This window comes from Streptomyces sp. NPDC047453 (assembly GCF_040643155.1).
Lineage (GTDB): Bacteria > Actinomycetota > Actinomycetes > Streptomycetales > Streptomycetaceae > Streptomyces.
In genome coordinates this window covers 1-113438 of the sequence record NZ_JBEYTS010000018.1, presented here as the reverse complement: position 1 = coordinate 113438, position 113438 = coordinate 1, and the positions used below count along the sequence as shown (strand labels likewise).

Annotated in this window: 100 protein-coding genes, 5 tRNA genes and 4 pseudogenes; 61 read left to right on the top strand and 48 right to left on the bottom strand. The window is 71.6% G+C overall.

The features are described 5' to 3' along the window. Positions 1-85: 85 nt before the first annotated feature. The 3 genes from ABZ818_RS18580 to ABZ818_RS18570 all read right to left on the bottom strand — a co-directional run bounded on the left by ABZ818_RS18580 (position 86) and on the right by ABZ818_RS18570 (position 2931). Positions 86-1009: a serine hydrolase gene (locus ABZ818_RS18580; RefSeq protein WP_361415529.1), complete on the bottom strand. Its 924-nt coding sequence runs from the start codon at positions 1007-1009 to the stop codon at positions 86-88. A gap of 103 nt (positions 1010-1112) precedes the next feature. Continuing rightward, positions 1113-2120 carry a helix-turn-helix domain-containing protein gene (locus ABZ818_RS18575; protein WP_361415527.1) on the bottom strand — a complete coding sequence of 336 codons (1008 nt, stop codon included), beginning with the start codon at positions 2118-2120 and terminating at the stop codon, positions 1113-1115. Beyond that, positions 2107-2931 carry a helix-turn-helix domain-containing protein gene (locus ABZ818_RS18570; RefSeq protein ID WP_361415525.1) on the bottom strand — a complete coding sequence of 275 codons (825 nt, stop codon included), beginning with the start codon at positions 2929-2931 and terminating at the stop codon, positions 2107-2109. Before ABZ818_RS18570 ends, ABZ818_RS18575 begins: the two co-directional genes overlap by 14 nt. Before the next feature lie 334 nt (positions 2932-3265). Between ABZ818_RS18570 and ABZ818_RS18565 the strand changes: the two genes are divergently transcribed. Further along, complete coding sequence (locus ABZ818_RS18565; protein WP_361415523.1) at positions 3266-3667, top strand: peptidoglycan-binding protein; 402 nt, start codon at positions 3266-3268, stop codon at positions 3665-3667. 28 nt (positions 3668-3695) lie between these two features. Here the strand turns inward: ABZ818_RS18565 and ABZ818_RS18560 are convergent, their stop codons facing one another. From ABZ818_RS18560 to ABZ818_RS18550, 3 genes are read right to left on the bottom strand one after another with little or no spacing between them, the layout of a single operon-like run. After that, a complete protein-coding gene (locus ABZ818_RS18560) occupies positions 3696-5381 on the bottom strand; it encodes a thiamine pyrophosphate-binding protein (protein ID WP_361415521.1) in 1686 nt (561 codons plus the stop codon). 5 nt (positions 5382-5386) lie between these two features. Beyond that, positions 5387-6358 carry an agmatinase gene (gene speB, locus ABZ818_RS18555; protein ID WP_361415519.1) on the bottom strand — a complete coding sequence of 324 codons (972 nt, stop codon included), beginning with the start codon at positions 6356-6358 and terminating at the stop codon, positions 5387-5389. Positions 6359-6414: 56 nt separating this feature from the next. Next, positions 6415-7875, bottom strand: coding sequence for a sodium:solute symporter (locus ABZ818_RS18550; protein WP_361415517.1), 1461 nt, complete (start codon positions 7873-7875; stop codon positions 6415-6417). Between the two features lie 192 nt (positions 7876-8067). Between ABZ818_RS18550 and ABZ818_RS18545 the strand changes: the two genes are divergently transcribed. Both ABZ818_RS18545 and ABZ818_RS18540 read left to right on the top strand, forming a co-directional pair. After that, complete coding sequence (locus ABZ818_RS18545) at positions 8068-9672, top strand: PucR family transcriptional regulator ligand-binding domain-containing protein (RefSeq protein WP_361415515.1); 1605 nt, start codon at positions 8068-8070, stop codon at positions 9670-9672. Positions 9673-9734: 62 nt separating this feature from the next. Further along, entirely contained in the window at positions 9735-10523 is a 789-nt protein-coding gene (locus ABZ818_RS18540; RefSeq protein WP_361415513.1) for a phosphatase, read from the top strand. A 207-nt stretch (positions 10524-10730) separates the two neighbouring features. On the opposite strand, the gene ABZ818_RS18535 is transcribed toward ABZ818_RS18540, so the two are convergent. From ABZ818_RS18535 to ABZ818_RS18525, 3 genes are all read right to left on the bottom strand, one after another. Beyond that, positions 10731-11645: an acyl-CoA thioesterase II gene (locus ABZ818_RS18535; RefSeq protein WP_361415511.1), complete on the bottom strand. Its 915-nt coding sequence runs from the start codon at positions 11643-11645 to the stop codon at positions 10731-10733. 13 nt (positions 11646-11658) lie between these two features. Then, positions 11659-12816: an acyl-CoA dehydrogenase family protein gene (locus ABZ818_RS18530; RefSeq protein WP_361415509.1), complete on the bottom strand. Its 1158-nt coding sequence runs from the start codon at positions 12814-12816 to the stop codon at positions 11659-11661. A gap of 321 nt (positions 12817-13137) precedes the next feature. Beyond that, positions 13138-13746 carry a TetR/AcrR family transcriptional regulator gene (locus ABZ818_RS18525; protein ID WP_361415507.1) on the bottom strand — a complete coding sequence of 203 codons (609 nt, stop codon included), beginning with the start codon at positions 13744-13746 and terminating at the stop codon, positions 13138-13140. 107 nt (positions 13747-13853) lie between these two features. Between ABZ818_RS18525 and ABZ818_RS18520 the strand changes: the two genes are divergently transcribed. The 10 genes from ABZ818_RS18520 to ABZ818_RS18475 all read left to right on the top strand — a co-directional run bounded on the left by ABZ818_RS18520 (position 13854) and on the right by ABZ818_RS18475 (position 25372). Next, a complete protein-coding gene (locus tag ABZ818_RS18520) occupies positions 13854-15470 on the top strand; it encodes a carboxyl transferase domain-containing protein (RefSeq protein WP_361415505.1) in 1617 nt (538 codons plus the stop codon). 17 nt (positions 15471-15487) lie between these two features. Next, the gene (locus tag ABZ818_RS18515; RefSeq protein WP_361415577.1) at positions 15488-17506 is read left to right on the top strand and encodes a biotin carboxylase N-terminal domain-containing protein; all 2019 of its coding nucleotides are present in this window, start codon (positions 15488-15490) and stop codon (positions 17504-17506) included. Further along, positions 17503-18471 (top strand): hydroxymethylglutaryl-CoA lyase, encoded by a 969-nt coding sequence (locus tag ABZ818_RS18510; RefSeq protein WP_361415503.1) that lies wholly within the window; start codon positions 17503-17505, stop codon positions 18469-18471. The genes ABZ818_RS18515 and ABZ818_RS18510 overlap by 4 nt, the downstream gene beginning before the upstream one ends. Positions 18472-18477: 6 nt before the next feature. Beyond that, complete coding sequence (locus tag ABZ818_RS18505) at positions 18478-19638, top strand: acyl-CoA dehydrogenase family protein (RefSeq protein WP_361415501.1); 1161 nt, start codon at positions 18478-18480, stop codon at positions 19636-19638. A gap of 205 nt (positions 19639-19843) precedes the next feature. Continuing rightward, a complete protein-coding gene (locus ABZ818_RS18500) occupies positions 19844-20182 on the top strand; it encodes a hypothetical protein (RefSeq protein ID WP_361415499.1) in 339 nt (112 codons plus the stop codon). A gap of 16 nt (positions 20183-20198) precedes the next feature. Continuing rightward, entirely contained in the window at positions 20199-20351 is a 153-nt protein-coding gene (locus ABZ818_RS18495; protein WP_361415497.1) for a hypothetical protein, read from the top strand. 171 nt (positions 20352-20522) lie between these two features. After that, positions 20523-21572, top strand: a complete 1050-nt coding sequence (locus tag ABZ818_RS18490) for an ABC transporter substrate-binding protein (RefSeq protein WP_361415495.1) — start codon at positions 20523-20525, stop codon at positions 21570-21572. Positions 21573-21642: 70 nt separating this feature from the next. Next, on the top strand, positions 21643-22506 hold the full coding sequence (locus ABZ818_RS18485; RefSeq protein ID WP_361415493.1) for a siderophore-interacting protein: 864 nt from the start codon (positions 21643-21645) through the stop codon (positions 22504-22506). Between the two features lie 129 nt (positions 22507-22635). After that, positions 22636-24078, top strand: a complete 1443-nt coding sequence (locus ABZ818_RS18480; RefSeq protein ID WP_361415491.1) for an aspartate aminotransferase family protein — start codon at positions 22636-22638, stop codon at positions 24076-24078. 52 nt (positions 24079-24130) lie between these two features. Further along, positions 24131-25372 carry a SidA/IucD/PvdA family monooxygenase gene (locus tag ABZ818_RS18475; protein WP_361415575.1) on the top strand — a complete coding sequence of 414 codons (1242 nt, stop codon included), beginning with the start codon at positions 24131-24133 and terminating at the stop codon, positions 25370-25372. Here the strand turns inward: ABZ818_RS18475 and ABZ818_RS18470 are convergent. Beyond that, complete coding sequence (locus ABZ818_RS18470; protein WP_361415489.1) at positions 25299-26600, bottom strand: RNA-guided endonuclease TnpB family protein; 1302 nt, start codon at positions 26598-26600, stop codon at positions 25299-25301. The two genes, ABZ818_RS18475 and ABZ818_RS18470, sit on opposite strands and share 74 nt — an antisense overlap. A 122-nt stretch (positions 26601-26722) precedes the next feature. Between ABZ818_RS18470 and ABZ818_RS18465 the strand changes: the two genes are divergently transcribed. Together ABZ818_RS18465 and ABZ818_RS18460 are read left to right on the top strand one after the other, a co-directional pair. Further along, complete coding sequence (locus ABZ818_RS18465) at positions 26723-27274, top strand: GNAT family N-acetyltransferase (protein ID WP_361415487.1); 552 nt, start codon at positions 26723-26725, stop codon at positions 27272-27274. Then, positions 27271-29040 carry an IucA/IucC family siderophore biosynthesis protein gene (locus ABZ818_RS18460; RefSeq protein WP_361415485.1) on the top strand — a complete coding sequence of 590 codons (1770 nt, stop codon included), beginning with the start codon at positions 27271-27273 and terminating at the stop codon, positions 29038-29040. The genes ABZ818_RS18465 and ABZ818_RS18460 overlap by 4 nt, the downstream gene beginning before the upstream one ends. A 64-nt stretch (positions 29041-29104) precedes the next feature. On the opposite strand, the gene ABZ818_RS18455 is transcribed toward ABZ818_RS18460, so the two are convergent. Beyond that, positions 29105-30694 (bottom strand): beta-N-acetylhexosaminidase, encoded by a 1590-nt coding sequence (locus tag ABZ818_RS18455; protein ID WP_361415483.1) that lies wholly within the window; start codon positions 30692-30694, stop codon positions 29105-29107. A 125-nt stretch (positions 30695-30819) separates the two neighbouring features. Between ABZ818_RS18455 and ABZ818_RS18450 the strand changes: the two genes are divergently transcribed. The 3 genes from ABZ818_RS18450 (at position 30820) to glmS (ending at position 33929) form a co-directional block, all read left to right on the top strand. Further along, positions 30820-31728: a DUF4429 domain-containing protein gene (locus tag ABZ818_RS18450; RefSeq protein WP_361415481.1), complete on the top strand. Its 909-nt coding sequence runs from the start codon at positions 30820-30822 to the stop codon at positions 31726-31728. A gap of 112 nt (positions 31729-31840) precedes the next feature. After that, positions 31841-32098 (top strand): hypothetical protein, encoded by a 258-nt coding sequence (locus tag ABZ818_RS18445; RefSeq protein WP_361415479.1) that lies wholly within the window; start codon positions 31841-31843, stop codon positions 32096-32098. 13 nt (positions 32099-32111) lie between these two features. Further along, positions 32112-33929 carry a glutamine--fructose-6-phosphate transaminase (isomerizing) gene (gene glmS / locus ABZ818_RS18440; protein ID WP_361415477.1) on the top strand — a complete coding sequence of 606 codons (1818 nt, stop codon included), beginning with the start codon at positions 32112-32114 and terminating at the stop codon, positions 33927-33929. Positions 33930-34146: 217 nt separating this feature from the next. Here the strand turns inward: glmS and ABZ818_RS18435 are convergent, their stop codons facing one another. Both ABZ818_RS18435 and ABZ818_RS18430 read right to left on the bottom strand, forming a co-directional pair. Beyond that, complete coding sequence (locus ABZ818_RS18435) at positions 34147-34713, bottom strand: GPR1/FUN34/YaaH family transporter (RefSeq protein ID WP_361415476.1); 567 nt, start codon at positions 34711-34713, stop codon at positions 34147-34149. A 149-nt stretch (positions 34714-34862) separates the two neighbouring features. Then, positions 34863-35390: a universal stress protein gene (locus ABZ818_RS18430; RefSeq protein WP_361415475.1), complete on the bottom strand. Its 528-nt coding sequence runs from the start codon at positions 35388-35390 to the stop codon at positions 34863-34865. A 477-nt stretch (positions 35391-35867) separates the two neighbouring features. Here ABZ818_RS18430 and ABZ818_RS18425 point away from each other — a divergent pair. From ABZ818_RS18425 to ABZ818_RS18410, 4 genes and pseudogenes are all read left to right on the top strand, one after another. Further along, positions 35868-36151: pseudogene (locus tag ABZ818_RS18425) on the top strand (hypothetical protein). Between the two features lie 378 nt (positions 36152-36529). Further along, entirely contained in the window at positions 36530-37747 is a 1218-nt protein-coding gene (locus ABZ818_RS18420) for a helix-turn-helix domain-containing protein (RefSeq protein ID WP_361415473.1), read from the top strand. Between the two features lie 138 nt (positions 37748-37885). Continuing rightward, on the top strand, positions 37886-38494 hold the full coding sequence (orn, locus tag ABZ818_RS18415) for an oligoribonuclease (protein WP_361415471.1): 609 nt from the start codon (positions 37886-37888) through the stop codon (positions 38492-38494). A gap of 111 nt (positions 38495-38605) precedes the next feature. Further along, positions 38606-38678: transfer RNA gene (locus ABZ818_RS18410), tRNA-His, on the top strand. A 205-nt stretch (positions 38679-38883) separates the two neighbouring features. Here the strand turns inward: ABZ818_RS18410 and ABZ818_RS18405 are convergent. Next, positions 38884-39438 (bottom strand): annotated as a pseudogene (locus tag ABZ818_RS18405) (phosphodiesterase); the annotation flags it as partial. On the opposite strand from ABZ818_RS18405, the pseudogene ABZ818_RS18400 reads away from it, so the two are divergent. Both ABZ818_RS18400 and ABZ818_RS18395 read left to right on the top strand, forming a co-directional pair. Further along, a pseudogene (locus tag ABZ818_RS18400) lies at positions 39427-39552 on the top strand (CGNR zinc finger domain-containing protein); the annotation flags it as partial. The pseudogenes ABZ818_RS18405 and ABZ818_RS18400 sit on opposite strands and share 12 nt — an antisense overlap. A gap of 42 nt (positions 39553-39594) precedes the next feature. Next, entirely contained in the window at positions 39595-40059 is a 465-nt protein-coding gene (locus tag ABZ818_RS18395) for an ankyrin repeat domain-containing protein (RefSeq protein ID WP_361415469.1), read from the top strand. Here the strand turns inward: ABZ818_RS18395 and ABZ818_RS18390 are convergent. Next, positions 40028-41083, bottom strand: a complete 1056-nt coding sequence (locus tag ABZ818_RS18390) for a LacI family DNA-binding transcriptional regulator (protein ID WP_361415467.1) — start codon at positions 41081-41083, stop codon at positions 40028-40030. The genes ABZ818_RS18395 and ABZ818_RS18390 overlap by 32 nt on opposite strands. Before the next feature lie 367 nt (positions 41084-41450). On the opposite strand from ABZ818_RS18390, the gene ABZ818_RS18385 reads away from it, so the two are divergent. The 4 genes from ABZ818_RS18385 to ABZ818_RS18370 all read left to right on the top strand — a co-directional run bounded on the left by ABZ818_RS18385 (position 41451) and on the right by ABZ818_RS18370 (position 46358). After that, positions 41451-42818, top strand: coding sequence for an extracellular solute-binding protein (locus ABZ818_RS18385; RefSeq protein WP_361415465.1), 1368 nt, complete (start codon positions 41451-41453; stop codon positions 42816-42818). Positions 42819-42823: 5 nt separating this feature from the next. Then, on the top strand, positions 42824-43831 hold the full coding sequence (locus tag ABZ818_RS18380) for a sugar ABC transporter permease (protein WP_361415573.1): 1008 nt from the start codon (positions 42824-42826) through the stop codon (positions 43829-43831). A gap of 26 nt (positions 43832-43857) precedes the next feature. Then, positions 43858-44748 (top strand): carbohydrate ABC transporter permease, encoded by an 891-nt coding sequence (locus ABZ818_RS18375; RefSeq protein ID WP_361415571.1) that lies wholly within the window; start codon positions 43858-43860, stop codon positions 44746-44748. A 173-nt stretch (positions 44749-44921) separates the two neighbouring features. Then, positions 44922-46358: a GH1 family beta-glucosidase gene (locus tag ABZ818_RS18370; RefSeq protein ID WP_361415463.1), complete on the top strand. Its 1437-nt coding sequence runs from the start codon at positions 44922-44924 to the stop codon at positions 46356-46358. 82 nt (positions 46359-46440) lie between these two features. Here the strand turns inward: ABZ818_RS18370 and ABZ818_RS18365 are convergent, their stop codons facing one another. Then, the gene (locus tag ABZ818_RS18365; RefSeq protein WP_361415461.1) at positions 46441-47844 is read right to left on the bottom strand and encodes a HAMP domain-containing sensor histidine kinase; all 1404 of its coding nucleotides are present in this window, start codon (positions 47842-47844) and stop codon (positions 46441-46443) included. Further along, entirely contained in the window at positions 47841-48545 is a 705-nt protein-coding gene (locus ABZ818_RS18360; RefSeq protein WP_361415459.1) for a response regulator transcription factor, read from the bottom strand. Before ABZ818_RS18360 ends, ABZ818_RS18365 begins: the two co-directional genes overlap by 4 nt. Before the next feature lie 139 nt (positions 48546-48684). On the opposite strand from ABZ818_RS18360, the gene ABZ818_RS18355 reads away from it, so the two are divergent. Then, the gene (locus tag ABZ818_RS18355; protein ID WP_361415457.1) at positions 48685-49215 is read left to right on the top strand and encodes a hypothetical protein; all 531 of its coding nucleotides are present in this window, start codon (positions 48685-48687) and stop codon (positions 49213-49215) included. A gap of 64 nt (positions 49216-49279) precedes the next feature. On the opposite strand, the gene ABZ818_RS18350 is transcribed toward ABZ818_RS18355, so the two are convergent. Both ABZ818_RS18350 and ABZ818_RS18345 read right to left on the bottom strand, forming a co-directional pair. Continuing rightward, positions 49280-50146, bottom strand: coding sequence for a fused MFS/spermidine synthase (locus ABZ818_RS18350; RefSeq protein WP_361415455.1), 867 nt, complete (start codon positions 50144-50146; stop codon positions 49280-49282). A gap of 85 nt (positions 50147-50231) precedes the next feature. Beyond that, positions 50232-50612 carry a hypothetical protein gene (locus ABZ818_RS18345; protein WP_361415453.1) on the bottom strand — a complete coding sequence of 127 codons (381 nt, stop codon included), beginning with the start codon at positions 50610-50612 and terminating at the stop codon, positions 50232-50234. Between the two features lie 339 nt (positions 50613-50951). On the opposite strand from ABZ818_RS18345, the gene ABZ818_RS18340 reads away from it, so the two are divergent. Next, positions 50952-52394 (top strand): hypothetical protein, encoded by a 1443-nt coding sequence (locus ABZ818_RS18340; RefSeq protein ID WP_361415451.1) that lies wholly within the window; start codon positions 50952-50954, stop codon positions 52392-52394. A gap of 676 nt (positions 52395-53070) precedes the next feature. Here ABZ818_RS18340 and ABZ818_RS18335 read toward each other — a convergent pair. Then, on the bottom strand, positions 53071-53664 hold the full coding sequence (locus ABZ818_RS18335) for a histidine phosphatase family protein (protein ID WP_361415449.1): 594 nt from the start codon (positions 53662-53664) through the stop codon (positions 53071-53073). Positions 53665-53864: 200 nt separating this feature from the next. On the opposite strand from ABZ818_RS18335, the gene ABZ818_RS18330 reads away from it, so the two are divergent. The 7 genes from ABZ818_RS18330 to ABZ818_RS18300 all read left to right on the top strand — a co-directional run bounded on the left by ABZ818_RS18330 (position 53865) and on the right by ABZ818_RS18300 (position 60418). Continuing rightward, the gene (locus ABZ818_RS18330) at positions 53865-54863 is read left to right on the top strand and encodes a phosphatase PAP2 family protein (protein ID WP_361415447.1); all 999 of its coding nucleotides are present in this window, start codon (positions 53865-53867) and stop codon (positions 54861-54863) included. Beyond that, positions 54805-55947, top strand: coding sequence for a hypothetical protein (locus tag ABZ818_RS18325; protein ID WP_361415569.1), 1143 nt, complete (start codon positions 54805-54807; stop codon positions 55945-55947). Before ABZ818_RS18330 ends, ABZ818_RS18325 begins: the two co-directional genes overlap by 59 nt. Further along, on the top strand, positions 55938-57542 hold the full coding sequence (locus tag ABZ818_RS18320; RefSeq protein ID WP_361415445.1) for a hypothetical protein: 1605 nt from the start codon (positions 55938-55940) through the stop codon (positions 57540-57542). Before ABZ818_RS18325 ends, ABZ818_RS18320 begins: the two co-directional genes overlap by 10 nt. After that, the gene (locus ABZ818_RS18315) at positions 57539-58915 is read left to right on the top strand and encodes an AAA domain-containing protein (RefSeq protein WP_361415443.1); all 1377 of its coding nucleotides are present in this window, start codon (positions 57539-57541) and stop codon (positions 58913-58915) included. Before ABZ818_RS18320 ends, ABZ818_RS18315 begins: the two co-directional genes overlap by 4 nt. Positions 58916-59210: 295 nt before the next feature. Continuing rightward, entirely contained in the window at positions 59211-59585 is a 375-nt protein-coding gene (locus ABZ818_RS18310) for a hypothetical protein (RefSeq protein ID WP_361415441.1), read from the top strand. Between the two features lie 130 nt (positions 59586-59715). Beyond that, positions 59716-60354 carry a bifunctional DNA primase/polymerase gene (locus tag ABZ818_RS18305; protein ID WP_361415439.1) on the top strand — a complete coding sequence of 213 codons (639 nt, stop codon included), beginning with the start codon at positions 59716-59718 and terminating at the stop codon, positions 60352-60354. Beyond that, positions 60345-60418, top strand: a tRNA-Lys gene (locus tag ABZ818_RS18300). The genes ABZ818_RS18305 and ABZ818_RS18300 overlap by 10 nt, the downstream gene beginning before the upstream one ends. A 71-nt stretch (positions 60419-60489) precedes the next feature. On the opposite strand, the gene ABZ818_RS18295 is transcribed toward ABZ818_RS18300, so the two are convergent. Further along, a complete protein-coding gene (locus ABZ818_RS18295) occupies positions 60490-61809 on the bottom strand; it encodes a M6 family metalloprotease domain-containing protein (RefSeq protein WP_361415437.1) in 1320 nt (439 codons plus the stop codon). 400 nt (positions 61810-62209) lie between these two features. On the opposite strand from ABZ818_RS18295, the gene ABZ818_RS18290 reads away from it, so the two are divergent. Further along, positions 62210-64402 carry an EAL domain-containing protein gene (locus ABZ818_RS18290; RefSeq protein ID WP_361415435.1) on the top strand — a complete coding sequence of 731 codons (2193 nt, stop codon included), beginning with the start codon at positions 62210-62212 and terminating at the stop codon, positions 64400-64402. A 36-nt stretch (positions 64403-64438) separates the two neighbouring features. On the opposite strand, the gene ABZ818_RS18285 is transcribed toward ABZ818_RS18290, so the two are convergent. The 4 genes from ABZ818_RS18285 to ABZ818_RS18270 form a co-directional block, all read right to left on the bottom strand. Beyond that, positions 64439-65548: an LLM class flavin-dependent oxidoreductase gene (locus tag ABZ818_RS18285; RefSeq protein ID WP_361415433.1), complete on the bottom strand. Its 1110-nt coding sequence runs from the start codon at positions 65546-65548 to the stop codon at positions 64439-64441. Between the two features lie 182 nt (positions 65549-65730). Next, positions 65731-66885 (bottom strand): glutathione-independent formaldehyde dehydrogenase, encoded by a 1155-nt coding sequence (locus ABZ818_RS18280; RefSeq protein ID WP_361415567.1) that lies wholly within the window; start codon positions 66883-66885, stop codon positions 65731-65733. Positions 66886-67067: 182 nt separating this feature from the next. Then, on the bottom strand, positions 67068-67799 hold the full coding sequence (locus tag ABZ818_RS18275) for an aspartate/glutamate racemase family protein (RefSeq protein ID WP_361415431.1): 732 nt from the start codon (positions 67797-67799) through the stop codon (positions 67068-67070). Further along, positions 67796-68614 carry a decarboxylase gene (locus ABZ818_RS18270; protein WP_361415565.1) on the bottom strand — a complete coding sequence of 273 codons (819 nt, stop codon included), beginning with the start codon at positions 68612-68614 and terminating at the stop codon, positions 67796-67798. The genes ABZ818_RS18275 and ABZ818_RS18270 overlap by 4 nt, the downstream gene beginning before the upstream one ends. A 209-nt stretch (positions 68615-68823) precedes the next feature. On the opposite strand from ABZ818_RS18270, the gene ABZ818_RS18265 reads away from it, so the two are divergent. Further along, a complete protein-coding gene (locus ABZ818_RS18265) occupies positions 68824-69771 on the top strand; it encodes a D-2-hydroxyacid dehydrogenase (RefSeq protein WP_361415429.1) in 948 nt (315 codons plus the stop codon). An 18-nt stretch (positions 69772-69789) separates the two neighbouring features. Further along, complete coding sequence (locus ABZ818_RS18260) at positions 69790-71193, top strand: amidase (protein WP_361415427.1); 1404 nt, start codon at positions 69790-69792, stop codon at positions 71191-71193. On the opposite strand, the gene ABZ818_RS18255 is transcribed toward ABZ818_RS18260, so the two are convergent. Then, on the bottom strand, positions 71174-71668 hold the full coding sequence (locus tag ABZ818_RS18255; protein WP_361415425.1) for a DUF3830 family protein: 495 nt from the start codon (positions 71666-71668) through the stop codon (positions 71174-71176). The two genes, ABZ818_RS18260 and ABZ818_RS18255, sit on opposite strands and share 20 nt — an antisense overlap. Before the next feature lie 216 nt (positions 71669-71884). Here ABZ818_RS18255 and ehuB point away from each other — a divergent pair, with 216 nt between their 5' ends. The 5 genes from ehuB to ABZ818_RS18230 all read left to right on the top strand — a co-directional run bounded on the left by ehuB (position 71885) and on the right by ABZ818_RS18230 (position 75213). Next, positions 71885-72784 (top strand): ectoine/hydroxyectoine ABC transporter substrate-binding protein EhuB, encoded by a 900-nt coding sequence (ehuB, locus tag ABZ818_RS18250; protein WP_361415423.1) that lies wholly within the window; start codon positions 71885-71887, stop codon positions 72782-72784. 15 nt (positions 72785-72799) lie between these two features. Next, a complete protein-coding gene (gene ehuC / locus ABZ818_RS18245; protein ID WP_361415421.1) occupies positions 72800-73543 on the top strand; it encodes an ectoine/hydroxyectoine ABC transporter permease subunit EhuC in 744 nt (247 codons plus the stop codon). Next, positions 73540-74184 carry an ectoine/hydroxyectoine ABC transporter permease subunit EhuD gene (gene ehuD, locus ABZ818_RS18240; protein WP_361415419.1) on the top strand — a complete coding sequence of 215 codons (645 nt, stop codon included), beginning with the start codon at positions 73540-73542 and terminating at the stop codon, positions 74182-74184. The genes ehuC and ehuD overlap by 4 nt, the downstream gene beginning before the upstream one ends. A gap of 4 nt (positions 74185-74188) precedes the next feature. Further along, a complete protein-coding gene (ehuA, locus tag ABZ818_RS18235; RefSeq protein ID WP_361415563.1) occupies positions 74189-75007 on the top strand; it encodes an ectoine/hydroxyectoine ABC transporter ATP-binding protein EhuA in 819 nt (272 codons plus the stop codon). Between the two features lie 132 nt (positions 75008-75139). Then, a tRNA-Lys gene (locus tag ABZ818_RS18230) sits at positions 75140-75213 on the top strand. Between the two features lie 43 nt (positions 75214-75256). Here ABZ818_RS18230 and ABZ818_RS18225 read toward each other — a convergent pair. From ABZ818_RS18225 to ABZ818_RS18210, 4 genes are all read right to left on the bottom strand, one after another. Further along, on the bottom strand, positions 75257-75727 hold the full coding sequence (locus ABZ818_RS18225) for a DUF3592 domain-containing protein (protein ID WP_361415417.1): 471 nt from the start codon (positions 75725-75727) through the stop codon (positions 75257-75259). Positions 75728-75842: 115 nt separating this feature from the next. Further along, a complete protein-coding gene (locus tag ABZ818_RS18220; protein ID WP_361415415.1) occupies positions 75843-76448 on the bottom strand; it encodes a lytic polysaccharide monooxygenase in 606 nt (201 codons plus the stop codon). Between the two features lie 132 nt (positions 76449-76580). Beyond that, entirely contained in the window at positions 76581-77726 is a 1146-nt protein-coding gene (locus ABZ818_RS18215) for an SPFH domain-containing protein (RefSeq protein ID WP_361415413.1), read from the bottom strand. A 73-nt stretch (positions 77727-77799) separates the two neighbouring features. Beyond that, on the bottom strand, positions 77800-79089 hold the full coding sequence (locus ABZ818_RS18210) for a peptidoglycan-binding protein (RefSeq protein ID WP_361415411.1): 1290 nt from the start codon (positions 79087-79089) through the stop codon (positions 77800-77802). Positions 79090-79275: 186 nt separating this feature from the next. Here ABZ818_RS18210 and ABZ818_RS18205 point away from each other — a divergent pair. The 3 genes from ABZ818_RS18205 (at position 79276) to ABZ818_RS18195 (ending at position 83822) form a co-directional block, all read left to right on the top strand. Beyond that, a tRNA-Lys gene (locus ABZ818_RS18205) sits at positions 79276-79352 on the top strand. 514 nt (positions 79353-79866) lie between these two features. Next, the gene (locus tag ABZ818_RS18200) at positions 79867-81891 is read left to right on the top strand and encodes a glycosyltransferase family 2 protein (protein WP_361415409.1); all 2025 of its coding nucleotides are present in this window, start codon (positions 79867-79869) and stop codon (positions 81889-81891) included. Beyond that, positions 81888-83822, top strand: a complete 1935-nt coding sequence (locus ABZ818_RS18195; protein ID WP_361415407.1) for a kelch motif-containing protein — start codon at positions 81888-81890, stop codon at positions 83820-83822. The genes ABZ818_RS18200 and ABZ818_RS18195 overlap by 4 nt, the downstream gene beginning before the upstream one ends. A 96-nt stretch (positions 83823-83918) precedes the next feature. On the opposite strand, the gene ABZ818_RS18190 is transcribed toward ABZ818_RS18195, so the two are convergent. The 11 genes from ABZ818_RS18190 to ABZ818_RS18140 form a co-directional block, all read right to left on the bottom strand. After that, positions 83919-84947: a glycoside hydrolase family 6 protein gene (locus ABZ818_RS18190; RefSeq protein WP_361415405.1), complete on the bottom strand. Its 1029-nt coding sequence runs from the start codon at positions 84945-84947 to the stop codon at positions 83919-83921. Positions 84948-85139: 192 nt separating this feature from the next. Beyond that, positions 85140-85811: a sortase gene (locus ABZ818_RS18185; protein ID WP_361415403.1), complete on the bottom strand. Its 672-nt coding sequence runs from the start codon at positions 85809-85811 to the stop codon at positions 85140-85142. A 539-nt stretch (positions 85812-86350) separates the two neighbouring features. Next, entirely contained in the window at positions 86351-87130 is a 780-nt protein-coding gene (locus ABZ818_RS18180; protein ID WP_361415401.1) for an HAD-IIA family hydrolase, read from the bottom strand. A gap of 93 nt (positions 87131-87223) precedes the next feature. Further along, positions 87224-88276, bottom strand: a complete 1053-nt coding sequence (locus tag ABZ818_RS18175; RefSeq protein WP_361415399.1) for a 2-aminoethylphosphonate ABC transporter substrate-binding protein — start codon at positions 88274-88276, stop codon at positions 87224-87226. A 133-nt stretch (positions 88277-88409) separates the two neighbouring features. Further along, a complete protein-coding gene (locus tag ABZ818_RS18170; protein WP_361415397.1) occupies positions 88410-89207 on the bottom strand; it encodes an ABC transporter permease subunit in 798 nt (265 codons plus the stop codon). Beyond that, complete coding sequence (locus ABZ818_RS18165) at positions 89194-90120, bottom strand: 2-aminoethylphosphonate ABC transporter permease subunit (protein ID WP_361415395.1); 927 nt, start codon at positions 90118-90120, stop codon at positions 89194-89196. Before ABZ818_RS18165 ends, ABZ818_RS18170 begins: the two co-directional genes overlap by 14 nt. After that, positions 90110-91162, bottom strand: a complete 1053-nt coding sequence (locus tag ABZ818_RS18160) for an ABC transporter ATP-binding protein (RefSeq protein ID WP_361415393.1) — start codon at positions 91160-91162, stop codon at positions 90110-90112. Before ABZ818_RS18160 ends, ABZ818_RS18165 begins: the two co-directional genes overlap by 11 nt. Further along, positions 91162-91863 (bottom strand): phosphonatase-like hydrolase, encoded by a 702-nt coding sequence (locus ABZ818_RS18155; RefSeq protein ID WP_361415391.1) that lies wholly within the window; start codon positions 91861-91863, stop codon positions 91162-91164. The genes ABZ818_RS18160 and ABZ818_RS18155 overlap by 1 nt, the downstream gene beginning before the upstream one ends. Before the next feature lie 7 nt (positions 91864-91870). Continuing rightward, complete coding sequence (locus ABZ818_RS18150) at positions 91871-92995, bottom strand: TIGR03364 family FAD-dependent oxidoreductase (protein WP_361415389.1); 1125 nt, start codon at positions 92993-92995, stop codon at positions 91871-91873. Between the two features lie 152 nt (positions 92996-93147). Next, positions 93148-93903, bottom strand: a complete 756-nt coding sequence (locus ABZ818_RS18145) for a GntR family transcriptional regulator (protein ID WP_361415387.1) — start codon at positions 93901-93903, stop codon at positions 93148-93150. A gap of 510 nt (positions 93904-94413) precedes the next feature. Continuing rightward, positions 94414-95931, bottom strand: coding sequence for an ROK family transcriptional regulator (locus ABZ818_RS18140; protein WP_361415385.1), 1518 nt, complete (start codon positions 95929-95931; stop codon positions 94414-94416). 56 nt (positions 95932-95987) lie between these two features. Here ABZ818_RS18140 and ABZ818_RS18135 point away from each other — a divergent pair, with 56 nt between their 5' ends. The 3 genes from ABZ818_RS18135 to ABZ818_RS18125 all read left to right on the top strand — a co-directional run bounded on the left by ABZ818_RS18135 (position 95988) and on the right by ABZ818_RS18125 (position 98642). Further along, a complete protein-coding gene (locus tag ABZ818_RS18135) occupies positions 95988-97058 on the top strand; it encodes a Gfo/Idh/MocA family oxidoreductase (RefSeq protein WP_361415383.1) in 1071 nt (356 codons plus the stop codon). Next, the gene (locus tag ABZ818_RS18130) at positions 97055-97546 is read left to right on the top strand and encodes a heme-degrading domain-containing protein (RefSeq protein ID WP_361415381.1); all 492 of its coding nucleotides are present in this window, start codon (positions 97055-97057) and stop codon (positions 97544-97546) included. The genes ABZ818_RS18135 and ABZ818_RS18130 overlap by 4 nt, the downstream gene beginning before the upstream one ends. A gap of 193 nt (positions 97547-97739) precedes the next feature. Further along, a complete protein-coding gene (locus tag ABZ818_RS18125; RefSeq protein WP_361415379.1) occupies positions 97740-98642 on the top strand; it encodes an LLM class F420-dependent oxidoreductase in 903 nt (300 codons plus the stop codon). 123 nt (positions 98643-98765) lie between these two features. Here ABZ818_RS18125 and ABZ818_RS18120 read toward each other — a convergent pair whose 3' ends face one another. From ABZ818_RS18120 to ABZ818_RS18105, 4 genes are all read right to left on the bottom strand, one after another. Next, positions 98766-99638 (bottom strand): fumarylacetoacetate hydrolase family protein, encoded by an 873-nt coding sequence (locus ABZ818_RS18120; RefSeq protein ID WP_361415377.1) that lies wholly within the window; start codon positions 99636-99638, stop codon positions 98766-98768. 168 nt (positions 99639-99806) lie between these two features. Next, positions 99807-100502, bottom strand: a complete 696-nt coding sequence (locus ABZ818_RS18115; protein ID WP_361415375.1) for a YidC/Oxa1 family membrane protein insertase — start codon at positions 100500-100502, stop codon at positions 99807-99809. 105 nt (positions 100503-100607) lie between these two features. Continuing rightward, positions 100608-100946 (bottom strand): DUF6412 domain-containing protein, encoded by a 339-nt coding sequence (locus ABZ818_RS18110; RefSeq protein WP_361415373.1) that lies wholly within the window; start codon positions 100944-100946, stop codon positions 100608-100610. A gap of 126 nt (positions 100947-101072) precedes the next feature. Continuing rightward, positions 101073-101600, bottom strand: coding sequence for a helix-turn-helix domain-containing protein (locus ABZ818_RS18105; RefSeq protein WP_361415371.1), 528 nt, complete (start codon positions 101598-101600; stop codon positions 101073-101075). A gap of 136 nt (positions 101601-101736) precedes the next feature. On the opposite strand from ABZ818_RS18105, the gene ABZ818_RS18100 reads away from it, so the two are divergent. After that, positions 101737-103149 (top strand): MFS transporter, encoded by a 1413-nt coding sequence (locus ABZ818_RS18100; protein WP_361415369.1) that lies wholly within the window; start codon positions 101737-101739, stop codon positions 103147-103149. Between the two features lie 157 nt (positions 103150-103306). Beyond that, positions 103307-104365 carry an SEC-C domain-containing protein gene (locus tag ABZ818_RS18095; RefSeq protein WP_361415367.1) on the top strand — a complete coding sequence of 353 codons (1059 nt, stop codon included), beginning with the start codon at positions 103307-103309 and terminating at the stop codon, positions 104363-104365. A gap of 21 nt (positions 104366-104386) precedes the next feature. Here the strand turns inward: ABZ818_RS18095 and ABZ818_RS18090 are convergent, their stop codons facing one another. Beyond that, positions 104387-105328 carry a LysR family transcriptional regulator gene (locus tag ABZ818_RS18090; protein ID WP_361415365.1) on the bottom strand — a complete coding sequence of 314 codons (942 nt, stop codon included), beginning with the start codon at positions 105326-105328 and terminating at the stop codon, positions 104387-104389. A 95-nt stretch (positions 105329-105423) separates the two neighbouring features. Here ABZ818_RS18090 and ABZ818_RS18085 point away from each other — a divergent pair, with 95 nt between their 5' ends. From ABZ818_RS18085 to ABZ818_RS18070, 4 genes are all read left to right on the top strand, one after another. Beyond that, entirely contained in the window at positions 105424-106638 is a 1215-nt protein-coding gene (locus tag ABZ818_RS18085; protein ID WP_361415363.1) for a nuclear transport factor 2 family protein, read from the top strand. 57 nt (positions 106639-106695) lie between these two features. Then, positions 106696-107460: an aminoglycoside adenylyltransferase family protein gene (locus ABZ818_RS18080; protein WP_361415361.1), complete on the top strand. Its 765-nt coding sequence runs from the start codon at positions 106696-106698 to the stop codon at positions 107458-107460. 112 nt (positions 107461-107572) lie between these two features. Beyond that, positions 107573-109210, top strand: a complete 1638-nt coding sequence (locus ABZ818_RS18075; RefSeq protein ID WP_361415359.1) for a serine/threonine-protein kinase — start codon at positions 107573-107575, stop codon at positions 109208-109210. A gap of 160 nt (positions 109211-109370) precedes the next feature. Continuing rightward, complete coding sequence (locus ABZ818_RS18070; RefSeq protein ID WP_361415357.1) at positions 109371-109610, top strand: hypothetical protein; 240 nt, start codon at positions 109371-109373, stop codon at positions 109608-109610. Between the two features lie 82 nt (positions 109611-109692). On the opposite strand, the gene ABZ818_RS18065 is transcribed toward ABZ818_RS18070, so the two are convergent. Then, positions 109693-110346: an ATP-binding protein gene (locus ABZ818_RS18065; protein WP_361415355.1), complete on the bottom strand. Its 654-nt coding sequence runs from the start codon at positions 110344-110346 to the stop codon at positions 109693-109695. A 215-nt stretch (positions 110347-110561) separates the two neighbouring features. Here ABZ818_RS18065 and ABZ818_RS18060 point away from each other — a divergent pair, with 215 nt between their 5' ends. From ABZ818_RS18060 to ABZ818_RS18045, 4 genes and pseudogenes are all read left to right on the top strand, one after another. Continuing rightward, positions 110562-111407, top strand: coding sequence for a helix-turn-helix transcriptional regulator (locus ABZ818_RS18060; protein WP_361415353.1), 846 nt, complete (start codon positions 110562-110564; stop codon positions 111405-111407). Further along, the gene (locus tag ABZ818_RS18055; protein ID WP_361415351.1) at positions 111407-111595 is read left to right on the top strand and encodes a DUF397 domain-containing protein; all 189 of its coding nucleotides are present in this window, start codon (positions 111407-111409) and stop codon (positions 111593-111595) included. The genes ABZ818_RS18060 and ABZ818_RS18055 overlap by 1 nt, the downstream gene beginning before the upstream one ends. Positions 111596-111623: 28 nt before the next feature. Continuing rightward, positions 111624-111719: pseudogene (locus tag ABZ818_RS18050) on the top strand (haloacid dehalogenase); the annotation flags it as partial. A 156-nt stretch (positions 111720-111875) separates the two neighbouring features. Beyond that, a tRNA-Cys gene (locus tag ABZ818_RS18045) sits at positions 111876-111947 on the top strand. A 141-nt stretch (positions 111948-112088) separates the two neighbouring features. Here the strand turns inward: ABZ818_RS18045 and ABZ818_RS18040 are convergent. Then, a complete protein-coding gene (locus ABZ818_RS18040) occupies positions 112089-112946 on the bottom strand; it encodes a DUF6551 family protein (RefSeq protein ID WP_361415350.1) in 858 nt (285 codons plus the stop codon). Between the last annotated feature and the right edge of the window lie 492 nt (positions 112947-113438).

Genomic DNA, 113438 nt, shown 5'->3' with positions numbered 1-113438 from the left:
CTCAAGAGCTGATCTTCCGGAAGACACCAACGCGCACGGCGGCGGATTTCATCCCTCCGTGGCAGCGCGCCCGGCGGCGTGGGGATCACCCGCCGGAGGGGACCGCCACGAACGCCTCCTTCGGTGTGGTGGTGGGCACGTAGCGCACGGTGTTCGTCGTCGTGGGGACGAGGTCCTTGTGGATGGCCTTGGCGATGTTCTGGATGGTGGTGACGCCGTAGTTCATGGTGCTGTTGTCCTGGGTGAGCACCGTGATCATGTAGTCGCGGCCGGCGCCGTCGAAGGTGCCGACGCTGTGCACCCGCCAGCCGTGCGTGGAGCGCGACAGCCAGCCGTTCTTGACGTGCACGGCGACGGAGGACGGCGCCCCGGCGGGCGTGCCCCAGCGCTGGGAGGAGACGACCTGGCCCATGAGCTTGAGGATGTAGGCGCGGGAGTTGTCGCTCAGCACGGAGTTCTTCGCCGTGATCAGTGCGAGCAGCTTCTGCTCGTCGCGCACGGTGATCTGGGTCAGTCCCCAGTAGCCGTTCGCGCCGGGCTTGGTCTGCGTCATGCCGGCCGCGGTCAGGAAGCCCTTCACCTTCGTCACGCCCAGCTGCTTCCACAGGCTGGAGGTGGCGTTGTTGTCCGACTTGGTGATCATGGCCGTGGCGAGCGTGGACTCGCGGGTGGTGAGGTAGCGGTTGTGCTTCTTGGCGTCCCACAGCAGGGTGGCGAGGACGGTGACCTTGACCACGCTCGCCGAGTCGTAGGCGGTCGACTGGCGCAGCGTGCAGGTCGTGTTGGTGCCGCGATCGCGCAGACCGACGGCGATGGTGCCCTTGCGGCTCGCCATGGCCGCGGTGATGTCCTTCTGCAACTTGGCCGCCAGGCCTGCCTTGTCGGACGTGCAGCTGACCGTGGGTGCGGCGGCCGCGGCGGGCGGCGCGGCGGCCACGCAGGGAATCAGCATCCCGGCGCCCACGCCCGCCGCGAGCACTCTGGCGCGTCGGGTTGTCGAGTGAGTCATGTCCAGTTGACGTACGGGCTGCGGCGAATGGTTGTGCGAGTTGTCTGAGATTTGACCCACCGTTATCCACCAAAGAAAGGGTGCAGACCGGCCATCGCCGTCCCTACCCGGACGAACCGGCTCCGTGCAGGCCGAAGCAGCGTCGTTCCTGCTGCCGCACCAGGCAGGCGCTGGCGGTGTCCGGGCCGGAGCGGCCGAGGGCGATCATGGGAGTGGAAAGGGAACCCTTCGCGTCGTACTCGTCCTTGACCTCCGCCGTCAGCGGAGCATGGCCCGGTATGCGGATCTCGACCCGATCGCCGACCTTCCCCAGGTCGATACGGGCCCACACGGCGTGGCAGGCGGCACCGTGCCGGATCTTGACCACGGTTCGTCCGGGGAAAGCCTGCCGTCGCAGCGTCGTCGGCGGGGGTATGACGTCGCATCCGTAACTCTCGGGGTTCTTGCCCGTGCAGCCGCCGCCCTCGCAGCCCGGCGACGCCGGGACCGTCGGGGCGGACGTGGCCGGAGAGCCGACCGACTGCCGGTGACCGGCTCCGAAGGCACCGGCGGCCACGAGCGCCGCCGCGACGGCGACGGCGGCCAGACCGCAGAGCCCTCCGACGGCCAACTCCCGGCGCACGCACGGGCGTAGGAGCCGACGCGCCGAGTGACCGGACGCCTCGGACGCGGCACGACGGGACGCCCGCGGGGCTGCGGCGCCGTCCTCGGCGGGCCCGGCCGTGTCGTCTCCCGAAGGCTGGGCGGTGCCGCTCTTCATGGGCCCGGCCTCGGCGGGGTCCGGAGGTGACGCCGGGCAGGGCACGGGGCGTCCGGCTCGGGCGGTCGGCGGTGCGGGCTCCGGCGGACGCCCGGAACGCTCGCTCCACACGGCCTCGGCCAGCTCCCACAGGGCGAGCGGTCTGCCGGGATCCTCGCCCGCCAGGGCGCACAGCGCCTCGACGGCCTGCCGGGGCGGGACCGTCTTGCCGTTGAGGTAACGCTCCCAGGAGGACTTGCTGTACCGCGTCTTGTCCGCCAGTCCGGCCAGGCTCAGGCCGGTCCGGGCGCGCAGGCCGCGCAGCGTCCCGGCCAGCCGGTCGCATTCCAGGTGCCGGTCACCGGGTGTCATGCCGCAGCACTCCCCAGGTGTCCTCGCCGACCACCCCGTCCACGACGATGTGCGCGTCCCGCTGCAGCCGCTGCACCGCACGCTCGGTGCCGCTGCCGAAGGCCCCGTCGGCGAGCCCCGGCGAGAAGCCGTGGTGCCGCAGCAGGCACTGCGCCTCGACGACGGGCCACTGTGCGGATCCCATGCCGAGCAGCTCCGTACGGGTGTTGCTGTAACCCGCGTACAGCAGACCGTCCTTGCCCCTCCGGACCGAGCACGCGTAGTCCTTGCCCGCCTGGAACACGAACGGGTCCCCGACCCGTTCCTTGGCGGAACTCCCCGCCGCGGCCGCCGGCCGGTCCGGCGCCCTGCCGTGGTCCCAGGGGGCGGCCATCAGCAGCGCGGTCAGGGCCAGCAGGGCCGTGACGGACGCCGCCGCCAGGAAGGCCACCCACGATCGCCGGCCGCTCCCCGGCTCGTCGTCCCGCGTGCCCTTCCCGGCGTAGGCCGGCTCCTCCGGCTCCTCGGATGTCTCCGCCTCCTTGCCGCGCGTGTCCCGTGCGGCGCCGTCCAGCGCCGCCGCGGCCACCTCGTGCAGGGCCAGCAGCCGGCCGGGGTCGGCGGCACAGGCGCGGGCGAAGGCGGCCACGGCAGGCTGGGGAGGCAGCGCCCGGCCGTTGAGGTACCGGTCCCAGGAGGAGCGGCTGTACCCGGTTCTGGCGGCCAGTGCCTGCAGGCTGAGACCGCTGTGGTCCTTGACCCGGCGAAGCTGCAGGACCAGTTGGCGCATCCTGGGGTCGAGCGAGGTCGGCAGTTGCTTCCAAGGAGACATGTCCCCCACATCTCTTCCGTATGCCAGCAACTCTTTACCGAAGATGCGGCGGGTTCTCGCCGCGGTTCCCCGACACCGTCCCCCGAAAGGGTGCTTTCAACCACCGCCTGGGGTAACCCGCGTCCCGCCACTGCCTCGTCGAACGGCACGTCCCCGCAGGTCAGGAGAGGGGACGTCCCATGTGGGCAGCATTCCGGCGGCGGTTGTGGCCCGCCCCCGCGGCCGGCGGGCAGTGTCGGTGGTGCCCGGCGGGGCGGCGTGTTCGTCCGACGCGGTGCCCGCCCGGCCTCGACAACCGGCCCAAGCAAGGAAACCAAGGAAACGGGGAACACTCATGACCATCGGCGCAACGCACAAGTCCCTCGGGATCGGTGTCGCCACGCTCGCCCTCCTGGGCGGCGTGGCCACCGCCGGCACGGCCCACGCGACCGAGAGCGTCACCGCCCACTCCACCGCGGCCGCGGCGAAGAAGTGCACGTACACGAAGAGCCTCGGCTACTACTGCGGCTACTACAAGGGCAGCGGCACCGTCCGCAAGGGCAGCAAGGGCAACGCGGTCCGGGAGGTCCAGGCGCTGATCAACCAGACGACCTCGTACAAGCCCAAGCTCAAGGTCGACGGCGACTTCGGCAAGAACACCAAGGCCGCCGTGATCTGGTTCCAGAAGAAGTACCACGTCAAGCCGTACGACGGCATCGTCGGCAAGAAGACGTGGAAGGAGCTGCGCCTGAAGTAGCCCCGCCGGGGGCGGGTGTGCCGTCCTCTCAGGCCAGGTGCGTGGGCGCGAACATCCGCAGCACCGCCGGGAGGACGACCACCGAGGGCCCCGGTCGGTCCAGGGCGTTCGACAGGTCGGTCTCCAGGTTCTCGGGGGTCGTACGGACGCCCGGGACCCCGAAGGACTCGGCCAGGGCCACGTAGTCGGGGCGGGTGAGCTCCGTCGCCGTGGCCTGGCCGAACGCGTCGGTCATGTACTCACGGAGGATGCCGTAGCCGCCGTCGTCGACGATCAGCCAGGTGACGTCGAGGTCGTACTGGCGGGCGGTGGCCAGTTCCGCGATCGAGTACAGCGCGCCGCCGTCGCCCGACACCGCCAGAACCGGGCGGGTGCGGTCGGCGGCCGCCGCCCCCAGCGCCGCCGGGAAGCCGTAGCCGAGGCCGCCGGCGCCCTGGGCCGAGTGCATGGTGTTGGGGGACTTCGCGTCGAAGGCCGACCAGGCCCAGTACGCCAGGATCGTCATGTCCCAGAAGGACGGCGAGCCGGCGGGCAGGGCGCGACGGACGGACTCCAGCACGTTCTGCTCCAGGGTGAGTTCCTGGGCGGCGATCCGGTCGCGGACCTTGCCGAGCACCTCGCGTACACGGTCGGCGGCGCCCTCGTCCGCGCGCTCGTCCACCGTCTCCAGCAGGGCCTGGAGCGCCGGGCGGGCGTCGGCGTGGATGCCGAGCGCCGGGTGGTTGGACTCCAGCTTGCCGAGGTCGGCCTCGATCTGGATCACCCGGCCGCGCGGCTTGAACGTGTGGTAGTTGGAGGAGAGTTCACCGAGGCCCGAGCCCACCACCAGCAGGACGTCGGCGTCCTCCAGGAAGTCCGTGGTGTGCCGGTCCTCCAGCCAGGACTGGAGGGACAGCGGGTGCTCCCAGGGGAAGGCTCCCTTGCCGCCGAAGGTCGTGACGACGGGGGCGTCGAGCCGCTCCGCGAGCGCCAGCAGCTTGCCGGAAGCGTCGGCGCGGACCACTCCCCCGCCCGCGATGACCGCCGGGCGAGCGGCCTTCGACAGCAGGTCGGCCGCCAGCGCGGTCAGTTCGGGACGCGGGACCAGCTCCTCCGGGGTCGCGTCCAGCGCCGTCACCACCGGCAGGCTCGTCCCGTCCAGCAGCACGTCCTGCGGGATCTCCACCCACACGGGCCCGTGCGGGACCGTGAGCGCCGACTTCCAGGCGGCCGCGATGGCGGAGGGGATCTGGGACTGGGTACGGACCGTGTGGACCGACTTCACCACGCCGCGGAAGGAAGCGGCCTGATCGGGCAGTTCGTGCAGGTAGCCGTGGCGGCCGCCGCCGAGCCCCGCGCTAGGGATCTGGCTGCTGATGGCCAGGACGGGGGCCGAGGCCGCCGCCGCCTCCTGGAGCGCGGCCAGCGAGGTCAGCGCTCCCGGGCCGGTCGACAGCAGCAGCGGTGCGGCCTCGCCGGTGATCCGGCCGTACGCGTCGGCGGCGAAGCCCGCGTTGTTCTCCACCCGCAGGCCCACGTACGTGAGGTCCGAGCGGCGCAGCGCGTCGAACATGCCGAGGGCGTGCTGGCCGGGCAGGCCGAAGACGGTCGTCGCGCCCAGTCCGGCCAGGGTCTCCACGACCAGGTCTCCGCCGTTTCGGCCGGGGGGAGGATTGAGGGCGGCCTCCGTCTGCGCGGGTGTCGGGCGGAGTACCGGGTCGTGGTCGTGCGTCACGTCGCTTACGCGTCCTTCCGGGCCGCCGCGATCTGGCGGGTCATGATCGTGGTCAGTTCGTACGCCGTGTGGGAGGCGGCCACCGAGGTGATCTCGGCGTGGTCGTACGCCGGGGCCACCTCGACGACGTCGGCGGAGACCAGGTTGCAGGACGCCAGGCCGCGCAGGATCTCCAGCAGTTCGCGGGAGGTCATGCCGCCGGCCTCGGGGGTGCCGGTGCCGGGGGCGTGCGCGGGGTCGAGGCAGTCGATGTCGATGGAGATGTACAGCGGGCGGTCGCCGATACGCTGCCGCAGCTGGTCGGCCACCTCGTCGGCGCCGCGGCGGTAGACGTCGGCGGAGGTGACGATGCCGAAGCCCATCTTCTCGTCGTCGGTGAGGTCCTGCTTGCCGTACAGCGGGCCGCGGGTGCCGACGTGGGAGAGCGCCTCGGTGTCGAGGATGCCCTCCTCCACCGCCCGCCGGAACGGGGTGCCGTGCGTGTACTCGGCGCCGAAGTAGGTGTCCCAGGTGTCGAGGTGGGCGTCGAAGTGGAGCAGCGCGACCGGGCCGTGCTTCTTGGCGACGGACCGCAGCAGCGGCAGCGCGATGGTGTGGTCGCCGCCGAGGGTCATCAACCGGGCGCCGGTGCCGAGGAGTTCGTCGGCGGCGGCCTCGATGGTCTCGACGGCCTCGTTGATGTTGAACGGGTTCACGGCGATGTCGCCGCCGTCCGCGACCTGGGCGAGGGCGAACGGGGAGGCGTCCTGCGCCGGGTTGTAGGGGCGCAGCAGCCGGGACGCCTCACGGATGGCGTTGCCGCCGAAGCGGGCGCCCGGCCGGTACGAGACGCCGGAGTCGAACGGCACGCCCACGACGGCGACGTCGGTGGTGCCCACCTCGTCGAGGCGGGGCAGCCGGGCGAAGGTCGCGGGACCGGCGTACCGCGGGACGCGGGAGGAGTCGACGGGACCGCGGGGCGTCTCGGTGCTGCTCATACTGGAATGCCTTCTTTCTTACGCTTCGTCGCGCATGTACTGGCTCGTGATCGACTCTACTGATGCGCGGGGGCCGGTTCGGACGCGAGTTCTGGGGTACGCCCGGCGAGCCGCTCGCGCCAGGCGGCGAGGACGGCCTCGTCGGTCGGCTTCGTCGCCAGGGAGACGACGACGTAGGCGGCCAGGGAGGACAGCAGGCCGTAGTAGACGGGCTCGTTGGCGAGGATGCCGAAGGCCGCCATGAGGCCGATGACCGCGGCGCCGCCGACGACCACGGAGGCGAGGGCGCCCTGCACGGTGCCGCGCTTCCACAGCAGCCCGCCGAGGATCGGCACGAGCAGCCCGCCGACGAGCAGGTTGTAGGCGACGGTCAGCGCCTCGACGACGTTGTTGAGCGCGATGGCGGTGCAGATCACGCCGACGCCCATGATCAGGATGAAGGCGCGGTTGCCCTTGACCTCGTCGTGCTCTTCCCCGTCGCGGCGGACCGCGCCGCGCAGCCGGGACCAGATGTCGTTGTTCGCGACGGTGGCACAGGCGATCAGCGCGCCGGAGGAGGTGGACATCACCGCGGCCAGGGCGGCGGCGAGCACCAGGCCGCGGACACCGATGGGCAGGTCGTCCTTGACGATGGTGGCGAAGGCGTCGTCGGCGCTGCCGAGATTGGGGTAGAGCACCTTGGCGGCGGTGCCGATGACCGCGCCGGCGATCGCGTAGACCAGGCAGTAGGTGCCGGCGACGGTGCCGCCCCACTTGGCCGTGGTGTCGCTGCGGGCGGTGAACACGCGCTGCCAGATGTCCTGGCCGATGAGCATGCCGAAGGTGTAGATCAGCACGTAGGTGAAGATCGTCTCGCCGCCGATGCCCAGCGGGTCGAAGTACGAGGTCGGCAGCTTGGCCTTCATCTCGCTGAAGCCGCCCGCCTTGACGACGGCGATGGGCAGCAGCAGGAGCAGCACGCCGATGGTCTTGACCACGAACTGCACCATGTCGGTCAGCGTGATGGACCACATGCCGCCGAGGGTCGAGTAGGCGACGACGATCGTGCCGCCGAGGATGATCGCGACGGTGCGGTTCAGGTCGAACAGGACGTCGAAGATCGTGGCGTACGCGATGGTGGAGGTCACCGCCAGCATCAGGGTGTACGCCCACATCACCACGCCCGAGATGACGCCGGACCGGCCGCCGTAGCGCAGGTCGAGCATCTCGGAGACGGTGTAGACCTTCAGGCGGGCGATACGGGCGGAGAAGAAGATCGAGAGGGCGAGGATCCCGAGGCCGATGGTGAAGACCATCCAGGCGCCGGAGAGGCCGTACTTGTAGCCGAGGCCGACGCCGCCGATGGTGGACGCGCCGCCGAGGACGATCGCCGCCATGGTGCCGGAGTACATCGCTGGACCCAGACGGCGGCCCGCGACCAGGAACTCGCTCTTGGACTTGGCACGGCGCATGCCCCACCAGCCCATGGCCAGCATGCCGGCGAGATAGACGACGATCACTGTGTAGTCGACGGCCATGTGGGGCCCTCCTTCGCGCACATCCGGGTGGCGGTGTCGTGCAGATGTTTGGGTTCGTGCAGATATGTGGGGTGGACGTCGGCAAGGGCTCGCGGGGACATCGCCCGTACCCGTGGCTGCCGGTCCCCTAGACACTAGGTGGCCGAAAAGCGACTGCGAAGTGTACTTTTCATCCATTCGAGTCGCGGCGGTATGGAGGGAATGCACATCATGCCGGACGCATCTGTGTCACTGGCCCCGGCGGTCCCACCGACCCCACCGATCCCGCTGTCCGCGCTGCTGGCCCGGGAGGACCTCGCGCTGCGCCTGATCGCCGGCCCGGCCGACCGGGACACCGTGATCCACTGGGCGCACACCTCGGAGATGGCCGACCCCTACCCGTACCTGCTGGGCGGCGAGCTGCTGCTGACGGCCGGCGTGCACGTCACCCCGGCGGACGCCACCGGCCCGTACTTCGACACCTACGTCTCCCGGGTGGTGGCGGCGGGCGGCGCGGCCATCGGCTTCGGTCTGGCGCCGGTGCACGACGCGGTGCCGCGCACCCTGGTGGCGGCCTGCGAGGCCCACGGCCTGCCGCTGCTCGAGGTCCCGCCGCAGACCACCTTCTCCGGCGTCGCCCGCGCCGTCTGGCAGCTGATGGCGCAGGCCCGGCTGGCCGAACTGCGCCGTGTCACGGAGGCGCAGCAGAGGCTCGCGGCCGCCGCCTCCCGCCCCGACCCCGTCCCCTCCGTCCTGCGCCAGCTGGCCCAGCGCCTGACCGGCTGGGCGGCCCTGTACGGCCCCGACGGCGCGGAGATCGCCTCGGCGGGCCGCGCCCCACACGACGCGGCCCGCCAGGCGCTCGCCCATCTGACGGACGTGGTCCGCCCGGCCCCGGCGACCACGGCGCCCCCGACCCCACCGGGCACGCCCGTCCGGACGCCCACGGCCCCGGCTCCGCGCCCGACCGGCCGTCCCGCCCCGGCAGCCGCCCCCGCCGGCCGGCCCGCGCCCTCCTCCGCCACCGACACCGTGGCCGGCAGCCATCTCGCCGCCTACGCCCTCGGGACCGGGCAGGGCTTCGTGCTCGGGGTGTGCTCGCCGCGCCGTGAGCCCGGGGACCACACCATCGCGTCGGTGGCCGCCGTGCTGCTCTCGCTGCTCACCGGCGAGCACCGCAGCGGTACGGGGGCGGCCCGCTCCTCGGCGCTGGTGCGGGTGCTGCTGGGCGCGGCGCCCGAGGAGGTGGCGCCGCTGCTCGGGACCGGGCGGTGGGTCGTCGTGCACGCGCGGCCGGAGACCCAGGCGGCCGACGCCGTGGCCGCCGCCGCGCTCGGCGCCGCCCTGGGCTCCGCCCTGGTCGACCTCGCCGACGGGGTCGTACGGGTCCTCCTGCCCGCCGAGCGGGAGCCGGGCCCCCAGCCGGGCTGGGCCCTCGGGGTGAGCACCGCCGTAAGCCCCGGCGAGTGGGCGACGGCCGACTCCCAGGCGGCCCGCGCCCTGGCCCGCGCCCGCGCCACCCGCACCGCCCTGGTCGGCCACGGCACCCGCCCCGGCCTGACCGACCTGCTCCCGCGGGACGAGGCCGACGCCCACGCCCAGGCGCTGCTCACGCCGCTCGGCGCGGCTCCCGCGCTCGTCGAGACGCTGCGCACCTGGCTGTCCCTGCACGGCAGTTGGGACCGCACCGCGGTCGCCCTGTCGGTGCACCGCAACACCGTCCGCCAGCGCATCGCCCGCTGCGCCGCCCTCCTCGGCACCGACCTGGACGACCCCGACGTCCGCATGGAGCTGTGGTTCGCCCTGCGGCGGGCGTGACCCGCGTCCCAGCGGCCGGAACACCGGCGACGCGGGCAGTGCGCTGCACCACAATGGGAGCCATGCCGATATCCGGGACACCCAGCCGCGCCGAGCTCGTCGACCACCTCGTGAGGACCCGTATCGCCGGGGACGTCGCCACCCCTCGCGAGAACAACCTCTCCCACTACCGCAAGCTCGCGAACGGCGACCGCAACTTCTGGCTCGGTCTGGAGCTCGGCGACCGCTGGAGCGACGAGCAGGACGTGCTGGCGGTGATGGCGGAGCGCGTCGGCGTCAACGACGACCCGGAGCACCGCCACGGCCAGGACACCATCGACCCCGAACTGACCGTCGACGCCCTGGAGCGGATGGCCGGCCGGCTGCGCAAGGCGGCCGACAGCGGTCAGCGCGTGCTGTTCGCCACCGGTCACCCCGGCGGCCTGCTCGACGTGCACCGCGCCACCGCCGCCGCCCTGCGCGCCGCCGGCTGCGAGATCGTGGTGATCCCGGACGGACTCCAGACGGACGAGGGGTACGTCATGCAGTTCGCGGACGTGGCCGTCCTGGAACACGGCGCCACGCTGTGGCACACCCACTCCGGTGAGCCGATGCGGGCCATCCTCACCGGCCTGGAGCGCGAGGGCCGCCCGCTGCCCGACCTGGTCGTCGCCGACCACGGTTGGGCGGGATACGCCGGTCAGCACGGCGTGGACTCGGTCGGCTACGCCGACTGCAACGACCCGGCCCTGTTCGTCGCCGAGGCCGAGGGGACCGTCCAGGTGACCGTGCCGCTCGACGACCACGTGGTCAGCCCCCGCTACTACGACCCGATGACGGCGTACCTGCTGGACCGGGCGGGCCTGGGCTAGTGCTGTGACCGGAAAGGTTTGCCGGGAAGCTCGCGACGTCCGGTGCTGGGGGTACCTCCCACGCCGTTCAGGCAGTGGGGGAGCATCGCCCGCGTACTGGATGTACTCGGGGTGATGCGACCACGCGGCGTGGGAGTACCCCCGGCCGAAGGCTGGGGGAGTGCCGTGCCGGGCGTCACGAGCCGGTGAACCTTTCCGGTCGCAGCACTAGGCCTCTCGTTCGGATCGGGCCGGCGGGGCGTCCTCGGACCGGGGCACGCGGACCACGCCCTCCTGGATCACCGAGATCGCCAGCCGGCCGTCCTGCCTGTAGATGCGGGCCTGGCCGAGGCCGCGACCGCCGTGCGCGGAGGGGGACTCCTGGTCGTACAGCAGCCACTCGTCGGCCCGGAACGGCCGGTGGAACCACATCGCGTGGTCCAGCGAGGCCCCGACCACGTCGCCGACCGCCCAGCCGCCGCGGCCGTGCGCGAGCAGCACGGAGTCCAGCAGCGTCATGTCGGAGACGTAGGTGGCGAGGACGACGTGCAGGAGCGGTTCGTCGATGTCGCCGTCGAGCTTGCCGTTGGCCCGGAACCACACCTGGGAGTGCGGCTCGCGCGGCTCGCCGAACCTGCCGTACGGCGGCTCGTCGGCGTAGCGCAGGTCGACGGCCTCGCGGGCCTCCAGGAACCGCTCCACGACCTGGCGCGGGAGATGACCGTAGCCGCGCATTCGCTCCTGCGAGGTGGGCAGGGTCTCCGGGTCCGGGGCGGGCGGCATGGGCGCCTGGTGCTCCAGCCCCTCCTCGTACGTCTGGAAGGACGCCGAGAGGTGGAAGACGGGCTGCCCGTGCTGGACCGCGACGACCCGGCGGGTGGTGAAGGAGCGGCCGTCGCGGATGCGGTCCACGGTGTAGACGATGGGCGCGCCCGGGTCGCCGGGGCGCAGGAAGTACGCGTGCAGCGAGTGCGCGTGCCGGTCCCCGGGGACCGTGCGCCCGGCGGCGACCAGCGCCTGCGCCGCGACCTGCCCGCCGAAGACACGCGGGACGACCGCGTAGCGGGACTGGCCGCGGAAGATGTCCCGCTCGATCCGCTCCAGGTCGAGCAGATCGAGCAGGGACCGAAGTGCTGGGTTCATACGCCGGCCTGCCCTACAGGCCCATGTCCTTGGCGATGATCGACTTCATGATCTCGCTGGTGCCGCCGTAGATGCGGTTGACGCGGTTGTCCGCGTACAGGCGGGCGATGGGGTACTCGTTCATGTAGCCGTAGCCGCCGTGCAGTTGGAGGCAGCGGTCGATGACGCGGTGGGCGACCTCGGTGCAGAACAGCTTGGCGGAGGCGGCCTCGGCGGGGGTGAGCTCGCCGGCGTCGAGGGCGTCCAGCGCGCGGTCGGCGACGGCCTGCGCCGCGTCCACCTCGGCCTGGCAGGCGGCCAGCTCGAACTTGGTGTTCTGGAAGTGGGCGACCGGCTTGCCGAAGACGGTGCGCTCCTGCACGTACTGCTTGGCGAACCGGACGGCGGCGCCGGCCTGCGCGTAGGCGCCGAAGGCGATGCCCCACCGCTCGGAGGGCAGGTTGGCACCGAGGTAGGAGAAGCCCTTGTTCTCCTCGCCGAGCAGGTCCTCGACCGGCACCTTGACGTCGACGAACGCCAGCTCGGCGGTGTCGGAGGCCTTCAGGCCCAGCTTGTCGAGCTTGCGGCCCACCGAGTAGCCCTCGGACCGGGTGTCCACGGCGAACAGGGAGATGCCGTGGCGGCGGTCCTCGGCCGTCGGGGCGGCGGTGCGGGCGCAGACGATGACCTTCTCGGCGTGGACGCCGCCGGTGATGAAGGTCTTGGCGCCGTTGAGGACGTAGTGCGTGCCGTCCTCGCTCAGCCGGGCGGTGGTCTTCATGCCCGCGAGGTCGGAGCCGGTGCCGGGCTCGGTCATAGCGATGGCCCACATCTCCTCGCCGGAGACGAACTTGGGCAGATAGCGCTTCTTCTGCTCGTCGGTGGCGAGCATCTTGAGGTAGGGCAGCGCGAGCAGGACGTGGACGCCGGAGCCGCCGAAGGTGACGCCCGCGCGGGCGGTCTCCTCGTACTGGACGGCCTCGAACCGGTGCGTCTGGAGTCCGGCGCCGCCGTACTCCTCGGGGACGTTGATGCCGAACAGGCCGAGCTCGGCGAGCCGGTAGTAGAACTCGCGCGGGACCTGGCCGGCGGCGCACCACTCGTCGTAGACCGGTACGACCTCGGCCTCGACGAAGGCGCGGAGGGTCTCCCGGAACGCCTCGTGATCCTCACTGAACACCGTACGGCGCACGCCGCCACCTCCACACACGGACTGTCTAAGCGCTTGCTCACACCAACGTACCGGCGAGTACACAACGCCGTAAAGAGCAGCCCGGGTAACACAGGTCACGGAAGCGGCGGCCCGGAGGGGCCGGGGGCGCAGCCCCCTGACCCAGGGGCGCGGGGAACTGCGCGCCCAGCCCCCACGAACCCGCAGGCAACCACGGGGGTCCGGGGGCGAAGCCACCCGGGACGGGACGGGCAGGGACGGCGGGGGCGAACCAAACACCACACACCCCCGTGGGGCATGGGGCACAGCCCCATCACAAGCCGGGCCGCACCCACAAACCGCTCAGCCCGCCGCAGGCGAAGGCGCCGACGCGAACGCCCCCCGAGCCATCCGATGCAGCAACTCCGCCGTGGCCCCGCGCCCCGGCAGAGACCCGGCCCGCCCCAGATGCGGCGTGGAGTTCAGCAGCCCGAACACCGAGTGCACGGCCGACCGCGCGGCCGGCTCGCCGAGATCCGGATGGACCTGGCGGACCACCTCCACCCACAGCTCGACGTACTGCCGCTGAAGCTGGCGCACCAGCTTGCGGTCGCTGTCCCGCAGGCGGTCCAGCTCCCGGTCGTGCAAGGTGATGAGGGGACGGTCGTCGAGCGCGAAGTCGATGTGCCCCTCGATGAGGGAGTCGAGCACCGCCTCCGGCCCGGCCACCCCGTCGGCCTCGGCCAGACGCCGCTTCGCCCCCGTCAGGAGCTGACCGCTGATGCCGACCAGCAGCTCGGCGAGCATCGCGTCCTTGCCCGCGAAGTGCCGGTACAGACCCGGCCCGCTGATGCCCACGGCGGCGCCTATCTCGTCGACGCCGACACCGTGGAAGCCGCGTTCGGCGAAGAGCCTCGCGGCTTCCTTGAGGATCTGCTCGCGGCGGGTGGGGGCATCGGTTCGGGTGGCCATGGAAGTAATTCTAGACAGGGAGGTTAGCGCTCGTTAACCTGAAGGGAAACGGGTTAACGCTCATTAACAGTCGGGCGCACCGACCACCGGGTGAGGGGACCGCAAGGATGCACGAGGCACCGGAGCTGACGAGCGCGGCCGATCCCGCGTCGGAGGCCTGGCAAGCCAACGAACAGGCACACCGCGAGCTCGCCGAGGAGCTGCGCGGCAAGCTCGCCGCCGCACGGCTCGGCGGCGGCGAGAGGGCGCGCGCCCGGCACACCGCGCGTGGGAAGCTGCTGCCGCGCGACCGCGTGGACACCCTCCTCGACGCCGGGTCGCCCTTCCTGGAGCTGGCACCGCTGGCCGCCGACGGGATGTACGAGGGCCAGGCCCCGGCCGCCGGGGTCATCGCCGGCATCGGACGGGTCAGCGGCCGCGAGTGCGTGATCGTCGCCAACGACGCCACCGTCAAGGGCGGGACCTACTACCCGATGACAGTGAAGAAGCACCTGCGGGCCCAGGAGGTGGCCCTGGAGAACCGCCTGCCCTGCCTGTACCTGGTCGACTCCGGCGGCGCCTTCCTGCCCATGCAGGACGAGGTCTTCCCCGACCGGGAGCACTTCGGGCGGATCTTCTACAACCAGGCCCGGATGTCGGGCGCGGGGATCCCGCAGATCGCCGCCGTCCTCGGCTCCTGCACGGCCGGCGGGGCCTACGTCCCGGCGATGAGCGACGAGGCCGTGATCGTCCGCAACCAGGGCACGATCTTCCTGGGCGGTCCGCCGCTGGTGAAGGCGGCCACCGGCGAGGTCGTGACCGCCGAGGAGCTCGGCGGCGGCGAGGTGCACTCCCGGATCTCCGGTGTCACCGACCACCTCGCCGAGGACGACGCCCACGCCCTGCGCATCGTGCGGAACATCGTGGCGACCCTCCCCGCGCGCGGCACCCTGCCCTGGGAGGTCACCGAGACGGTCGAGCCCAAGATCGACCCCCACGGGCTGTACGGCGCGGTGCCCGCCGACCCCCGCACCCCCTACGACGTCCGCGAGATCATCGCGCGCGTGGTCGACGGCTCCCGCTTCGCCGAGTTCAAGGCCGAGTTCGGGCAGACCCTCGTCACCGGCTTCGCCCGGATCCACGGCCACCCGGTCGGGATCGTCGCCAACAACGGCATCCTGTTCTCCGAGTCCGCCCAGAAGGGCGCCCACTTCATCGAGCTGTGCGACCAGCGCGGAATCCCGCTGCTGTTCCTCCAGAACATCTCGGGCTTCATGGTGGGCAAGGACTACGAGGCGGGCGGCATCGCCAAGCACGGCGCCAAGATGGTCACCGCGGTCGCCTGCACCCGCGTGCCCAAGCTGACCGTCGTGGTCGGCGGTTCGTACGGCGCGGGCAACTACTCCATGTGCGGCCGGGCCTACTCGCCCCGCTTCCTGTGGATGTGGCCGAACGCCAAGATCTCCGTCATGGGCGGCGAGCAGGCCGCCTCCGTGCTCGCCACCGTCAAGCGGGACCAGCTCGAAGCCCGCGGCGAGGAGTGGCCGGCGCAGGACGAGGAGTCCTTCAAGGCCCCCATCCGCGCCCAGTACGAGCACCAGGGCAACGCCTACTACGCCACCGCCCGCCTCTGGGACGACGGCGTGATCGACCCGCTGGAGACCCGCCAGGTGCTGGGCCTGGCTCTGACCGCGTGCGCCAACGCCCCGCTGGGTGACCCCCAGTTCGGCGTCTTCCGGATGTGAGGGGGGACCTCGTGACGATGTTCGAAACGGTTCTGGTGGCCAATCGGGGCGAGATCGCCGTCCGGGTCATCCGAACGCTGCGCGCGCTCGGCGTGCGCTCGGTGGCCGTCTTCTCCGACGCCGACGCCGGCGCCCGGCATGTCCGGGAGGCCGACACGGCGGTCCGGATCGGCCCGGCGCCCGCGGCCGAGAGCTATCTGTCCGTCGAGCGGATCCTGGAGGCCGCCGCCCGTACCGGCGCGCAGGCCGTCCACCCGGGGTACGGCTTCCTGGCGGAGAACGCCGGGTTCGCGCGCGCCTGCGAGGAGGCCGGGCTGGTCTTCATCGGCCCTTCGGCGGACGCGATCTCCCTCATGGGCGACAAGATCCGCGCCAAGGAGACGGTGAAGGCCGCCGGGGTGCCGGTGGTCCCCGGTTCCAGCGGCTCCGGGCTCACCGACGCCCAGCTTGCCGAGGCCGCCCGCGGGATCGGCATGCCGGTGCTGCTGAAGCCGTCCGCCGGCGGCGGCGGCAAGGGCATGCGGCTGGTGCGGGACACCGGCCTGATCGACGAGGAGATCGCCGCCGCCCGCCGTGAGGCCCGCGCCTCCTTCGGCGACGACACCCTGCTGGTCGAGCGCTGGGTCGACCGCCCCCGGCACATCGAGATCCAGGTCCTGGCCGACGGCCACGGCAACGTGGTGCACCTCGGCGAGCGCGAGTGCTCCCTCCAGCGCCGCCACCAGAAGATCGTCGAGGAGGCGCCGAGCGTGCTCCTCGACGAGGAGACCCGGGCCGCGATGGGCGAGGCCGCGGCCCAGGCGGCCCGCTCCTGCGGGTACCGGGGCGCGGGCACGGTGGAGTTCATCGTCCCCGGCGGGGACCCGGCGTCGTACTTCTTCATGGAGATGAACACCCGCCTCCAGGTGGAGCACCCGGTCACCGAGCTGATCACGGGTCTCGACCTGGTGGAGTGGCAGCTGCGGGTGGCGGCGGGCGAGCCGCTGGCGTTCGCCCAGGAGGACGTCCGGCTGACCGGTCACGCGATCGAGGCCCGCCTGTGCGCGGAGGACCCGGCACGCGGGTTCCTGCCCTCGGGCGGCACGGTGCTCGGGCTGCGCGAGCCGGAGGGAGACGGTGTGCGCACCGACTCCGGGCTCAGCGAGGGCACGGAGGTCGGCAGCCTGTACGACCCGATGCTGTCCAAGGTGATCGCCTACGGCCCGGACCGCGCCACCGCGCTCAGGAAACTGCGGGCGGCCCTCGCCGGGACGGTCACGCTGGGCGTGCAGACCAACGCCGGGTTCCTGCGCCGGCTGCTGGCCCACCCGGCGGTCGTGGCGGGCGATCTGGACACGGGCTTGGTGGAGCGGGTGGTCGACGAACTGGTCCCCACGGAGGTGCCGGCCGAGGTGTACGAGGCCGCGGCGCTGCTGCGTCAAGCGGCGCTCGGCCCCGCAGGCGCGTCCGGTTGGGTGGACCCATTCTCCGCCGCGGACGGCTGGCGCCTGGGCGGCGAGCCGGCCTGGACGGTCCACCATCTGCGAGTGCCGGGACACGAGCCGGTCGCCGTGCACGTGCGCCGCACGCCCGACGGCGGAACCGACGTGCTGACGGAGGGGTCCGGCACACCTCGTCGGGGGTCCGGGGGCCTGCCCCCGCGAGCCGGCACCGACGACCGGTTCACCTTCCAGCTCGACGGCATCGTGCACACCTTCGCCGCCGTGCCGGACGGCACCTGGCTGGCCCGCGACGGCGACGCCTGGCACGTGCGCGACCACGACCCGGTGGCCGCCTCCCTCAGCCGCGCGGCCCACTCCGGCGCCGACTCGCTCACCGCCCCCATGCCGGGCACGGTCACGGTGGTGAAGGTCGCGGTCGGCGACGAGGTGGCCGCGGGGCAGAGCCTGCTGGTGGTCGAGGCGATGAAGATGGAGCACGTCATCTCCGCGCCGCACGCCGGCACCGTCACCGAACTGGACGTCACACCGGGCACGACGGTCGCCATGGACCAGGTCCTGGCGGTCATCGCCCCCGTGGAGGAGGAGACGGCATGAACGCCTCGGACGGCTTGAGCACCTCGGACACCGGCCTCCCGATGGTGGTCCCGGCCCCCGACCTGCCCGCGCGGATCAGGATCCACGAGGTCGGACCGCGCGACGGACTGCAGAACGAGAAGGCGACCGTGCCGACCGAGGTCAAGGCGGAGTTCATCCGCCGCCTCGCCGACGCGGGCCTGACCACCGTGGAGGCCACCAGCTTCGTCCACCCGAAGTGGGTTCCCCAACTGGCGGACGCGGAGGAGCTGTTCCCGCAGGTCAAGGATCTGAAGGGGGTGCGTCTGCCGGTCCTCGTGCCCAATGCGCGCGGGCTGGAGCGCGCGCTCGCCCTGGGAGCGGACCGCGTCGCCGTCTTCGCCAGCGCCACCGAGTCCTTCGCCAAGGCCAACCTCAACCGCACGGTGGAGGAGTCGCTCGCGGCCTTCGAGCCCGTCGTGGCCCGCGCGAAGGAGAAGGGCGCCCATGTCCGCGGCTATGTCTCCATGTGCTTCGGCGACCCCTGGGAGGGCGCCGTCCCGCTCCACCAGGTCGCCCACGTGTGCAGGGCGCTGCTGGACATGGGCTGCGACGAGCTGAGCCTCGGGGACACGATCGGCGTCGCCACCCCGGGGCACGTCCTGGAGCTGCTGGCCACGCTCAACGAGCAGCACGTGCCGACCTCCGCGCTCGGCGTGCACTTCCACGACACCTACGGCCAGGCCCTCGCCAACACCCTGGCCGCTCTCCAGCACGGCGTCACGACCGTCGACGCCTCCGCGGGCGGCCTCGGCGGCTGCCCGTACGCCAAGTCCGCCACCGGCAACCTCGCCACCGAGGACCTCGTGTGGATGCTGCGGGGTCTCGGCATCGAGACCGGAGTCGACCTCGGCCGCCTGACCGCCACCAGCGCATGGATGGCCGACCATCTGGGCTGCCCCAGCCCTTCCCGCACCCTCCGTGCCCTCTCCCACAAGGAGCAGTGATCGACGATGAACCACCGTCTCTCCCCCGAGCTGGAGGAACTCCGCCGTACGGTGGAGCAGTTCGCCCACGACGTCGTCGCCCCGAAGATCGGCGACCTCTACGAGCGGCACGAGTTCCCGTACGAGATCGTCCGGGAGATGGGCCGTATGGGTCTGTTCGGGCTGCCGTTCCCGGAGGAGTACGGCGGCATGGGCGGCGACTACCTGGCGCTGGGCATCGCGCTGGAGGAGCTGGCCCGGGTGGACTCCTCGGTCGCCATCACCCTGGAGGCCGGGGTCTCGCTCGGCGCCATGCCGATCCACCTCTTCGGCACCGAGGAGCAGAAGCGCGAGTGGCTGCCGCGGCTGTGTTCCGGCGAGATACTGGGCGCCTTCGGCCTCACCGAGCCCGACGGCGGTTCGGACGCGGGCGCGACGCGTACGACGGCCCGGCTGGACCCGGACACCGACGAGTGGGTGATCAACGGCACCAAGTGCTTCATCACCAACTCGGGCACGGACATCACCGGGTTGGTGACGGTGACCGCGGTGACCGGCCACAAGCCCGACGGGCGCCCGCAGATCTCCTCGATCATCGTCCCCTCCGGCACGCCCGGCTTCACGGTGGCGCCCGCCTACTCGAAGGTCGGCTGGAACGCCTCCGACACCCGTGAGCTGTCCTTCGCCGACGTCCGGGTGCCGGCGGCGAACCTGCTGGGCGAACTGGGCCGCGGCTACGCACAGTTCCTGCGGATCCTCGACGAGGGCCGGATCGCCATTGCGGCGCTGGCGACCGGGCTGGCCCAGGGCTGTGTGGACGAGTCGGTGAAGTACGCCAAGGAGCGCCACGCCTTCGGCAAGCCCATCGGCTCCAACCAGGCCATCCAGTTCAAGATCGCCGACATGGAGATGAAGGCCCACACCTCCCGCCTGGCCTGGCGCGACGCCGCCTACCGGCTGGTGGCCGGCGAGCCCTTCAAGAAGGAGGCCGCGCTCGCCAAGCTCTACTCCTCGACGATCGCCGTCGACAACGCCCGCGACGCCACCCAGGTCCACGGCGGCTACGGCTTCATGAACGAGTATCCGGTGGCCCGTATGTGGCGCGACTCCAAGATCCTCGAGATCGGCGAGGGCACGAGCGAGGTGCAGCGCATGCTGATCGCACGCGAGTTGGGGCTGGTCGGCTGATCTTCTCGGCTGTCGGACGGACGGGGCCCCGCCGACCCCGATCCGTCCGGCAGCCGTAACGCACGGACGCGCGCTTCCGTGGCGTGATGCGGACCCCATCGGCGAGAACTCGGGCTACGGCGTCGCTTCAGGGCGCGACGCCGGCTGTACAACGCCCTGGAGGACTGCAACAAGCTCAGCCGCGCCAGCTGAGCCCGGAGGCCCCGTGAAGAACGCGCAGCCGTGGAAGTCCTTCGTTCCCGTGGCGGTCAATCTGCTGCTCGGGATTCCGGCGATCGTGCCGGTCTTCCTGATCCGGTACGTCCTGTCCAACGGCCCGCTGGCCGAGCTGGGCTTGACCAGCCAGAACCCGAACGAGGACGACGGGATGCTGCTCTGGCTGGTCATCGTCGTACCCGTGGTGGGCGGCTTCGGGGGGATCTGGGCGCTGGTCAACATCTGGCTGCGGCGCAGGCTGTTCACCGTCCCGCTGCCCTACCCGTACTGGCTGGTGTGCATGACGGCGACCCTCGCCCCCTTCTTCGTGGGAGTCGGAATCGGCTGAACGGATGCCGCACGGCGTGACGAGAGCACGCACGGCACCGCAGGACATCACAGTCCGCGGCCGGGAGGCGGAGCCCGGTAAGGGGGCCGGCGCGGCTGTCGTCGTCCTGTCCGGCCAACACCGCAGCGCTGCCGAGGTGTTGACCCGCAAGCAGGGCGCCGCCGCCTGAGACAGCGGCGCCCCGATCGGCCGTCCCGGAGCCCCGTGAGGCGATCGGCCCGGCCGCGCATCCATGCCTTCGCGCGGGGCGGACGACCGTTGGACAATTACTAAGGTTAGGCTAACCTAGCTTCGATTTTGTCCGGCGGGCGCTCCGCCCCGTTCGAAAGCAGTCACACCCATGCCCAACGCCCGTGCCACTCATCTCTCCCGCCGCGGCATCCTCGCCGCGGGCGGCGCCCTCGGCCTCGGTGCCGTGCTCGCGGCCTGCGGTGACGGTGACGCGAAAAGCGGCGGCTCGGGCGGCAAGGCGGCCGCCGGCGCGTCCGGCCCCTGGTCCTTCAAGGACGACCGCGGGCAGACCGTGAAGGCCGACAAGGCTCCCTCGCGCATCGTCGCCTTCGTCGGGGTCGCCGCCGCGCTGCACGACTACGGCGTCCGGGTCGAGGGCGTCTTCGGCCCGACGACGACCAAGGACGGCAAGGCCGATGTGCAGGCCGGCGACATGGACGTCAGCAAGGTGACGGTGCTCGGCAACGAGTGGGGCCAGTTCAACATCGAGAAGTACGCGTCCCTCGCCCCCGACCTGCTCGTCTCCACCATGTTCGACGACGCGGGCACCCTCTGGTACGTCCCGGAGGAGTCGAAGAAGAAGATCCTCGCCGTCGGCGCCGCCGCCGTCGGGGTCTCCGTCTACGACCGGCAGCTGACGGAGCCGCTGGAGCGCATGCTCGCGCTGGCCAAGTCGCTCGGCGCCGATGTCAGCGGAGACAAGGTGAAGCAGGCCAGGAAGCGGTTCGAGGACGCGGCCGCCAGGCTGCGCGCCGCTGCCCGGGCGAAGCCGGACATCAAGGTGCTGGCGGGCTCCGCGAGCCAGGACCTGTTCTACGTCTCCGGCACCAACCTCTCCATCGACCTGGAGTACTTCAAGGCCCTCGGCGTGAACTTCGTCGAGCCCCCGGAGAGCGCCAAGAAGCAGGGCGGCGGCTGGTACGAGTCCCTGAGCTGGGAAAACGCCAACAAGTACGCGGCGGACATCATCATGATGGACAACCGCACCTCGGCCATCCAGCCCGCCGACATCACCCAGGGCACCTGGAAGAAGCTCCCCGCGGTCAAGGCGCGGCAGGTCATCGCCCGCAATCCCGAGCCGATCCTGTCCTACGACAAGTGCGCCCCGCTGCTCGAGGACCTCGCCAAGGCCATCGAGACGGCGAAGAAGGTCGCCTGACCCGGCCCGCGCCCCCGCGCACGCACCACCCCCCACATACGAGCACCCTGACGATGACTCAGGAGCACCCATGACGACGGCCGTGGCCGCCCCGTTCCGTTTCTTCTCCCTCCAGGTCGTACGGACGAGGCGGCTCGGCCCGTCTCTCGTCCGGGTCACCTTCGCCGGGCCCGACCTGCACGCGTTCCACTCCGGCGGACGCGACCAGTCCCTCTCCCTGTTCCTGCCGCACCCGGGCCAGTCCGAGCCGGTGGTGCCGCTCGAACTCGGCGACCGTTGGTGGCAGGGCTGGCGCGAACTCCCCGACGACGTACGGGCGGTGATGCGTTCGTACACCCTGCGGTCCCTGCGCCGCGGCCCCGGCGAGCCCGACGAGATCGACATCGACTTCGCCCTGCACGGCATGGAGCCCGGCGCCGCGGTGCCCGCCGGTCCCGCCTCCCGCTGGGCCGCCCGCGCCACGCCGGGCGACCGCGTCCTGCTGCTCGGTCCGGCGGTCGCGGACAACCGGGCGATCCGCTTCCGCCCACCCGAGGACACCGATCTGGTGGTGATGTGGGGCGACGAGACCGCCGTGCCCGCGGCGACCGCGATCCTGGAATCCCTGCCGGCCGGCACGCGGGTACGCGCCTGGCTGGAGGTGGGGCACGCGGGCGACATCCAGGACGTGGTGACCGACGCCGACGCCGAGGTCACCTGGCTGGTGCGCGAGCCGGGCCGCCCGGAGGGGTCCCCGATGGCGCTCGACGCCCTGCGCGACGCCCAACTCCCGGACGACGCACGGCCGTACGTCTGGCTCGCGGGTGAGTCCGGGTGTGTCCGAGCGCTGCGCCGGCACTTCGCCGGCGAGCGCGGGACCGACCGGCGCCGCGTCACCTTCGTGGGCTACTGGCGGCACGGCCTGAGCGAGGAGCAGTTGCGCGCACAGGAGTGACACCGGTCACGGCGCGGGTGGCGCCCCCTTGAGATCGACTCAGGTTAGGCTAACCTAAGTTGATCGCGCGAACGGTGCCGCTTCCCCGTCCCGCACGGACCGTCCCCACCCCACCGGAGGACCCCCCACATGCGCTCACACCTGCTCAATGACCTGACCGCGGAGCACTACCGCCGGTCCGTGACAGAAGGAGTGGAGCGGGTGGCCGCCCGACTGGCCACCACGGACCGGCCGTTCACGGGCGTGACCGCCGACGCCCTCGCCCCCCGCATCGAGCGGATCGACCTCGACCGGCCGCTGAACGACACCACGGCGGCCCTCGACGAACTGGAGGAGGTCTACCTCCAGGACGCCGTCTACTTCCACCACCCCCGCTACCTCGCCCATCTCAACTGCCCGGCCGTCATCCCGGCGGTGCTCGGCGAGGCCATCCTGTCCGCCGTCAACTCCTCCCTCGACACCTGGGACCAGTCGGCGGGCGGCACCCTGATCGAGCGCAAGCTCATCGACTGGACGGCCGCCCGCATCGGCCTCGGCCCCGACGCCGACGGCGTGTTCACCTCCGGCGGAACCCAGTCCAACCTCCAGGCGCTGCTGCTGGCCCGCGAGGAGACCGGGAGCGACGCCCTCCCCGGGCTGCGGATCCTCACCTCCGAGGCGAGCCACTTCAGTGTGCGCAAATCCGCCCGGCTGCTCGGCCTGGGACCCGAGTCCGTGGTCTGCCTCCCGGTCGACCGCGACCAGCGCATGCAGACCCTCGCGCTCGCCCACGAGCTGGAGCGCTGTCGCCGCGACGGACTGGTCCCGATGGCCGTGGTCGCCACCGCCGGCACCACCGACTTCGGCTCCGTCGACCCGCTGCCCGAGATCGCGGAACTGTGCGAGCGGTTCGGCACCTGGCTGCACGTCGACGCGGCCTACGGCTGCGGCCTGCTGGTCTCCCCCACCCGGCGCGAGATGCTCACCGGCATCGAACGCGCCGACTCGGTCACCGTCGACTACCACAAGTCCTTCTTCCAGCCGGTGAGTTCCTCCGCCGTACTGGTCCGGGACGCCTCGGTCCTGCGGCACGCCACCTATCACGCGGACTACCTCAACCCGCGTCGCGCGGTGACCGAGCGCATCCCCAACCAGGTCGACAAGTCCCTCCAGACCACCCGCCGCTTCGACGCCCTCAAACTGTGGATGACCCTGCGCGTGATGGGCGCCGACGGCGTGGGACAGCTCTTCGACGAGGTGTGCGACCTGGCCGCCGCGGGCTGGAAACTGCTCGCCTCCGACCCGCGCTTCGACGTCGTCGTCGAGCCGGTGCTGTCCACCCTGGTCTTCCGCTACATCCCGGAAGCCGTCACCGACCCGGCCGAGATCGACCGCGCCAATCTCTACGCCCGCAAGGCCCTGTTCGCCTCCGGCGCCGCGGCGGTCGCGGGCACCAAGGTCGCCGCCCGCCACTACCTGAAGTTCACCCTGCTCAACCCCGAGACCACCACCGACGACCTCACCGCCGTCCTCGACCTGATCGCCGGCCACGCCGAGCAGTACCTGGGGGAGTCCCTTGACCGCGCGTCCTGAAGCGACCGAGGCCCCCGGGGCCCCGGAACAGCCCGAGACCGCCTTCGACTTCGTGGCGATCGGCCTGGGCCCCTTCAACCTCGGCCTGGCCTGCCTCACCGAGCCGATCGCCGAACTGAACGGCGTCTTCCTGGAGTCCAAGCCCGACTTCGAGTGGCACTCGGGAATGTTCCTCGACGGCGCCCACCTCCAGACCCCGTTCATGTCGGACCTGGTCACCCTGGCCGACCCGACCTCCCCGTTCTCCTTCCTCAACTACCTGAAGGAGAAGGGCCGCCTGTACTCGTTCTACATCCGGGAGAACTTCTACCCGCTGCGCGTCGAGTACGACGACTACTGCCGCTGGGCCGCGTCCCGGCTGAGCAGCGTCCGCTTCGGCACGACGGTCACCGAGGTGACGTACGACGAGGGCGACGAACTGTACACCGTGCGGACGCACACCGGAGCCGCGTACCGCGCCCGCCGGCTGGTGCTCGGCACGGGCACGCCCCCGTACCTCCCCGAGGCCTGCCGCGACCTGCCCGGCGACCACCTGCACAACTCCCGCTACCTGGAGCACAAGGCGGCGCTCCAGCGCAAGGAGTCGATCACGCTGGTCGGCAGCGGCCAGTCCGCCGCCGAGATCTACTACGACCTGCTCGGCGAGATCGACGTCCACGGCTACCGGCTGAACTGGGTCACCCGCTCCCCGCGCTTCTTCCCGCTGGAGTACACCAAGCTCACGCTGGAGATGACCTCCCCGGAGTACATCGACTACTACCACGCGCTGCCGGAGAAGACCCGCTACCGCCTCACCGAGCAGCAGAAGGGCCTGTTCAAGGGCATCGACGGCACCCTGATCGACGCGATCTTCGACCTGCTCTACCAGAAGAGCCTCGGCGGCCCGGTCCCCACCCGCCTGCTCACCAACTCCGCGCTCACCGGGACGGTCCACCACGACGGCGCGTACACCCTCACCTTCCGCCAGGAGGAGCAAGGGAGGGACTTCGAACTGCGCTCCGAGGGCCTGATCCTGGCCACCGGCTACCGGTACGCCGAACCGGAGTTCCTGAAGCCGATCCGGGACCGGCTGCGCTACGACTCCCACGGCAACCACGACGTCGGCCGCAACTACGCCATCGACGTCACCGGCCGGGGCGTCTTCCTCCAGAACGCCGGCGTGCACACCCACAGCGTCACCAGCCCCGACCTGGGCATGGGCGCGTACCGCAACAGCTGCATCATCCGCGAGCTGCTCGGCACCGAGCACTACCCGGTCGAGAAGACGATCGCCTTCCAGGAGTTCGCCGTTTGACATCACCCCCGGGGCCGGGGGCTCCCACAGCTCGCGATACGGGGTTTCCTGCTTCGTCACCGACTGCCCGCACGGAGGGATTCCGCTGAGGTCTTACACCGGCTCCACAGGCCGACACCGCCTGCCCGGCGGCCAGAAGGTTCTGTGCGGCATTGTGGTCCCGGTCATGGCGGGCGCCGCACCCGTTACATCTCCACTCACGAACATCAAGTGGAAGTGGGTCACGTACGAGGCCGCAAGCCGAGCACATTCTGCTCGACGGAAAGTAGCGGTCCACGACGACAAGCTCGCGCCCGTACCAGGCGCACTTATACTCCAGCATTCTACGCAACTCGGCCCACGAGGCATCTGCGACAGATCGAGCCAGGGAGCGGTTGCACACCAGGTTGCTAACGGGAAGATCCTCGATCGCGACCAGTTGGTCCTCCTGGACGATTCGAGTCGAGAGCTTGTGGAGAAAATCACGCCTTCGGTCGGCGATTTGCGCGTGAACGCGGGCGACCTTCCGGCGGGCTTTTGCCTGGTTTCTGGATCCCTTCTCCTTACGGGCCAGCTCGCGCTGCGCTCTCGCCAGGCGTCCGGAATTTTCCCTGCCCAACCTGGGGTTGGGTACCTTTTCACCGGTAGACAGAGTCACGAGACTGTGAAGCCCGGCATCGATCCCGACCGCCGCTGCATGGGCAACCTGGCGCCGCTGCTGGGGCTGGTCCTCAACCAAAAGGCTGACAAACCAGCGTCCAGCCGCGTCACGAGACACGGTCACGGTGCTCGGCCGGGCTTCCGGAGGCAAGGGACGCGACCAACGAATGTCCAGCGGCGCTCGCATCTTTGCCAAAATCAGCTCGCCATCGCGCCATCTGAAAGCAGACCGCGTGTACTCCGCTGACGAGCGAGAGCGCTTCCTCGACATAAACCGCGGATATCCAGAGCACTTGGTAAAGAAGCTCTCGAAGGCCGAGTGCAAGTGACGCAGAGTTTGTTGAAGCGGAACCGAGGATACATCGGAAAGATAGGAGCACTCATCCTCCTTCTTCCATGCGGTCAACATGGCAGAGGTCTCCGCGTACCCAATCCGACGGCGCTCCTCCGCCCAAGCCCGACTGCGCACTTCCAGCGCCATGTTGTAAACCTTGCGGACGCAGCCGAAGGTCTCCGTAAGTTGCCTGGCCTGCTCCGGTGTCGGATAGAAGCGGTACTTGAAGGCTCGCTTCACACGTTGTTCCCCCACGCCTCGCAAACTAGCCGCAGAGCGAAGTCCATGGTGCGGTTTTCCTGAGCCGACACCCGAACTGATGAACGCGATTGCCTACGGCCCCTGTTGTACAAGAACACGCACCCGAGGAGTTTTCGATGAGCACCACCCCACTGCTGGGCAGCTTCACGTTCCGCCCCGTCGGCCCCCTGAAGGACGCCGAGCTGCTGCACGGCTGGGTCACCCATCCCAAGGCGGCGTTCTGGATGATGCGGGACGCGACGCTCACGGACGTCGAGCGCGCCTACATGGAGATCGCCGCCGACCGCCACCACGACGCCTTCCTCGGCCTGCACGACGGCGAGCCCGCCTTCCTGATGGAGCGGTACGACCCGGCCCACCGCGAGCTGGTGGGGCTGTACGAGCCGGAACCCGGTGACGTCGGCATGCACTTCCTGGTCGCACCGACCGACACGCCCGTGCACGGGTTCACCCGGGCCGTGCTCACCGCCGTGATGCGACACCTGTTCGAGGATCCGGCGACGCGCAGGGTCGTGGTGGAGCCGGACGTGCGCAACAAGGCCGTGCAGGCGCTGAACACGGCCGTCGGGTTCGTGCCGGAACGCGAGATCGACAAGCCCGAGAAGACGGCGTTGCTGAGCTTCTGCACCCGGGAGCGGTTCACCTCGGCCACGGAGGTGACGGCATGACCCTCGCCGACGCCGTGTCCCATCTCTCCCCGGAGCGCTGGGAGAGCGCCAACCGCCTGCTCATACGCAAGGCGCTCGCCGAGTTCACGCACGAGCGGCTGCTCGCTCCCCGGCCGGACGGCGACCACTGGGTCGTCCACAGCGACGACGACCTCACCCACTACCGCTTCACCGCCGTCCGCCGCGCCCTCGACCACTGGCAGGTGGACCCGGACTCGATCACCCGCCGACGCGACGGCGCCGAACTGCCGCTCGCCGCACTGGACTTCTTCATCGAGTTCAAGGCATCGCTGGGGCTGAGCGACGAGATCCTCCCGATCTACCTGGAGGAGATCTCCTCCACCCTGGCGAGCACCTGCTACAAGCTCGCCAAGCCGCAGGTCACCTCGGCCGAGCTGGCGAAGGGCTCCTTCCAGGACATCGAGAGCGGCATGACCGAGGGCCACCCCTGCTTCGTCGCCAACAACGGGCGGCTCGGCTTCGGGGTCCACGAGTACCTGTCGTACGCCCCCGAGACCGCGAGCCCCGTCCGGCTGGTGTGGCTGGCGGCGCACCGCTCACGGGCGGCGTTCACGGCGGGCGTCGGCATCGAGTACGAGGCCTTCCTGCGCGAGGAGCTGGGCGCTGAGACCGTCGAGCGCTTCCACGCCCGCCTCACCGGCCAGGACCTCGACCCCGTCGACTACCTGCTCATCCCCGTCCACCCCTGGCAGTGGTGGAACAAGCTCACCGTCACCTTCGCCGCCGAGATCGCCCGCCGGCACCTGGTCTGCCTGGGCGAGGGCGACGACGAGTACCTGGCCCAGCAGTCCATCCGGACCTTCTTCAACCGCACGAACCCGCACCGGCACTACGTCAAGACCGCGCTGTCCGTGCTCAACATGGGCTTCATGCGCGGGCTGTCGGCCGCCTACATGGAGGCCACCCCGGCCATCAACGACTGGCTGGCCCAGCTCATCGCCGACGACCCGGCGCTGAAGTCGACCGGCCTGACGATCATCCGCGAGCGGGCGGCCGTCGGCTACCGGCACCTGGAGTACGAGGAGGCGACGGACCGCTACTCGCCGTACCGGAAGATGCTGGCCGCGCTGTGGCGCGAGAGCCCGGTGCCCTCGCTGCGGGACGGCGAGTCCCTGGCCACCATGGCCTCACTGCTGCACGTGGACCACGAGGGCGCGTCCTTCGCGGGTGCGCTGATCGAACGCTCCGGGCTGTCCCCGAGTCAGTGGCTGCGCGGCTATCTGCGCGTCTACCTCACTCCTCTGCTGCACAGCTTCTACGCCTACGACCTGGTGTTCATGCCGCATGGCGAGAACGTGATCCTGGTGCTGGAGGACGGCGAGGTGCGGCGGGCGGTCTTCAAGGACATCGCCGAGGAGATCGCGGTGCTGGACCCGGACGCCGCCCTGCCGCCCCAGGTGCGGCGGATCCGGGTGGAGGTCCCGGAGGACAAGAAGCTGCTGTCCCTCTTCACGGACGTCTTCGACTGCTTCTTCCGCTTCCTGGCCGCGGGCCTCGCCACCGAGGGGATCCTGGAGGAGGACGACTTCTGGCGGACGGTCGCCGAGGCGGTCCGCGAGTACCAGGAGTCGGTGCCCGAACTCGCCTGGAAGTTCCGGCAGTACGACCTGTTCGCCCCCGAGTTCGCGCTGTCCTGCCTCAACCGGCTCCAGCTGCGCGACAACCGGCAGATGGTGGACCTCGCGGACCCCTCCGGGGCGCTCCAGCTGGTCGGGACCCTGCGGAACCCCCTCGCGGGGCGGTGAGCCCCGGCACGGACGGACGGGCACCCCGGAGGGGTGCCCGTCGCCGATTGCTCCTCCCGCTGTCCTACTGCGCGGGCCAGGGCACCTGCGGGGAGCGGTAGTACCCGATCCCGAGGGCGTCCCAGCGTGGCGCCTGGGCCGCCAGGCGCGTCTTGTAGGTGTTCCAGTCGTGCGTGGCCGCGGGCGACCAGCCGAGTTCGGCGACGCCGGGCAGCCGGGGGAAGGCCATGGCGTCGATGTGGGCGGAAGTGGACAGGGTCTCCGACCACAGCGGGGCCTCGACACCGCGCACCGCGGAGGCGGGCGCGCCCGGCAGGTAGCTGCCCGGGTCCCAGTCGTAGGACCGCTGCACCTCGACGTAGCCGGCCCAGGCCAGTCCGAGCGGGGTGTCCTTGGTGTACTTCATGTCGAGGTACACCCGGTCGGCCGGGGACAGGACCAGCCCGGTGCCGTTCTGCGCGGCCTGGGCGACCTGCGCCTGCTCCGCGGCGCTGGTGGAGTCCAGGCCCCAGTACTGGGCGAGCGCGCCCTTGGCCGGGGTGGAGCCGGTCAGCTGGTGCCAGCCGATCACCGTCTTGCCGTACTTGGCGACGATCGGCTGCACCCGGTTCATGAACTTCACGTAGTCGTCGTGGCTCGTGGAGTGCGCCTCGTCGCCGCCGATGTGCAGGTAGCGGCCGGGGGTGAGGGCGGCCAGCTCGCGGATGACGTCGTCCACGAAGTCGTACGTGATGTCCTTGGACACGCACAGCGAGCTGAACCCGACGTTGGTGCCGGTGTACAGCGGCGGTGCCACGCCGTCGCAGTTCAGCTCAGCGTAGGAGGAGAGGGCCGCGTTGGTGTGGCCGGGCATGTCGATCTCGGGCACGACCTCCAGATGGCGGGAGGCGGCGTAGCGGACGATCTCCTTGTAGTCGGCCTTGGTGTAGTGGCCGCCCGCGCCGCCGCCGACCTGCGTGGAGCCGCCGTGGGTCGCCAGGCGCGGCCAGGAGTCGATGGCGATGCGCCAGCCCTGGTCGTCGCTCAGGTGCAGATGCAGCTTGTTGATCTTGTAGAGGGCGAGTTCGTCGATGTAGCGCTTGACCTGTGTGACGGTGAAGAAGTGCCGGGAGACGTCGAGCATGGCGCCCCGGTAGGCGTAGCGCGGGCTGTCCTGGATGGTGCCGCCGGCGACCAGCCACGGGCCCGGTTGCACGGACTTCTTCTCGACGGCCGGGGGCAGCAGCTGCCGCAGGGTCTGCACACCGTGGAAGAGGCCGGCCGGCTCCCCTGCGGTGATCGTCACCCCGCTCGCCGCGCTGTCCAGCCGGTAGCCCTCGGCGCCGTACGATCCCTTGGCCAGTCGCAGCCGAATACCGCCGTCGCCCTGTGTGGTCAGCGGCAGGCGGTAGCCGGTGGAGGGCCGCAGGACGTCCGCGAGGTACTCGCCCACCTGGCGCGCCCCACGGGAGCCGTCGACGCGGATGTGGGTGCCCGCCGTGATGCGGTACGGGGATCCGCCCGCCTGGACGGAGGCGGGGACCGGGACCACCTGGCCCAGCGGTGTCGCGGCCGGTGCGGGCGCCGCCTTCCCGGCGGGCACGGCGCCCACGGTGAAGGCTCCGGCGGCCGCCACGAGCAGCAGCGCGCCCAGGGCCCGGCTCGTCCTGGGCATCCGGATTCTGCGGGGAGTCGTGCTGTGGTGCCGTCTCACATGCGCTCCCTTCGTTCGGCTCGGGGACTCCATGAGCCCCGACGGTATAGACCACTCTCTCGCAGATGCGGTGAAACAATCTCCCCATGACGGAAATCATCCAGAGCGACGGCACGTGGGTCCTGGACGACGACGCCCTGAGACTGACCCCGGGACGGGACAAGAACGTCGGTCTGCTGCGCCGGACCCTGGGTGAGATCCGCGTGCCGCTCGCCGCTCTGGCGGGCGTTTCGTTCGAGCAGGGCAAGCGGGCCGGGCGGCTCAGGTTGCGGTTGCGCGACGGCGCCGATCCGCTGCTGCACGCGACCGCGGGCCGGCTGACCGAGCCGCACGACCCCTATCAGCTGCTGGTCGAGTCCGGGCGCTACGGAGTCGCCGAGTACTTCGTGGACGTGGTCCGTGACGCCCTGCGGCTGGAGCAGGTGCCCTCGGACCCGGTGACGGAGTACCTGCTGCCCGGTCCCGCGCTGCCGCTGTCGGTGTTGGCCGGGGACGGCACGGCGAGCTTCGACGGCGAGCGGGTGCGTCTGGAGTGGAACTGGAAGACCGAGGACGCCAAGGCCGCCAACGGGGCCCGCACGCTCGCGCTGGCCGACATCACCGCGGTGGAGTGGCTGCCCGCCGCCGGGCTGGAGAACGGCTTCCTGCGCCTCACCGTGCGGGGCGCGCCCGCCGACGTCCCGCCCAAGCACGACCCGAACGCCGTGGAGCTGTGGGGTTTCAAGAGGGACCCGCTGATGGCGCTGGTCGCGGCGGCCGTGCAGGCCCGGCTGCCGCATCCGTCCGCGCCCGTGGACGGGACTGTGGACGGGGCCGTGCCGGGCGGGCCCGCCGCGGCGGAGGCCGCGGCCGCCGACCGGGGCGCCGAGGGGGCCGAGGAGGACCACGACGCCCTGCTGCGGCGGCTGCGCGAACTGGGCGAACTGCACCGCGCGGGAGTGCTCACGGACGAGGAGTTCACCCTGGCCAAGCAGGCGGTCCTCAGACGCATGTGAGAACCGCTCCGGGCGCCGCCGACACCTCGCCCCTACGATCCCACCGACACCTCCTGCCCGAAATCGGGCAGGTTTCTTGCGAAAGCCCGTCCCTTACTCCAGAATCCACCGGGTGCACGACGAACTTGTTGATCACCTGACGCGGTCCACGCCCCTGAACCGGGGCGAGGCGCTGCGGGTGGTCCAGGACGTGCTCGCCTACTTCGACGAGACGACCGAAGGGTTCGTCCGTCGCCGCCACCGCGAGCTCCAGGCCCAGGGGCTGGTGAACGCGGAGATCTTCGAACGGATCGGGGCGGACCTGAAATACCGGGCGGTGGCACCGCCGGAACTCTCCCTCCGGCAGCTGCGCCGGATCGTCTACGGCTGAGGGATACCTGTACATGTGCGGAATCGTCGGATACATCGGCAAGCGTGACGTCGCCCCCCTGCTCCTGGAAGGCCTTCAGCGCCTGGAGTACCGCGGCTACGACTCCGCGGGCATCGCCGTCACCTCGCCGAAGACGGCCGGCCTGAAGATGGTCAAGGCCAAGGGGCGGGTCCGCGACCTGGAGGCCAAGGTCCCGGCGCGCTTCAAGGGCACCACCGGCATCGCCCACACCCGCTGGGCCACCCACGGCGCCCCCTCCGACGTGAACGCCCACCCGCACATGTCGGCCGACAACAAGGTCGCCGTCGTGCACAACGGCATCATCGACAACGCCTCCGACCTGCGTCGCAAGCTTCAGGCGGACGGTGTGGAGTTCCTCTCCGAGACCGACACCGAGGTGCTCACCCACCTCATCGCCCGCTCCGAGGCCGAGACGCTGGAGGAGAAGGTCCGCGCCGCCGTCCGCCAGGTCGAGGGCACCTACGGCATCGCCGTCCTGCACGCCGACTTCTCCGACCGCATCGTGGTGGCCCGCAACGGCTCGCCGGTCGTGCTCGGCATCGGCGAGAAGGAGATGTTCGTCGCCTCCGACATCGCCGCGCTGGTCACCCACACCCGGCAGATAGTCACCCTCGACGACGGCGAGATGGCCACCCTCAAGGCCGACGACTTCCGTACGTACACCACCGAGGGCACCCGCACCACCGCCGAGCCGACCACCGTGGAGTGGGAGGCCGCCTCCTACGACATGGGCGGCCACGACACCTACATGCACAAGGAGATCCACGAGCAGGCCGAGGCCGTGGACCGGGTGCTGCGCGGCCGGATCGACGACCGGTTCGCCACCGTGCACCTCGGCGGCATCAACCTCGACGCCCGCGAGGCGCGCGCGGTGCGCCGGGTCAAGATCCTCGGCTGCGGCACCTCCTACCACGCGGGCATGATCGGCGCCCAGATGATCGAGGAGCTGGCCCGCATCCCCGCCGACGCCGAGCCGGCGTCCGAGTTCCGCTACCGCAACGCGGTGGTCGACCCCGACACGCTGTACATCGCGGTCTCCCAGTCCGGTGAGACGTACGACGTGCTGGCGGCCGTGCAGGAGCTCAAGCGCAAGGGCGCGCGGGTGCTCGGCGTCGTCAACGTGGTGGGCTCCGCCATCGCCCGTGAGGCGGACGGCGGCATCTACGTGCACGCCGGGCCCGAGGTCTGCGTGGTGTCCACCAAGTGCTTCACCAACACCTGCGTCGCCTTCGCGCTGCTCGCCCTGCACCTGGGCCGCATCCGCGACCTGTCGGTGCGTGACGGCAAGCGGATCATCGAGGGCCTGCGCAGGCTGCCGGCGCAGATCTCCGAGATCATGAAGCAGGAGGAGGAGATCGAGCGGCTGGCCCGGGACTACGCCGACGCCCGCTCGATGCTCTTCATCGGCCGGGTCCGGGGCTACCCGGTGGCCCGTGAGGCCTCCCTGAAGCTCAAGGAGGTCTCCTACATCCACGCCGAGGCCTACCCGGCCTCCGAGCTCAAGCACGGCCCGCTGGCCCTGATCGAGCCCGCGCTGCCGACGGTGGCGATCGTGCCGGACGACGACCTGCTGGAGAAGAACCGCGCGGCCATGGAGGAGATCAAGGCCCGCAGCGGCAGGATCCTCGCCGTCGCCCACCAGGAGCAGGAGAAGGCCGACGAGACGATCGTCGTGCCCAAGAACGAGGACGAACTGGACCCGATCCTCATGGGCATCCCCCTCCAACTCCTCGCCTACCACACGGCACTGGCCCTGGGCCGGGACATCGACAAGCCCCGCAACCTGGCCAAGTCGGTAACGGTGGAGTAAGAGCGAGTAGATAACGGTGCCCTGACAGATCGCCCCGCAGGGGCGCCCGAAGGGGCACGGGGCTGTATCGATATGCGGCTCCGCCGCGGGGGAGCGACCGGCCCCAACGCGCCCGCACGGGCCAAACCGTGAGAAACGGACCCCCACGTGTGCCACCCATCACGCGGGGGTCCGTCTTCATCCGCCGGGGAGCATCCCAACCCCCCAGCCCGCGCAGCTAACCGGTGGCCGTCACCCCCCGGCCGGCAGCGCGTCGCGGAAGTTCCGTGGGCCAGTGGGCGAGCGCCGCCGTGGCCGCGTACCAGGCGACCGCTCCGGCCGCCACGGCGAACCAGCCGCCCACCTTCGCCAGGCCGCCGTTGTCGGCGAAGCGTGCGATGGCGAGCAGCACCAGGGAGACGAAGAACAGCCCGTAGGTGCCCTGTCCGAGCACGTCGCCGCCGGCGAGCGTCAACGTCAGGGCCACGAGGGCGAACAGGAGCAGGAAGAGCCCCGCGCCGTTGCCGGAGACCTGGTTGCCCGCCGAGACGGCCCAGGTGAACCAGAAGGCGCCGAGCGCACAGTAGGCCGTACCGGTCGCGGTGTCGCGATCGCGGAAGGCCAGCAGTCCGGCGACGAACAGCGCGACGCCGCCCACATAGTGAGCGAGTGTCACCGAGTCGTTCGCCGTCACTCCGTTGATGACTTCGGTGTACCCGAGGCCGAAGGCCAGCAGGGTGACACCGAGGGCGAGTCGGCCGAGGATGGTGGTCGTGGTGCTTCCCGCAGAGACGTCGTTGGCCACGGCAAGCTCCCTTCATGCCTGCGCAGTTGTGCGGTGACCGGTATATGCCCTTCACAAGGGCACAAACACCTCTACGTGCGAGTAGCTTCGCGGAAAGTCATGACCGGAAAGGGATTTGGCGAACGTCGGCCCGACCGGGGCGGAACCGGCTAGGGGATGACGACGACCGGCCGCTGCGCGCGCTTGGCGAGCCGGCCCGCGACCGAGCCGAACAGGCGCCCCACGAGCCCGTGCGTGGAGCCCACGACGATCGCGTCCGCCTCGTACTCCTTGCCCACCTCTTCGAGTTCGTGGCAGATGTCGCCGCCGCGCTCGACGAGGATCCAGGGCACCTCCGCCAGGTACTCCGCGCAGGCGAGTTCGAGACCGAGGACCTCGGTGCGGTGGTCCGGCACGTCCACGAAGACGGGGGGCTCGCAGCCCGCCCACACCGTGGTGGGCAGCCGGTTGGCGACGTGCACGATGATCAGGCCCGAGTGGGTTCGTTGCGCCATGCCGATCGCGTAGGCGAGGGCGCGCTCACTGGAGGTGGATCCGTCGAAGCCGACGACGACGCCGTGCTTGAACGCCGGATCGCAGGGATGACGTGGCTCTTCTGCCGCCTGGGGATCGGCCGCCGTGGGGTCGGCGAGCGGTCGCTTGCGGTCCGCGGGTTCGAAGAATTCGTGACCGGCCATGGCTGTCTCGGGGATGTGATCCTTTGTCGGGGACGACAGTCTGCGGCGAAGCTGTGTCCGGGAATGGTCTTCCCGTCCCCATACCCCCAAGGGTACGGCGGCACGCCTCCTTAGCCCAGATCCCGCGCACTCTCCGTGGCGGTTCACCGGAGCATGCACGAGCCACGCCCGTAACGCAATGGTTGGTGCCCCGTACAGGCGGTTTGTACGGGATTCACTTTCCGCGACGGACAGGATCACGGTAACGGCGGGGCGCCGTCGGGGAGTCGCGCGGGGTACCGGGCGGCCGCGTGGAGCCCGCACGGTGACCGACCGATCGAACAGGCGTTGAACCCGGAGAACCGCCGCCGCAAGGAGCACGCCGTGTCCGGACCCCGCACCGTCCCCGACCGACACCCGGGCCCCGCACGGGACACCACACCGGGCATCGCACAGGACACCGGGCAGCGCGCCGCGGCCGGCGGCGAGGACGGCGCCATGGGCGACACCGCGGGCGAGGTGGTGCGCTGGGCTGTCTTCAGCTGCGTACTCGTCCCCGTGGTCCTGCTCTGGTACGGCACGTCGTTCGCCGGCGCCGCCGGCACCGCCCTGGGCCTCGCGGCCGCCACCGGGGCCTGTCGGGCGCTGCTGCGCCGCTCCGAACGCGAGGCGGCCCGGCTGCGCGCCGAGGAGCGCGTCCCGCACCGGGGCCGCCACCACGAACGGGGACCGGGGCGCACCGGGGCGGTCGGCACCTGGGCGGAACGGCACCGGTCGGCTGACCGGTTTTTGCGCACGCGGACGTAGCTTTTCAGCCAACTTCTCGTATCCGTGCATTCTCCGGCCTAAGCACCCCTCACCCCCCGTTCGACCTGCACGGAAAGGGCCTCCGCGGCACCGCGCACCCTACGTGGATTGGCCACCACCACGAGGCGCACTTCCCTGCACGCTCCTCGAGTGCAACGCTTCGTGATCGAATGCTTCACGCCAAGTTGCCATATCGACAATGTGCCGGGTGACGAACTGGTCAACACGGCACGGCGGGACGCAGTAGATTCGATCTTGACTGTCTTACGGCGGGGGACCCGTGCAGGACCGAGGGGAAACGTGCAGGAGCGACACAACCGAGGAGCCGCGACCACCGAGGGGGGCTTAGCAGTATGAGCCACGACTCCACTGCCGCGCCGGAAACCGCGGCCCGGAAGCTTTCCGGGCGACGCCGCAAGGAGATCGTCGCGGTGCTGCTGTTCAGCGGCGGCCCCATCTTCGAGAGTTCCATACCGTTGTCGGTGTTCGGGGTTGACCGCCAGGACGCCGGCGTACCGCGCTACCGACTACTGGTGTGCGGCGGCGAGGAAGGCCCGCTGCGGACCACAGGGGGCCTGGAACTCACCACACCGCACGGCCTGGAGGCGATCTCGCGGGCGGGCACGGTCGTCGTGCCGGCCTGGCGCTCGATCACCTCGCCGCCACCGGAGGAGGCGCTGGACGCACTGCGCCGGGCGCACGAGGAGGGGGCCCGCATCGTGGGCCTGTGCACCGGGGCGTTCGTACTCGCCGCGGCCGGGCTGCTGGACGGCCGGCCGGCGACCACGCACTGGATGTACGCGCCGACGCTGGCCAAGCGCTATCCGTCGGTGCACGTGGATCCCAGAGAGCTGTTCGTCGACGACGGCGACGTGCTGACGTCGGCGGGTACGGCGGCCGGGATCGACCTGTGCCTGCACATCGTGCGCTCGGACCACGGCAACGAGGCGGCGGGCGCGCTGGCCCGGCGGCTGGTGGTCCCGCCTCGCCGGAGCGGAGGCCAGGAACGCTACCTGGACCGCTCTTTACCGGAGGAGATCGGCGCCGACCCGCTCGCCGAGGTCGTCGCCTGGGCGCTGGAGCACCTCCACGAGCAGTTCGACGTGGAGACGCTGGCGGCACGGGCGTACATGAGCCGGCGTACGTTCGACCGCCGCTTCCGCTCCCTGACCGGGAGCGCGCCGCTGCAGTGGCTGATCACCCAGCGGGTGCTCCAGGCGCAGCGGCTGCTGGAGACGTCCGACTACTCGGTCGACGAGGTGGCGGGCCGCTGCGGCTTCCGCTCCCCCGTGGCACTGCGCGGCCACTTCCGGCGGCAGCTGGGCTCGTCCCCGGCGGCGTACCGGGCGGCCTACCGGGCGCGGCGGCCGCAGAACGAGCGGCCGGGGGACGGCGACCTCGTGTCGGGGACGGCCGGCATGCCGGGCGGCCCGGGACCGCACTCCGCGGCGGCACCGGCCGGTCCCGCGTCGCCGCTGCCCTCCTTCCACCCGGAGGGCCAGGTGCCCCACCAGGCGCGCCGCACGGCGGCCCTGTCGGCGAGCGTTCCGGGCCAGCGCGGCGGCTCCTGACCCACGGCGGCAGGGTGGACGGGCCTTCTGGTCCCGTCCATCCGGCCGTCCCGGCTCAGGGCCGCGCGCCTGCCGTTGCCCGACAAGGGCGCCGCACAGTCGGTCCGGGTCGCGGCGGGGCGCCGTAAGGTGAGACACATGAACGATCGCATGGTGTGGATCGACTGCGAGATGACCGGCCTCTCGCTGTCGGACGACGCGCTCATCGAGGTGGCCGCCCTCGTCACCGACTCCGAGCTGAACGTACTCGGCGAGGGAGTCGACATCGTCATCCGGCCGCCGGACTCGGCGCTGGAGACGATGCCGGAGGTGGTGCGTGAGATGCACACCGCGTCCGGCCTGCTCACCGAGCTGGCCGGCGGCACGACACTCAAGGACGCCGAGGAGCAGGTCCTGGCCTACGTGCGGGAGTACGTCAAGGAGCCCGGCAAGGCCCCGCTGTGCGGAAACTCGGTCGGCACCGACCGCGGCTTCCTGCTGCGCGACATGCCGACGCTGGAGGGCTATCTCCACTACCGGATCGTGGACGTGTCCTCGGTCAAGGAGCTGGCCCGGCGCTGGTACCCGCGGGCGTACTTCAACAGCCCGGAGAAGAACGGCAACCACCGCGCCCTGGCCGACATCCGCGAGTCCATCGCGGAGTTGCGCTACTACCGCGAGGCCGTCTTCGTCCCGCAGCCCGGTCCCGACTCCGACACCGCCAAGGCGATCGCGGCGAAGCACGTCCTGCCTGCTCAGCAGGCGTAGCGGGGCTCCGCGAAGGGGCGCCGCGAAACCCGTGCGCGAGCACCCCTTCCGACCCTGTAGACTTCTTCTCGGCCGGTCGGGGAAACCGCAGAATCCCTCTGACCGGTCATGGTGGGTGTAGCTCAGCTGGTAGAGCACCTGGTTGTGGTCCAGGATGCCGCGGGTTCGAGTCCCGTCACTCACCCTTCACCGAGAGGCCGGTGACCTGATACCCCAGGTCACCGGCCTCTGTCGTGTCAGTTGCGGGCGGGCCGCCCCGGCGCCGGCCGCTCTGGCGGCCCTGACCGCCCTTCCGGCCCGCCCGCCATCCCGTCCGCAAGGCCCTTCGCGGCGAGCCGATCTGACGCGAAGGTCCTCTGCTTCAGCGGCAGTTCGGCCGGACGCGAGCGTCAGAGAACGACACGGTAGTGGGTGGTCAGGCGCCGGTCGTCGCCGAGGACGTGGAAGGCGAGGCCGGGCGGCTGGTCCCGGTCCGCCGGGGAGTCGCCCTCCCAGGGCATGCGCAGGGTCCAGGTGACGGCCGGCCCGACGATCAGCGGACGGCCGGCGAAGACCGAAGCGGCCGCGGTGGGGGCGTGCCCGGTCAGGACGGCGACCACCCGAGGATGTGCGTCGAGCAGGGCGGCCAGGTGCCCCGGCTGTTCGAGCATTCCCGAGTCGGGCAGCGGGTGGTGGAGCTCGACCGGCGGCTGGTGGAAGGCGATCAGCGCCGGCATGTCCCGCGGCAGTCCGGTGAGGGTGGTGTCGATCCAGTCGAGCGTCGCCGCGTCGAGGCGCCCCTCGTCGTGGCCCGGGATGGTGGAGTCGCACATCAGGACGGCGGCACCGGCGACCTGGTGGACCCGGTTGACGGGGCCCCGGTCGGGTGCCTCTCCGAGCAGGACCTTGCGGTAGGCCGGACGCGCGTCGTGGTTGCCCGGGCAGGTGAGCACCGGGAATGGTGCCGCCGCCACGGGCGGCAGGAGTGGTGCAAGCCGTCATGCGGAAACCGCGCCCGAGCGGCTCGCCACTACAGGCGTCAGCGCATGGGGGCCGACGGTGGTTCCGCTTCCTCCTGACCGGCCCAGGACCGCGCGCCGGGGCCGGTAAGCTCGACAGCCATGAACCGACGGCGGCGCAAGAAGCTCTCCGGTCACCTCGTCACGGCGGCCATGCTGGGCGACATCGCCCGCGCGGAGGAGCTGTTGCGGGCCGGCGCCGATCCGGAGCGAGCGGACAGGGAGGGCACCACCCCGCTCTATGCGGCGTCCGTGCAAGGGCAGGTCGAGATGGCCCGGCTGCTCCTCGCGGCCGGGGCCTGCCCGGACGCCGAGAGCGGGCACGGATCGGAGGGCACGCCGCTGTGCGCGGCCGCCTGCTGGGGGCACACCGAGACCGTGCGCGAACTGCTGGCGCACGGCGCCGATCCGAATCTTCGTGAGGACCACGGCACGGGCCGCACTCCCCTGGAGTGGGCGGTCGCCGATTCCCATTCCGCGACCGTCGCCCTCCTCGTCGCGGCGGGAGCCACCCGACGCGGCGACCCCAGGCCCGCTACGACGACGTCCGCACCATCAGCTCCGTAGGCAGCACGAGCTGCCGTCGCTCCAGCCCCCGGGAGACCGCCGGGCGGCGGTCGGCGATCTCGTTCAGCAGGAGGTCGATCATCGCGCGGCCCATCTCCTCGATGGGCTGGCGGACGCTGGTCAGGGGCGGATCCATGTGGCGGGCGATGGCGGAGTCGTCGTAGCCGACGAGGGCCACGTCGTCGGGGATGCGACGGCCCGCCTCGCGCAGCACCTGGCGGGCGCCGGCCGCCGTGACGTCGGAGGCGGCGAAGACGGCGTCCAGGTCGGGGCGGTGCTCCAGCAGGCGCGTCATCGCGCGGCGGCCGCCGCCCTCGGTGAAGTCTCCCTGGGCCACGAGGAGTTCGTCCACCTCCAGGCCCGCGTCCCGCAGGGCCTCGCGGTAGCCGTCGACGCGGCGCTGGGCACCGTAGACGTCCGTGTGGCCGGTGATGTGGGCGACGGTGCGGCGGCCGCGAGCCATCAGGTGCTCCACGGCGGAGCGGGCGCCTCCGTAGTTGTCGGAGTCCACCGAGGTCAGGGTCTCGCCCGCCGACCGCGGACCGCTGATCACAGCCGGGATCTCCAGCTGGGCCAGCATGTCCGGCAGCGGGTCGTCGGCGTGCACCGAGACCAGCAGGACGCCGTCCACCCGGTGCGCGGCCAGGTACTGGGCCAGCCGCTGCCGCTTCTGGTCGCTGCCGGCGAAGATCAGCAGCAACTGCATCTCCGTGTCCGACAGTCCGGCGCCGACCCCCCGCAGCATGTCCGAGAAGTACGGCTCGGCGAAGAAGCGGGTCTCCGGCTCGGGCACGACGAGGGCGATCGCGTCGGTGCGGTTGGCGGCGAGGGCGCGGGCGGCCGTGTTGGGGACGTAGCCGAGCTCGGCCACCGCCGCCTCGACGGCGGCCCGGGTGGCGTCGCTGACCCGGGGCGAGCCGTTGATCACCCGCGAGACGGTGCCGCGGCCGACGCCGGCCCGCGCGGCGACCTCTTCGAGGGTCGGCCGACCGCCGCTCCGGCCCCGCGCTCCGTGGCCTGTCATTGGCTCCGCCCTTCCGCCGTCGAAACCGCCTTGGCCTGGAATGTAACAGTCTCCCGAGCGCGGACGCCGTGCCCGGGGCCGCCACGGCGGGCCCCTGGGGACGGGGCGGCTCCGCATACCCGGATCGAGGACCTCCCCCTCCCGCGTTAGTTAACAGGCCGATAACTGAACGCATTTGTCCTCGCTCACACCCTTGACACCCCCACTCGAACCCGCGACTCTTCAACACATCACTGGTGGGAGCGCTCCCACAGTACCTGACACATACACAACCCGCACGTTCCCCGCCCGAGCCGCAGCGAGTACAAAACGGGCCCAACATGCAGTTGGCCGGGGGGTCGGCACGTCAGGGCAACAGGAGGACGCAATGCGAGCACGTTTCCTCCCCCAGTCTCGACTTCGTTCGAGTGGGGGGACCCCCATCGCCCGCAAGGCGGTGGTCCTGGCGGCGGCCGCGTCGCTGGGCGCCGGGCTGCTGGCCGGCTGCTCCAGCGACAGCGGAGACGAGTCCGGCTCGTCGAACGGCGGTGGCGACGGCGGCGGTGCCAAGGTCACGATCACGATGGGCCTCTTCGGCACGATGGGCTTCAAGGAGGCCGGCCTCTACGCCGAGTACGAGAAGCTGCACCCCGACATCAAGATTCAGGAGAACGTCACCGAGCGCAATGAGAACTACTACCCGGCGCTCGTCAACCACCTGACCACCAACAGCGGCCTGATGGACGTCCAGGCCGTCGAGGTCGGCAACATCGCCGAGGTCGTCGCCACCCAGGCGGGCAAGTTCGAGGACCTCTCCAAGGCCTCGGGCGTGGACAAGAGCAACTGGCTGGACTGGAAGTGGCAGCAGGCCACCACCAAGGACGACCAGACCATCGGCCTCGGCACCGACATCGGCCCGATGGCGATCTGCTACCGCAAGGACCTCTTCCAGCAGGCCGGTCTGCCCACCGACCGCGAGGAGGTCGGCAAGCTGTGGGCGGGCGACTGGAACAAGTTCGTCGCGGCGGGCGAGACGTTCAAGAAGAAGGCACCCAAGGGCACCTACTTCATGGACTCCCCCGGCGGCCTGATCAACGCGATCCTCAGCAGTGAGGAGGAGAAGTTCTACGACGCCTCCGGCAACGTCATCTACAAGACGAACCCCGCCGTCAAGGCCGCCTTCAACCTGACGGCCAAGGCCGCCCAGGAGGGTCTGGTCCAGTCGCAGACGCAGTTCCAGCCGGCCTGGGACCAGACGATCGCGAACAACAAGTTCGCCACCGTCGCCTGCCCGCCGTGGATGCTCGGCACCATCAAGGGCAAGTCGCAGCCGGACGCGGCCGGCAAGTGGGACGTGGCCGTGCCGCCCAAGGGCGGCAACTGGGGCGGTTCCTTCCTGGCCGTGCCCAAGAGCGGCAAGCACGTGAAGGAGGCGACGGCGTTCATCACCTGGCTGACGGCTCCCGAGCAGCAGGCGAAGCTGTTCGCCGTCCAGGGCAGCTTCCCGAGCGCGCCGGGCGCCTACACCATGCCGTCGGTGACCGACGCGAAGAACGAGATGACCGGTGACGCGCCCATCGGGGGGATCTTCGCGGAGGCCGCCAAGTCCATCCCGGTCCAGACGATCGGCCCGAAGGACCAGATCGTCCAGCAGGGCCTGACGGACAACGGCGTCATCCTCGTGACGAAGGGCAAGTCGCCCGCCGACGCCTGGAAGACGGCCACGAAGACCATCGACAACAACCTGGAGAAGTGACCGGTATGGCCACCCGGCACGACACCGCCGCGCCCCCGGAGGGGGGCGCGGCCCCGGGCCGCCCGGCGGAGACCGACACTGCCGACGCGGAGCACCGGCGCCGGGCGCGGCTGTCCCGCCGCTGGCAGCGGGACATGCGGTGGAGCCCGTACGCGTTCGTCTCGCCGTTCTTCCTGCTGTTCGTCGCCTTCGGGCTCTTCCCGCTGATCTACACGGCATGGGCCTCGCTGCACACGGTGGAGCTGACGGCGCCGACCGACATGGAGTGGGCCGGGCTGCGCAACTACACCCGGATCTTCGACGACGAGTTCTTCTGGAACGCGGCGCGGAACACCCTGACCATCGGCCTCATCTCCACGGTTCCGCAGCTGCTGATGGCGATGGGCCTGGCGCACATCCTGAACTACCGGTTGCGCGCCTCGACCTTCTACCGGGTCGCGATGCTCGCGCCGTACGCGACCTCGATCGCCGCCGCCTCCCTGGTCTTCGTGCTGCTCTTCGGCCGCGACTACGGCATGATCAACTGGGTGCTGCACGCGGTCGGCTTCGACAACATCGACTGGCAGAACGACAAGTGGCCCTCCCAGATAGCCGTCTCCACGATCATCATCTGGCGCTGGACGGGCTACAACGCGCTGATCTACCTGGCGGCGATGCAGGCCATCCCGAACGACCTGTACGAGTCGGCGGCCCTGGACGGTGCCAACCGGTTCCGGCAGTTCTTCCACGTCACCCTGCCGCAGCTGCGCCCGACCATCCTGTTCACCGCCGTGGTGTCGACCATCGGCGCCAGCCAGGTCTTCGGCGAGCCGCTGCTGTTCGACGCCAACAAGGGCGCCTCCGGCGGTGCCGAGCACCAGTTCCAGACGCTGGGCCTGTACCTGTACGAGCAGGGCTGGGTGAACCAGCACCTGGGCCGGGCCTCCGCGATCGCCTGGACGATGTTCCTGATCCTGATCGTGATCGGCGTGGTCAACTACGTCATCTCGCGCCGGCTGCGCGCCAGTAGTTAAGGAGACCGGCCGTGACGACGACGACCCTGACCGAACCCGAGACGCCGACCGCCGGACCGCGCCGGACCCACCGGCCCAAGGCCGCCCGCGCGGGCGGGCAGCTGCACGCCGGCCCGATCGCGTACGTGATCCTGGCCCTGTTCACCATCGGGTCGCTGTTCCCGCTGGTGTGGACGGCGATCGCCGCGTCCCGGAACAACAACCGGCTGGCGCAGACCCCGCCGCCCTTCTGGTTCGGCTCGAACCTGATGCACAACCTCCAGGTCGCCTGGACGGACGCCAATCTGGGCAAGGCGTTCGTCAACACCACGATCGTGGCGGGGATCTCCGCGGCGACGGTCGTGTTCCTGTCCACGATCGCCGGCTTCGCCTTCGCCAAGCTGCGCTTCAGGGGCCGGGGCGCGCTGATGCTGATCGTGATCGGCACGATGATGGTGCCGCCGCAGCTCAGCATCATCCCGCTGTACATGATGGTGGCCAAGCTGGACTGGACCGACCAGTTGCAGGCGGTGATCCTGCCGTCGCTGGTCAGCGCGTTCGGTGTGTTCTTCATGCGGCAGTACCTGCTCCAGGCGCTGCCGGACGAGGTCATCGAGGCCGCCCGGGTGGACGGCGCGAGCAGCTGGCGCGTGGTGTGGCACGTGGTGTTCCCGGCGGCGCGTCCTGCGATGGCCGTGCTGGGGATGCTGATGTTCGTGCAGACCTGGAACGACTTCCTGTGGCCCTTCCTGGTGCTGACCCAGACCGGGAACCCGACCGTGCAGGTCGCCCTCGCGGGCCTGGGCCGCGGCTACACCCCCGACCAGTCCCTGATCATGGCGGGCGCGCTGCTCGGCACGCTGCCGCTGCTGCTGGTCTTCGCGATCTTCGGCAAGCAGATCGTGGGCGGCATCATGCAAGGCGCGGTCAAGGGCTGACGCCCGCGGCCCGTCCTCTCACGCGCGGCGGCCCGGCCGCCGCGCACACCCCCGCCTTTCCGGGGGCCGGGTCACCGTGGTCCCGGCCCCTTGTCCCTCTGTCCACGTCGATCCCTGTCCACCCTCCCCTTTCGAACCGTCGGTCTTTCACGACCATCTATGGGAGCGCTTCCATGCCTGAGTCCGCTCAGCCGGTGACCCCGGTGACCTTTCCGCCCGCCTTCCTCTGGGGCGCCGCGACCTCCGCGTACCAGATCGAGGGGGCGGTGCGGGAGGACGGCCGTACGCCCTCGATCTGGGACACCTTCAGCCATACCCCGGGCAAGACCGCCGGTGGCGAAACCGGTGACATCGCTGTCGACCACTACCACCGCTACCGCGATGACGTGGCCATGATGGCGGACCTGGGCCTGAACGCCTACCGCTTCTCCATCTCCTGGCCGCGCGTGCAGCCGACCGGCCGCGGCCCCGCCGTCCAGGTGGGCCTGGACTTCTACCGCCGTCTCGTGGACGAGCTGCTGGAGCGCGGGATCAAGCCGGCGGTCACCCTCTACCACTGGGACCTGCCGCAGGAACTGGAGGACGCGGGCGGCTGGCCGGAGCGCGAGACCGCGCTGCGCTTCGCGGAGTACGCGCAGATCGTCGGTGAGGCGCTCGGCGACCGGGTGGAGCAGTGGATCACCCTCAACGAGCCGTGGTGCACCGCCTTCCTGGGCTACGGCTCCGGGGTGCACGCGCCGGGCCGCACCGAGCCCGCGGCCACGCTGCGCGCGGCCCACCATCTGAACCTGGCGCACGGCCTGGGCGCGCAGGCGCTGCGGTCGGTGATGCCGGCCCGCAACTCGGTCGCGGTCAGCCTCAACTCCTCGGTGGTCCGCACCGTCTCGCAGGACCCGGCGGACCTGGCGGCGGCCCGGAAGATCGACGACCTGGCCAACGGGGTCTTCCACGGCCCGATGCTGCACGGGGCGTACCCGGCCACGCTGCTGGAGGCCACCTCGTCGATCACGGACTGGTCCTACGTCCTGGACGGCGATCTGCGCGCCGCCCACCAGCCGCTGGACGCGCTCGGCCTCAACTACTACACGCCGGCCCTGGTGTCGGCGGCGGACACGGCGGCGGAGGGCCCGCGGGCCGACGGTCACGGGGCGAGCGCTCACTCGCCGTGGCCCGGCGCGGACGACGTGGCGTTCCACCAGACGCCGGGCGACCGCACCGAGATGGGCTGGACGATCGACCCGGGCGGCCTGCACGAGCTGATCATGCGCTACTCCCGGGAGGCGCCGGGGGTGACTCTGTACGTCACCGAGAACGGCGCCGCCTACGACGACAAGGTGGACGCCGACGGCCGCGTGCACGACCCGGAGCGCATCGCCTACCTGCACTCCCACCTGGCGGCGGTGCGCCGGGCCATCACCGACGGCGCGGACGTCCGCGGGTACTACCTGTGGTCCCTGATGGACAACTTCGAGTGGGCCTACGGGTACGGCAAGCGGTTCGGCGCGGTCTACGTCGACTACACCACCCTCGCCCGGACCCCGAAGTCCAGCGCCCACTGGTACGGCAAGGCCGCCCGCACCGGGGAGCTGCCGCCGCCGGACGCCGCCTGACGGCCCGTCCGGCCCCCCAGCGCGCCCCGGCCGGATCGGGGGTGAACCGGCCGGGGTGCTTTCCCGCCCGCGACAAGGGCGTTCAGGGAAGGGACCGTGGACGGATGAGGCGCGCGGCGGATCTGCCCGGCCGGCGGCGGCGCACCGCTCCCCGGTGGCCCGAGCGCACCGGGGAGCGCGGGTCGAGCTGGATCCAGATCCGCACCTCGGTGCCGCCGAGCACGGAGGAGCCGATGCGGACGTCCCCGCCGGTGGACTCCGCGAGCCGGCGCACGATGTCCAGGCCGAGCCCCGTGGAGCCGTCGTTCCCCGATCCGCGCCCGCGCAGCATCGCCGCGTCCGGGTCGGGTATGCCGGGTCCGGCGTCGGAGACGAGCACGATCACCGCGTCGTCGCCGTTGTGCACGTCGACCGCGAACGCCGTGCCCTCGGCGGTGTGCCGGAATACGTTGCCGAGCAGGGCGTCCAGCGCGGCCGCGAGGTCGGCGCGGGCCACGGGGATGCGCACCGGCCGCTCGACCCCGGCCACCCGCCACTTGCGGCCCTCGTCCTCGGCGAGCGCCGACCAGAACTCCATCCGCTCCCGGACGACTTCGGCCGCGTCGCACCCGGCGCCAGGACCGGCGGCCGCCGTCTGCGGCTTGGCCTCGCGGGCGGTGCGGATGATCGTGTCGACCTCGCGCTCCAGCTGGGCGACCGCCGTCCGGGTCTGCTCGGCGGCGGGTCCGGCTCCGAGCGAGGCCGCGTTCAGCCGCAGCACGGTCAGCGGCGTGCGCAGCCGGTGGGACAGGTCGGCCGCCAGTTCGCGCTCGTTCGCCAGCAGTTGGACGACCTGGTCGGCCATGGAGTTGAACGCGACCGCCGCGAGCCGCAGTTCGGTCGGTCCCTCCTCGGGCACCCGGGCGCCCAGCCTGCCCTCGCCCAGTTCGTGCGCGCCCTCGACCAGCCGCTGCGCGGGCCGCACCATCCGCACGCCGAGCCGGTCGGCGACGGCGACCGAGCCGACGACGAGCGCCGCGCCCACACCGGCCAGCACCGCCCAGGCCGTGCCCACGCCGTTGCGTACCTCGGACTCGGGGACGTAGACCTCGACGACGGCTATGGCGCCGGAACTCAGCGCGACCGGCTGCAGCAGCGTGGACCCGCCGGGCACCTCGGCGGTGGAGGCGCGGCCCATTGCCCGCACGGTCGCGATGTCCTCGCCGGTGGCCCGGGCGCGGCCGATCTCGACGGCCGCCGCGCCGTCGACGGCCGGTACGTGCACGGCCATCCGGGCGTTGGAGCCGGCCGAGGCGACGACCCGTTCCAACTGCTCCCGCTCGGTGGTGATGGACAGGGCGGGGGCGACCGCCGCGGCCTGGCGCTCGGCGTTGGAGAAGGCGCGGTCCCTGGCCATCTCCTTGATGACCAGGGCGAGCGGGACGGCGAAGGCGATCACGACCATCGTGGTGACCGCGAGGCAGACCTTGACCAGTGCCCATCTCATGGCGGCGGCTCCGCTCCGGGCGGCTCCAGCTTCACGCCGACGCCCCGCAGGGTGTGCAGATAGCGGGGCCGGGCGGCCGTCTCGCCCAACTTCCGCCGCAGCCAGGACAGATGGACGTCTATCGTCTGGTCGTCGCCGTAGGACTGCCGCCATACCTCGGCCAGCAGTTCCTTGCGCGCCACGACCACTCCCGGCCGCCCGGCGAGGAAGGCGAGCAGGTCGAACTCACGGCGGGTCAGGTCCAGCCGCACCCCGTCCAACTCAGCCTGGCGGCGCAGCGGTTCGACGGTCAGTCCGCCGACCCGGAGCACGGGGGACGGCGGGTGCTCCCCGGTGGCGGAGCGGGCGCGGCGCAGTACGGCGGCCATGCGCGCGGACAGGTGCTCGACGGAGAACGGCTTGGTCAGGTAGTCGTCCGCCCCGGCGTTGAGCAGCCGGACGATCTCCGCCTCGTCGTCCCGGGCGGTGGCGATGATGACGGGCACGTCGGTGATGCCGCGCAGCATCTTCAGCGCCTCGGAGCCGTCCAGGTCGGGCAGTCCGAGGTCCAGCACGACCACGTCGAAGCGGAGGTGGGCGACCTCGCGCAGCGCCTCCAGCGCCCTACCGACGCTGCGCACGGTGTGCGAGGCGTCGGTCAGGTGCCGGATGAGCGCCGAGCGCACGAACGGGTCGTCCTCGACCACGAGAACACTTGCCATGCGCCGCACCGTACGCCATGGGGGCGGGCCCGGCAGGGGCCTGTGGACAACTCCGGCAGAGCCCCCGCCGCTTGTGGACAACCTCACCCCGATCGCGTTCCTGCGACACCATGGGGACGGGTGCGGCAGGATGGCGGCGATGCTCAGAGGACTCGTACACCTGCTGGCGTGGTCGCTCGCCACGGGCGCGGCGGCCACCCTGTCGTGGTGGGGCGTCCACACGGTGATGGCGGGCACGGCCTACGATCCGCCGCGCGCCCTGCCGATCACCGCGGTAGAGGCGACCAGGCAGGAGTCGGCACCGGCCGCTACCCCCACCCCTCAACCGACCGCGTCCAGGAGCGCTTCGGCCGGTCCGAGCAAGCCGTCCGGCGGGCGGACGGTGACTCCGAGTCCCTCCCGGCCGGCGCGTCCCGCGAGCACTCCCACCCCCACCCCCACCGCCTCCGGCCAGGTGAGGAGCTACGACACCGACGGCGGCCGGGTGGTCTTCGACCTCGGCGAGGTCTCGGCGAACCTGGTCTCCGCGACTCCGGGCACGGGCTGGTCGATGCAGGTGTGGAAGACGGAGACGTGGATCCGCGTGGAGTTCACCTCGGACGCCGACCGGGTGTCGGTCATCTGCGCCTGGCACGACGGGCCGCCGCACGTGGAGATCGGCAGCTACTAGGGGAGTACGCCCGGTTCGGCCCGCTCGGCAGGCCGGTACGTCCGGTTCCGCCGGTCCGGCCGGTTCAGCGGAAGGCGGACGGCGGCGGGGCCGGTGAGGCGACCGCCGCGGCGTCGGTGACGGGTACGGCCCCGCCGGTGAAGTCGGTGAGGGCGCGGCCGTGTTCGACGCGGCCCGGGTGCGGATCGGTGGCGGCCCTGCGGGTCAGTTCGGCGACCGGCAGCGGAAGGTCGGAGGCCACCAGCACGGCGTTGCCGAAACGCCGGCCGCGCAGCACGGTCGGGTCGGCTACCAACGCGAGTTGGGTGAACCGGGCGGCGGCGGTGGCGATCTGGCCGCGCAGATGGGTCAGCGGCGGACCGTCGGCGAGGTTGGCGGCGTAGACACCGCCCGGCCTCAGCGCCCTGCGCACCCCGTCGAGGAACTCCGTCGACGTGAGGTGGGCGGGGGTGCGGGCACCGCTGAACACGTCCGCGATGACCAGGTCGGCCCAGCCGTCCGGCACTTTGGCGAGGCCTTCGCGGGCGTCCACCGACCGCACCCGAAGGCGGGCTCCGGAATCCAACGGCAGCTCACGGCGGACCAGTTGGACGAGGGCCGCGTCGCGTTCGACCACCTGCTGGGTGGAACGGGGCCGGGTGGCGGCGACGTACCGGGCGAGGGTGAACGCCCCTCCGCCGAGGTGCACGGCGTGGACGGGCCGGCCGGCGGGGGCGGCGAGGTCGATCACGTGCCCGAGCCGCCGCTGGTACTCGAAGGAGAGGTACGCCGGGTCGTCGAGGTCGACGTAGGACTGCGGAGCGCCGTCGATCAGCAGGGTCCAGCCCCGTGCCCGCTCCCGGTCGGGTATGAGCTGCGCGAGCCCGCCGTCGACCTGTTCGGTGACGGCTTCGACGGCTCCTCGCCCGCGGGGGCTCCTGGACCTTCCCATTCGCCCATTGTCGCAAGCGGCGCGGTGCGCCACCCACAGGTGGCGGGAGCCATGGGCGAACGTTCCGGCGGGCGGGGCGCCGACGTCAGCAGCAGCTGTCCGCGGCCTCGATCATCCGGGCCGCCTCCCCCAGCGCCCGCCTCAGTACCGCGGGGTCCGTCGCGAGGTCGGCCTCGTCGGGCGGGACCAGCCAGTCCGAACCCTCCGCCGGCGGCTCCGGGACCAGCCTCAGGCCCCGTCCGTCGGTCCCGGTGCAGGTGCTCCCGGGCACGTCCCAGGCCGCGGCGGTGCCCGCCGGCACCACGAAGCCGAGCGTGTCGCCGCCGTCGTCGTGCAGTACGGGCCCCACCGCGTCCCCCGGCCCGCGGCGCAGGATGTCGACCGCCTCCAGCCCCTGCCGGGCCGGCACCGTGACCACGTCGCACGGGGCCTGCGTAAGGGGATCGACACTCCGCGGGGTTTCCATCCCGGCCTCCATCACGAAAATCCCTCCTCGTGAACGAGCGGGTCGAGAGCCTGGCGGCTCCCGGTCCACGGGGTTCAACGCGGCAGAACGTCAACGGCTACGGGCGAAGTCCGCCGGGAAGGGTGGCACTTCATGGCAGATCACGGATGAGATATCCGGTTTGTAGCCAAACGCAGCGTGTCCGGGCGGACACACCAGGTACTTTCTTGCTCGCCGGAAACAGGGCGTCGTCCGCACGACCGGGACGACTCGGGCGACGGGTCATCCGCCGACCAGATGACTCAGGCAACTTCCCCTGCGTCCGGCATGGTTCGACGGTTCGCACGAGAGGGCCCGGCCATGACGTCGTCGACGGTGACCTCGTCTCAGTCCCCCCGCCCGCCACGGCCGAATCTCGCCTTCCGGCAACTGCGCGGACAGCGCTCGCCGGCCGAGTTCGCCGCGGCGGTACGGCGGGCCGCCCACGAGATCGGAGAGCGGGTCAGCTGTGACGCGCGCTACATCGGCCGGGTGGAGGCGGGTGAGATCCGATGCCCCAACTACGCCTATGAACGTGTGTTCTTGCACATGTTCCCCGGCCGCACGCTGACCGACCTGGGGTTCGCACCCCGGTCGGCCGTTCGGGGACGCGCCTCGCGCGCGCCGCACGAGGAACGGGAGGCGTACGACCCGTACCACTCCACCGATGCGCCGGATCCGCACGACCTGCACGACCCGTACCACCCGTACCACCCGCACGAAGACCACGAGAACCACGAGGAGAGCGACGTGCTGCGTCGCGCATTCATGACCCGCGGGGGCGCCACGGTGGCCGCCGCCTCGCTGGGCCCCCTGGGACCCGCCTTCGACGCCTCGGCCGCGGATCGCCCCCCGCGCCGGGCCGGCACGAGCGACGCCGGGGCCGTCGAAGAGGCCGTCCGCCGGATCCGGTTGCTCGACGACCGGCACGGAGCGGACGGTCTCTACCGCCGCGCGGCCGCTCCGCTGCGCGCCGCCTACGCGCTGCTCGACGCCGGCGCGACCCGGCAGACCACCGCGGAGCGGCTGCACTCGGGCGCCGGTGAACTGGCCATCTCGGTGGGCTGGCTGGCCCACGACTCCGGGCGTTTCGACGACGCGCGCTCGCACTACGCCGAGGCACTGGCCACCGCGCGCATGACCGGGGACCCGGCCCTGGAGGCACACGCCTTCTGCAACACGGCGTTCCTCGCGCGGGACGCGGGACGGCCCCGCGAGGCGGTGCGGGCCGCGCAGGCCGCGCAGCGCGTCGGCCGCGGGCTGGGCTCGGCGCGGCTGATGTCGCTGCTCGCGCTGCGCGAGGCGGGCGGCTGGGCCGGGCTCGCCGACCGCGCCGGCTGCGAGCGGGCGCTCGCGCGGGCGCAGGCCCTGTACGAACGGGGCGCCTCGGACGCCGACCCCGAGTGGATGAGCTTCTACGGCGAGGCCGAGCTGGCGGGGCTCGAGGCGCAGTGCTGGTCCACGCTGGGCGACTGGCCGCGGGCGGCCCGGCACGCGCGGCGTGCCGCGCAGCTCCAGGATCCCCACTTCACGCGGAACATCGCGCTCTACACGGCCGAGCTGTCCGACGACCTCGCGCGCGGGGGTCGGCCGGACGAGGCGGCCGCCGCCGGAATGCGGGTCCTGGACCTGCTGGACCAGGTCCAGTCGTCCCGCATCCAGACGATGCTGGCGGGAACGGCGCGGGTACTGCTGCCCCACCGCCAGGCGAGGGGGGTGTCCGTTTTCCTGGAGAGACACACGAGCGCACCTCGGTTGGTGTGACGCGCCATGGGGGCGGGTTCGCCCAGCCACGCTGCGGGGTACCGCCCACGGCCCCCTCGGGCGAAAGCCCCGCCCCATGGACCAGCCGGACGACCGGCACCCCGCCCGTGGGGGCGGCATTCAGCCTCGCCGCGCGTTCCCTCCCACGGCCCTCCGGGCAAGAGCCCCACGCCGCGGGTCAGCCGGGCGACCAACATCGCACCGCGGGGAGGGGCGACCAGTCGCACCGCGCAGTCGCTCCCACAGCCCTTCGGGCAAAAGCCCCGCGCGCGAATCGCCGGGCGCCCGGCGCCACGCCGTGAGAGCGGGTGCGTCCAGCCTCGCCGCGCGATCCCTCCCACGGCCCTTCAGACGAAGGCCTCGCCCCAAAGACCGGCCGGGCGACCGGCGCCGCGGAGGCGAGTGCGACCACCCGCACCGCGCGATCCCTCCCGCCGCTTCGGGCGAGATCCCCGCGCGCGGGCCAGTCGGGTGCCCGGCGCCGCGCCCGTGGGGGCGGGTGCAACCGCCCGTGCCGCGCGATCCCTCCCACGGCCCTCCGGGCAAGAACCCCGTGCGCGGTAGCCGGGCCGTGGGGATGGATGCGTCCAGTCGCACCGTGGGGTGCCTCCCTGGGCCCTTCGGGCGAGAGCCTCGCTCACCCCCTACCGCCCGCGGCGACAGGGGGCGCCGCGGGTCACGAGAGGTGGCCCACGTCGTTCCAGTTTTCGAGGGCCGGCTCTCCGTATGCCCAGCCCAGTACCGACAGCGACGTGGGGTTGAGGCGGATGTGTGCCGCGAAGCCGAGTGGCAGGCCGAGCCACCGCGCGCCGATCGAGCGCAGGATGTGCCCGTGTGCGAAGACCAGCACGTCACGGTCCTCGCCACGCGCCCAGGCCACCACCTCGTCGGCACGGGAGGTCACCCCGGCGAGCGTCTCCCCGCGCGGGACACCGTCGCGCCAGATCAGCCAGCCGGGCCGCTCGGCCTGGATCTCCTGCGGCGTCAGGCCCTCGTACGCGCCGTAGTCCCACTCCATCAGCGTGTCCCAGCACATGGCGCGGTCGCCGAACCCGGCGAGCTCGCACGTCTCACGCGCGCGTGCCAGCGGGCTGGTGCGGACCTCGACTCCGGGCAGGCCGTCGAACGGCGCCCGCTGGAGCCGCTCCCCGAGCAACTTGGCGCCGCGCCGGCCCTCCTCCAGGAGGGGAACGTCGGTCCTGCCGGTGTGCCTGCCGGACAGCGACCACTCGGTCTGTCCGTGCCGGGCCAACAGGATGCGCGGTGCCATGGAGAACCTTCCGGAAAAACTCAGATTTTCGGACGGAATCCCTCCATCATCGCGCACGCTGCCAAAGGGCAACCCGGGGGCCGGTCCGTGCGTCTATCAGGGCCGGGGGCACCCCGAGGTGGCCGGGTCGAACACCGTAAAGTGGCACGACCGTGCGGGCACCGCCGGGCAGCGCAGCGACGAAGGGGGAGGGGCATCGGATGCCGCAGACCGAGGCACCGGCACGGCGCACCGAGACGGCCCGGCGCACCCGGCTGCGCTGGTGGACCGAGCTGCCGCTGATCCTGCTGGTGTACGGCTGCTACTCGGCGGGCCGGCTGCTGGCCCGCGGCGATGTCTCCACGGCCGTCGACCACGGCCTGGCGATCCTGCGCGTCGAGAAGCTGGTCCGCCTCAACGCGGAGCACCCCCTCAACCGTCTGTTCACCCGTGAGCCGTGGCTGGGCATCCCCGCCGACTTCTGGTACGCGTCGCTGCACTACCTGGTGACCCCCGTGCTCCTGGTGTGGCTGTTCAGGGCGCGCACCACGCACTACCGGGCGGCCCGCACCTGGCTGATGACGTCCACGTTCATAGGACTGATCGGCTTCACCCTGCTGCCCACCTGCCCGCCCCGCCTGCTCTCCCCGGACCACGGGTTCGTGGACACGATGGCCCAGTACAGCTCGTACGGCTGGTGGGGCGGCGAGGCCAGCGCACCGCGCGGCCTGGGTGGCATGACCAACCAGTACGCGGCCATGCCGAGCCTGCACGTGGGCTGGGCCCTGTGGTGCGGAGTGATCCTGTGGCGCCACGGCGGCACGCGCACGGCGAAGGTCGCGGGCGTCGCCTATCCGCTGCTGACCGCGCTGGTCGTGATGGGGACCGCCAACCACTACCTCCTGGACGCGGTCGCGGGCGTGGCCGTCATGGGCGTCGGGATGCTGCTCGCGCCGTTCGTGATGCGGGGCGCGGACCGCGCCAAGGCACTGCTGACGCCCGGCGCCACGGCCGTCACAGGGGACTCCGGTGCCGCAGGTTCCCCGCTTGTCAGTGGCGGATGCCAGACTTCGGCGGGTGAGCGAATTCCACGGCAGCGCGAAACACGGTTCGGTCCCGGAGCCGAACCGGGTGCCGTCCCCGAGGACGCGGGAGACGGCGATCCAGCCTGGGGTCTCCCCCGCCCGAGCGAAGTCGAGAGCCTGGGGAAGGCTCGCTGAGCTGCGCGGGCCCGGCGTACCGGCCCGCGCGCTCGACGCCCGGGCCCTGGCCGCGCTGGCCGCGAACCCCGGCTGCGGACGGCGCGCGATCCTGGACGGCGCGGGCGTGGACAAGGCCGCGCTCGCGGAAGCGCTGGGCGCGCCCGCCGTGTTCGGGCAGTCGCAGTTCGCCTTCATGCGAGGCAACGCGTTCGAGGCGCGGGTCAAGGCGGACGGCGGCGCCGAGCTGCTGAGGCTTGCGCACACCAGGCTGGACCCGGGCGCCGAACCGCCGCGGGAGGGCCGGGTGCCCGACCTGAGCGCCGTCGGCCCCGAGGGGCGTACGGCGCGTACGGCGCTGGCGCTGCGCGAGGCCACGCAGGCGGGCGCCTGGACGCTCCTCGACCATCCGATGCTCTCCCTGGAGGTGGCGGGCTCGCCCGCCTACCTGGAGCCGGACGCGGTGGTGGTGCACCCGGACGGCAGCTGGACGGTGGTGGAGATCAAGTCCTTCCCGATGCTGGACGGCTCCGCCGACCCGGCGAAGGTGGGCGCGGCCGCCCGGCAGTCGGCGGTGTACGTGCTGGCGCTGGAGGACGTCGCCGCGCGCCTCGACCCCGTCCCGCGCGTGCGGCACCGGGTGCTCCTGGTGTGCCCCAAGGACTTCTCCAACCTGCCCACCGCGTCCGCCGTCGACGTCCGCAAGCAGCGCGCGGTGACCGCCCGCCAGCTGACCCGGCTGACCCGTGTCGAGGACATCGCCGACGCCCTGCCCGAGGGCGTGTGCTTCTCCCCCGAGCTGTCCTCGGAGGAGCTGACGGCCGCGGTGGAGGCGGTCCCGGCGACGTACGCGCCCGAGTGCCTGGCCACGTGCGAGCTGGCCTTCCACTGCCGTAGGCGGTCCCACGCGCAGGGCGCGGTGACCGCACTGGGCCGCTCGATCCGCGCCGACCTGGGCGGGCTGTCGACCGTCGAGGACGTGCTGGCGGCCGCCCACGGCGAGGCGGGCGACCCGGACGACCCGGCGGTGGCGGCGCTGCGCCAGGCCGCCGCGCTGCGGGCCGAGGCCCTGGAGCCGGCCGGGCGGGAGGCGGCGTGTCGCTGATCGCCACCCTGGGCCGTCTGGAGGCGGTGCGGACCGGTCGGGCCCAGCCCGCCGCGACCGTCCGGCACCGGCATGTGTCCGAGCGGCCGCTGGTGTTCGTGCCGCTCACCACCGCCGGTGAGGCGGGCGCCCCGCTCGGCGCGCTGGTCGGCACGGACCGTGACGCACCGCGGCTGCTGGCCGTGCCGCAGCCGCGCGACCGCGACCTGCGGTTCGCGTTCCTCGCCGAACTGGCCGACGTGGTCCTGCCGTACATCGACTCCTACGCCGACGCCGTCGAGGCCGCCGAGCGCAACGAGACGGACCCGGAGAGCGGCAAGCGGGTCAAGGTCGAGGTGGAGCTGTGCGCGGACGCGCCCCAGCTGATCGTGCCGAGCCGCGCGGGCATCGACTTCGTACGGCTGCTCGGACGCTCCATGCGCTTCCGCCGCACCGCCGAGCAGGACCCGGAGACACCGCACCCGGCGCCGCCGCACGTGCCGTTGCTCGGGCGGTGGCTGACCCACTTCGGGGAGCGCGCCCGGGTGCCCGGCTCCTCGCTGCTGCCGTCGATGACCGACCTGCTGGCCCAGCACTGGACGACCGGCCAGTCCAGCCTGGAGGACCAGCACCTGGGGGCGCTGCTGGCGTGGATCGTCCCGCCGGACGGCGTGTCGGGCGCCGAGGCCGCGCTGCGGGCCGAGCTGGCGCGCACCGCCGACGGCCAGTTGGAGTGCCCGCCCGCGGGCCCCGCCACCGACCCGGCCTTCGACAACAGGCTGCTGGCTCCCGCGATCGAGCGCTATGACCGCGCGCGTGCCGCGCTCGCCGCCGCCGAGGACGGCCTGGAGGCCGACGAGCGGCTGGGCGCCGTCACCGCGGCCGAGCAGGGGATCCGCGACCTGGTCGAGAAGTGCGCCCGCCCCACCTGGGACAACGTCTGGCGCGGCCTGGACCTGCTGCGGGCGCTGCCCGAGGGCGCGCACGTCGAGGAGCGCTGGACGCGCGACCGCTGGTCGTTCACCGGCCACCGCGACCGGGTGCGGGCCGGCGAACCGCCGCAGCCGCGCCGCGACGACGCGGTGACCGCGGCCAGCAAGCTGGCCACGCGCGAACGGGAGCAGGCCCGTCTGGAGGCCCAGGAGGCACTGGACGACCCGCTGGTCATGGCGGGGCGGCGGCTGGCCGGAGAGGCGTTCGCGGGCGAGGTCACGGACGTCGTCCCGGCCTACAGCGAGGGCAAGCGGCCCAGTCCGCGCCCGCTGGTCACCCTGCGCACCGACGACCGCCCGCACCTGGGCGAGCGGGCCAGGGCGTACCGGTCGCTGGACGGCAAGCCGCAGTCGGCCGAGTTCGTCGCCTGTGAGGAGGACACCGCCGAGGGGACGCTCGTCGTCCTGCGGATCCTGGACAGGATGGGCCGCGGCAAGGAACCCGCGCCCGGTTCCGTGCCGGAGAAGGGCGACCGCGTGTGCTTCACGCTCTTCGAGCACGAGCAACGCGGCGGCGCGAAGCTGCCCGACCCGGAGCAGACCCCATGGACGCACGGCGGCCCGCCGGGCGAGGAGAGCACGCCGGAGGCTCCGGACCCGGTGACCGAGGAGGACCTTCTGTGACCGCCCCCGCCCAGGACCCCGCGATCGGCCCCGGCGGCCTCCGGGCTCCCTTCGACCCGGGGGCGGCGGCCGCCCGCGCGACCGACGCGATCCTCCGCGACACCCTGCACGGCTCGCACCGCGGGGTCGTCGTCGACTCCCCGCCCGGCGCAGGGAAGTCGACGCTGGTCGTGCGCGCGGCGCTGGAGCTGGCCGCCGCCGGACGGCCGCTGATGGTGGTCGCGCAGACCAACGCCCAGGTCGACGACCTGGTACTGCGGCTGGCGGAGAAGAACCCCGAACTGCCCGTGGGCCGGCTGCACAGCAGTGACGCCGACCCGTACGACAAGGCGCTCGACGGCCTGCCGAACGTACGGAAGTCGGCGAAGGCGGCCGACCTCGCCGGACTCGACGTGGTCCTGTCGACCGCCGCGAAGTGGGCGCATGTGAAGGTCGACGAGCCGTGGCGGCACGCGATCGTCGACGAGGCGTACCAGATGCGCTCGGACGCCCTGCTCGCGGTGGCCGGGCTGTTCGAGCGGGCGTTGTTCGTGGGCGATCCGGGTCAGCTGGATCCGTTCGCGATCGTCGGCAGCGAGCAGTGGGCGGGCCTGTCCTACGACCCGTCGGCGTCCGCGGTGACGACGCTGCTGGCCCACAACCCGCAGCTGCCCCAGCACCGGTTGCCCGTGTCCTGGCGGCTTCCGGCGTCGGCGGCGCCGCTGGTCTCCGACGCGTTCTACCCGTACACGCCGTTCCGCAGCGGCACGTCGGCCGGGGACCGGCGGCTGACGTTCGCGGTCCCCTCGGACGGCTCCGGCCCCGACCGGGTGCTCGACGAGGCCGCCGAGTCCGGCTGGGGCCTGCTGGAGCTGCCCGCGCGGCACACTCCGCGTACCGATCCGGAGGCGGTGCGGGCGGTGGCGGCGGTCGTACGGCGGCTGCTGGAGCGGGGTGGTGCGGCCGTCTCGGAGCGGTCGCCGGACCCGGCGCCGCTGACCGCCGACCGGATCGCCGTCGGCACGGCGCACCGCGACCAGGCGGCCGCCGTGCGCGCGGCGCTGGCGGAGCTGGGCGTGACGGATGTCACCGCGGACACGGCGAACCGCCTCCAGGGTCGTGAGTTCGACGTCACGGTCGTCCTGCACCCGCTCTCCGGGCGCCCCGACGCCACCGCGTTCCACCTGGAGACCGGCCGCCTGTGCGTCCTCGCCTCCCGCCACCGGCACGCCTGCGTCGTGGTCTGCCGCGCGGGGGTGACCGACCTCCTGGACGACCACCCGTCGACGGAGCCGGTCCAACTGGGCGTGACGGTGAAGTTCCCTGATGGCTGGGAGGCGAATCACGCGGTGCTGGCCCACCTGCGCGAACACCGAGTGGCCTGGCGACCGTGACCGGCACACGGCCTTCCACCGGACGGAGCCCGGCACGCCGCCGGAGGCGGCAGACGAACACAGCCCTGATGGCTGGGAGGCGAACCACGCCGTGCTGGCCCACCTGCGCGAACACCGAGTGGCCTGGCGACCGTGACCGGCGTTCCAGGCACGGCAACCCGGGTGGCTCGGCGGTGCTGACGATTTGACGGGCGGGCCGGGGCGGCTGCCCCCGCCCTCTTGCGTTCGCGGGAGACAATGGAGGGTGGCCCTTTCACAGGGCGGTGTCATCCGAACCGTACGAGGAGGTCGAGACATGGCGGAGCCAACGCCGCGTCGTGACGAACCGCGGCTACGCCCCGCGCCCCTGCTCTTCGAGCCGGCCGAGGCGGCCGCCGATCCCGAGCACTTCTTCGACCTGGAGTCGATCGACGATCCGCGGGCGCTGCTCGCGCGGGCGACGGAGCTGACGCTCGCGTTCCGCGCGGCGGCCGACCGGGCGGTGGAGTTCCAGGCGATCGCGGCGGCGCAGCTCGCCGATCCGCGGCGGTTCGACCGGCTGACCCCGGCGGTCATCGCCGAGCGGGCCGACTGGACCGAGGACTACGCCAAGAGGATGGTGGAGTTCGGGCGGGATCTGCTGAGCGGAGCCGAGGGCGGCGTGCACGCCAACCCGGCCGACCCCGTCTGACCCCCGCGCCTCGCGCTTCCCCGGCTCTGGCATATGCCGAGCGCGCAAGATACTCCGACCCGCCTGTCCGTGTCCCGGTTTCCCACAACCCTGTGGAATCGCCCGTTCACAGCGGGTAGATATATCCGCCATGAGCCGCACAGGCAACGAACCCTCCGTCGACCACCTCGACCAGTGGGCAGGCCACCGCTCCGACGCCTCGGGCGTCACCGCGGACGGCGCCGCCTGGCTGGCCTCGGCGGGCGCGTATCCCCGCAGCACGCTCGCTCTCTGGCGGGAGCGGCCGGACGCACCGCTCGTACTGCCTTGCGGCACCGTCTTCGACATGGTGAACGTGCCCGCGATCTTCGGCCGCCGGATGCTGGACCGGCTGTGGGACGAGGGCCCGGGGTCGGGCCCGGTGGCCGTCCACCGGGGCCGGATGCTGCTCTTCGCCGCGCCGGGCACCGCACACCGGCTGCCCTCGCTGCTGGAGTGGGAGGAGTGGGGGTCCCGGGGCCGGGAGGCCGGCCGCAAGGAGGGCATTCCGCCCCTGCTGTGCCACGGCAACGGCGACGCGGTCACTCTCCCGGCCCTGTCCGACGACACCCTCCTCGCACGGCCGGCCTCCCGCTGGCTCGTCGCCCCGGACACTCGCCGTCCCTGGCTGCCGGGCCCGGAGATCATGCTCTGGGCGGCCGTGCGGGCGGCCCGTGCGGCGGTGCGGATATCGATTTTTCCTCCCAGCGGCCAGGATGCTAAGGTCTACGACGTCAGCAGGCGCCGCTAGCTCAGTTGGTTAGAGCAGCTGACTCTTAATCAGCGGGTCCGGGGTTCGAGTCCCTGGCGGCGCACGATGACGATGGCGAGACAGGGTCGCGGAGAGCGAACCGGTCTCGCCGTCGCTGTTTGTGAGCGGCGGGCGTCAGACCGTGGTGATCTTGACGGTGTACGCGCCGGACGCCGTGCGGTTCTCCACCTCCACCCGGACCCCGTCGCCCGGCACGGTGAAGCTCTCCCCCACGTCGATCGGGGCGTCGGCGAGCGCGGGCTGGACCGAGGTCTCCTCGCAGGCCGCGGTGTGCGGATGGGCGTCGATCACCTCGATCGGGCCGCCGCCGGACTCCGCCCCGCCGCGCACCCGGTACACCAGCACCCCCTGCCGGCACCCGGTCACGTCGTTGCCGACCGACGCCCGCGCCTCGATGGCCAGCACGCTGTCGCTCCCGGTGCGCACCACCACCAGCTTCGTTCCGCCGCCGAGCCCGAACAACGGCGACCCGGCGGTGGCCGTCGCCGACGACCCCGCACCCGCCGGGCCCACCTCCACCGGTTCCAGGGTCAGCCGGGTCGGCTCCGCTCGCACACAGGTCACCTGACGGCGGTCCAGCCACCCGAGCTTCCACTTGTGCCAGGCGAACAGGTCGGGTGAGAGGCCGAACTGGCTGCCCATCAGATCCCAGTCCCCGACGTAGGTGTCCCAGTCGCCCTTGCCGTCCGCGGGCCGGTGGTACAGGTCGGGCAGGTCGAAGACGTGCCCGGACTCGTGGGCGAGCACCAGCCGGTCCGGCGGGTGCCGTTCGAAGACGGTCACCACCCTCCGGATCTCCTTGCCGTCGGCCCGCAGCGGGGTGTCCAGATTGACGACCTTCGTCGCGTCCGAGTCGACACCGGGCGCGTCCGGGTCGGCGACGAAGTAGACGACGTCGTAGCGCGAGAAGTCGACCTCGGGGTCGGCCGCGGCGAGCGCGTCGCGCAGATACGCGGTGCGGTCCCGGGCGTTCCAGTCCCGGTGCATGGCGTACGCGGTGGACGGGCGCGGCATCCGGAGCCAGTGCCGCAGCGGGTGGGGGCGCAGGGTGAACCTGCCGTACGACGCCTGTTCGTAGTACCGGCTGGTGGCCGGGAAGTGGTCGGCGGCGAGTTCGGCCGGGGTGGTGCGCGGGGTGGAGTCCGGGAAGGACAGGAACACCATGACGGCGTTCAGCGTCCCGGTCGGCCGCGCGTAGGAGGGGTTCCAGGTGTCCAGCCCCTCCGAGTGGTGGGCGTCCGTGCGCTGGAGGGCGCAGGGCGCGGTGGAGAACGGCTCGGCGACCGACGGCCCGCCCAGGATCGAGGTGGCGGCGACCGCCGACATGGTGGTGAACACGGCCGCGGTGCTGCGCAGCCGGGGGCGCACCCCGGCATGGTTCAGCGCTCTGAGGACGTCATGGCCGAGCGCCTTCAGGGGCAGCTGACACGGCACGAGGACCTCCGGGACGGTTCGCGGGACACCGCACCCAGCCTGTGGGATTTTGTAGGGGTACGCCCTGTTTGTCTGCACCGGAAGGGTGAGGGACGCGCGTTCACGACAGGACGGTCCGGCGCGGGTCCGGGGACACGACATCCCCGAACCGCTCACGGAACGTCACAAGTGGTCAGCCATATAAGGAACCGGTCCAGGTGTGATCGGAAACGATCCCGGCGAACAGCCGGTCGCCGCGTGGGACCGGCGAGTGGCTGGAAGGGGTTCGCGGACGGCATCTATGATCGACACACTTTCCCTGCACTTTCCTGCGCGGACACGGGTCGGGCCGCCGTCCACCACCCGGCCGGCCGCCCGACGAGACCGATAAGAAGAACCGAGTGCACTGCGGGAGCGAGCGGTGAGCGGAACGTCCGAAGGGCCGACGCCCGCGGCAGACCTCATCCGACCTACTGTCACAGAGAGTGATGTCGCGAGACCTCCGGGTGCCGACCCGGTCACGGCCGCCGCCGCCGAGCGGGCCGACGCCCCCACCGCGCCCGCGCCCTCCGGCACCGGTCCCGCCGAGTTCCTCCCCGTCCACGGCCTCACTCCGATGGCGGAACCGGCACCCGCCGCCCCCCGATTCACCGTCCTGGCCGAATCCGTGCCCGCCGTCATGGACCTGCTCGGGTCCGCATCACCACCGGCCCGCACCACCCCGGAACCCGCCCGGGAATCAGCCCCGGCACCCATCCTGGAACCGGCACCCGAATCCGTCCTGGGACCAGCCCCTCAATCCGTCCTGGAACCGGCCCGGGATTCCACCTCTGACTCCGTCCTGAACGCCGCTCCGAGCGCCGCCCCGGACCCCGCCCCAGCCACCGGGGCCGAGCGCGCCTTCCGGTCCGCGTTCGCCGCGGCGCCGCTGGCGATGGCCGTCGTCGACCACGAGGGCCTGGTCGTCAGCGCCAACGAGACCTTCGGCGCGCTCCTCGGCGCCGTGCCCGACGAACTGGCGGGGCAGCCCGCCGCCGATCTGGTGGACCTGGCCTCCGACACCCGCACCCGGCACGCCTACGGCGAGGTGCTGCGCGGCCGGCAGGCCCGGCTGCGCTGCGCCCGCCGGCTCAAGCACCCCGACGGCCACCGGCTGTGGGTCCAGGTCACGGTCGCGCCCCTGACACCCGGCTCCCCGGGCGTGCTGCTGTCCGTGGCCGACATCAGCGCCCGGCGGGAACTCCAGGCCCGGCTGCGGCACTTGAAGAACCACGACCCGGTGACCCGGCTGCCCAACCGCACCCTGTTCTTCGAGCGCCTGTCGGCCGCGCTGGAGACGGAGTCGTACGAGCACGGCGGGAGCGGCCGGGTCGGCCTGTGCAACCTGGACCTCGACGGCTTCAAGGCGGTCAACGACACCCTCGGCCACCGTGTCGGCGACCGGCTGCTCGCCGCGGTGGCCGAACGGCTGACCCGGTGCGCCGACGAGGCCGGCCACGGCCGCACCAGCACACCACTGGTGGCCAGGCTCGGCGGCGACGAGTTCGCGCTGCTCGTCGAGGACTCGACCGGCACCGAGCAGCTCGCGGAGCTGGCCGAGTCCGTGCTCTCGGCCCTCCAGGAACCCTTCGAGGTCGCCGGCCGGCTCCTGTCGGTGTCGGCGTCCATCGGCGTGGTCGAGCGGCACGCGGCCGGATCGTCGGCCACCGCGCTGATGCAGGCCGCCGACACGACGCTGTACTGGGCGAAGGCGGACGGCAAGGCCCGCTGGACCCTGTTCGACCCCGAGCGCAACGCGCACCGCATGACCCGTCAGGCCCTGGTCTCCACGCTGCGCGCGGCCGTCGAACGCGGCGAGTTCGCCCTGGAGTACCAGCCGCTGGTCGGCATGGAGGACGGGCGGCTGCGCGGGGTCGAGGCCCTCGTCCGCTGGCGGCACCCGGAGTTCGGCACGCTGACGCCGAATCGGTTCATCGCGCTGGCGGAGGAGGACGGCTCGATCGTGCCGCTGGGCCGCTGGATCCTGGCCACCGCCTGCCACCAGGCCCGCCGCTGGCAGCTGGACCACCCGGACGAGCCGCCGATCTTCGTCAGCGTCAACGTGGCCGTCCGCCAGGTGTGGGACTCCGACCTGGTCGCGGACGTGGCCGAGGTGCTCGCCCGGACCGGGCTGGCGCCGCACCTGCTCCAGCTGGAGCTGACCGAGTCGGCCGTGATGGGCTCGGCCGGGCGGCCGCTCGAGGCCCTGCGGTCCCTGAACGACATGGGCGTGCACATCGCCATCGACGACTTCGGCACCGGATACTCCAACCTCGCCTACCTCAGCCGCCTGCCCGTGTCGGCGCTGAAGCTGGACGGCTCCTTCGTACGGGGGTTCCAGCACGAGGATCCGGAGGGCGCGGCGGGCCGGCCGAGCCCCGCGGACGAGGTCATCGTGGAGGCGATGATCCAGCTCGCCCACCGGCTGGGGCTGACCGTCACCGCCGAGTGCGTGGAGACGTCCGACCAGGCGAGCAGGCTGCGCCGGATCGGCTGCGACACCGGACAGGGGTGGCTGTACTCCCGGCCGGTGTCGCCCGACCGCATCTCCGAGCTGCTGGCCGGCCGGAGCTGAACCAGTTCGGGCGGCCGGAGCCGGAGCCTGGCCCGTTCAGTCGCCGGGCAGTGACCGGACGTCCGCCGGCAGTCCGTAGGCGTCCGCGATGAGTTCGTAGCTGCGCAGGCGTACGGCACCGCTGTGCGCGTTGCTCGTGATCATCAACTCGTCGGCCCCGGTGCGCTTTTGCAGGTCGTCGAGACCGGAGCGGACCTCGTCGGGGGTGCCGTGGACGACGTTGGCGTTCCAGGAATCGACGAACTCCCGCTCCATCGAGCTGAATTCGTGCGCCTCCGCCTCCTCCGGGGTGGGCACGAGGCCGGGGCGGCCGGTGCGCAGCCGGACCATGTTCAGGGCGGCGGCCAGCACCTGGCGGCGCGCCTCGCGCTCCTCCTCGGTGGCGAGGGCGGCGACGCCGATGAGGGCGTACGGGGCGTCCAGCACCGCGCTCGGGCGGAACGAATCGCGGTAGAGGTCGAGGGCAGGGACGGTGTTCTGCGCGGAGAAGTGGTGGGCGAACGCGAACGGCAGGCCGAGCGTGCCGGCCAGGCGGGCGCTGAAGCCGGAGGAGCCGAGCAGCCAGACCGGCGGGCGGTGCCGGGACTGCACGCCACCCGGGGAGGTCGCCTGGACCGGGCCGGGCACGGCGTGGATGCGGCGGTAGGGGTGGCCGTCGGGGAAGTCGTCGTCGAGGAAGCGGATCAGCTCGGCGAGCTGCTGGGGGAAGTCGTCTGCGCCCCCGTCGAGGTGGTCGGTGCGGCGCAGGGCGGCGGCGGTGGCGCCGTCCGTGCCGGGGGCGCGGCCGAGACCCAGGTCGACGCGGCCGGGAGCCAAGGCCTCCAGGGTGCCGAACTGCTCCGCGATGACCAGCGGGGCGTGGTTGGGCAGCATGACGCCGCCGGAGCCGAGGCGGATCCGGTCGGTGTGGGCGGCGAGGTGGGCGAGGATCACGGCCGGTGAGGAGGAGGCGACGCCCGGCATCGAGTGGTGCTCGGCGACCCAGTAGCGGTGGTAGCCGCGGGATTCCGCGGTCCTCGACAGGGCGGCGCTGGTGCGCAGCGCGTCGGTCGCGGTGTACCCCGCGCCCACGGTCACCAGGTCCAGTACGGACAGGGGTACCGGGGCGGTCCCGAGTGCCGTGCCCCTGATCTCGTCTCCCGCCACGGGTGCCTCCCTGCTCTTGGCCGTGCCTTTTCCGACCGGCGTCAACAGGGAACCGCTGCCGTTTGTTCCTTTCCCCCCGACCCGCGCGTCCCGCATGCGCGAAGCCGCCACGGGGCTCCGCCCCGGACCCTGACGGGGCCCGGGGCGGAGCCCCAGCCGCGACGGCTCGTCTCAGCTCGCGTTCACGCCGCGAGCGCGTGGCCCGGGTGCAGGACCACCTTGGTGTAGCCCTCGATCCGCTTGTCGAACTTCTGGTATGCCTGGGGCGCGTCGGCCAGCGGCAGCTCGTGGGAGACCACGAAGCTGGGCTTGGCGCGCCCGGCGATGATCAGATCGCGCAGCTGGCGGTTGTACTGCTTCACGTTGCACTGGCCGGTGCCCATCTGCTGGCCCTTCTCGAACATCTTGCCGATGGAGACCAGCAGCTGGCCGTGCTTGGCGTGCTCGTCGGGCCCGCCCGGGTCGGAGGGCACGTACAGCCCCGGTATGCCGAGCAGGCCGGTGGGCCTCACCGTCTCGACCAGCGTGTTGAGGACGACGGCGGGCTCCTCGTGGCTGACGTCCTTGTGCGACTGGGCCTGGTAGCCGACGGCGTCCACACCCTTGTCGGTGCCCTCGCCGTTGGTCATCTCCTTGATCTGCTCGGTCGGGTCGCCCTGGGTGAAGTCGATGGGGATGGCCCCGATCTCCTCCGCCTTGGCGAGCCGCTCGGGCACGCGGTCGACCGAGAACACCATCGACGCGCCGCGCAGCAGCGCCGAGTAGGCGCCCATCAGGCCCACCGGTCCGGCGCCGAAGACGGCGACGGACTCACCGGGCGACACCTTGGCGAGTTCGCAGCCGTGGTAGCCGGTCGGGAAGATGTCGGCGAGCAGCACGAAGTCCGTCTCGAACTCGTCGCCCGGCGGCAGCTTCAGACAGTTGAAGTCGGCGAACGGCACCCTCAGCCGCTCGGCCTGGCCGCCGGTGTAGGGGCCCATCGCCACGTATCCGTAGGCGCCTCCGGCGAACCCGGGGTTCACCGTCAGACAGAACCCGGTCTTCCCGGCGAGACAGTTCTTGCAGAACCCACAGGCCACGTTGAACGGCATCACGACCCGGTCGCCCTGGGACAGCGACGTCACGCCGTCGCCGACCTCCTCGACGATGCCGAGGTTCTCGTGGCCGAAGACGATTCCCGCCTTGGCGGCCGTGCGGCCCTCGTACATGTGCAGGTCGGAACCGCAGATCGCGGTGGACGTGACCCGTACGATCACATCGTTCGGGTGCTGGATCTGGGGATCGTCGACGTCCCTCACCGTGACGTTGAAGGGCTTTTCGTAGACGACGGCTTTCACCTGGGTCACCTCCGCGTCGAATGCTGGACGACGGCGGCGACCACGGGCCGTTGCCGGGGGACACCAACCAGGGGGATGACACAGGAAGGCGGGGCGTCGCTCCCGGGCCCCGGGCGTTCTCGCTGCACCGCCGGACACTTCCAGCGTCCGCCCGCGCGACGGGGACCGCAACCGCGCCGGTGTCACACCTGGACGATCGGCTCCCGTGTGAACAGCGCGCCCAGAGCGGGCGCGTTGACCCGGCGGTCGGTGAGTCGCAGCGCCTCCCAGACGGTCACCTGGTTCGCCGTGAGAACGGGCTTGCCGAGGTGCTCCTCCAGGGCGGGCAGGTGGGACGCCGTGTGCAGGGCGGTGTCGGGCAGCAGGACCGCGTCCGCCTCGGGGACGTCCGCCTCCCGCGCCAGGGCCAGGATCTCCGCCTCGCCCCAGGTGCCCACCTCGGCCGCGGTGATGATCCCCGCGCTGCGGGCGGCGGCCACCTCCACCTTCCCGGCGCGCAGGAAGTCCGCGAACAGGCCGGTGACGTCCTTCGGGTAGGTCGCGGCGACCGCGACCCGGTGGGCGCCGATCTCGGCCGCCGCGTGCACGAAGGCGAAGGACGTGGAGGAGGCCGGCATGCCCGCCACCCGGGCCAGCGCGCGGACCTGCTCGTGCGCGCCCTGCCAGCCGCGTACGAAGCTGCCGCTGGTGCACGCCCACACCACCGCCTCCGCGCCGGACAGCCGCAGCCCCTGCACGCCCTGCGCGAGCCGCTCGGGCGAGCCCATCTCGTACAGCGCGTCCACCCGGTGCGCGTCCTCGCCGATGTCGGTGTGGACCAGGTCCACCCGGATGTCGCTGCCCAGGAGCTGCTCGATGCGCGGATAGTCGTCCTCTGCGGAGTGGCCCGGGTAGAGGAATCCGAGTGCGGTCATGGCCTGCCTTCCTGCTGTTCGTCGGACAGTACGGGCCAGGCGCCGCCGTCACCGTGCCGCGGACTGGGCGGCGCGGGAGGCACACCGGCCGGCAGCGCCTGGTAGGGCCCGACCGCTCGGGTACCCAGCCGGCGCAGCGCAGCCCACATCGTGACCTGGTTGGCCGAGATCACCGGTATGCGCAGCTCGGCCTCCAGCTGCGGGATCACGTCGTAGGTCGGCAGGTTCGTGCAGGACAGGAACAGCGCCTGGGGGCGGTTGCGGCGCGCGGCCCGGCGGGCCATGTCGACCACGCCGCGGTACGGCACCTTCCAGATGTGCCGGGTCAGGCCCATGTACGCGCACCCGGTGACGGTGACACCGGCCTCGGCCAGGTAGTCCTGGAGCGAGCGCGTCAAGGACACCGTGTACGGGGTCACCAGCGCCACCCGCCGGGTGCCGAGTTCCGCGAGCGCCTCCAGCAGCGCCCCGGACGTGGTCACCGCGGCCACCCCACCCGCCCGTGTCATCGCCGCGCACATCGCGCGCTCGCCGGCGATCCCGCCGACGAAGCTGCCCGAGGTACAGGCGTAGGCGACGACCTCGGGTGCGACGGCGGTCAGGGTGCGCACCGCGGCGTCGAGCGTCTGGTGCTCGCTGACCAGCCGCGCCAGGTCCAGGCTCACCTCCACCGGCACGAACGGTGTCCGCGTCAGGTGCAGCGAGACCTCGTCCGGCACCCACCGCCACAGCTCGCGGTCCAGCGCGAAGTCGAAGGGGGCGACGACCCCGACTCCGCGCTGCGGGCGCGGGCCGCCGAGGAAGGAGATCCCCATGCCGTTCATGTCGTTCGTGGCGTCCATGGCAGACACCTGCCTCACGTGAGGGAGACGGAAGGGCGGCACTGACGGCAGGTGAACGACACGGTGGGGCAGCAGACAGCAACCGTCCGTACGGGCGCCCGTGTTGACGAAGGTAGGTTCGGGTGCGAGCGTGGTCAATCCGTGCACGTCAGACGGCCGCCCCTTTCGAGAAACGGCTCGCCATGAGTGTCCCCGTCCTGCTCGTCCTGGACGCCGATCCGCCGCCGCGTCTGGGCCGGCTCACCGGCCGCGCCCGGATCGTGCGCACGGACGCGGCCGGGCTGGCCGCGCGGCTTCCCGAGGCGGACGTGCTGCTCGTGTGGGACTTCACCTCCACCGCGGTGCGGGAGGCCTGGCCGGGCGGGGGCCCGCGGCCCCGCTGGGTGCACACGGTGAGCGCGGGCGTGGACCATCTGATGTGTCCCGAGATCGCGGCGTCCGGCACGGTGGTGACCAACGCGCGGGGCGTGTTCGACGAGCCGATCGCCGAGTACGTCGCCGCGCTCGTCCTCGCCCTGGCCAAGGACCTGCCGCGGACCCTGGACTTCCAGCGCGAGGGGCGGTGGCTGCACCGCGAGTCGCAGCGGGTGGCCGGTACGCGCGCGTGTGTCGTGGGCTCCGGGCCGATCGGCCGGGCGATCGCCCGCACGCTCGGCGCGCTGGGGGTGCGGGCGGCGGTCGTCGGCCGTGCCGCGCGCGCCGGAGTGCACGGCCCGGAGGACCTGGACCGGCTCGTCGCCCGCGCCGACTGGGTGATCGCGGCGGCCCCGCTGACGGAGGAGACCCGCGGCATGTTCGACGCCCGCCGGTTCGGCCTCATGCAGCCCTCGGCCCGCTTCGTCAACGTCGGCCGGGGGCAGCTCGTCGACGAGGAGGCGCTCGTCCGGGCGCTCACGGACCGCTGGATCGCGGGCGCCGCCCTGGACGTCTTCCAGGACGAACCCCTCACCCCGGACAACCCGTTGTGGCGGGTGCCGGGCCTGGTCGTGTCCCCGCACATGAGCGGTGACACGGTCGGCTGGCGGGACGAGCTGGCGGCCCAGTTCGTCGATCTGTACGGCCGCTGGGAGGCGGGCGAGCCGCTGCCGAACGTCGTCGACAAACGGCGCGGATACGTACCGGGACACTGACCCCTGTCTGGAGGCGCGATGACCGAACTCACCGAGCTGACCGCGGGAGAACTGCTCGACGGCTACCGCAAGGGCGAATTCAGCCCAGTGGAGGCCACCCGGGCGGCCCTGGAACGGGCCGAGCGGATCCAGCCGGAGGTGAACGCGTTCGTCCGGATCACCGCCGAGGACGCCCTGGCGCGGGCCCGGGAGTCGGAGGACCGGTGGCGGCGCGGAAGGCCGTCGGGGCTGCTGGACGGGGTGCCGGTCACCGTCAAGGACATCCTGCTGCTGCGCGGCCATCCGACCCTGCGCGGTTCCAGGACCGTGCCGGAGGAGGGCCGTTGGGACGAGGACGCCCCCTCGGTGGCCCGGCTGCGCGAGCACGGCGCGGTCTTCCTCGGCAAGACCACGACCCCCGAGTTCGGCTGGAAGGGCGTCACGGACTCCCCGCTGACCGGTGTCACCCGCAACCCCCACGACCCGGCCCGTACCGCCGGCGGCTCCAGTGGCGGCAGCGCGGCGGCCGTGGCGCTCGGCGCGGGCGCGCTGTCGCTGGGCACGGACGGTGGCGGCAGTGTGCGCATCCCGGCCGCGATGTGCGGGATCTTCGGTCTGAAGCCGACGTACGGCCGGGTCCCGCTGTATCCGCCCAGCGCCTTCGGCACCCTGTCGCACGTGGGTCCGATGACCCGGGACGCGGCGGACGCGGCGCTGCTGCTCGACGTGATCGGTGCGCCCGACGCGCGGGACTGGTCGGCGCTCGGCCCGGCCCCCGGCTCGTTCACGGAGGCACTGGCCGGCGGGGTACGGGGGCTGCGGATCGCCTACTCGCCGTCCCTGGGCGGCCAGGTGCCGGTGCGCCCGGCGGTCGCCACGGCGGTGCGCCGGGCGGTCGCGGGGCTGGCGGGGCTCGGCGCGTACGTCACCGAGAGCGACCCCGACTTCGCCGACCCGGTGGAGGCCTTCCACACCCTGTGGTTCAGCGGCGCCGCCCGTGTCGCCCAACATCTGGGGCCCCATCGACGGGAGTTGCTCGACCCGGGGCTGCGGGAGATCTGCGCGGACGGCGCCCGGCTGTCGGCGCTGGACTACCTGGCCGCCGTGGACGTCCGCATGGAACTCGGCCGCGTCATGGGCCACTTCCACCAGAGCTACGACCTGCTGGTCACGCCGACCCTGCCGATCACGGCGTTCGAGGCGGGCGCGGAGGTGCCGAAGGGTTCGGGGCACCGGCGCTGGACCGGGTGGACTCCGTTCACGTACCCGTTCAACATGACCCAGCAGCCGGCGGCGTCCGTGCCCGTGGGCCGGGACGAGGGCGGTCTGCCGGTCGGCCTCCAGATCGTGGCCGCGCGGCACCGCGACGACCTGGTGCTGCGGGCGGCCCACGCGCTGTACGACGCGGGGTTGGCGACCCGGCTCACGCCCGCCGGAAGCTGAGGGTCTCCCCCGCCGCGCCGGAGCGCCACAGGTCGTTGCAGGCCTGGGCCATGGCGTCCAGGCCCTCGGTGACCTGGCCCCAGACGATGCCGGGCACCCAGCCGACGTCCCCGTTGAGCAGGAGGTTGTTGCGCTCGTAGAACAGGGCTAGGTCCACGACCGTCGGCCCGGCGCCGGGTACCCGGTCGTAGCCGTAGGCCTGCGTGCCCAGTTCGGTGCCGGCGAACGAGAAGTAGCACAGATCGCCCGGGATCGGAGTGACCGTCGGATTCTCCAGCGGTGGCTCCGCCCGGGCGAACGGCGCGAAGAGCGCGTAGATCTCGTTGCGCGCGTACTTCGCGTGGTAGACGTCCCCGCTCAGCGGGAGCGCGTCCCAGACCGCGGCGCAGGTGCGCGGCGCCCGGTCGTCCAGCAGCCGCGCCGTGCAGCGGATCCCGCGCTTCTCCAGCGCGACTTCGACGTGGCGTTCCACCATGGCGCCTCCTCGCAGCTTCTGAGGGGCCGTCTGCCCGAAGGCGCGGGAGTTCACACCCGTCCCGTCCCTCCGCATCCGGACACGGAACGGTATCCCCCCGGACACCGTTGGATTACATCCCCAAGTCCGTCCGCATAGACGACGGAGATCGGGCAGGCGCCACCACTATCTGCGAAGGGCCCGAGCCGACGAGGCTCTTTTGGAGGGTGAGTGTCCATGTCCGAGTTCCCCAACCTGTCCCGCCGGGGCTTTCTGACCAGGACGGCGGCCGTGGGCGGCATGCTCACCGTCCCCGGGCTGCTGGCCGCCTGCAGCAAGACGGACAGCGGCGACGGCAAGGGCTCGAAGCTGGAACAACTGAAGAAGCAGGGCTATGTGAAGGTGGCCTACGCCAACGAGGCCCCGTACGGCTTCGAGGAGGGCGGGCAGCTCAAGGGCGAGGCACCGACGCTGCACAGAGAGATCTTCAAGGCCCTGGGAGTGGACGAGCTGAAGCCGACCTTCTCCGAGTGGGACGGTCTGATCCCCGGTCTCCAGGCCGGCAAGTACGACGTGATCAGTGCGGGCATGGCCATCATCCCGGAGCGCTGCCAGAAGGCCCTGTTCTCCGAGCCCGAGTTCGTCTCGCCCACCGCGATGATGGTGAAGAAGGGCAACCCGAAGAACCTGACCGACCTCGCCGCCGCCAAGTCGGCCGGGGCGACCATCGGCGTGATGTCGGGCGCGGTGGAGAAGGGCTACGTCACCGCCGCCGGGATCTCCGAGAGCGGCATACGGACGCTGCAGAAGCCGCAGGACGGCGCGGACGCGGTCGCGCAGGGCAGGATCGACGCCTTCGTGCTGACGGGCATCTCGCTGCGCTGGCTGGCCAGGACCAACCCGAAGGTGGAGGTCACCGACTCGTTCGTGCCGGTGGTCGGCGGCGTGAAGCAGTACAGCCCGGGCGGCGCCGTCTTCCGCAAGGGCAGCGAGGAGCTCCGGGACGCCTTCAACGAGCAGCTGAAGAAGATCACCTCGGATCCGGGCCGGTACGTGCAGCTCGTCGAAGAGTACGGGTTCGGCAAGGACACGATCCCGCCGGCGGACCTGAAGACCGCCGACCTGTGCAAGGGCTGACGGGGACGCCTGTCCATGGGTGACTTCTACACGTACTTCTTCGACCACATCTCCGACGTGTGGTCGGGGCTGCTCGTGACGGTCGAGGCCACGGTCCTCGGCTCGGCCGTCGCGCTCACCCTGTCCTTCGTGTTCGGCTTCGCGGCCAACAGCAGGCTCCTGCTCGCCCGCGGCGTCTCCCGGGTGGTCGTGGAGTTCCTCCGCGGCACCTCGCTGTACGTCCAGCTGTTCTGGCTGTACTACGCGTTCCCGCTGCTGTCCGGGTACGAACTGTCGCCGCTGTTCTGCGGTGTGGTGGCGTTCGGCATGAACTACGGCGCCTACGGCTCCGAGGTGGTGCGCGGCGCGCTGAACGCCGTGCCCAAGGCACAGTGGGAGGCCGCCGTCGCGCTGAACATGACGCCGCTGCAACGCATGCACCGGGTGATCCTGCCGCAGGCGTGGGTGCAGATGATCCCCTCGTTCACGAACCTGCTGATCCAGCTGCTGAAGTGCACCCCGCTGCTGTGGCTGATCTCCGCGGCCGACCTGACGACGGTGGTCCAGCAGATGCGTGACCGCACCGGCGCGACCACGTGGGCCTATCTGACCCTGCTGATGATCTACTTCGTCCTCGCCTACGCGCTGACGCTGCTGATGAACGCCCTGGAGCGGCACGCCAAGTCCCGGCTCGGCCTGCACACGGACCGCCGCGCCCTGCTGCGCCGCCGCGGCGCCGATTCGGCGGGCGAGCCCGAGATGGCGGGAGGCGCGTCGTGAGCTACGCATGGGACTGGGGCGCGGTCCGCGACTCGCTGCCGCTGCTGTGGCACGGCTTTCTGACCACGCTGCTGGCCACGGTCCTCGGCACCGCGGTGGCCGCCGTCCTCGGCCTGCTCGTGGCCGTGGCCGGACGGGTGCCGAGCCGGCTGGTCACCGTGCCGGTGCGGACGGTCACCGAGTTCGTCCGGTCCACCCCGCTGCTGGTGCAGCTGGTCGGCGCCTACGCGGTCTTCAACACGGTGGACCCGCTGACCATCGGCGTCGCGGTGCTCGGCATCCACTACGCCTCCTACCTGTCGGAGGTGTACCGGGCGGGCATCGACGCCGTGCCGAAGGGCCAGTGGGAGGCCTGCCGGGCGCTGTCCATGTCGCCGCGCCGCACCTGGCAGGCGGTGATCCTGCCGCAGGCGGTGCGCAAAGTGCTGCCGGCGCTGGGCAACTACGGCATCTCGATGTTCAAGGAGACCCCGTTCCTGGCCGTCATCACGGTCCAGGAGATGGTCGCCAAGGCCCGTGAGTACGGCGCGGACCACTTCACCTACGCCGAGACGTTCACCCTGGCGGGCCTGTTCTTCCTGGCGGCAAGCTACCCGACCTCGCTTCTGATGAGAAAGCTGGAGAAGCGCCTTGGCCACTGACCCTTTGCAGAAGACGCCGCCGCAGGCGCCCGAGAACGCGGCGCCGGACGCGCCGCCCGCGGATCTGGTCCGCTTCGACCAGGTGGTCAAGCGCTTCGGCGATCACGTCGTGCTCGACCGGCTGGACTTCGCCGTCCAGCGCGGTGAGCACGTGACGCTGATCGGGCCGAGCGGCTCGGGGAAGACGACCATCCTGCGGCTGCTGATGACGCTCGAGCGCGTCAGCGACGGCGTGATCCACGTGGCCGGCGAGCCGCTGTCCCACATGCCCGGCCCGGACGGGACCCTGCACCCGGCGAACGAGAAGCACCTGCGCCGGATCCGCAGGAAGATCGGGATGGTCTTCCAGCAGTTCAACCTGTTCCCGAACATGAAGGTGCTCCAGAACATCACGGAGGCGCCCGTCAACGTGCTCGGGCTCGGCCGCGAGGAGGCGGAGGAGCGGGCCCGTGAACTCCTCGACCTCGTCGGGCTGGCGGACAAGATCGACGCCCATCCGTCGCAGCTGTCCGGTGGCCAGCAGCAGCGGGTGGCGATCGCCCGGGCGCTCGCCATGCGGCCGGAGATCCTGCTCCTCGACGAGGTGACCTCGGCCCTGGACCCGGAGCTGGTGGCGGGCGTGCTCGACCTGCTCAGGGAGATCGCGCACACCACCGACATCACGCTGCTCTGCGTGACCCACGAGATGAACTTCGCCCGGGACATCTCCGACCAGGTGCTGATGTTCGACTCGGGCCGGGTGATCGAGTCCGGGCCGCCGGAGAAGCTCTTCGGCGACCCCGACCACGAGCGCACCCGGGAGTTCCTGAGCGCCGTGCTGTAGGGGCCGCTCCGGGGCGCCGGCGGCCTTCCGGGCCGTCCCGGCGCCCCGGCCCCCGGGATGGTCGAAGCACCCCCGAGGACCAGGTAGTATTTTCTTCGTCGCCGACCGCGAGAAGCGGATGGCGGGAGTCATGCGCCGCTAGCTCAGTTGGTTAGAGCAGCTGACTCTTAATCAGCGGGTCCGGGGTTCGAGTCCCTGGCGGCGCACAGATGAAGGGCCCCTCGTGATCACGGGGGGCCCTTCTCGCGTCTACGGCAGGAAGGCGTCCTCCGCCGGGAAGAACGAGAAGAACACGTGGACGACGACCATGAAGATCACGCAGCCCGTGATGAAGACGCCCAGGAAAGCCACCAGGCAGCCCGATTCCGCCGCGAGCTTCCCGCGTGCCGGGGCGTGGGCCGTCGCCCGCTCCGGCCGCTCCGCCGCGTAGTACACGGTGACGATGTCGCCCTCGACGACCGTCGCGAGTCCGTTGCTCTCCTCGAAGCGGACGCTGTGGCCGTCACGCGTGGTGAACTCGTACACGTGGTGCAGCGTCGTGCTCACCGTGGTCTCCCCGCCGCCGCTGGTTGTGGTGTACGTCCGCAGACACCGCGCCCGGGCCGTGAGCCCGCTGCCCCAGGCACCGCGCACCTCCCGGGCGCGGCGGAGGACTCTGGTCAGCACGAAGACCGCGGTGCCGATCATGAGCAGCGGCACGACGTAGAACAGCACTTCCATGAGATCCCCCGGACTCCGGCGCCGCCGTGATCGGCCGGCGTGGGGGGAATCTACCCACGCCGGCCGGTCCGGTGGCTCAGGGAATGCTCAGATCGGGGAACGCCCGGATCGACGCTCAGAACGTGACGTCGGAGCAGGCGTAGAACGCGTTGCCCGTGTCGGCGATCGTCCAGACCGCGAGGATGACGTGGTGGCCGCTCAGCCCGGTCGGCAGGGAGCCGCTGTGGCTGAGGGTGGCCGGCGGGCGCTGTCCGCCGTAGGGCACCGTCAGGAACGGGGTCGTGTTGAGGTCGGCGCGGGTCAGGGCGTGGTTCTGGTTCCAGCCCTGCTTGGTCACGTAGTACTTGAAGTCCGTCGTGGCGTGCATGGCCGTGAACTGCCAGCGGAAGGTGTAGCTCTGGCCGCCGTTGACCTTGGTGGTCGGCCAGGCGCCGCCCGAGGGGGTCTTGGGGCTGTCGAGCTGGCTGAACCGGGTGTTGTTCCCAGAGCAGAGCCGCCCGTCGGCCGCCCCGGAGGCCGGGAAGCCCTTCGGGCCCTCGACGCTCTGCGGCTCCCACTGGATGTCGCCGCAGTTGGCGACGGTTCCGTTGTTGCAGAGCTTCTGCCGGCTGATGGGCAGGTCGGTGTAGCCGTGGCTGCTGGCGCCGCCGGTGGAGAGCACGAAGGCTCCGGCGGTCGTGAGGCCGAGCACGGCTGCGGAGATCTTGGCCTTGGTGCGCATACTGCCGCTCCTGGAGATGTGGGGGAGGTTCAGTGAGCTGTGCAGGTCTAGACCAAGTTCAGGCTATTGCCGTTACTTGAACATGTCCATACCAAAGACGCGCCCTCCCCCGCCCCCGTCACGCCGTCCCCGTCAGAGCCCCGGTTCCCGGCCTCCCGCGCAGAACGCCACCGTCAAGTCCCGTACCAGCAGCTTGCGTTCATAGTCGTTGAGGTCGACAAGACCTCTGGTGGTCAGCCGGGTCACCGTGTCCTCCACCGAGTCCACCACCGAGGTGAGCATGCTCGCCCGGTGCCGCGCGTCCAGTGCGGCGACGCTGCGCCGATGCATGGCGGCGGCGACCTCCGGCGCGTACTCGACCCGGACCAGCTGGACCGAGAACACCTCCAGACCGACCGGTGTCACCTCCCGCTTCACCAGCCGGGTCAGCGTCTCCGCGGTGGCCGCCGCCCCCCGCGCGCCACCCGGCGGGTCCACCGGCACCCGGGCCAGCGCCGCCTCGACGCACTCGCGCAGGTACGTCTCGTGGTCGTCGATCCCGAGCATGGCCCGCGCGGTGTCCCGCACCCGCCACACCACCAGCGCCACCACCCGTAGTGCGACCCCGCCCGCTTCGGCGGCCGGCATCGGCTCGCTGCGCCAGTGCCGCAGCTGGACGTCGATACGGCGGCGCGGCATCAGCGGGTTCAGCCACAGCAGCCCGGTGCGCCGGACGGTCCCCCGGTAGCGGCCGAACAGGCCGAGCACCCAGGCCCGCCCGGTCCGGCCCCGGGCCAGCCCGCCGAAACCGAACAGGGCGAGCGCCCCCGCCCCGCCGTACGCGGCCCACTGCGGTCCGCCGAGTCCGGCGTCCGCGGACGCCGGCAGCCCCAGCAGCCGCACCGCGATGCCCGGCAGCACCCCCGCCCACCACGAGGTGAGCACACAGCCCGCCACCCCGCAGGCCCCGGCCAGCACCCCGGCCGCGCCGGGCAGCACCGGCGCCGGGCGCTCCACCAGTTCGGAGTCCATCTCCGGCACCGGGCGGGCCGGCGCGGGCACCCGGTGCCCGTGCCCCAGCCGCGGCTGCTCACCGGTGCCCTTCCTGCTGCCCACCACCGCGGGCATGACCGGCAGCGGGATCGTGTCCGCGTCGTCGCGGAACAGCAGATGGACGGGGATCTCCGTGGTCCCCTCGTTGTGGATGAGCCGGGGGACGCAGCGGCCCGCCCAGCCGTCCGAGGCCGTGATCACCTCGTGCTCGTCGTATTCGGGTGTGGGGGATGTGGTCGTACTCATACCTGCCTCCAGCCTCCGCGCCAGATGGTTCAGACGTTCGTACGGTGGATCGGCGGCCCCTCCGGGACCGCGGTCATGCGAAGAGCCGGCGCCAGGTCTCGGGCCCCGGCCGGCCGTCCGCCGCGCCGCCCCGCCACCCCTGGGCGCGTTGGAAGGCCTCGACGGCCCGCCGGTCCGCGTCCGACCAGCGCGGCCCCGGGCCGTTGGTGTAGAACCGGCCGTACCCCTTCCTCACCAGCTGCCGGCCCAGCTCGGTGACGTACCGGTTGTCGGCACCGGGCCGGAACATCGCCCGCCCCGGATAGCCGGGCACCCCGTGCGAGGCGGGGGCCGCGGCCTTGATGTCCTTGCCCTTCCCGGTCACCAGCAGCTGCCATGTCCGCGGGCCCGGCAGTCCGTCCGCGGCCGCCCCGGTCCAGCCCTGGGCCCGCTGGAAGGCCTGGGTGGCCCGCCGGTCCGCCTCCGACCAGCGCGAGCCGGGCCCCTTGGCGTAGTAGGAGGCGCCGCCGCGGGCGGCGAGCATCCGGCCGAGCCGGGTGACATGCGGGTTGTTGGCGCCGGGTCCGAAGTACGCCGCTCCCGGGTACGGCGCGGGCGACGCCGCCGCAGGACCGGCCGCACCCCGGGTGACGCCCTTGTAGCGGTAGGGGACGTAGCGCTTGGAGTTGGTCCAGTACGCGTACGGAGTGGTCCTGCTGCGAGCGTGCGGCGGCGCCTGCTCGTAGGCGATGTACGAGGTGTGCCGCTGGTCGATCCAGCCGCCGAAGAGCACCACGTGTGAGCCCTTCTGAGGGTTGTCGGGGTTGTGGAAGAGCAGGATGTCGCCGGGTTGGAGCTGCTCCTTGGTGATCCGCGCCGCGTACCGGCCGAGACTGCCGGTCCACTCGTTGCGCGGCAGGTCCCAGGCCATCGAGACGAAGCCGGAGCAGTCCTGGCGGTATCCGTCGCGCCAGAAGAGGTTCATGCTGTACGGCACCCGGGCGTCCAGCCACTTCTTGGCCCGGGCGACGATCTGCGACCGGGTGGTGGCGCCGATCACGACCTGCTCCCCCGCCTTGACCGGTCCGCCCGGCCCGAACAACGCGCCCGCGACGCCCTGCGGGGTCTCCGTCTCGTCGGCCGAGGACCGGGTGTCCGGCGGCCCGGGTGTCCGGCCGGCGGTGTGGATGACTGCCGCCGCCGGTGGCGCATGGCCCACGCCGAGGACGGCGGCGGCGGTGACGGCCGCCACGACCAGCGCGCGATGCGCGGCGGCCGCACGGACCGGGGTGCGGGCGGCCGGGGAGCGGGAGAGGCCGCGCCCGCGCACGGGGCAGTCGCAGTCGCTCGCGGGGTCGATGTCCTCGAACACCGGAGACATCATGCGATCTTCCTCACACTTCATAGGTACATATCCTGATCTGTGCACGTTGATCATTGCCACAACTGTCCACCGGACGCGAACATTGACGGTCCGAACGATGTACAGGACGGCTCCACCGGCCCCGCCCAGCGGGCGCGGCTGGTCGGGGGACCTCCGGAGGTCATGTAAAGTGAACGGTGTCAGCAGGCGCCGCTAGCTCAGTTGGTTAGAGCAGCTGACTCTTAATCAGCGGGTCCGGGGTTCGAGTCCCTGGCGGCGCACCACGACAAAGGCGAGCCCGGTCCACAGGACCGGGCTCGCCTCACTTTTAACCGGTTCCTTGCGTTCCGGCTGAACGCCTCTCCCGTCTCAGCCGTACAGAAGATCGAGCGGCGCAGGGTGCCGAACACCTCGGCGCACCCCCTCTCCGCAATGCACGCGTATGGCCGGTAAACTCCGAGTTTCGCGTCTTGCGATCATGCTGAGCACCGTAGAACCCTGGATGTTTCAAGCTGCCGCCCTTTGGCGGCACTTGGGGGGTGCTGGGGATGTTGGGGGGTGTTGGGGGGTTGTAGGAGCCGGTTGCTCCAGCCGCGTGGTGAGCCGTGACTCCCGCGCGTCGACGGCCGCCACGGGGGGCAGCCATGCAACCGGCGGGCCGCGGTGCCGTGTCTCCGGGGTGGGACCGACCTGGTGACCCGCGGCCGGCACGCAAACGTCCGTGACGGGCCGAGGGGGGCCTCGAACGGACGAAGGAACCGACGAACACGCGCTCGCATGCGTGTGGGGGGATGAGTCATGACGTCGACGCCGTCGGGCGCCCGGCACGAATCCGATCCTTCTGAGACGACCCGGCTACGAGTGCCGGGACACCGCACCGGCACCACGGGGACATTCCGCAGAATCAAGAAGTCCCTGCCGAAATACGACTACGAGCACTACAGCCGGCTGGCCGGCCCCCTCACCGAGCCCGACCCGGACGAGCCGTACACGGTGCAGTACCGCTCGCTGATCTCGCAGGAGCCGCACCGCATCCGGGTCGCGCTGATGCTCGCCGCCGCGCCGCTGCTGTCGCTGGTCCTGCTGGCGTGGCTGCTCCAGCCCAAGCACTGGACCGAACGCGACTACCCGGCCTACGACTTCCTGCCGGCCCTCGACGCGGTGATGCTGGTCTCGATCGGCCTGATCGAGTTCTTCCGCTGCATGAACGTGCTGTCCAACGCACACGCCACCCTGGTCGCCCGGGACCCGGTCCCGGTGGTGCCCGAGCCCGGCACACGGGTCGCGTTCCTGACCTCCTTCGTGCCCGGCAAGGAACCGCTGGAGATGGTGACCAAGACCCTGGAGGCCGCCGTACGGCTGCGTCACCGGGGCCTGTTGCACGTCTGGCTGCTCGACGAGGGCGACGACCCCGACGTGAAGGAAGTCTGCGCGCGCCTGGGCGTGCACCACTTCAGCCGCAAGGGCGTCGCGCGCTGGAACCAGGCCAAGGGTCCGCACCGCGCCAAGACCAAGCACGGCAACTACAACGCCTGGCTCCAGGCGCACGGCGACGACTACGACTTCTTCGCCTCCGTCGACACCGACCACGTCCCGCTGCCCAACTACCTGGAGCGGATGCTGGGGTACTTCCGCGACCCCGACGTCGGCTTCGTGATCGGCCCTCAGGTCTACGGCAACTACGACACGTTCGTCACCAAGGCGGCCGAGTCGCAGCAGTTCCTCTTCCACGCGCTGATCCAGCGGGCCGGCAACCGCTACGGCGCGCCGATGTTCGTCGGCACCTCGAACGCCGTGCGAATCAAGGCGCTCAAGCAGATCGGCGGCCTGTACGACTCGATCACCGAGGACATGGCCACCGGCTTCGAGATGCACCGCGCCAAGAACCCGGCGACCGGCCGCAAGTGGAAGTCGGTCTACACCCCCGACGTGCTCGCGGTCGGCGAGGGCCCGAACGCCTGGACGGACTTCTTCACCCAGCAGCTGCGCTGGTCGCGAGGCACCTACGAGACGATCCTCAAGCAGTACTGGAAGGGCTTCGGCACCCTGCCGCCGGCCAAGCTCTTCAACTACACGATGATGATCATCTTCTATCCGATGTCCGCCCTCAACTGGATCCTGGCGGCCCTGAGCTGCGCGTTGTTCCTGGGCCTCGGCGCCTCGGGCGTGAACATCGACCCGACCGTGTGGCTGATGCTGTACGGCAACGCCTCGGCGCTCCAGATCGGCCTGTACGTCTGGAACCGCCGGCACAACGTCTCGCCGCACGAGCCGGAGGGCTCCGGCGGGGTGGCCGGCATGGTGATGTCGGCGCTGTCGGCGCCGGTCTACGCGCGCTCGCTGATGGACGCCGTGCTGCGGCGCAAGAGCAAGTTCGTGGTGACCCCGAAGGGCGAGTCGGCGAGCCCCGACACGCTGTTCGGGACGTTCCGCATCCACTGGTTCTTCATCCTGGTCTTCGGCGGCTCGCTCGTCGCGGGCTTCGCCCTCGGGCACTCCCACCCGGCGATGATCACCTGGGCCACGTTCGCCATGCTCGTCACCGCCGCACCGATCTTCGCCTGGCGGTGGACGCTGCGGCAGGAGCGGCGCCGGCAGGCGTCCGGGGCCGCCGCGCCGGAGCCGTGGGACGCGGTCCCGGCGCACCCGCACCGGGCGCACACACCGGCGCGGGGCATGCCGGTCCCGGTGGCGGAGGTACCGCCGGGACACGCGCCGGGCAGCGCGGGACAGCAGGGGCCGAGTGGGGCCGGAACGGACGGAACGACGGGCGAGCACACCATGCAGATCGCCCTCGGTGGACTGGGGGGACGTAAGGAATGAAGGACCAGGCCGGCCTCCGGCGCGCCCGACGGCTCGGGATCGGCGCGGTGGTGGTAGTCGCTCTGGCCGGAATGAACGGGCCGTGGCTCTACCGCTTCGGCACGGAGCGCTACCACCAGTACAAGATCAACAAACCCGAGTACAAGGCCGAGAACGGCCACTGGGAGATCGTCGAGTTCCCCAAGGAGTACCGGCAGAACACCATCCACGCCGTGCTGCTGCACACGGGCAAGGTGCTGATGGTGGCCGGCTCGGGCAACAACAAGAAGAACTTCGACGCCCGGCAGTTCGACACCCGTATCTGGGACCCGGTCAAGGGCACCGTCAAGAAGGTGCCCACGCCCGAGGACCTGTTCTGCACGGGCCACACCCAGCTCGCCGACGGCAAGATCCTGATCGCCGGCGGCACCAAGCGGTACGAGAAGCTCCAGGGCGACGTCACCAAGGCGGGCGGCCTGATGATCGTCCACAACGAGAACCCGGACAAGCCGATCACGCTGCCCGCGGGCACGAGGTTCACCGGCGGGGAGAACGGCAAGACGTTCGTCTCCAAGGACCCGGTGCTGGTGCCGCGCGCCAAGAAGAAGTTCGACCAGGCCGGCAGGTTCCTGGGCAACAGCCCGGGTCTGGGCCGCATCTACGTCGAGGCGCAGAAGAGCGGCGCCCGGTACGAGACGGGCACCCAGGACAACTACCGGATCCAGGGCCTGTCCGGCGACGACACCCGCAACACCTACGGCATCGCGGAGAAGCTCGCCCTGGACAAGAAGGACTTCCAGGGGATCCGGGACGCCTACGAGTTCGACCCGGTCGCCGAGAAGTACATCAAGGTCGACCCGATGAACGAGGCCCGCTGGTACCCGACGCTCGCCACCCTGAGCGACGGGAAGATCCTCAGCGTCTCCGGCCTCGACGACATCGGCCAGCTGGTCCCGGGCAAGAACGAGGTCTTCGACCCCAAGACCAAGAAGTGGACGTACACGCCGAAGGTCCGTCAGTTCCCGACCTATCCGGCGCTGTTCCTGCTGCAGAACGGCAAGCTGTTCTACTCCGGCTCCAACGCGGGCTACGGGCCGGCCGACGTGGGCCGCGACCCGGGTGTCTGGGACGTGGACAGCAACAAGTTCACCGAGCTGCCCGGCCTGAGCGACGCGCAGATGATGGAGACCTCCGGCACGGTGCTGCTGCCGCCCGCGCAGGACGAGCGGTTCATGGTGATCGGCGGCGGCGGGGTCGGCGAGTCCCAACTGGCCAGCAGGAAGACCCGCATCATCGACCTGAAGGCGAAGAACCCGCGCTTCACGGACGGTCCGACGCTGGAGAAGGGCACCCGCTACCCGCAGTCCTCGGTCCTGCCCGACGACTCCATCCTGGTCTCGGGCGGCTCCGAGGACTACCGCGGCCGCGGCGACTCCAACATCCTCCAGGCCCGGCTCTACGACCCGGGGACCAACTCCTTCAAGCGGGTCGCCGACCCGCTGGTGGGCCGCAACTACCACGCCGGCTCGATCCTGCTGCCGGACGGCCGGGTGATGTTCTTCGGTTCCGACTCGCTCTACGGCGACAAGGCCAACACCAAGCCCGGCACGTTCGAGCAGCGCGTCGAGATCTACACGCCGCCGTATCTGTACCGGGACGCGCGGCCCTCCCTGTCGGGCGGCCCGCGGACCATCGCCCGGGGCGCTTCCGGCACGTTCGCCTCGCAGCACGCCGGCACGATCAAGAAGGTCCGGCTGATCCGCCCGAGTGCCTCCACGCATGTCACGGACGTCGACCAGCGCTCGATCGCGCTGGACTTCACCACGTCCGGCGACAAGATCACGGTGACGGTGCCGAAGGGCCGGAACCTGGTGCAGTCGGGGTGGTACATGCTGTTCGTCGACGACGACCAGGGAACGCCGAGCGAGGCGCAGTGGGTGAAGGTCCCGTAGCGGGCCGGGACCCGGGAGCAGCCGAGGTCCCGTAGCCGCATGCACTCAGGGGCGCCCTCCCTCCAGGGGGGCGCCCCAAGTCGTGTTCCGGGTACTCTACTTGCTGGCCCTCGCCAGCTTCAGCGCGTAGTCGGCCCACCAGTCCCCCGCCTTCGGGCCGCCCTTGCAGGTGCCGTCGGACTCGCCGGGCCGCTTGACCCACAGGTAGGCGTCGGCCAGCGGGTCGGCCGTCCTCGTCGTGGGTGCCTCGCCCAGTGCCCGGCCGGGCGGGTTGCACCAGCGCTCGCCCGGATCCCCGCCGTCGTAGGGGCCGTTGCCGTTGCGGCTGGTGTCGACGACGAAGTGCTTGCCGCCCAGCTTGGCGGACAACTGCTTGCCGTAGGCGAGGGATTCCCGGGTGGAGTAGAAGTTGGAGACGTTGACCGCGAAGCCGTCGGCCCGGTCCACGCCCGCGCGGCGCAGCGGCTCGAAGATCTGGTCGGGGCGGCCCCAGCCCGCGTTGCCCGCGTCCACGTACACCTTGGTGCTCTTCAGGGACGTGAGCCGTTCGACCGCGCCCTCGAGCAGGTCGTAGCGCTCCTCGCGGAATTCCTCCGGGGTGCAGCCGTCCACCAGGTGCAGCAGGGCGTCCGGTTCCAGGATCACCGTGGCCGGGCGGTCGCCGATGCCCCGGGCCACGCCGTCCACCCAGGAGCGGTAGGCGTCCCCGTCGGCGGCGCCGCCCTGCGAGTACTGGCCGCAGTCGCGGTGCGGGATGTTGTAGAGGACGAGCAGCGCGGTGCGGCCCGCCTTGTCGGCGGCCTCGGTGAAGCCGCGGGCCTCCTGCTCGGGGTTCTCCGGGCCGATCCACTCGGCGGTCGGCTGCCCGGCGATCTTCCGGATCTGCTCGGCGTCGGCCTTCTTCCCGTCCTTGAGGTAGGCGGCGACCTGACGGGCCGCCCTGCTGTCCGGGTTGACCCAGAACGGGTCGGCTTCCTTGGGCTGTTGGGTGATCCCGGCGCCGTCGTCCTTGTCGCCGCCCCCGGAGGTGCACCCGGCGGCCAGCAGTGCCGCCCCCAGCACCGCCGCGGACGCCCGGACCCCCGCCGCACGGGCACGCGAGAGGGCCCCCCTCATGCCGTACATGCCTTCCCCCTTGGTGCGCTCGGCCGGGTTCCATGCTGTCACAGGTCACAGGTCGCCCGAGGCCTCAAAGTCCCATGGGGAGCGGTCAGTCGGGGAGGGGTTCGTCGACTGGGCCGGGTGACAGTGGCGGTGGCGGCGGGGTGGCGGTGGTGGCCGTGGCCTCACGGGCCGGGGCCTCATTGGTCGGTGGCCTCATTGGCCGGTGCCCGTGAGGTACGCCGACACGACCACGCTCGCGGCGCAGCCGCGGCTCGCTCCGTCGACGGTGCCGCCGCAGCCGATCAGCCGCAGTTCGGCGCGGCCCGGCTTCGGTTCCCCGGACGCCTGCCGGACGTCGAGCCGGTCGCCGGTCAGGACCTTGACGTCGTCGACGGTGAAGTCGGCGACGCTGCCGTCGTCCCGGACCACCCGGACCGCCTCGCCGGGCCGCAGCGAACCGATCCGGTCGAACGCCCCGGGCCGGTTCCCGGCACCGAGGTCGCCCACCAGCAGCGCGGTCCCGGACGCCCCCGGCTTCACCCCGGCGCCGTACCAGCCGACCGTGCCGGACTGGTCCGCCGGCGGCGGTTCGACCGCGCCCCGCGCGTCCAGGCCGCGGGCCACCACCGGCGCCCGCACTCCCAGGCCGGGGATGTCCAGGCGCCGCGGCGGGGCGTCGGCCAGCGGGCCGGACGCCATGGGCAGCCGGTCCGCGGAGGGCCGGCCGGCCGCGGCCATGTCCCCGGTGGCCGACGGCGCCAGGGACTCCCGTACGTCGGTGAGATCGCGTCCCCAGAGCCACAGCCCGAGCAGCAGCACCACCCAGGCCAGGCCGGCCAGGAGGCGGCCGGTGCAGCGGGAGCGGGTGCCGTCGTGGTCGGACATGCCGATCCCGCCCTCAGTGCGATCCGCGGCCGTGGCGGCCGCGCCGGCCGTCCCCGGCACGGGTCGTACCGCGCGCCCGGGGAAGGAGGAGGACGGCCGCCCCGGCGGCACCCGCGAGCACCAACCCGGTCACCGCGTGCGCCGTGCCGGGCGCGGGCGGAGCGGCCGGTGCGGGGTCGGTGGTGGGCCCGGGGGTCCGGGTGGCCGGAACGAACGGCGTGGGTCGAGTGGGTGGCGTGCGTGTTGGGCTCGGGGAAGCCGAGACGGTGGGCGGCTTCGACGGCGGTACGACGGCGAGGGCGCCCGGAGCCGCCGGGGCACCGGGCAGAACCGGACCGCCCGGACCACCCGGACCATCCACCCCGTCGGCCGCCGGGACGAGGGCGGCGGCCGCGAGGAGTCCCGTGCAGAGTGTCAGGCGCAATGGACCCATCGTGAAACCTCCGCTATCAGGAGACTCCCGACGGGCCACGGCCGCATCCGCTGCGAAACCGCGCTGCGCCGAATGGGTGAGAAGGGGTGAGGGCGGGACGGGGTTCTCAGATCCGCTCGACGAGGTCCGCGATCGAGTCGACGACGTGGGACGGCCGGAACGGGTAGCGGTCGATGTCCTTCGCCTGCGTGACACCGGTGAGGACCAGGAACGTCCGCATCCCGGCCTCCAGGCCCGCGAGCACGTCGGTGTCCATACGGTCGCCGATCATGGCGGAGGTCTCCGAGTGGGCCCCGATCGCGTTCAGCCCGGCGCGCATCATCAGCGGGTTGGGCTTGCCGATGAAGTACGGCTTCCGGCCGGTCGCCGCGGTGATCAGGGCGGCGACCGAGCCGGTCGCGGGCAGGGCACCCTCGGCGGAGGGGCCCACGTTGTCCGGGTTGGTGGCGATGAACCGGGCGCCGTCGTTGATCAGCCGCACGGCCTTCGTCATGGCCTCGAACGAGTACGTCCGGGTCTCCCCCAGGATCACGAAGTCGGGGTCGTGGTCGGTCAGGATGTAGCCGATGTCGTGCAGCGCGGTGGTCAGGCCGGCCTCGCCGATGACGTAGGCGCTGCCGCCGGGCCGCTGGTCGTCGAGGAACTGGGCGGTGGCCAGGGCGGACGTCCAGATGTTCTCCATCGGCACGTCCAGGCCCATGCGCTGCAAGCGGGCGTGCAGGTCGCGCTGGGTGTAGATGGAGTTGTTGGTCAGCACCAGGAACGGCCGGCCGGACTCACGCAGCTTCTTCAGGAAGGCGTCGGCACCGGGGATCGGAACACCCTCGTGGATCAGGACACCGTCCATGTCGGTGAGCCACGACTCGATGGGCTTGCGGTCTGCCATGTGCTTCGGCCTCCTGCCGTACGCGCGTTTGCGTGAGTCCAGCCTAGCCAGTGGCCGGATCTTGCCGGAGGTCGGATCTTGCCGGTGGTCGGTTCAGCTTCCGGTGGCCTGCTTCCACGCCTCGACGTACGTCGTGAGGTTCTTGTCGATGTCGTTCCAGTCCGGAGTGAACACCTCCACGCCCTGCATCAGCTTGGCCAGGTCGGTCGCGTTGGCGTCGGTGGCCTTGACGTCCTGCCGGGCGCTGAAGCCGCCGCCGATCTCGCTGACCTGCTGCTGCGCCTGCTTGCCGAGCATGAAGTCCAGAAGCTTCCTGCCGTTGGCGTCGTGCGGGGCGTGGCTGACCAGTCCGGCGGCGTACGGCAGGGCGAAGGTGGTCGGCTTCCCGCCCTGCCGGGCCGGGAACCAGATGCCCAGGTTGGGCATGGTCTTTGACTGGGCGAAGTTCATCTGGACGTCGCCGTTGGCGACGACCAGTTCGCCCTTGTCGACCTTGGGCGCGAGCTTGCCGGTGGAGGCGGACGGTCCGACGTTGTTGGCCTGGAGCTTCTTCAGGTACGCGAGCGCCGCGTCCTTGCCGCCGAAGTCGTGCATGGCCTTGACGAGCACGGCGGTGCCGTCGCCGGCGACACCCGGCGTGGAGTACTGGAGCTTGTTCTTGTACTTGCCGTCGAGGAGCTGCTCCCAGGTGGTGGGGGCCTGCTTCAGCTCCTTCTTGTTGTAGATGAAGCCGAAGTAGTTGTTGACCACGGAGGTCCAGGTGCCGTCGGTGGCCTTGTCCTCGGTGCCGACCTGGTCGGCGCCCTGCGGCGTGTACTTCTCGAGCAGGCCCTTGCTGTCCGCCTGCTGGATGAACGGCGGCAGGGTGACCAGCACGTCGGCCTGCGGGTTGCCCTTCTCGCGGACGGCCCGCTGGACCATCTCGCCGGAGCCGCCCTCGACGTACTTGACCTTGATGCCGGTCTCCTTCTCGAAGTCCTGGAAGACGCGGTCGTACCAGCCGTCTCCGTTCTCGCCCTTGAGTCCGTCGGCGCTGTAGACGGTGACGACCTTGGCGTCGGCGGCGGAGGAGTTGCCGCCGCAGGCGGTGAGCGGGGCGGCGAGAAGACAGACGGCGGTGGCGATCTTGAGCGTGTTCTTGCGCATGGCGAGGTGAACTCCTTGCTGGGTGGGACGAGCCCGGGAGGGTGGGAGGGAGGGTTCGGGGAGTGGGAGGGGAGGTGCGGGGGGTGGGCGGGAGCGGTCGGGAGGACGGCCGGGGAGCGGCCGGGCCCCCGGCCTAGCGGTGGGCGGCCCTGGTGCGGATCCGGGAGACGGCGAGCAGGACCAGCAGGGTCGCCGCCATGAGGACGACGGCGAGGGCGGAGCCGGCGAACAGGGAGCCGCGGTCGGTGGCCGCGTAGATCAGGACGGGCAGCGGGGTCCAGTCCGGCGGGTAGAGCATCATCGTGGCGCTCAGCTCCCCCATGGACAGGGCGAAGCAGAGGCCGGCCGCGGCGGTGAGGGAGGGCAGCAGCAGCGGCAGCCGCACCCGCCACAGCACCCGGGCGGGCCCGGCGCCGAGGGAGGCGGCGGCCTGCTCGTAGGCCGGGTCGAGGCGGCGCAGGGCGGCGGAGACCGACTGGTATGCGAAGGCCGTGACCAGCACGGTGTGCGCGATGACGACGATCCACCGGGTGCCGTTGAGCAGCACCGGCGGCTGGGAGAACGCGACCAGGACCGCCAGGCCCACCACTACGGAGGGGACGGCGACCGGCAGGACGAACAGGGCGTCCATCACACGCCGGTGGCTCTTCTTCAGCGCCGCGCCGGCCAGCGCCGCCCAGGTGCCGACGGTCAGGGCGAGCAGGCTCGCGCCGAGTGCGGTGAGCAGGCTGGTGGTGAGCGCCTGGAGGGCATCGCCGTGAGTGGCTGCCTTGTAGTTGGCGGTGGTCAGGCCGGACGGCAGGACGCTGGACCAGTGGGTGGCGAAGGACGCGCCGAGGACGACGAGCAGCGGCAGCGCGAAGAGGGGGAGGAAGAGGACGAGGAAGACCGCCCACAGTGCCCACTTCGCCTTGCGGCTATGCACCAGCACGACGGCTCACCACCCGGTACAGGCCGTACAGGCCCACGGAGAGAAGGACGTTGACCACGGCGACCACACACGCGCCCGGGTAGTCGGACTCCAGGATCGCCTTGCTGTAGACGAGGGCCGGCAGGGTCGTGACGCCCTTGGCTCCGGTGAACAGCACGATGCCGAACTCGTTGAGGCACAGCACCAGCACGAGGCTGCCGCCGGCCGCCAGCGCGGGCAGCGCCTCCGGCAGGATGATCTGCCGGACCATGCGGGGCGCGCGGGCCCCGAGCGAACTGGCCGCCTCCAACTGCGCAGTGTCCAGCTGCGTGAACGCGGCGAGCAGCGGCCGCATCACGAACGGCGTGAAGTAGGTGATCTCCGCCAGCAGCACACCCCACGGCGTCGTGAGGAACTGGAACGGCCCGTCGGCGGCCCCGGTGACGTCCGTCCACAGGCCGTTGGCCATGCCGACGTTGCCGTAGATGAACAGCAGGGCGAGCGTGATGAGGAAGGACGGGAAGGACAGGAAGACGTCGATGAACCGGGACACCGCCTTGGCGCCGGGGAACGGCACGAACGCGATGACCAGGGCCAGCAGGAAGCCGAGGACCAGGCATCCGGCGGTCGAGCCGAGAGCGAGCCAGACGGTGGTCCACAGCGCCTCACGGAACGCGGCAGACGCGAAGACGTCGAGGTACGGCTGGACGGAGGTCCCACCGGTGTCGGGTTGGAGGGACTGCCGGCCGACCAGGAAGAGGGGGTAGAGGAAGAACACCGCGAGGAGGACGACCGGGGGCAGGGCCCACAGCAGCCTCGGCGCCGTCCGCGGGCCGCGCCCGCACGCCCGGACGGTGGCCGCCTCCGGGCCGGGGCCCGCTGCCCTCTCCCCGGGACGGGTGGGCGCCGCCCGCACGATGGGTTCAGCGCTCATCGCCGCTCACCCCCGCGGCCAGCAACACCGCGTCCTCGGGCGCGAAGTGCAGGCTGACCTCGTCGCCGTGCCCCGGCGGGTTCCTCAGCTCGGGCAGGTCCGCCATCACCGGGTGGCCGGCCACGTCGACGTACAGCCGATGCGTGGAACCGCGCCACTGGATCTCACTGACGGTGCCGGCGAGCCGGTTGGGTCCGTCTCCGATGCCGACCAGGTGCGGTCGGACGCACAGAGTGGCCCGCGCGCCGGCCGCCGCGCCCGCCGTGTCGACCTTCAGTTCGGTGCTCCCGAGGGCAGCGCCCCCAGTGGTCACGGTGACCGGCAGCAGGTTGGCGTTGCCGACGAAGGAGGCGGTGAACTCGTTGGCCGGGGCCCGGTACAGCTCCTGGGGCGTCCCGCACGCCTGCAGGCGCGCCTTGTCCATCACCGCGATCCGGTCCGCGAGGGTCAGCGCCTCGACCTGGTCGTGGGTGACGTACAGGATGGACACATCGGGCAGTTCCCGGTGCAGCCGGGCAAGCTCGGCGAGCATCCCGGAGCGCAGCCGGGCGTCGAGCGCGGACAGCGGTTCGTCGAGCAGCAGGACATCGGGCCGGATGGCCAGGGCGCGGGCGATGGCGACGCGCTGCTGCTGGCCGCCGGACAGCTCCCGCGGGTAGCGGCGCGCGTAGGCGGCCATGCCGGTCATCTCCAGGGCCTCGGCGACCCGCTCGCGGATCTCGGCCTTGGCGACCTTGCGCGCCTTGAGCCCGAAGGCCACGTTGTCCTCGACCCGCATGTGCGGGAAGAGGGCGTACTGCTGGACGACCATTCCGATGCCCCGGCGGTGGGGCGGCAGGTCCGTCACGTCCCGCTCCCCCAGGAGCACCCGCCCCGACGCGGGCCGCACGAACCCGGCGACCGCCCGCAGCGCGGTGGTCTTGCCGGATCCGGACGGTCCGAGCAGCGCCATGACCTCGCCAGGCTCGACGGTGAGGTCGAGGGCGTCCAGGACGACCGTGCCGTCGTAGGCGACGGTGACGGAGTCGAAGCGGATGCCCATCAGCCGGCTTCCCTGAGCACGGCGGGCAGGTCGGCCACGGAGCCGAGGACATGGGTGGCGCCGGCGTCGTGGAGGTCCTGCGCGCCGTGCGCCCCGGTCAGCACTCCGGCGACGACGCCCGCCCCGGCACGTACGCCGCTGAGCACGTCGTAGGAGGTGTCGCCGGCGACGGCCACCTGGTGCACGCCGTCGGCCGCCTTGGTGCGGATGAACGCCTCCAGCACCATGTCGGGGTAGGGCCGCCCGCGCCCGCCGGCGTCGGCCGGGCAGAGGGTGAGCGGCACGAGGTCGCGCCAGCCGAGGGCGTCGAGGATCGCGTCCTGGGTGACGCGTGCGAAGCCGGTGGTCAGCACGACCGTGCGGCCGTCGGCCCGCAGTTCCTCGATGGCCTCGCGGGCGCCGGGGACCGGGGCGACGAGGCCGCCGTCGACGAGGCCGCCGTACGCCTTCTCGAAGGCGGCGTTGGCCCGCTGCGCCAGGTCCTCGGCGCCGAACAGGTGCCGGAAGACGGAGATCTTGGACTCGCCCATGGTGGCGCGGACGTAGGCGAGCTTGGCGTCGTGGTCGGCGGAGCCGGGCTCGACGCCCAGTTCGGCGGCGGCCGTGGCGAAGGCGCGCTCGACCAGGCCGCCGTCGGCGACGGTCGTGCCGGCCATGTCCAGCACGACGAGGCGGATTTCGGTGGTCGTCATCTCGTTCATCGGTTCCTCACCAGCCCAGTTCGTTCGCGGTTTGCTCGGCGATCGCGGGTGAGCAGGTCATGCCGCGCCCGCCGGGCCCGGTGACCAGCCACACCCCGTCGCGGACCTGCTGCCGGTGCACGACCCGGCCGGGGTCGGTGCACTGCGCGTACACGCCGGCCCAGCGGCGCCGGACCTTCGGCAGCGGGCGGCCGAGGAGGGATTCGACGACACGGGTGAGGTGGTCGTACGGGTCCTCGACGGTGTCGAAGGCGAAGGGGTGCTCGTACTCGTGGGTGTCGCCGATCGTGAGTCCGCCGTCGGCGCGCTGCACCATGAGCAGCTGCATCCGGTGGGCGGCGGCGATCGCGGCCTGCGGCCGGCTCGCGTTGAGCTCGTCCAGGGCCTCGGACGCGTAGGCCGGGTAGTACCGGAAGCTGTCGGCGTCCGCGACCGAGGTCGGCAGCGGCTCACCCAGCGGGTCGGTCTGCATCATCTGCAGCCGGACGCGGCGGACCGGCAGGCCGGGGCCGGCGAGTTCCCGTACGAGTCCGCCGAGCCAGGCTCCCGTGCACAGCACCACCACGTCACCGGTGTGGACGTCGCCGTGGTCGTCGCGTACGGCGCCCTCGCCGACGACCTCCCGGACCTCGCGCCCGGGCAGGAAGGTGTAGTTCGGGTGCTTGAGCAGTTCGGCGCGCAGGGCCAGCTGGGCGGTGCGCGGCTCGACGGCCGCGTCGCGCTCGCAGTACAGGGCCGCGTCGAACTCGCCGCGCAGGGCGGGGTTGAGGGCGCGGGCCTCGGCCGGGGTCAGCAGCTTGCGACCGCGGACGGCGGCGTCCGGGCGGGCCACGGCGGCCTCGGCGACGGCACGTTCGAGGTCGCCGCGCACGGGGGTCAGGGAGCCGTTGGCGCGGAAGCCCAGCGCGGGCACGCGTCCGCCGATCTCCTCCCACAGCTCGCGGGCGCGCAGGGCGGTGTCGAGTTCCTCGCCGACCGCGCGGCCGCTGACCCATATCTGCCCGAAGTTGCGCAGCGAGGCGCCGCGGGCCTCGGCCTCTCGCTCGATCTGTACGACCTCGTGGCCGCGTTCCACTGCTTGCCAGGCGTGCATGGTGCCCACCACGCCGGCTCCTACGACTGTCACTCTCACGACGACCACGTTCCTCCCGGACAGGGAACCGGAAGGGTCCTGCCGACAACGGGAGGTTGAACGAGCCGTCAAGTTTGGGCTAGACCCGTTATCTCCTCGTGATAAAAAAGGCGCCTGTTCGGCGCCTTTTTCGTTATTCGCGGGGGGTGTCGTCAGCCGCGCAGATGGGTGGTGAAGGAGAACCGGTCCCCTCGGTACAGGCTCCGCACCCGCTCCAGCGGGCGCCCGTCCGTATCCCGCGAGACACGGTGGATCAGCAGCATGGGCACCGCGGGCGGGGTGCCGATGAGCAGGGCCTCACGCGGGGTGGCGAGCACCGTCTCGATGCGCTCGTCGGCGTCACCGAAGGCGATGCCCAGCCCTTGGAGGTAGGCGTAGAAGGAGGAGTCGGGGTCGAAGCCGGTGTCCAGGTGCGGCACCCGGGCCACCGCCACGTACGTGCTCTCCAGGCCGACCCGCTCGTCGTCCGCGAGGAGCACGCGCTCCAGGTGCCAGACGGGTTCGCCGCGGGTGAGTCCCGTCTCGGCGGCGAGGGGGTCCGGGCAGGGGAAGCGGTCCAGGGTGACGAGGGAGCGTCCGGGGGTGCGGCCCTGCCGCCTTACGCCTTCGGTGTAGCTGACCAGGGACAGCGGCTGCTCCAGCTTGGGGCCCGCGACGACCGTGCCGCGGCCCCGGCGCCGCAGCTTGCCCTCCAGGATCAGCTCGCGCACCGCCTGCCGCACGGTCTCGCGGGCGACCCCGTACTCCTCGGACAGATCACGCTCGGTCGGGATCGGCCGGTCCTCCCCCAGTTCGCCGATGAGGTCGTCGATCTTCGCCTTCACCGCGTAGTACTTGGGGATCCGGCCGTGCTCCGGGATGCCGGAGCGCACCGGGGCGCCGGGAGCCTGGTCGTTGGGGTAGTCCACGCGAAGATCGTCGCAGATCCACCCGCCGGTCTCGGCGGCGCCTCCGGGTCCCCGCCAGTACGCCACCGAGGTTGAGCGGCGCGGCGGCGACCGTGCCCACTCCGCGCGGGGCGACCGGGCCCGTGCGGGCCCTGCGCGAGAAGGGCTCCGGCACCCGGCAGGTGCTGGACGCGGCGCTCGGCGGCCTGGCGCGCCCGCTGATCGAGCTGTCCTCCACGACGGCGGACAAGGCCTCCGCGGTGAGCGGCGCGGGACCCGCGGTGCTCAGAGTTCGTCGGCACAGGGGGAGGCGACCGTCGCGGGCGTGGCGGCCGCCGGGCGGCCTCGGGGCGCGGGGCGGTGTCGGCAGCTTCGGGGTCCGTGTCGATGCGGAACGGGCGGTCGTCGGACCGGCCGACCCGGTCCTCGTCGTTGTCGTGCCACTGCACCACAGCGGCCGTCGCGGCGACCTCGCCGGCCACGACATCGGAGATGGTCACCTGACGGGTGGGGCACGACGCCGGGCACCCGTCAGCCGTCCCCCCGCCCGAACATCGGCGCGAGCAGCAACTGCGCCGCGCCCTCCGCGACCCCCCGCTCCCCTCCCGGCGCGATCCGGACCGGCACCACGTCACCCGGCGCCCCCTCCCGCCGGGCCCGCGCCGCGAGCACCTCGGCCACGCCCGCCACGAACACCTCCGGTACCGCCGCGACCGTACGACCGCCGAGCAGCACCAGCTCGATGTCCAGCAGGCCCACGAGGTTCGCGGCCCCGGCCCCCAGCACCCGTGCCGCCTCCGCGACCTCTCCCCGCTCCACGGCCGCCAGGCACAGTGCCTCGACACATCCCCGGTCCCCGCACCCGCACAACGGCCCGTCCAGCTGGATCACCTGGTGCCCGAACTCCCCCGCCCCGGTCCGCGCCCCCCGGTGCACGCTCCCCCCGATCACCAGCCCGGCCCCGAGACCGGTACCGAGGTGGAGGTACGCGAACGAACGGCCCTCACCCGCGACCGCGAGCCCCAGCGCCGCCGCGTTCGTGTCCTTGTCGACCACGACAGGCACCCCGAGCCGCCGCGCGAGCGCGTCCCGCAACGGGAACCCGTCCCACTCCGGAAACCCCGTCACCCGATGCAGCACCCCCCACCGATGATCAAGCGGCCCGGGCAAGGCCACCCCGACCCCGACGAGCGACGGGACACCGGAAAGCCGGGGCCGGGTCCCTTCTGCGCGCGCCCCCTCAGCTTGGGTCACTCCGGCCTGACCAGCGTCGATCCGGCCCCCTCCGGTCCCGGCCACTCCCGCCTCGGCCCCTCTGTCCTGGGTCACTCCGGCTTGCGACGCCACGGCCCGGTCCACTTCCGCCTCGGACTCCCAGGCCTTGGGCAGCCCGCCCTGCGCGGCACTGGTCCGGGCTCCTCCAGCCCCGCGCACCACGGCCTGCGACACCCCAGCCCCCGCGACCCCCGCCTGAGCCCCGCCGACCTCCGACCCCTCAGCATCGGCCACCCCAGCCCACGCGGCAGCCCGAGCCATCCCGGCCTGGGACACGCCGTCACGGGCCGCCCCACCCCCCAGCACCTCCCCCACCAGCCCCTCCACCTCGTGGGCCACCGTCGCCACGACGGATTCCGCGCCCGCGCCGAGGTCCAGTGGGCGGCGGCGTTCGCCGGTAGCGGTGCCGTTCAGGTCGACGACGACCACACGGAGTTCGTCCCGGTCGACGTGGACTCCGACCGCGTGTCCCGCCTCCGGCACCAGTCGCAGCACCGTGCGGGGCTTGCCCCCCGTGGACGCCCGCCGTCCGGCCTCCGCCGCGAGGCCCTGCCGGCGCAGCCGCGCCGTGATCTTGCTGACCGCCTGCGGGGTCAGCCCGGTCCGCTCGGCGAGTTCCAGTCGGCTGATCCCCGCCGCGCCCGCCCCGCGCAGCAGGTCGAGCACCAGCGCGGTGTTGTGGCTGCGCAGGGCCAGCAGGTTCGCGCCCGCCGTCCCCCTGCCCGTCACTCCCGAGACCGTCACCGCGTCCGCTCCGCCCTTCCCACTGTTCACCCCGCCATTCTCCCCCGCGCTTGCACTTCGGCAACAGCGTTGCGAAAGTAGAGGCCATGACTGGCACCCCCCTGCGCGTCGGCCTCGTCGGCTACGGCCTCGCCGGCTCCGTCTTCCACGCCCCGCTGATCGCCACGACCCAGGGCCTGACCCTGGACACGGTCGTCACCTCGAACCCGCAGCGGCAGGAACAGGCCCGCGCGGAGTTCCCGGACATCCGCCTCGCCGCCGGCCCCGACGAACTGTTCGCCCGCGCCGGCGAGCTGGACCTGGTCGTCCTCGCCTCCCCGAACAAGACGCACGTCCCGCTCGCCACGGCCGCCCTGAAGGCGGGCCTGCCGGTGGTCGTGGACAAGCCGATCGCCGGGACCGCGGCCGAGGCCCGTGACCTCGCCGCCCTGGCCGACGAGCGCGGACTGCTCCTGTCCGTCTTCCAGAACCGCCGCTGGGACAACGACTTCCTCACCCTGCGCCGGCTGATCGCCGAGGGCGAGCTGGGCGACGTATGGCGCTTCGAGTCCCGTTTCGAGCGCTGGCGTCCGCAGCCGAAGGGCGGCTGGCGCGAGTCCGGCGACCCCGCGGAGATCGGAGGCCTGCTGTACGACCTCGGCAGCCACGTGGTCGACCAGGCCCTGGTGCTGTTCGGCCCGGCCACCCAGGTGTACGCCGAGGCGGTGGTGCGCCGCGCCGGCGCCGAGGCGGACGACGACACCTTCATCGCGCTCACGCACGCCAACGGCGTCCGCTCCCACCTCCACGTCTCCGCGGCTGCCGCCCAACTCGGCCCCCGCTTCCGGGTACTGGGCTCCCAGGCGGGCTATGTGAAGTACGGCCTGGACCCGCAGGAGGCCGCGCTGCGGGAAGGCACGCGCCCTGACACCGAGGGCTGGGGCGCCGAGGACGAGGCCCTGTGGGGCCGCATCGGCTCCGGAGAGTCCCCGCTGACCGGCGGCGGCCGCCCCGTACCGACCCTGCCCGGCGACTACCCGGCGTACTACGCGGCCGTGACCGCCGCCCTCCGCGACGGCGCCCCGAACCCGGTGACCGCCCGGGAGGCCGCCGACGCCCTCGACGTCCTGGAGGCGGCCCGCCGCTCGGCCCGCGACGGCGTGGCGGTGCGGCTGTGACGAACGACGTGCGCCCGACCCCCGAGACCGCTCCGAGCATCGAGGAACTGGAGGCGCAGGAACGCCGTCTGGTCCTCCCCCGCTTCACGTACGACGACGCCTGGGCGCTGGGCTCGCTGCTGGTGGAACTGGCACGGGAGCGCCGGGCCCCGGTCGCCGTCGACATCCACCGCGCGGGCCAGCAGCTCTTCCACGCGGCCCTGCCCGGCTCGACCCCCGACAACGACGCCTGGATCGCCCGCAAACGGCGTGTGGTGGAGCGCTACGGCTGCGCCTCCTACCTGGTCGGCGCCCGCTTCCGTGCCAAGGGCACGGCCTTCGAGACCTCCTCCCGCCTGGACCCGGACCTGTACGCGGCCCACGGCGGCTCGTTCCCGCTCCACGTCGACGGCGCGGGCGTGATCGGCACGGTGACGGTCTCCGGCCTGCCCCAGCTCGAGGACCACCGGATGGTGGTGGAGGCACTGGAGCGGTTCCTGAAGGCATAGCCGGGAGCCACCGGCCAGAACCGCCGTCCACAGCGGTTCGAACAGCCAGGCGGGGGACTCTAAGGGGCACGCAAGCTCGAGGTTGGTGCTCTCGGGGGAAGCCGGGGACCGTCCCGGGACGCCCTCCGGTGGGGATGTGCCGGACGCGTGACGATCAAGGCACAGCAACCCCCGTCCGGAGGGATCGGAACCGATGAGCGACACCACAGGCCCCGCGCGCCCCTTGCCCGAAACCATCGGCCGGTACGGCATCTGGAGCATCGGACTCCGCTCGGAGAACGCGGCCCGGCGCGCCGAACTCGCCGAGGCCGCCGTCGAGTTGGAGGAACTCGGCTACGGAGCCGTCTGGCTGGGCGGCAACAGCACCGCCCGCAACGCCGCCCCGCTGATCGAGGCGACCGGGCGGATCGTCGTCGCCACCAGCATCCAGAGCGTCTGGCAGCAGGACGCCGCCGAGACCGCGGCCGAGTTCACCGCGCTGGAGTCCGCCCACCCCGGCCGCTTCGTGCTCGGCCTCGGAGTGAGCCACGGTCCGCGTGTGCAGCAGTACCGGAAGCCGTACTCGACGATGGTCGGCTACCTGGACCGGCTCGACGATCTCGACCGGTCCGGCGAGGGCGGCGTGCCCGCCGGGCGCCGGGTCCTGGCCGCCCTCGGCCCCAGGATGCTGCGGCTCGCCCGGGACCGGGCGGCCGGCGCGATCCCGTACCTGGTCACGCCGGACCACACCGCGCAGGCCCGCGAGATCCTGGGCAAGGAGACGCTGCTTGCACCGGAGTTCAAGGTCGTCCTGGAGACCGACCCGGCCCGCGCCCGCGCCGTGGCCCGCGGGTACCTCGCCCCCTATCTGGAGCTGCCGAACTACACCGACAACTTCCTGCGCCTGGGCTTCACCGACTCCGACGTCACCGGCGGCGGCAGCGACCGTCTGATGGACGCGGTGTTCGCCTGGGGCGAGGAGTCCCGGATCCGGGAGCGGATCGAGGCGTTCCACGCGGCGGGCGCCGACCACCTGGCACTCCAGGTGGTCGCCGACGGCCCGCGCGACGCCCTGCCGCGGGAGGAGTGGCGCAGGCTGGCCTCCCTGCTGGCGTGAGCGGACCGGGTCAAGGAGCGCGGGGCTGTGACAGAAAGCGGCTCCGCCGCGCGGGCGCGGCGAGCCACGACGGCGCCGCGGACCCGAAACCGCCCGCGGCCTCCCGGCCCGCCGGCGGAGCGTCTACGCGTCCTTGAACTCCTGCCGCTGCCGGCCCAGCCCCTCGATCTCCAGCTCGACCACGTCCCCGGAGCGCAGGTACGGCTTCGGCTCGGGCCGGCCCAGGGCCACCCCGGCCGGCGTACCGGTGTTTATGACGTCACCGGGGTACAGGGTCATGAACTGGCTGACGTAGCGCACGACTTCGGCGACGGGGAAGATCTGGTCGGCGGTCGACCCGTTCTGCTTCAGCTCGCCGTTGACCCACAGGCGCAGTGGCAGCGCCTGCGGGTCGGGGACCTCGTCGGCGGTGACCAGCCAGGGCCCGAGCGGATTGAACGTCTCGCAGTTCTTGCCCTTGTCCCAGGTCCCGCCGCGCTCGATCTGGAACTCCCGCTCGGAGACGTCGTGCGCCACCGCGTACCCGGCGACGTGCGCGAGCGCCTCCTCGTGGGACTCCAGGTAGCGGGCCGTACGGCCGATGACGACCGCCAGCTCCACCTCCCAGTCGGTCTTGGCGGCGCCGCGCGGCACGAGCACGGTGTCGTCCGGCCCGACCACGGTGTCCGGCGCCTTGAGGAAGATCACCGGCTCAGCGGGCGGCTCGGCGCCGGTCTCGCGGGCATGGTCGTGGTAGTTCAGTCCGATGCACACGATCTTGCCGATCCGCGCGAGCGGCGGCCCGATCCGCGACGCGGCCGCGTCCGACCCGGCCCCGTCCAGCGCGGGCAGCTCCCCCGCGACGGCGGCGTCGCGGATCCGGCCGCGTGCCGCGTCGTCGGCGAGCAGAGCGCCGTCGATGTCCGGGACGATGCCCGACAGGTCCCGCAGGACCCCGGTCGCGTCCAGCAGCGCGGGCCGCTCCGCACCCGCCGTACCGACTCGCAGCAGCTTCATGTGTCAACTCCCTCGATCGCGGGCGCCCGGCCGATGAAGGCGACCTGGGTGCGGCAGACGCAACCATCGGAGGACTGGTCGATCGTCCAAGGTCGACCTCCACTCCGCAAGAGCGCGTTCACGTACTGGACCGTAGGCCCGCCGCAGAGGACGGCCGCGGCCGCGTGCTCACCGGTACAGCAGGACCCGCTCGACCGCGGTCCACGCCGTGCTGGTCACCACGTACAGCGCGGCGGCCAGCGGCACCACCGCCACGGTGACCAGGGTGAAGAAGGACATGTACGGCATGGCCTTGCCGACCGCGCCCGCGGCGCCGCCGCTCATACCTGCCATATCGGTTGTGACCAGGGACTTCTTCGTCCGCAGGAAGGTGAACGCGGCGATGACGGCCACCACCGCGAACAGCCCCAGATACACCGCCCCGGCCGCCCCGAACACGCCGTCCCCGGCCAGGACGTCGGCCCACCGGCCGCCGAGCGGCGCGGCCAGCAGCCGATGGCCGAGCAGCCCGTCCCCGTCCGCGGCCGGTGTCGAGAACAGGTGGTACAGCAGGAAGAAGGCGGGCATCTGCAGCAGGCTGGGCAGGCAGCCCGACAGCGGCGACACCTTCTCCTCGGCGTGCAGCTCCAGCACGGCTTTTTGCAGCTTCTCGGGGTCCTTCCGGTACTTCTTCCGCAGCTCGCCGATCCGCGGCTGCAACGCGGCCCGCGCCTTCTGCCCGCGCGCGGCGGCCCGCGACAGGGGGTGGAGGAGGAGTCGTACGAGCGCGGTGAACAGGACGATCGCGGCGGCGGCCGCGGAGGCGTGGAACAGCGGCTGGAGCAGGTCGGCGAGCCGCTCGACCAGGCCGGCGAAAACGGACATGGGTGAGCCCTCCGGGGGTCTCGTCGTGCCAGGCGTACGGGAATGGCGTACGGGGATGACGGCATGACGACCCGCGCGGGGTCACGAGGTGACGTGTGCGGTGCCCTACGCGGTGGTCGCCGGAAGGGCGCACCCGGGTGCCCGGGGCCGCGGCCGGCCCGCGGCGTCGGGATCGCGCTGCGGCAGGAAGGCCGTACGGCGGTCCCGGTCCCGGATGGCCGTACGCACCCGGGTGGGCGGCACGGCGGGAGCACAGCGGGAGGCGAGCACCGCGCAGGCGACGAGCGCGGAACCGGCCGCCGCGGTCGCGGCGAGCGCGATGGCCACGGTCCCGGACAGACCGCCGGTGTCGAACAGGACGACCGGAAGCAGCAGGAGGGGAAGGAGGAGGGACAGAAGCAGCAGCACGGCGGCGGGGCGCGTGGCGATGCGACCGCGGATCACGTCGACTCCCTCCCCTTGAGCGTGCGTTGCCGTGCTCTGGTGCCGGCTGCCGGTTGCCGATGGACGGCAGGCGGCGGGCGGCCTCCGGCTCTCCATAGCGGCGTAGAGGCCGTTATGCAGAGGCTGTTATACAGGATCGATCTCGAGCGGTTGCAGCAGCCGCCTCGGCTTGAGCAGTGCCCGGCTGACCGGATCCGCCGGGTCCGTATCGAGTCCGGGTCCCGGTTCCATGAGGACGTCCTCGACCGGTACGACGGTTGCGCAGGAGGGGCACTCGCCGTACGGCCCGAGTTCGGTGCCGCACTCCGCGTGCCGGAAGTAGCGCAGCCGGACCTCGGTGAAGTGCTCGCGCCCCCACAGGCCGAGCGCCCGCAGGGTCGGCCACAGCGCGATCCCGCGCTCGGTGACGACGTACTCGTACCGGGGCGGCGAGTCCTGGTACCGCCGCTTCTCCAGGATCCCCTCCGCCGTCAGCGTCTGGAGCCGGGCGGCGAGGACCGCGCGGGGGATGCCGAGGTGGACCAGGAAGTCGTTGTAGCGCCGGACGCCGTACAGCGCGTCGCGGACGACCAGCAGCGTCCAGCGCTCCCCGACGATCTCCAGCGCGCGGGCGATCGAGCACTCCTGCGTCGCGTAGTCCTTGCCCAGTGCCATGCCGTCCACTGTAGCCACTTTCCGCAGCCTTGGTTCAATGAGCGAACTGATGGTGTTACGGTTCACGAGCAGGTCGGTTCAATGACCGAACCCGCCTGAGCCTCTTCTCCGCCCAGCCCCCGGAAGGACGTGGCCCATGACCGGGCTGAACTCCCCCACGACCTCCACCGCAGCGGGCACCACCCGCACCGCCGCCCCACGCCCCGGGCGCCGGGACGGGCCCCCGCACCCCCGGGCCACCCTGGCCGTGACCAGCGCGGCCACCACCGTGGCCCTGATGACGTACACGGCGCCGATCATCACCCTCCCTGGCACCGCGGCCGCCCTGCGCACCCCCCTCTCCGCCCAGGCATGGCTGCTCAACGGCACCCCGCTGGGCCTGGCCGCCCTCCTCCTGATCGCCGGCAGCCTGGCCGACGACTACGGGCGCCGCCGCGTCTTCCTCGCCGGCACCCTCACTCTGGGCCTGACCACCCTGCTGGGCGCCCTGGCGACGACGACCTGGCAGTTCACGCTGGCCCGTATCGCCCAGGGCGCGGCCAGCGCGGCCCTGCTGGCCAGCAGCCTGGGCCTGCTCGTGCACGCCTTCCCCACCCCGCGCGGGCGGCTCCACGCGACCGGCGTCTGGGGCGCCTTCGTCAGCGGCGGCATAGCGGTCGGCCCGCTGGTCACGGGCGCCCTGCCGAACTGGAGGGCGGCCTACGCCGTCCTGGGCGCCGCCGCCCTGGTCGCGGCCGCGCTCGGCACCCGCGCGCTCTCGGAGTCCCGTGCGCCGAGGGGCGGCCGGCCGGACGTCCTCGGCGCGCTGACCTTCGGGCTGGCCCTGGTGGCCCTGGTGGCCGCCCTCACCCTGGGCCGGGACGGCTGGCTGCGGGCGCCCGTGGGACTGCTGCTCGCGGCGGCCGTGGCGCTGCTCGGGGTCTTCGCGCTGCTGGAGCGCCGTACCCGCACACCGATGATCGATCTGTCCCTGCTGCGCCGCCCCCGCTTCCTGGCCTCCTCGGCGGGCGGCCTGTTCACCGGCCTGGCGGTGATCGGCCTCTTCAGCTTCCTGCCGGCCCTGCTCCAGCAGACGCTGGGAATGTCGCCGATGACCACCGCCTGGCTGTTGCTGCTGTGGTCCGGCACGGGCTTCACGGTGGCCCTCCAGGCCAAGCGCCTGGCGGGGTGGGTGACGCCGCGCCGGCAACTGGTCCTGGGCTTCGTCCTCCACGCGGCCGGTGTCCTCACGATGCTCGGCGCGATCGGCTCCGGCTCCTGGCTCCGCATGCTGCCGGGCCTGCTGGTGAGCGGCGTGGGCAGCGGCCTGCTGAACGCCGCGCTGCCCCTGCTGTCGGTGGAGTCGGTCCCGCCGGACCGCGCGGCGATGGGCTCCGGCGCCCAGCAGACTTTCCGCTACATCGGCTCCTGCGCCGGCGTCGCCCTGACCATCGCCCTCGCGACGTCGACGGGCAGCCTGGCACGGGGCGCCGACGTGGCGATGGCGGTGTCGGCGGGGCTGGCGCTGGTGGGCGCGGTGAGCGTGGGGGTGGCGCGGGAGCGGGGGTGAGGGCGCGGGGGCGGGGCGGGGCCGGGGTGAGGACGCCGGAGCGGGGGTGAGGGTGCGGGGCGCACGGACGAGGGCTGGGCCCTGGGGCGAGGTCCCCTGGGTCCCCTGGCCTGCAGATACCTCACGTTTGTCACCGTCCGGCAGTACGGTGTCCCCCATGCGCCCCGCCACGCCCGCCGAAGACGCCGACCACGCCACCGAAGCGGACCGCCTCGAGCGGACCGCCGATCTGTACCCCGAGGACGCCGAGGCCCTCCTCCTCCAGGCCGCGGCCCACCGGGAACTGTCCGGCGACCGCCCCGCCGCGACGACCCTCTACGACCGGCTGCTGTCCTCCCCCGCCGACCTGGAGAACCCCCACCTGGTCCGGGCCCTCAAGGCCGCCAACCTGTGGGAGTACGGCCACGAGGCGGAGGCGAGAGCGATCATCGAGGGCGTCCGTGCCACCGCGCCCCGCGACCCGGCCCCCTGGGTGATCGTCGCGGAGTCCCTGGAGGCCCACGACGAACTCGAAGCAGCGCACGAGACGTTCACCCAGGGCGTGGAACTGCTTCTCGCGGAAGCCCAGGAGCCCCCGCACGCCACCCACCCGCTCCTCTTCGGCCGCCACCGCGTCCGCCGCATGCTGGGCACGGTCCACGACGACTGGGACATGCTGGCCGACACCCTCCACGCCTCCCCGGTCCCCCTGGACGAACTCCACGACCCGAAACGCGTCTGGTCCCTCGGCTCGGAGAACCCGGCCGAACTGCAAGCGGAGATCACCCGGCTTCGCGCCGAGCTCGGCGCCTACCGCGCGGCTCTCTCCCGTCCCTTCCCGGTGGCGGTCCTGCACTGGCCGGCGGAAGAACTGTCCGAACTCCTCACGGCCTACGCCGACCTCACGTCCGAATACCCCTCCCACGAGACCCACTTGGCGACGATAGAGGCGTCTCTGCGCGAACTGTCCTCCTCCGGCACCCCCAACCTGGGCATCGTCACGGGCACGGTCCCCTCCTACGAGGCCTTCGCCGCCTCGGAGGCCGCCTCCCCGTCCGACCCGGCCCTGCTGCCCCAGTACGCGACGACCCTGGCGGCCCGGGGCCGCGCGGTCACCTGGCCACCGCAGCGGGGGGCGCTGTGCTGGTGCGGGTCGAGGCAGGCGTACGGGGAGTGCCATGGGGTGGCCAAACCTGCCGCACCCGCCGAATCCGCCGCACCCGCCGAATCCGTCTGAGGGGGCCGGAAGCGAGCGGATTCAGTCCCGGTCGTGGGCGTCCGTCTCAGCCGGCCGGTGCGCGGCTTGGGCGGGACGACCCGCGTTGAAGGCTGTCACGAGCTGGTCGAGCAGAGGCGCGGAACAAGGGTGCGGGTCGCGGCGCGGAGTGATCGTGTAGATGCCGCGGGTCGGGGGATCCACGAGGGCCACCGCGGTGACATCGGTCCGCAGCGCGCCGGCCAGCACCCCGGGTATCAGAGCGATGGCGTGGCCGGTAGCGACCAGCGCCAGCTTGCCGGGCAGATCGGCCGCGGCGAGGTCGATGCGGGCGGTCACTCCGGCGCGGGCGGCATGCTGGCGGAGCAGCGTCGCCGAGCCCTCGTTGTCCTCCGCCCACGTCTGGTCGGCCAACGCCTGAATGCGGACTGGGGCGCCCCCGGCCAGCGGGTGGTCGACGGGAAACACGACGACCATCTCGTCCATCCCCAGGAACCGTCGTTCGAGACGCGGGTCGTTGGGCAGCCCCGGTGGCGCGTCGGTGACCACGGCGACGTCCAGGTCACCGGAGACCACACGGTCGTACAGCCCCAGGCTCAGTCCGGGCGACAGGCTCCACCGGACGGATCCGTCCGTGTCGAGCAGGCGGCGTATCGCCACGGGCACGATCCCGGCGGCCAGGGACGGCGTCGCACCGACGGCCAGTGGCCGGGCCGGCGCACCGTCACGCAGGTCCCGCACGGCACGAACCGCTCGGTCGGCCTCGGTGAGCGCGGCCGTCGCTTGACGGCGGAACACCTCTCCGGCAGGCGTCGGACGCACACCACGTGCATGCCGCTCCACCAGTGGCACCCCGAGCTCGCGCTCCAGCCCGGCGATCTGCCGGGAGACGGCCGACTGCGTGTAGCCGAGTTCGTCGGCCGCCGCCGACAACGACCCGAGCCGGCACACCGTCACGAAGGTCCGCCATGAAGTGAGCGCCATGGCCCGCAAGCATGCCACCGATATGCGGATCCCGCAGAGCAGCCCTTCCATATCTGCGCTTGTCGCAACCTCCTTGGTGCCCCACGCTCGGACGCATGACCACACCGCACACCGTCGCCGTGCTCGGCTTGGGCCGCATGGGCGCCGCGATCGCGACCCGGCTCGCCGACCAGGACTGGGACGTCATCGGCTGGACACGGTCCGGTCGTCACGTCGCGGGCGCCGTCGAGACGACCCGCGACCCGAACGACGCCGTGGTGAAGGCGGACATCACAGTCCTGGCACTCTTCGACGGCCGGGCCTGCCGGCAGGTCGTCGACCGCATCCGCCCCTCGCTGCGACCGGACACGATCGTGCTGAACACGAGCACCATCGCCCCCGCCGAGGCCTCGACCCTGGCCCGGCAACTCGGCCCGTCCTACGTCCACGCGCCCGTACTCGGCTCCGTACCGGCCGTAGTCGCGGGCACCCTGCGGATCCTCGCCGCCGGCGACCGGGACGCGCTCGACCGAGTCGAACCGGTACTGCGAGCGCTCGGCACCGTGCGGCCCGTCGACGACGCGGCCACCGCCGCGGCGCTCAAGCTGGTCGCCAACAGCAGCCTCGCCGGCGCTGTCCTCGCGCTGCGCGACTCACTCCGGCAGGCCGACGCCCTGGACCTGCCCCGTGCCCAGGCACTGGATGTCCTCGAACTCGGCCAGCTCGGCGGGCTCGTCAGCCGCAAGCGGACCTTCCTCGCCGACCGGTCGGCCACGACCACGACCGCGGCCCCGGCCCCGGCCGAGTTCACGATCGGCGCGCTGGCCAAGGACATGGCGCTACTGGCCGCCGCGTCGAACAGCCCCCTGCGCAGCGCGGCCGACCTGGCCGGCACCCCGGCCGACCCGGAGGACGACATCGCCGTTGCCGCCACGGTTCCCGCCGTGGGCGACGCCGTGCTCGAACCGCTGCGTTCCTACATCCGCGGCCACGCCACCGGCGACCCCACCCACTTCCGCGACGCGTTCCTGCCCACCGCCCACATCGAGGGCATCCGGGACGGCGCGTTCGTGTCATGGCGCCTGGACGAGTACTGCGCGCTCTTCCCCGGCCGCCCGGCCGCCGACGAACCGACCCGCACCCGCCGCATCGACACCGTCGACGTCCACGGCACCATCGCCACCGCGTCCATGACCCTCCGGCACGGCCCGGACACCTTCACCGACGTCTTCCTGCTGGTCCGGGTCGAGGACAGGTGGCGCATCGCCAACAAGGCGTACCACCGGACAGTGACCAGCGGTGGGGAGCGTTCTCGGACACTGAGGCCGTAGCACGAACTCCCAGAAATGAGGGTGCGTCCGCGCGGGCCAGGGGAGCATGCTGCTGCGATGGACCAGATTCGGGAGATCGCAAGGCTGGTCGACGAGGTGCTGGGGCGCACCGTCATCGGAACCTACCTTCACGGCTCCTCCGTGCTCGGCGGTCTCCGACCGGCCAGCGACGTGGACGTCCTGGTCGTCTCTCGGCGCAGCATGAACGGCCGGGAACGACGGGCTCTTCTCCACGGGCTGTCGCGCATCTCCGGTTCCGGTTCCACCGGCGAGGCCCGTCCGGTCGAGCTCACGGTCACCGTTCAGTCGGAGGTCCGCCCGTGGCGGTACCCGCCGACCGCCGACTTCCTCTACGGCGAGTGGCTGCGCGACGAGTTCGAGGCGAGCGGGCCCCCTCGGCCGGAGCCGATGCCGGACCTGGCCCTTCTCCTCACGATGGTGCTGGCCGGCAACCACCCACTGACCGGACCGCCCCCGTCCGAGGTCCTGGACCGCGTGCCGTCCGGGGACCTGGCCAGGGCCGGCGTGGCGGGCATCCCCGGCCTGCTCGACGACCTGGACGGTGACACCCGCAACGTCGTGCTGACCCTGGCACGCGTCTGGACGACGCTCGCCACCGGTGAGATCAGGTCGAAGGACCAGGCGGCCGACTGGGCCCTCGCCCGGCTTCCCCCGGCACAGCGCCCTGTCCTGGAGCATGCCAGGGAGTTGTATCTCAACTGCCTGTACTGCGACGAGAACTGGAGCCAGGAGTTGAAGACGCGGGTGCGCCCCCACGTGGAAACGGTGCTCGCTGAGATCGACCGACTCACGCTTCTCTGAGAGGCCGCCACCTCGGGCCGCCTGATCACGACCTCCGCAACGCGCCTTAAAGTGCTGCTTGTTGGTCGACTCATCGGATCGACGGATCTGGGGATCGGGGGGACGACGGCCGATGAACAATGCGGGCGCGACTGAGGTGTTCCAGCCGCTGCAGCCGGACGACCCTCCCATGGTGGCCGGTTACCGCCTCGCCGCCCGGCTCGGCGCGGGTGGCATGGGCCGGGTCTACCTGTCGCACACGCAGGGCGGCCGTCCGGTGGCGATCAAGGTGGTCCGGCCGGAACTGGCCGACCACCCGGCCTTCCGGCGACGCTTCCGCCGGGAGATCGCCGCCGCCCGGCGGGTCCGGGGCGCGTACACCGCCGAGCTGATCGACGCCGACGCGGACGGCGTACCGCCCTGGCTGGCCACGCTGTACGTACCCGGCCCCTCCCTGACCGAGGCCGTCGCCCAGCGTGGACCGCTGCCGGTTCCGGCGGTGCTGTGGCTGATGGCGGGCGTGGCCGAGGCACTGCAGGCCATCCACGACGCGGGCATCGTGCACCGGGACCTGAAGTCGTCGAACGTGCTGCTGGCCGCCGACGGCCCGCGCGTGATCGACTTCGGCATCTCGCTGGCCTCGGACATCACCTCGCACACCACTACGGGCGCCGCCATCGGCACACCGTCGTTCATGGCTCCCGAGCAGGCGTCCGCGGGCGAGCTCACGGCGGCGACCGACGTCTTCGCACTCGGCCAGACGGCGGCGTTCGCGGCGCTGGGCGAGCCGCTGTACGGGGACGGCCCCGCGGTCAGCGTGCTGTACCGGATCGTGAACGACGAACCCGACCTCTCCCTCCTGCCCGAGCAGCTCCGTCCGCTGATCGCCCGGTGCCTGGCCGCCGATCCGGAGGAGCGGGTCACCCCGGCTGAGGTCGTCGAGTGGTGCCGGCAGCGGCTGGGCGGGGACGCCGACGCGGGCGGCGGACCGGCCGTCTGGCGGGAGATAGCGGGACCGGAGGTGACGGTCCCGCCCCCGGTCCCCAACCCCACCCCGGCGTACACGCTGCCTTCGGTCGGATGGCCGCAGCCAGCGGGCCCGTTCCCGCAGGCCGCGTGGCCGCAGCCGCCGACGCCGCCGGACCCGGACGAGCGACGCACCCGCAGACGCCGCACCGCCCTGATCGCGATCGCATCCGTGACGGCGGGCGCGCTGCTGCTGACCGGCCTGACCTGGACGGCCATGAACGCGGCGAACCGGCTCCGCCACCGGGCTGAGGCCACATCCTCACCGCCCGGTCCGACAGCTTCCGCACGTTCCTCGGCGTCCTCGCCGAGCTCCGGGGCGGATGACCGGGCACCAGAGGCGTCGCGCCCCTCCTCCACCCCGACCAAGCCGCCGCAAGCCGTCCCGTACCCCTTCCGGTTGCTGGACGACAAGAACTCACTGAGCATCAAGGAGCCGGTCGAGCGTGACGACCGAAAGGGAGACATCCGCCTCGTCTGCAAGGAGACTTGCGGGCTGGAGAGCGACACCAGCGTGCTCACCCTCCTGTACGGCAAACCGGGGGCCGGCCTCGAGAAGTGCCGTCTCGCCCTCACCAGCAAGAACAGTCACCACCTCGCGCTGGACTGGGCGGCAAGCGGCAGCGAGATCTGCGTCAAGCATCCCTCCGGAGACATCGCGCTGCTCGTGCTCCTGGTGAAGTCGACCGCAATGCCGAAGATCGCCTTCGTAACCGCGGACATGACGGTCTGGCGGGCGACCTAGGTACGTTGACCTGCGAGCCGACTGCACCGCTCCCCCGATCGGCCATGCCGCTGGTACCTGCCACTCCCGGTTCCGGCGGCACTGGACTCCTGGCCGTAGGCGTAGACGCAAGACACACACTCGCTGACACACAGTCCACTCACGTGGAAGAGTGTCTCCCATGGCTTTGATCAAGGAATTTCAGTCAGTTTCCTCTGACTCACAGAGACTGCACGGTCCAGTGACCTGCGGCTACCGTGCGTTCACTGTGGACGGTCGGCGCATCCTGCAACTGGACACGTACGGATCCGCTGAACGGAAAATCCTCGACAAGATCAGCCAAAGCGTCCAACTTGACGCCGACTCGGCTCGCGAGCTGCTCAAGATTATTGAGGACGCGTTTCCCGACCTCACTCGCTGACGTCAATTTACGCTTTTGACCGAAGTACGGCGGACCCGACGACTGTCGCGGCAAGTTGACCCATTAGATGACACGCCGCCGATCAGCGGGTTTCCACCTCGGACTGGAAGTGGGCTTGGGCTTGCTCGAGCACTTCGTCCGGGTCGCGGCCGTGCGCTCCGAGCCAGTGGAGGAGATCGGCGATGGCGTTGACTGCTACGTTCTCCGCTACCGCACTCCCCAACCGACTAGGCCGGAAGCCCTGCGGCAGCACCGTCGCATCGGCGTAGAGCCCGAGCACGTGCGCGGCTCGTGTCATACGGGGACCCGTCGTGTGCCCGTCGACCTCAGCGAGACTCGTGCGCAGTTCGCACCATGTCACCTTGCGCCCAAGGGTGAGGTCGACACCCCAACGCTCGGTGATGGCGTCGATGAGAGCCATGCCTCGCCCTGTCTCGGCGTCTGAGTCCACGTCCGCCAGGACTGGGAGGGCTCGGGGGTCTGGGTCGTGGACTTCGATACGCAAGTGGGTGCCGTTCATGAGGACGGCAAGCGTGGTCGGGGTCGCCTGCCCTACGTGCTTGATGACGTTTGCGACGAGCTCGCTGACGCACAGCTGGGCAACCTCGCTGACTTCCTGCAAGCCCCAAAGCTCCAAATGGAGCCGCAGCAGGCGCCGCAAAGTGGCAACTTCTTCCGCTTCCGCCAGGAACGGCAGCTCCCACGACCTTCTTGGCATACATCCGGTGCACTCCATGACGTACTCCGCTTCCTCACTCGCACTGCCCGTGGCACCCTGTGCACTCGGTGACCTCACAACAACCAAGAGTCGCAGTGAGAGTTCCAAAATGGAACTCTCATCTCTGACGAAGAGGAGCACAGCACCGCACAACGCGCCCCGGCGCACGCCACCTTGCCCTCTCCCCTGAGAGGTGACGACGATCTATCACAGCGACAGGAAGGGCCACAGGCATGGCAGTTGGACCAACTACTCGTAGGCGCCAGCTGGGGGCCGACCTACGGCGGCTCCGAGAGCTCAAGGGGCTGACCCTGGAGGAGGCGGGGGCACGCGTCGGCATCTCGAAAGCGACACTCAGCCGCTACGAGACGAAGGAAGGCTCGGTGAAGTGGCCGGCTGTCGACGCTCTTTGCCGCGAGTACGGCGCGACGGACGAGGAACGTCTGGCGCTGGTCGGGCTGGCCAAGGGCGCAAAGATCCAAGGCTGGTGGCGCTCCCTCGCCGACCCCATCCCCGAGTCCATGAACCTCATGCTCACTTTGGAAGACGAGGTTGTACGCGAGGACCACTACGCCTGCATGTACATCCCCGGTCTGCTCCAGACCCGCGCATACGCCGAAGCAGTACATCGAGCCTCGGAGGTGCAGTGCCCCGATCGCGAGGTCCAGTACATGGTCGACATCCGCATGAAGCGGCAGGAGTTACTGGACCGCGAGGAGCCACCACACATTTGGTGTGTGATTGATGAGGCAGCGCTCCGACGACAGGTGGGCGGCCGCGAGGTCATGCGGAAGCAGTTGGAACACCTCCTCGCTGTGTCTCGACGCCCCCGGATCACCATCCAGGTGCTCCCGTTCGCCCGCGGCGCCCACGCAGCGGCCGTGGGCAGCTTCGTCGTCCTCCGTGGACAAGCTCCCGAACTCGACGTGGTGTACGTAGACCTCATCGGCGGCGGCCTCTTCATGGAGAAGCCGCGGGAACTGGAGCGTTATAGGTTGGCGTTCGAGTACCTCAGCGCCCAGGCACTCGACTTCGAGTCCACGTCCGAGCTCATCGAGCGGATCAGCAAGGAACTTTGATGGCATTCTCGTCAGAACTGCACTGGTTCAAGTCCTCTTACAGCGGTGGCAGCGGAACCGAATGTGTGGAGTGTGCGCACGCCGACGATGACACGTTCATACGTGACTCGAAGCGGACGGAAGGTCCCATGGTTCGTGTCCATCCTGAGACATGGCGCGCGTTCACATGCTCCTTGGGCCCGAATTAGCTTAGATAAGCGCCACCAGTCAAATACGAGGGCCGATGCTGGGCAGCCCCAGACGTTTGGAGAAGAGGATCTGTACGCGTGCGTCCAGCCCGCCCTGGCGGGGCTGTGGACCGACGGGCTATGGCGCACACGAGTCACTTTGACCGCCGTCGGGGGTCGGTCCCCCGGCCAGGACCTTGGTCGTACGACCGCCGTTCATGAACGGCGTATGGCAGTCGGATTGCAGCACCCGTCCTCCCCTTGAATCCCGCCGACTCCCACCCATACGGTCGCACCACACGGCCGTGTGCCCGAGTGGTTCAGGGACTCGCCTGCAAAGCGAGTTATGCGGGTTCGATTCCCGCCACGGCCTCCGACGCCTTCACAGGCAAAACGGAAGGGCGGCATCCCTCCGGGGATGCCGCCCTTCCGGACGCCCGTCTCAGTTAACGGATAGGAGAAAGCGTGGTGTCCCGTACCGCAGCTAGGGGGCGGGGCACCGTGTCAGCTGGGGCTACTCGAAGATGTTCGGGACGGGGATGCGGTTGACGCGGCGGTTAGCGTTCCAGGCGGAGGCAACCGCCAAGTGAGCGGCCTTGAGGCGCCCCTTGGTGCCGTCGTGGCGAGTGTTGTTGTTGGTGGCGATGGTCTGGATCTTGGCCCTGAAGGAAGTGGGGTCACCTTGGCGCTTGAGCTTCTGCGCCAACTCCTGGGGGTTCAGCTCATCGGAGTGCTTGGACATCACCGTGGCAATGCCTCCGATAGTGACGGAGTGCCAGGTGTCGGGAGTGCGGCCCCAGGCATCCTCGGCGATGGTGAGCGACAGGTCCAGGATCTCGGGGCCGTGCTCCATGACGATGCTGAGGATCCCCTTGATGCCCCGCACACCGTTGACGCTGCTGCTGCCAACCTTGAGCTGATGCTTTTCCAGGACGGTGTTGGTGTCCTGGAAGAGCGGGTGCCCAGCCAGCACACCGATCCTGAACTCGTCATTCGGGCCGACCTTCGAGGACTCCTTGTTCTTGATGATGAACAGCGACGCCTCGTTGGCCATCGAGAGACCGGAGTGGACCTCGCAGGTGATGGTCTGGACAGCCTCGCGAACTTCCTCCGAGACCGAGACCTTCCCTGTCAGGATGAGCTGGCAGGCGTAGACGCGGTGCATGCCGTCCACCGCGTACAGACCATCCTCGCGCCGCGACAGGATCGGCGTCCCGAGGGCGGTGGGGACCAACTTCTCAGCGATGGCTTGCGCACGGGCCTTGTTGAGGTTGCGTTGTGCGCGGGGGTCGAACTTGATGGTCCTGGGGTCCACCTTGATGTACTCGATCGGGTGGTCCGGGATGTCGTAGCTGTAGTCCTTGCCGGACAAGGCTTCTCCTTTTGTGTCAGCACCCCAATGGGGGCGACGACGACACATGTCAGCTCCCGAATGCGGGAGACGGCGACTGGGCGCTGATCAGACTACCGGCCAACTGATCTATTATCAGGCCAAGTTCACTGACCCAGACGGAACACCCGCACGTCGGAGGTACGTGCAGTACCGCAGACTCGCCGAATGAGATGACTCGTTAGCCTCGATTCGTCAGCGGGTTTCGGTCGCTGATCGGTGCGGCTGTTCGCCCGTAATGTCCTCTGCCGTTGGAGGACGGGCCGTCGCGTGACGCCGCGGGGTGCGCCGGGTTCCACGGGCCCGGAGGATGCGGGTTCTCCTCCTTCCTGGTCCTCGTCGCGGTGTGAGCCGGCCGTCAGGTGGCGGCCGGAAGCTTCGTGAGCCTGTTCCAGCTGGTGGTGAACGCTGCCGCCCAGGGCCAGGTCCGCTCGATGCGGAGGATGCGGCGGCGGGCGTGGCGGGCGAGGCGGG

Bases quoted from the DNA above. Each gene is read 5' to 3' on its own strand.
- ABZ818_RS18355 (WP_361415457.1), top strand. From the start codon at position 48,685: ATGCTCAGAGGACTCGTACACCTGCTGGCGTGGTCGCTCGCCACGGGC.
- ABZ818_RS18510 (WP_361415503.1), top strand. From the start codon at position 17,503: ATGAACGCCTCGGACGGCTTGAGCACCTCGGACACCGGCCTCCCGATG.
- ABZ818_RS18525 (WP_361415507.1), bottom strand. From the start codon at position 13,746: ATGGCCACCCGAACCGATGCCCCCACCCGCCGCGAGCAGATCCTCAAG.
- ABZ818_RS18420 (WP_361415473.1), top strand. From the start codon at position 36,530: ATGAGCCACGACTCCACTGCCGCGCCGGAAACCGCGGCCCGGAAGCTT.
- ABZ818_RS18520 (WP_361415505.1), top strand. From the start codon at position 13,854: ATGCACGAGGCACCGGAGCTGACGAGCGCGGCCGATCCCGCGTCGGAG.
- ABZ818_RS18540 (WP_361415513.1), top strand. From the start codon at position 9,735: ATGCCGATATCCGGGACACCCAGCCGCGCCGAGCTCGTCGACCACCTC.
- ABZ818_RS18095 (WP_361415367.1), top strand. From the start codon at position 103,307: ATGCGCCCCGCCACGCCCGCCGAAGACGCCGACCACGCCACCGAAGCG.
- ABZ818_RS18100 (WP_361415369.1), top strand. From the start codon at position 101,737: ATGACCGGGCTGAACTCCCCCACGACCTCCACCGCAGCGGGCACCACC.
- ABZ818_RS18135 (WP_361415383.1), top strand. From the start codon at position 95,988: ATGACTGGCACCCCCCTGCGCGTCGGCCTCGTCGGCTACGGCCTCGCC.
- ABZ818_RS18085 (WP_361415363.1), top strand. From the start codon at position 105,424: ATGACCACACCGCACACCGTCGCCGTGCTCGGCTTGGGCCGCATGGGC.
- ABZ818_RS18350 (WP_361415455.1), bottom strand. From the start codon at position 50,146: ATGGGAAGGTCCAGGAGCCCCCGCGGGCGAGGAGCCGTCGAAGCCGTC.
- ABZ818_RS18215 (WP_361415413.1), bottom strand. From the start codon at position 77,726: ATGAGTACGACCACATCCCCCACACCCGAATACGACGAGCACGAGGTG.
- ABZ818_RS18345 (WP_361415453.1), bottom strand. From the start codon at position 50,612: ATGGAAACCCCGCGGAGTGTCGATCCCCTTACGCAGGCCCCGTGCGAC.
- ABZ818_RS18200 (WP_361415409.1), top strand. From the start codon at position 79,867: ATGACGTCGACGCCGTCGGGCGCCCGGCACGAATCCGATCCTTCTGAG.
- ABZ818_RS18175 (WP_361415399.1), bottom strand. From the start codon at position 88,276: ATGCGCAAGAACACGCTCAAGATCGCCACCGCCGTCTGTCTTCTCGCC.
- ABZ818_RS18060 (WP_361415353.1), top strand. From the start codon at position 110,562: ATGGCAGTTGGACCAACTACTCGTAGGCGCCAGCTGGGGGCCGACCTA.
- ABZ818_RS18570 (WP_361415525.1), bottom strand. From the start codon at position 2,931: ATGTCTCCTTGGAAGCAACTGCCGACCTCGCTCGACCCCAGGATGCGC.
- ABZ818_RS18275 (WP_361415431.1), bottom strand. From the start codon at position 67,799: ATGACCGCACTCGGATTCCTCTACCCGGGCCACTCCGCAGAGGACGAC.
- ABZ818_RS18370 (WP_361415463.1), top strand. From the start codon at position 44,922: ATGCCTGAGTCCGCTCAGCCGGTGACCCCGGTGACCTTTCCGCCCGCC.
- ABZ818_RS18270 (WP_361415565.1), bottom strand. From the start codon at position 68,614: ATGGGGATCTCCTTCCTCGGCGGCCCGCGCCCGCAGCGCGGAGTCGGG.
- ABZ818_RS18515 (WP_361415577.1), top strand. From the start codon at position 15,488: ATGTTCGAAACGGTTCTGGTGGCCAATCGGGGCGAGATCGCCGTCCGG.
- ABZ818_RS18335 (WP_361415449.1), bottom strand. From the start codon at position 53,664: ATGGCACCGCGCATCCTGTTGGCCCGGCACGGACAGACCGAGTGGTCG.
- ABZ818_RS18185 (WP_361415403.1), bottom strand. From the start codon at position 85,811: ATGTCCGACCACGACGGCACCCGCTCCCGCTGCACCGGCCGCCTCCTG.
- ABZ818_RS18450 (WP_361415481.1), top strand. From the start codon at position 30,820: ATGACGGAAATCATCCAGAGCGACGGCACGTGGGTCCTGGACGACGAC.
- ABZ818_RS18485 (WP_361415493.1), top strand. From the start codon at position 21,643: ATGACGACGGCCGTGGCCGCCCCGTTCCGTTTCTTCTCCCTCCAGGTC.
- ABZ818_RS18210 (WP_361415411.1), bottom strand. From the start codon at position 79,089: ATGATGTCTCCGGTGTTCGAGGACATCGACCCCGCGAGCGACTGCGAC.
- ABZ818_RS18505 (WP_361415501.1), top strand. From the start codon at position 18,478: ATGAACCACCGTCTCTCCCCCGAGCTGGAGGAACTCCGCCGTACGGTG.
- ABZ818_RS18305 (WP_361415439.1), top strand. From the start codon at position 59,716: ATGAGCCGCACAGGCAACGAACCCTCCGTCGACCACCTCGACCAGTGG.
- ABZ818_RS18255 (WP_361415425.1), bottom strand. From the start codon at position 71,668: ATGGTGGAACGCCACGTCGAAGTCGCGCTGGAGAAGCGCGGGATCCGC.
- ABZ818_RS18580 (WP_361415529.1), bottom strand. From the start codon at position 1,009: ATGACTCACTCGACAACCCGACGCGCCAGAGTGCTCGCGGCGGGCGTG.
- ABZ818_RS18105 (WP_361415371.1), bottom strand. From the start codon at position 101,600: ATGGCACTGGGCAAGGACTACGCGACGCAGGAGTGCTCGATCGCCCGC.
- ABZ818_RS18380 (WP_361415573.1), top strand. From the start codon at position 42,824: ATGGCCACCCGGCACGACACCGCCGCGCCCCCGGAGGGGGGCGCGGCC.
- ABZ818_RS18155 (WP_361415391.1), bottom strand. From the start codon at position 91,863: ATGAACGAGATGACGACCACCGAAATCCGCCTCGTCGTGCTGGACATG.
- ABZ818_RS18080 (WP_361415361.1), top strand. From the start codon at position 106,696: ATGGACCAGATTCGGGAGATCGCAAGGCTGGTCGACGAGGTGCTGGGG.
- ABZ818_RS18190 (WP_361415405.1), bottom strand. From the start codon at position 84,947: ATGTACGGCATGAGGGGGGCCCTCTCGCGTGCCCGTGCGGCGGGGGTC.
- speB (WP_361415519.1), bottom strand. From the start codon at position 6,358: ATGAGCAGCACCGAGACGCCCCGCGGTCCCGTCGACTCCTCCCGCGTC.
- ABZ818_RS18070 (WP_361415357.1), top strand. From the start codon at position 109,371: ATGGCTTTGATCAAGGAATTTCAGTCAGTTTCCTCTGACTCACAGAGA.
- ABZ818_RS18575 (WP_361415527.1), bottom strand. From the start codon at position 2,120: ATGACACCCGGTGACCGGCACCTGGAATGCGACCGGCTGGCCGGGACG.
- ABZ818_RS18360 (WP_361415459.1), bottom strand. From the start codon at position 48,545: ATGGCAAGTGTTCTCGTGGTCGAGGACGACCCGTTCGTGCGCTCGGCG.
- ABZ818_RS18120 (WP_361415377.1), bottom strand. From the start codon at position 99,638: ATGAAGCTGCTGCGAGTCGGTACGGCGGGTGCGGAGCGGCCCGCGCTG.
- ABZ818_RS18310 (WP_361415441.1), top strand. From the start codon at position 59,211: ATGGCGGAGCCAACGCCGCGTCGTGACGAACCGCGGCTACGCCCCGCG.
- ABZ818_RS18535 (WP_361415511.1), bottom strand. From the start codon at position 11,645: ATGAACCCAGCACTTCGGTCCCTGCTCGATCTGCTCGACCTGGAGCGG.
- ABZ818_RS18395 (WP_361415469.1), top strand. From the start codon at position 39,595: ATGAACCGACGGCGGCGCAAGAAGCTCTCCGGTCACCTCGTCACGGCG.
- ABZ818_RS18330 (WP_361415447.1), top strand. From the start codon at position 53,865: ATGCCGCAGACCGAGGCACCGGCACGGCGCACCGAGACGGCCCGGCGC.
- ehuB (WP_361415423.1), top strand. From the start codon at position 71,885: ATGTCCGAGTTCCCCAACCTGTCCCGCCGGGGCTTTCTGACCAGGACG.
- ABZ818_RS18165 (WP_361415395.1), bottom strand. From the start codon at position 90,120: ATGAGCGCTGAACCCATCGTGCGGGCGGCGCCCACCCGTCCCGGGGAG.
- ABZ818_RS18550 (WP_361415517.1), bottom strand. From the start codon at position 7,875: ATGGCCGTCGACTACACAGTGATCGTCGTCTATCTCGCCGGCATGCTG.
- ABZ818_RS18225 (WP_361415417.1), bottom strand. From the start codon at position 75,727: ATGGAAGTGCTGTTCTACGTCGTGCCGCTGCTCATGATCGGCACCGCG.
- ABZ818_RS18195 (WP_361415407.1), top strand. From the start codon at position 81,888: ATGAAGGACCAGGCCGGCCTCCGGCGCGCCCGACGGCTCGGGATCGGC.
- ABZ818_RS18125 (WP_361415379.1), top strand. From the start codon at position 97,740: ATGAGCGACACCACAGGCCCCGCGCGCCCCTTGCCCGAAACCATCGGC.
- ABZ818_RS18565 (WP_361415523.1), top strand. From the start codon at position 3,266: ATGACCATCGGCGCAACGCACAAGTCCCTCGGGATCGGTGTCGCCACG.
- orn (WP_361415471.1), top strand. From the start codon at position 37,886: ATGAACGATCGCATGGTGTGGATCGACTGCGAGATGACCGGCCTCTCG.
- ABZ818_RS18545 (WP_361415515.1), top strand. From the start codon at position 8,068: ATGGAGGGAATGCACATCATGCCGGACGCATCTGTGTCACTGGCCCCG.
- ABZ818_RS18465 (WP_361415487.1), top strand. From the start codon at position 26,723: ATGAGCACCACCCCACTGCTGGGCAGCTTCACGTTCCGCCCCGTCGGC.
- ABZ818_RS18115 (WP_361415375.1), bottom strand. From the start codon at position 100,502: ATGTCCGTTTTCGCCGGCCTGGTCGAGCGGCTCGCCGACCTGCTCCAG.
- ABZ818_RS18340 (WP_361415451.1), top strand. From the start codon at position 50,952: ATGACGTCGTCGACGGTGACCTCGTCTCAGTCCCCCCGCCCGCCACGG.
- ABZ818_RS18390 (WP_361415467.1), bottom strand. From the start codon at position 41,083: ATGACAGGCCACGGAGCGCGGGGCCGGAGCGGCGGTCGGCCGACCCTC.
- ABZ818_RS18075 (WP_361415359.1), top strand. From the start codon at position 107,573: ATGAACAATGCGGGCGCGACTGAGGTGTTCCAGCCGCTGCAGCCGGAC.
- ABZ818_RS18460 (WP_361415485.1), top strand. From the start codon at position 27,271: ATGACCCTCGCCGACGCCGTGTCCCATCTCTCCCCGGAGCGCTGGGAG.
- ABZ818_RS18385 (WP_361415465.1), top strand. From the start codon at position 41,451: ATGCGAGCACGTTTCCTCCCCCAGTCTCGACTTCGTTCGAGTGGGGGG.
- glmS (WP_361415477.1), top strand. From the start codon at position 32,112: ATGTGCGGAATCGTCGGATACATCGGCAAGCGTGACGTCGCCCCCCTG.
- ABZ818_RS18055 (WP_361415351.1), top strand. From the start codon at position 111,407: ATGGCATTCTCGTCAGAACTGCACTGGTTCAAGTCCTCTTACAGCGGT.
- ABZ818_RS18265 (WP_361415429.1), top strand. From the start codon at position 68,824: ATGAGTGTCCCCGTCCTGCTCGTCCTGGACGCCGATCCGCCGCCGCGT.
- ABZ818_RS18090 (WP_361415365.1), bottom strand. From the start codon at position 105,328: ATGGCGCTCACTTCATGGCGGACCTTCGTGACGGTGTGCCGGCTCGGG.
- ABZ818_RS18480 (WP_361415491.1), top strand. From the start codon at position 22,636: ATGCGCTCACACCTGCTCAATGACCTGACCGCGGAGCACTACCGCCGG.
- ABZ818_RS18180 (WP_361415401.1), bottom strand. From the start codon at position 87,130: ATGGCAGACCGCAAGCCCATCGAGTCGTGGCTCACCGACATGGACGGT.
- ABZ818_RS18260 (WP_361415427.1), top strand. From the start codon at position 69,790: ATGACCGAACTCACCGAGCTGACCGCGGGAGAACTGCTCGACGGCTAC.
- ABZ818_RS18365 (WP_361415461.1), bottom strand. From the start codon at position 47,844: ATGAGATGGGCACTGGTCAAGGTCTGCCTCGCGGTCACCACGATGGTC.
- ABZ818_RS18220 (WP_361415415.1), bottom strand. From the start codon at position 76,448: ATGCGCACCAAGGCCAAGATCTCCGCAGCCGTGCTCGGCCTCACGACC.
- ABZ818_RS18065 (WP_361415355.1), bottom strand. From the start codon at position 110,346: ATGGAGTGCACCGGATGTATGCCAAGAAGGTCGTGGGAGCTGCCGTTC.
- ABZ818_RS18430 (WP_361415475.1), bottom strand. From the start codon at position 35,390: ATGGCCGGTCACGAATTCTTCGAACCCGCGGACCGCAAGCGACCGCTC.
- ehuC (WP_361415421.1), top strand. From the start codon at position 72,800: ATGGGTGACTTCTACACGTACTTCTTCGACCACATCTCCGACGTGTGG.
- ABZ818_RS18455 (WP_361415483.1), bottom strand. From the start codon at position 30,694: ATGCCCAGGACGAGCCGGGCCCTGGGCGCGCTGCTGCTCGTGGCGGCC.
- ABZ818_RS18490 (WP_361415495.1), top strand. From the start codon at position 20,523: ATGCCCAACGCCCGTGCCACTCATCTCTCCCGCCGCGGCATCCTCGCC.
- ABZ818_RS18160 (WP_361415393.1), bottom strand. From the start codon at position 91,162: ATGGGCATCCGCTTCGACTCCGTCACCGTCGCCTACGACGGCACGGTC.